The sequence below is a fragment of the Methanosarcina sp. 1.H.A.2.2 genome, assembly GCF_000979975.1.
In the GTDB taxonomy this organism is placed as follows: Archaea; Halobacteriota; Methanosarcinia; order Methanosarcinales; family Methanosarcinaceae; genus Methanosarcina.
The window spans coordinates 57,672-173,014 of the sequence record NZ_JJQL01000079.1 but is presented as its reverse complement, the minus strand read 5'-3'; the positions used below and the strand labels follow the sequence as shown (position 1 = coordinate 173,014).

The window sequence follows — 115,343 nt, the reverse complement described above, 5'->3', positions numbered from 1 at the left end:
TGCCAAAAAATCTCCTATATCCTGCGGGACCTGGATTACAGTAAGAAAATAAAAAGCTTGAATCCAGGGCTTTCAAGCCCTTCTCCGGTGTATCAAACTAAAAACAGAGGATAACATCAAAACTTAAACATAGAGGTTCCTGCATATATCCATATTGCAGAGAGCCAGATAGGTTACCGAATCTGGTTCCCGGCAGCTTTTGGAAAGAAGGAGGAACCGGGCTTGAGTCTGCCGGAAAAAAAGAACTGTTTAAAAGTGAGAGAGTTTACTTTTCGCTTATTTTCTTTAATTGTATTCCTGATTTTCTTCGGTGTTCAGGCAAGTCCTGTTTCAGGGGCAATGAACGGGACAATTGCCGGAGAAGAAAGTACCCTTATCAATGAAGAGTTTATTATTGATTTTTTCTCAGACCATGACCTGAGCGATGCAACGGTCAGATTTAAACAACCCCTTGAGAACGTTTCTCTTGTTTTTACCCTGAGCTCAGGAAAAGAAATTCTGAAATCGGAAACCTTCCATCTGGGCTCCGTAGATAGGGGGCAGGAGGTTACAAAAGTCCTTTTCTGGGGGCTTGAAGAGGACTTTGGAAAAGATAGGGACTCCTATACAGCACAGCTTTTTGTAAAGGATGGCAGCCAGACTCTTGAATCCCGGAAGCTTTCTTTTTCTTACCGAAATCCATATCTCTCAAACCTGAAAGTTGTGGACTTCTCTGCAGACTCCGAAAAAGCTTCCGTTCTGATAACCCTTACGAGCTCCGCAAATCTCGGATTCGTGCAGGTGCCTGAACCCGGCATTGCAGACCTGGACCTTAAACTCCTTTCCGGCACGGACATCATATACTCCGAAAACCTGGAAAACGTCCCTGTAACGGACGCATACTATAAAGCAATGAATTGGCCTTTCCTTCTCGAAAAAGACCGAAATTATACAGCTATCCTGAAGGTTCATTCCCATTCCCCTGCCCTTACTACAGCCTATACATCGGACTTCAGGGCAGAAGAAAAAGTAGAAATCCTTGATACGGACATCGATGTGGATGAATACGGAGCAAGCGTTACAGTCGTCGGAAAATCCCAGGTGCCCTTTGATGGAATTATCAGGGTTGTACTGACTCCTGAAGAAGGGGATGTGCAGGTCTTTGAAGAAACCGCAGATATCCTGACCGCAGGAAAAGAAGATACTGTAGGAATTATCTGGCAGGGAGTTCCCAGAGGGGACTATAATGTGAAGGTTTATGTGCTAAACCTGAAAGGTGAAATCATGGACAGCCATGAAACAGTCCTGCGGGTTTTTGAGCCCGTAGCCGAAATAAACCCTTCGGAGGAATCTCCGGCATTCGGTTTTCAGGCAGCGCTTGGGATTTTCCTGTGCTTTGCGGTTTTTCAGGGAAGAAAAAGGAAAGGGAAAAAAGAAGGGCGCTAAGTATCCATCCATATGCGGGACCATTATGTTTGACCTGATCATCCGAAACATAACTAACAGGAAAATCCGGAGCGCACTGACAATCTGCGGGATAGCCCTCGGGATTTTTGCAGTTATAGTTATGGGCGCCATGTCTGAGAATTTCCACCAGACTTTTGAGCGTTCCATGAGTGTAACCAGCGACAAGATCCGGGTTTTTGCGGAAAGCGGGGTCTTTGGCGGAGGGCTCACGGACGATAAGGTAAGCGATGTGCTTCGCGTAGCCGGGGTAAAAGATGCCTATGGGCTTTTGATGACCACCTTTGATGAAGACAAGATGGGAATGACAGGAAAACAAATTCTTGGCGTACCTCCTGAAAAGTCCAGCGTTGCCCTTTACCCTGTGGAGCTGAAAGCAGGCAGATTTCTTAATCCGGGGGATTCCTACAGTGTGGTCGTCGGAAACAACATCAAAAGAGAATACGGACTTCAGACAGGCAGCAAATTTGAAATCCATGACAAATATTTCACCGTTGTCGGAATCCTTGATTATACCGGCTCGATCTTTGATAATGCTGTGATCATTCCCCTTGAGACTGCCCAGGACCTGTATAACGTGGGCGATTCGGTGTCCTATATCTTTGCCGTGCCTGACGAGAGGGTGGATGCTGAGATGCTCTCAAAACGCATCGAGTTAAGCGTAAAAGGCACAAGCACCCTTTCCCCGGGAGAACTTGAAGTGCAGGCAAAGCAGTCCTTCATGATTTTCAGCGTAATCACGATCAGTTCAGGGCTCCTTGCAGCAATCATAGGCGGGCTTTGCGTGATGAATACGATGCTCATGTCCGTTGCAGAAAGGACACGGGAATTCGGGATTTTGAAAGCCATAGGCGCAGAAACGCGGGACATCCTGCTCCTGACGCTCGGAGAGGCTTCATTCATGGGCTTTTTAGGCGGAATTCTTGGAATCCTGGTTGGTGTTGGGGCTGTCTATGTCATGAACGCCTGGCTTGCAACGACAAGGATCGTCCTTTTCCTGATAACTCCGAGACTTCTTATAATTGCAATGCTTTTTGCTCTGCTGATTGGCGCTCTTTCCGGGCTTTATCCAGCTTACAGGGCTTCAAAAATGAGTCCTATGGAGGCTTTGAAGCATGCCTGAAGAAAAAACGGAGAGCCTGATGTCGGAAGAAAAATCTGGAAAAAAAGAGGTCCGGAACGAAGAATCTGTGAGAGAAAAATCCGGTAACGACAAACAGAAAGTTATCATGCAGGTTGAAAACCTCTCCAAGACCTATATCCAGGGTAAAATTCCTGTCCATGCCCTTCGCTGCGCCTGTATAACCGTACGAAAAGGAGAACTCCTTGCCATAATGGGACCCTCGGGCTCAGGAAAATCAACTCTTCTGGCTCTCATAGGCACGCTTGAAAAAGCCACGGACGGAAAAATCATCCTTGACGGGACAGACCTTACTTCAGTTCCGGAAAAACTGCTTCCCGGCGTAAGAAGAGAGAAAATAGGTTTTATTTTCCAGCACTACAACCTGATTCCGACCCTTTCAGCCCTTGAAAACGTGGAACTTGCCATGCGCTTTTCCAGAGTGCCAAAAAAAGAGAGGGAGGAAAGAGCAAAAGCCCTGCTTGAGGACCTGGGCCTGGGAGACCGCCTCAATCATAGACCCTCGGAGCTGTCCGGAGGAGAGCAGCAGCGGGTGTCTATTGCCAGGGCACTTGCGAACAGGCCTGCCCTGATTCTTGCAGATGAGCCAACCGGGGAGGTGGACAGTAAAACCCGTGATTCCATTGTCCGTACATTCAAGGAGTTGAGCAAAAAGGGGCAGACAATTCTTGTGGTTACCCACGACCCCGAGGTTGCAAAAGAGTGTTCAAGGGTGCTCAGGATCACGGACGGGACGATTAAAGATAATTAAAGGCGATAAGGAAGAGAAAAGAAGAGAAGAGAGAAAAAGGAAAGGAAAGGAAAGGAAAGGAAAGGAAAGGAAAGAATTTAATCCTTCAAATTTCTCCAGGTTCCCAGCCCAGGTGCTCTTTTATGACAGTATATGCCATGGAGGGAGGGATAATTCCAATATCAGTTACGATCATATCAATGTATTCTGCAGGGGTAAAGTCAAAAGCCGGATTTTTGACCTGTACGTGGGAGAGGTCTGCGAGAATTGCAGGATCAACGACTTCGTCTGCAGCCCTTTCTTCGATTTCTATGGGGTTTCCTGCAATGGTGCTCGGGCTGAACTTGAAGGTCTCGGCAGCTACCATAAAACTCTTTCTGGCTTCATGGGCAGCAAGAGCAAGCTGAGAAGTCCCGATCTTGTTTACAAGAGCTCCGTTGGCTGCAATTGCATCCGCCCCAACAATAACTTTGTCAACGTCTTTCATATAGTAACGCACGGCAGAGTCCACGATAAGAGTTGTCGGGATGCCAAAACCATTCAGGTGCCGGATTGTCAATAAGCCCTGGCGCCTTGGACGGCTTTCGGCAGCGATTACCGAGATGTCCTTTCCGTCTTCAAATGCCGTGGTGATGATGGAAAGAGCAGCATGGGAGTTGCAGTGGGTCATAATAACATCTCCATCCTGAATTCTTCTTGACCCGATTTTCCCTATTTTTCCAAGCGCGCGGTCTGCTCTTTCAATAAAAAGGTTTGCATTTGTGATGATTTCCTGTCTTGCTTCTTCTACACTCCTCGAAGAATATCTCGAAGCAAGTTTTACAGCATTCGGAAGGGAAACAGCTGTGGGGCGGGTACTGATAAGAAAACTCGAAACTTCCTGAATGCTGGCACTAAACTCCTCCATTGAAGCTGCTTCCAGCCCTGCAGCATAATCCCTGATGGCTTCAGCCGCAGCTTTTGCAATCCTGCCTGCGCCCCGGATTTCCATTGTCCGGATCTTTTCTGCGGTTTCCTTAACTTTATCCATAATATAAAGGATAGTCAGAGCCCGATTTATAGCTATCTTCCGATTGCTCCCGGCCTCGGGAGATAAAGTCCCGGATTCATTTAAATTCAGATCTCAGTTAAATTCAGATCTCAGTTATTTTTTCTGATCTGTCCCTGTAGTAAGCAAAAAGGTCTTCTCCCCACTGAAGAGCAATGGGCTCGAAACACATGACATCCTTTGTATGGTCAAAAATACCGTCCGAAAAAGGAAGACTTAGAGAGAGAAACCTATCAGTAACAACATGAGAAAATTCTATTTTTTCGTCACATACATAGAAACATGCATTCTCAAAATTCAGAAATTCTCGAATTTCAGTTAGATATTCCTCTATTATTCGCTCGTAAACCGGACGGGTTACAAGAAGAGAGATATCCGCTCCTTTTTTTGCGAAAGTAAGAAAAAAAGAAGGGTAAAGGGGGTGGAAAATGGAGGCAATACCATTTATCCGTCTTGATATTGCAAGGTTTTCCACAAATTCCCTGTGAGGTTCAAAGAGGTGGGTCCTGTCAGGAGGTTCGGAGAATGTAAAGTTTTCCAGATCTCCAATTCTGTTCCTTAAAGAGAGGGGTATGCACTCAATTGCATGGTTTGCCCAGTACTCATAGCCATTACCAAAAACGTTTAATAAACTCACCATTGCCTGCATTCTCCCAGCTACCGCTATGCCAAGAGGAGACAGGATGTAAACATCTTCTATCTTGAATACCAGAGAGTCTTCCCTTAGTTTTTTTAGCTGGGGAAGTACAGCTACAGCACTGGCATTCAGACATTTATTTATTTCTCCGATCGTTTTTGGCCCCTCCTGCAAAAATAAAAGAATATCTTTCCTTTTTTCAGAGAGAAAAATTAATTCGAGAAGCTGGCTGTTCATGTTTTTGATATATACGCAAATACTTGTTAAATATCTTACGCATTTTTTAGCCGTTTTTATTCAAAAAGCATTATCAATTAGCAGGGGGGCAGGGATGTATCTGTAGAATAAAATTTTAATTAACTGTATGAGCAGAAAAGTATAAATCCAAATAAATGTTACAGAGTGAAAAATCAATAGAAATGAGGATGTAAGAAATGAATTTCAAGTCAAAAGAACTTGATTTTGAGGCCGTTAAATAATTTAATGGGAAGTAAATTTCAAGGTCGTTTAGGTTATATACATTTATAACATACGGAGGAAGTTGACGATTAAGAGTTAAGGGGTTTTTCTCTTGATCGTCGGGGTTGAATCACACAATTGGGAGCCAGATCAGAGGTGGCAAACGGCTCCCAATTCTAACGCCAATATTTTGGAAGAGTTTTAATCCATAAAAAAACTTTCTATTAGATAGTATCCGGATATTTGACTTCTCAATAATTCTTTAATTTTGATCAAATAAAGTTAATCAGTTGGGTCCGAATTGGCGAAATTATGAATTGGGAAGGGACAGATTGGAGAAATTGTAAACCGAAAAACCAGATTTGAACTTTCGGAATTGAAAAAAAAAAAAAATCAAATAGTAGAGATTCAAGTCCTGAAATAAATATTCAGGAGGAAAATAAAAGGAAAAATAAGGGACTGTTTTTAACGAGTTTGAAATTTTTGATATAAATAAAAAATTTGATCGAGACAAATATTTTGAAGGTAGCTAAAAAAAATAAGAGTCGGGGCAATTTGAATAGCAAACAATATTTCATGTCGTTTATGTTATATAATTAGAAACCATAAAAAATGATAGAGATTGAGGGTTAAAGGGTTTACTCTCAGTCTAAAGGGGTTGGATCATCAGTAGGGACCTTCGGACGGAAAATTACGGTCCCTATTATCCTAATTATAAAATAATCTGAACTTTTTTTACGAGATGAAAAAAATTATTAATTGCCGGAATAATTTACACCCCTGCTGGTTTTTCGGTGCTTTCACATTTTTGGGTTTTTTTCGGTCACTTTCACATTTTTGGGTTTTTTCGGTCACTTTCACATTTTTGGGTTTTTTGCTCTCATGCCATATTTTATTAAGAGCTGATCCCAAAACTCAAAATTGAATCTCTGAATTTCAAATTTCAAGTGACCAATCCAGTTTCCAATCATGAAAACGATTATGAAACTCTTATGGATGTGAAATATAAAACTAGTTTTGGGATGAGCACTAAAAAATATCAACCATGTAGAGGCGGACAAATTCAAGAACGGAAAACGGCAGATATATATTAAACACGAAATAAAACGGTTGCGTGGAAGCTCGGGTTCCCTGATATCTGCAGAACATTAGGGTAAAAGAGTACAGAGATGTAGAGGCACATCACAATTATACAGTTTTTTAAAAACAATTCAAGTGATTGATTTGCAATTAATACTTCAGACTTTTTTTGTAATAAGAATTAAATACAGAATTTATAAATAGTAGTCAGAGAATATGAAACGGGTTAATTAAATTAATTTGATAGATCAGGAAAAATAATTAAAGTAGGAGCTGAAAACCTGGATTTCAATGACGCTAATTTTGATACTGCTGTAAAGTTCCACGGACATGTCTGCCCCGGCCTTTCTATAGGGTACAGAGTGGCTATGCTGGCTGCAGAACGTTTCAAGGACAGGAGCAAAGATGAAGAACTTGTTGCAGTTGTGGAAAACCGATCATGTGCAGTGGACGCGATTCAGGCAATAAACGGCTGTACCTGCGGAAAAGGAAATCTCATCTTTAAAGAGCACGGAAAGCATGTATATACATTTTTCAAAAGAGGGGATAAAAAAGCCCTGAGAATTTCCCTGAAACCCGACGTACTCCCCCAGGACGAAAAGCACACTGCGCTCTTCGCAAAACTGAGAGCAGGCATTGCAAGCCCTGAAGAGGCAAAGGAGTTTAGGACTTCACACGAAGCAAAAAGCCAGAGAGTTCTGGAAATGCCAGAAGAAGAACTTTTATGGGTCCGTGAAGTGGAAATCGAGCCTCCGGAAAAAGCCATAATCTATCCTACCCTGATATGCAGCAAGTGTGGAGAAGGCTTTATGGAACCCCTGGGAAGGGTGAAAAAGGGGGAAATAGTCTGCATCTCCTGTTTTGAGGCAAAGGATGAATGAAAATACGGAGATAATCCCCAAAAAAGTCGAATTTACCCCTATAGGCTATGTTGAGAATGACTACCTTGAGCCGGAGTATAATGAAGAGATCTACCAGCAGGTTTCAAAAATCATCCTGAAGAAAGACCTGGTAGAGGGGCTTTACAGGATAGAAGACTTTGAAAAACTGTATATCCTCTTTTATTTCAGCAAATCAAAAGGATATAAACTAATCCACCGCCGCCGCTATGACGGGGAAATTTCGGGAGTTTTTGCCAGCAGGAGCCTTACCGCCCTAACGGTATAGGGCTTACAATTGTAGAGCTATTAAAAGTAGAAGGTAATATCCTCCATGTAAAAGGCCTTGATGCAATCAACGGGACACCTGTGCTGGATATTAAGCCCTACATAAAAGAGATTGAAGAAAAGAAAGAAGAAACAACAACTGAAAAAGAACAAAAAATCAACGCAGCTAATCAGTAAACAAGAAATAAAAAATCATCAAACTAAAGAATAAAAATTTCGAATTTATCTGAAAAAGAAAAAGGGGATTACCCTTTTTCAGATCTCATTTACATATTCTTCTTCCGCATTCCCAGGTAGATCCCACCGGCTGCTACAAGCACGAAAATGATCCCGAAAACGTCGGCACCGGAGAAAGACATGCCTCCCCCTTCCTCCTCGTTTTCAACAGACTCTTTCTTCATCTCATAGCCTTCAACATAATCAGAGTCGGGAGAAGCTCTCACCTCGGGTGCAGGTTCCGGAGAATCCACTCCGTAACCGGCATCATTCTCCGCAACAGCTGGATTGCTGGCAGGCTCTTCGGTGTTTGATATAGCAGTCTGGTTGAGTTTTTCGGCAACACTCGTCTGATGCCCTTTGCTGCTGCTGTGTTTTTCAGGTACTTCCTGTTTAAGAGATTCCTGTGTAGCCTGTTCTATTGCTTCACTGAAACCGGGCACAGAAACCAGGCCCGATACGTAGCCATTGAGGAGGGGATTTCCGCAGGTATGGTGGCAACAGGTGACCCCGTCTTCGACCACGGACTCTGCATATTCCGCGGCCAGGCTTTCAAGGGCCTCATCCGAAGCATCCCAGTTGCCCTTGCGAGCAGTCTCCAGCATCCTGGCGGTCATGGACTGGTATGCATAGGGATTATTCTGCCGAGTCCATTCGCGAAGCTCCTGGTCTGCCATATATGTCTGATACACCTGATTCCACATTTCATCGCTGATCAAATCAGGGTTTGTGGCTTCCCAGCCCCAGAGGTTCTCAATGAAGTCTGACATTTCCCTGGCTCCTGCATAGCCATTCCCCTGCATACCGTCAATCCATTTCGGGTTGAAATAACGGGAATAAGTTTCCCTTGAGAGAAACTGTCCCAGAGTTTCGACCTTCTCATCTCCTCCGGTCAGCATGTTCGTGATAAAAGAATCCGGATACTTTCCTCCCGAAACGGAGCTGACTGCGAGATTCAGGCCTCCCATGTACTGGAAGAAATCATCATTGTCCAGAGTCCCGTAGAGGTTCGTGCTCCGGCTGTGCACTGTGGCTTCAACCCCTGCGAGGTTCTTTTCGAAAAGGCCCCTCAGGTTTTCGCCCCAGACGTTTTCTCCGTAGGCGTTGCACATCTTGCTGATGTAAAGGTCTGCCAGCACATCGTTGCTCTCCCAGGTATCGCTTGCAGCGATCGCATTGGGAAGACCTGTGCCGTAGGCTCCGTCCGAAGACCCGAAAATCCTTAACAGGGCCAGGTCCAGGGCATCACTTTCATTAAGGGAACCTTCACTCATCAAAGAGGCTTTCAGAGCTTCAGCATTTTCCCGGACATAGTTGGGAGAATCTTCCTGGGCATAAGCCAGTTTTACGGCTTTGTCCAGCAGGACCACCTTGCCAGGGTACATGTCCCTGTAGAGGCCTGAGATCTGAATCACCACATCAACTCTGGGCCTTCCCAGGGTCTCCATGGGGATAGCTTCCACATCAACTACCCTGCCGCTGTTCCACACAGGCTTGACTCCGAGCAGGTAGAAAATTTCTGCCTCCATAACCCCTTCATGCCTTGTGGTTTCCCCGGCCCAGAGAATGTAAGCTACCTTTTTCGGGTATGTCCCGTGCTCGGCAACATAGGCATCAAGCATCTGGTCAGCCATCTCCTGCCCGAGAGTCCAGGCAGCTTCTGTTGGCACTATCCGCTGGTCAAAAGCATAGAAGTTTCTTCCCGAAGGCAGAGTTTCAGGGTTTCTAACAGGGTCACCTCCCAGGTTTCCGGGGATGAACCTGCCGTCCAGGGCATTGAGGACCTGCTGAATTTCCTCTTCCCCAAGAGCCAGGTTTGCAGCATATTCTTCCGCACTGGCAAGGAAGTTAGTGACGGTTTCATTACCTGTCCCGAGCACCTGCATCTGAGCATCCGTGGAATTAACCCCCCGGTTCAGGACCAGGTCCAGCAGATAGAGCTGGGCACCTTCGGTTTCATTGAATTCGTGAACAGAATCAGTAAAATCGGCACCGAGCATTGAATTTACCATACCCACAAGCTGCTCCCCTTTAGGGCTTGTGCCCAGGATATGCAGCCCGTAAGGCATTGACTGGCTCTTATAATCATCCAGCAGGGCTTCGAGCCCTTCCAGGAAAGTTGTATTAAAGTAATTCTCGTTGTTTTCAGCCTCTGTCATGTTGAATTCTTCATCCAGGTGAAGGGACCGGGTCAGGTTTAAAACCTCAGACCTATGGGCTGATTTCAAAGAGTCATCTGCCACTGCCTGTTCATAGTTCAGGATAGCTGCGCTCAGGTTTGCGTAATCCCCATAACTTCCTGCTGAAATAATCGGGGGGACAAGGTGGTCAACGATAACTGCACCTCCTCTGCGCTTTGCCTCATTGCCTTCTCCAAGCCCATCCATAACGTAAGGATAAATCACGGGCAAATTCCCGATCATAAGGGAAGGCCAGTCATACCGCGAAAGTCCGAACTGTTTGCCAGGCAGCCATTCCTGAGTCCCGTGCCTACCGAAGTGAACCAGGGCATTACTGCCGAATCCACCTTCTTTCTCGGAATGCTGGAGCCAGAGGTAGAATGCAATGTACTGGTGGTGAGGAGGCAGGTCCTTGTCGTGATAGAGAGCATTATTGTCATCAAGCCAGCCTCTTGAAGGCTGTGGAGCCAGAAGCACATTATCTCCGACCTCGATTCTGGGAATTACGAGGTATTTTCCACTTTCGTTTGCCCAGACCATGATCTTCCCTGGAGCCGGGCCCCATTGATCAATGACCTTCTGCTGCCTCTCTTGAGGGAGCTCAGAGAACCATCCCTCATAGGTGCTTTCCGGGACGAGAACTATTTTGCCTGTATCAACCAGCTTCTGAAGTTCCCCCGGAGCCCAGGTCCCTATGTTGATACCCTGAGTGAGCATCAGGTCAAGGAGTTCGGTCTCGTTAGGGACCTGGCTTTCATTCAGGTCGTATCCGTCGGCAGCCATAGCGCCAAGCATGCTGGATATACTGGGGACGACATCGAGATAGGAAGCCCCTATGTTATCCTTTCCCCCTCCGTGATTATAATAAATTATAGCAACTTTTTTATCGGATTCCGGAATTTCCCCTAAATTCACCCAGCTTTCGACGCGGTCAACGAGCCAGTCCACCTGATAGTCTATGGAAACTGACACTTCGGTCTCGGTCTCAGCGTCCAGTTCCGTTGAAGCCATTATTACCGGGTCAATCGCCCCCCAGAGTTCCTGCATATCGAGCTTCATCATCTTATCTGCAGGAAGCGGGTTGCTGCTGGCTTCATACTCGGTCCTGTTCATGTAATTGTTAACAATGCCGTTGATTACAGGCACATCAAGCCCTTCAGCATCAAACTTGTTGCCAAAGTAAGTAAACGAAATAATCGCATCCACAAGGACATCATCCCCCTGCTTGAAAAAGTCTCCAGAGGAAAGGGAATCGGACCCATAAGTGGCAATAACATTGTAGCCCCTGGCTTCCAGTTCTGAAATCAAAGCATCGATGGGCTCAATCTGGAAGGGGAAATAACTCTGGTACATGGTAATTGCAACTGTGGGCTTTGCCGGATCGTAGACGTGCCCCCCGTCGCTTCTGTTAGAGTACCAGGTAAGGTAGGTATCCAGAGAATCGGTAAAGTAACCGGCCATATTAGTGTGGTAGATCGCCCTTTCAGGAAGAGTGTGAGGGTCCTCATACAGGAGGTCAGACCTGCCGCAGCAGTCGTTGGAGATGCAGAATACAAGGTTTTTCAGGTTACTCTGGTCATAAGCTCCGTTAAGCCAGTAATTGTTCAGCTTTTCCCTGTAGCCCTCGATCTGGTCTGCAGAAAGCGGGATGCTCTCATTCAGAAGAGTGTCATCGTCAATAACCACACACCCGTTAGCAATCGCCATATCCACAGTGGGTGTGAGCTTCTGGGCCGTTGAGGGGCTGAGCATGTTGATGTAAATGATGTCCATCCCGCTCAGATCAACGTTATTTTCCATCACGTAGTCAGCCATAAAACAACTAAGGGAAAGGTTCAGGCCGCTGTTAGTGTTGACTTCCTCTGCAAGGTTCTTGAGTGGAAGTTCATGGCTCCTGTACCCTGTCACGATGGCAATATCCAGATGCTGGCCTGTGCCGGAGTTGTTAGGGGTTTCTTTTACCACTTCCCTTAACAAAAGAACGTCTGTGAAACCCAGAGATACAGGGTCGCCTCCCATCTGTTTCTGCCGGGTAAGCCCGCTGATTGCAGCACTCCCTGTCAGGTCAACCCCACTGCCAGGGAGGTCAAGAAGAGCCTGGGATTCATTTGCATCGATATCCCTGCTTGAGGTATCAAGATTTACCGAAAGATCCGTGCCCTGCACCTGTATTTGTTCATCGGCACGGCGCCATTTGTCCTCGTTGTAAAGAGCAACAAGCGTATAGTTTCCGTCGGGAATCCCGGAAAGCAGGTAGTTGCCTTCAGCATCACTGGTAGTGTTGGCAACAAGTTCATACTGGATGGCTTCACTTCCTGCCGCCGGAGAAGTAGAAAACAGCATTAAAAGGATTAAAATTATCAATCCGGAAGCTTTAATACTTTTATTTAGAGAGTTTCTTTTTTTATTCAACTGTTCTTTCATAATCCCTACTCCAGAATAATTAAACAGATTACTATGTAAAAAACTTATTAAGATCTTGATTCTGTATGCTGCTTGCAGGAAACTCCTAAATTTCAGCTTTAGATCTCCGCCGGCAGACAAGGCAAATCAGATCTACAGAGAAATAAAAGTACACCGCAAATCAACAACAAAAGTAAACTTTACTAATTAATTTAGAGGAAAACATCATTCAAATATGAGTGTTGAAAGATATTTTAGATAGCAGTCACCTCAATAAATTATTAGCTGTTCACATCTAAACACAAATATACCAGATCATTTGAACGCAAGTTTACTTTACTTACATAAAAAACTGCGATTTTGGATAATAGTTATTAGCCGTAAAGATAACAAAAATAGAGAAATTAACGATCGCCCACCGTTACATGGTTAATATTTTTGAAAATAGGATTAAATCACAAATACTTTGATCAATGCAACATCATTCGCTTTATCATGTCATTCATGTAATGCCCGATGCAGAAGAGCGGCCTTTCCCGAAAAAGAGTTGAAAAAAGGAAGAGAATAAAAAAGGAAGAGAATAAAAAAGGAAAGGAAAAGAACACAGAATGAAAAGTGCTCTCCTTCCACCGTATTTTACATATTCTTTTTACGGAACCCCAGGTAAATTCCCCCCACTGCTACAATCACGAAGAGAATCCCGAAAATATCAGATCCCGAGAAGGACATGCCTCCATTTTCGGATTCTGCGACCGGATCTTTCTGCATCTCATAGCCTTCAACATAGTCGGAGTCAGAGGCCTTTTGGACATCAGGAACAGGTTCTGGAGAATCAACGCCATACCCTGCATCTGAATCCTGAACAGTCTGATTGCTTTCCGCGGATTCGGAGTTTGCTCTGGTTGTCTGGTTGAGTTTTTCGGCAACGCTCGTCTGATGCCCTTTGCTGCTACTGCTACTGCTCGGGGTATCTTCTATTTCCGGAGTTTCGGCCTGGGTTGCTGCATTCAGTTTTTCAGCGTAGCCAGGGACAGATACCATCCCGCTTACGAATTCGTTAAGCAGAGGGTTTCCGCAGGTATGGTGGCAGCATGAAGCTCCATTTTCAGCCACCGATTCTTCATATTCTTTTGCGAGGTTCTCGATAACCTCATCCGAAGGTTTCCAGTATTCGTGTCTGACAGCTTCGAGCATTCTGGCTGTTATCGACTGGTAAGCATCGGGATTGTTCTGCTTGAACCATTCTTTCATGGATGGGTTATTAACATAGGTCTCATATGTCTGCTCCCAGACGCTGTCATCCACAAGATCAGGATCGCTGACCTCCCAGCCGAAAAGGTTGTTTACGAACTCGGACATCATCCTGCCACCTGAATACCCGGCGCCCTGCATCCCTTCGATCCACTTCTCATTGAAATACCTGGACCTCAGGTTCTTGCTAAGGTACTCCCCCATTCCTGTCATCTGAGCCCTTTCAGGATCTCTGGTATCCGAAACGTACATCTCAGGGGTTCTTCCGTCTCCCCTGACATGCCTTGTTGCCAGGTTCAGGCCACCGAAGTACTGGAAGAAGTCGTCGTTGTCAAGAGTATCGTAGAGGTTTGAAGAGTCAGAATGTACGGAGGCTTCAACGTTTTTCAGGTTGCCTTCAAGGAGTTCCCTGGATTTTATGCCCCAGAAATCTTCACCGTAGGCGTATCCCATCTTGTCCAGGTATACATTTGCAATCGTCGCTTCGTCGTCCCAGCTCCCACTTGCACTGATAGCATTTGAAACCCCTATTTCATAAGTCCCATCCATTACTGCAAAGCAGCGCATTGTGGAGAGCTTTTTTGCGGTTTCATTGTCATATCCTGCCGCAAGCAGGGAATCATATATTGCAAGGGCGCTGTCGTTTACGTAGTTGGGATAGTTTCCGGCAGGAAGTGAACTTGCAAGTTTCACGGCGCGATCTACCATTTTGATCTTATCCGGGAAAGCGTCCCTCATACCGGCAGTTGTATAGACAATGTCAATCCTCGGTCTCCCCGGTTTTGCCGGATCATAGTTAGGAAGCAGCTCCTCTTCAGGGATAGCCTCAACACCTTTTACATACCCGTACTCGTCCCAGACCGGCTGTACCCCGAGCATGTAAAGCACTTCGGCTTCCAGAGTCCCGTGGTCGCGGATAAACTCTACCCCGAACCTTGAGAATGAAACCTTTTCCGGATATTCTCCGTACTTATCGTGATAGTCCTCAAGCAGCTGGATTGCAAGGGATTTTCCGAGCTCCCAGGTTGCCTTTGAAGGATAGAGTTTTGAGTTGATACCGTAGAAGTTGCGCCCCGTAGGGACTGCATCCGGGTTCATAACAGGGTCCGTGCCTGGTCCCGGAGGGATGAAGCCCCCGTTTAAGGCTGAAAGGATTCTGTCAATCTCTACGTCACTGTCAAGAAGCCGATCTCTATACTCCAGCCCCTGTTCAAGATCAAATGTAACAGAACTGTTTGTTGCCCCGAAAACGTCAAGCTGAGCCGTTGAAACCTCCGTATTATTGGTTACGACCTCCCAGACAAGCCTGTTAACTTTAGTATCATTTGATGGAATCCCGAGAGGGTAAACGGACTCAGGATAAAAAGCAGCAGTGATATTATCCTCGAAGTCTCCTCCAAGCATGGACCTTACCATTCCGGAAAGTTCGTCTTTTTCAGGATCTGTCAGGTTTGTAGAAGGTACCCGGCCAAGGACATGCATCCCGTAAGGAATGTTTTCTCCTTCCACATCTTCGAGATATTCATGAAGGATATTTTTTACAAAATCCCCAAACTCCACTTCATTGTAATCTCGAAGAGCGGTCGCGTTCTCGATTCCGAGGTCAACGTCCAGGTTAAGTGCGATTATCTGGTCGATTATGGCTGTCTGGTACCCTGCCTTTGTCTGTGTAGAAAGCCCAGGATCATAATACTGCTCCACACTGATTGAAAGGTTGAGCAATTCTCCATAAAGCCCGCTGCGTTCAAGGGTCGGAGTCAGGTGGTCGATAATCAGGGCATTGCCCCTGTATTCGGCAGTCAGCCCTTCTCCCACGTTTGCAACTATGTAAGGATAGATGTTTGGCAGGTCCTGCAGCAGTAAAGGTGCCCAGTCGGAAGTCCGGTTCATACCGTAAGTAGAACCCGGAAGCCACTCGTGTGTACCGTGAGTCCCCATGTGAATAACTGCATCAGGCTGCCATTCGTGGTTCAGCCAGAGATAGAAAGCTATGTACTGGTGCGGAGGTGGCACAAGGCTGCTGTGGTAAAGGGTGTCGTCGTTTTGCAGGAAACCCCTGGCAGGCTGGGGCATGAGCCAGACATCTCCGAAACGTACGGAAGGGATTACAATATACTGCCCGGTCTCGTTCTCATAGATCATGAGGGTCTTATTCTGGGGAAGATCTTCAGCCCAGGGTTCTCCCCATTCTTTTATTACCTGAGACCTCAGTTCTTCAGGGATTTCCGACTCAAACCATCCTCTGTAGGTCTCCATGGGTATGAGGTGCAGTCCCCATTCAGTCCTGTTTTCTACCATTTCGTTCATGACGCCGGGAGCCCAGGAACCGGCATTGATACCCTGTGCCTGCATCATTTCCAGGAGTTCACTGCTGTTATCCGGAATTCCGGAGACTTCATACCCGCTTTCATTCATCTCATTGAGAAGGTCGAACATGCTTTGAGTAACATTGAGGTAACTTGCCCCGATGTTGTCTTTTCCTGAAGGGTAGTTGTAGTATATTACGGCAACTTTCTTGTCATTCGTGTCCTTTAATTTCAGTTCCGCCCAGTTTATCGCCCTGTTGACAATCCAATCGACCTGTGAAGGCAGGGGTTCGTAGCTGCTTTCCCCGGTTTCGGAGTCGTAGTTATCAATCCCTATTACAATGTACTCAAAAATCCCATCAATACTCGGAAGGAGGGTCTTGTACACGACCTCACTGCTGGGAATGCCCCTGTTACGGTCAGCTACATCTATAGAATTAGCAGGATTTGAAACTACCATGCCTCTTAAGACCGGGACGTCAAGGTCTTCAAGCTCCTGTACACCGGCATCAGGATCCTCGTAATTCAAACGGAAACTTTTCAGAGAAATTACGCACTGGACAAGAGGTTCTCCGTTTTCGTCAAAGTAAAACTTGTGGATATCATTGAAAGTCTCAAAACCTGCAATTACGTTGCAGCCCTTCCCTTCAAGGTCACGGATGAGAGCGTCTATGACTTCAAGGTTGTCAGCCGTATAATCAGAAGCGTGGAACCAGATCCCTATGGTGGGTTTGCTCTTATCGTAAATATGTTGTGGCCCACTTGTGCCAGTTGTATTCGAGTACCAATCAAGGTAATCGGTGGTGTTTTCAAACCAGTCAGGTTTGGATTCATTTAAGGAGGAGCGGGCATCAGGGTGATAAAGCGCTGCTTCAGGAAATTCGATCGGGTCCTGATAAACCCAGCTATCCGTAAGCTCTGGTTTGTTTCCATAAGTTTTTGCGAGATAGATAAGGAAATTTTCGGTATTTTCTCGCAAGACTCCTTTCGGACCCATGCTGTCGAAGTACTTTTCTTCAGTGGAATTGTAAGGTTTGGTCCCGGCAAGAATCTTATCATAACTTGAGGTGTTGATATGTGCCGGGTCCATCATAGAGGTAATGTCTATGAGTGCAGTCCCATTTTTATGAGCACTTTCGAGGTCATCCCCGATATCTTTGAACTGCGACCAGAGCATATAAGTAAATATTACATCCTGGTTTTCAAAAGTGGTATTAGTAAAGTCGGAATACCCCGAAATATACGTTACATTTATACTTGCATTGTATGGATTGGACTGCTCTGCTGCATTCAAAGCATTTCCATCATAACAGATAAAAGTAATATTTACCTGATTTTCATCAGCCGATACATTCTGTGCAAGCAGTAAAAGGACCACTGCACATAAAACCAGTAACCTACTTTGTGCCGTACGCATCTTATCCCCAGACAATGTATCATGAACCCGTGGAGCGCCCCGGCAGGAAAATAATCAGGGTGCCTGGCCCACGAGTCGATTTATAACTAAAGATTTGCGAATATTAGGAACCTACAGGAGAACAGTCGCCGAGTTTTTAAAGTGAACGTGGAAGTTATCGATTATGACTTTGAATCCAACCTTGGAACTTCCGAAAAAAAAACTAGGCAGCCGATTCCGAATTATATCTTCAACATTCGGAGCATTAGGGGAGAAGATACATAAAATACGGTTTTTAGCTCACGATTGTTAGCCATTAAGGTAAAATGAGGAGAAGATAGCGTTTTTACTTAATTTAGAATGGAAAACAGACCTTAATTCAAAAAGAGCCAGGAATAAGCCTAATTTAAAAGAAATAGGATTTGGAGTCAGGTAAAAAGAAAAAATACGGCGATTTTATTTTACGCCGCATTTCAAATACGAATTTAGAACTTCTTTTTCCTGAATCCTGGGTAGGCTCCAGAAATACAGAATCGTTGACAACGAGGTCAAAAACAATAGAACTGAAATCGATATCATTATAGAATATTCTTGCATATTTATCCCCATACAATGTATCATGAACCCTGGAGCACTCTGTAAGAAAAAAAATAACCAGGCCTCCGGGCTCATTAGATAAATTAATTCCAAATGTTTGCAATTCAGCCGAATTTAAAAAAATTGGATTCGGAGTCAGATAAAAAGAAAAAAATACGGCGATTTTATTTTACGCCGCGTTTCACATACGAATTTAAAACTTCTTTTTCCGGAATCCCATATAAATTCCACCGATTAAGGCTACAACAAATAAAACTTATGTAAGTCGTTGGAAAAAAATTAATCTGAAGCTGATGTACCGGTTGAAGCGGAGGAATCAGTTGAAGCAGAGGTACCATTACCCTCCGAATCTTCAGGGACGTAAATCACCCTGCCGTCAGCCAGCTTATATGCCGTCCCCAGAGCTTCCCCTGTGCCTCCACCGATGTTTTCGGTCATATTCAGGACTTCTATGGGCTTCCCCTGATCCTTGATTATTATCTTCATATCCTCAGCTCCGGGATTTTTTACAATTGTAATATCCTCATTCGAGCTCAGAAGCTCAGGAAGATGGTAAGACATTACAAGGGCTACCAGCAAAGCCACGGAAAAGACCATTGCAACGTCAAAGAGATTGGCAACCCCGGTCATGGGGTTTTGCTCATCGGAGTCATTTAAAAGCCCGGTTCGCCTGTACCTTCTGGATTTTCGCATGGTTTTCCTCCTATTAAGAAAGCAATCAATTTCCGCTTTTCTCCTCGAGTATATCCAGAATATAATCGATGTCCGACATATCCTCCCAGTACCAGCGCCTCCTGACCTGGGTAAGCACATAGGCTATTCCGGCAGAAAAGAGCCCTACGACGGTAGTTGCAAAGGCAATCATCAGGTTTTGTGCCAGGGTTTCGAGGTCTCCTTGCGAAAGCCCTATCAGGGCAGGTCCCAGCGGAATAAGCGTTCCCATAAGTCCGAGCATAGGGGCAACCGTTGAACTGATCTTCGTGTTTTCAAGGCGTTTTGCCATTTTAATCTCGTATTCCTCAGAGAGCTTCTCGATTGCAGGAAAATTCCGCTCTTCGAGGTATTTTGCAGCCTCTCTTGCAAAGGACGTGACCATGTAATTTTGTTTTAGACCCTCAAGAGCCCTTGATGCTTCCGAAAAAGCCGAATTCGGAAGACTGTCCCGGATTTTTTTGCAACCAATTTCCAGGTTGCTACGGTCCCTGTTCCTTTTCGAATATTCAGAAAGGAATTCTCCTAATTGGATAAGTGAAACAAAGACAAGAAGAGTCAGAAGTATCATTACCGGATACAGCAGAGCCGATGAAAATACGTACATCGTCTGTGATAACAAATCCATATTGCTCATTGGTTAGACCTCACATGGCCGAGGAAAAAACCTGCAAGGACTAAGACCCCGAAAGCCAGAAGGGGAACAATGCCTGATTCTCCCGGAGCCATAGGAGCCAGTTGCATCTGTTTTGTTTTCATATATGCAGGGATAAGCAGAGCCCCTAAAAGATAATAAATTCCGAGAAGCATCATGGCGCTTCCCATAGTTTCGGGAGTCTTTCCCAGCCGGGTCTTCCCAAACCTGAAAAGAAAAGAAGAAGCTACCACTGCAGTAAAAAAAGCAATTCCTACAAGAAGCCCTATTTTTATCCCGGAAAAGTTGAGACTTTCTGAAAGCAGCATACAGGATACCGCAAGAGCTCCCAGGCAGACCGGACAGGGCATGGATATAGCCAGGAAAGTGTGTCTGGAAACATCTTTTCCTGAATTCCACTTTTTCTGGGTGTAAATCCCGGCCCCTATAAGGAGCAGGGAGACAAGAACATGAACTCCCATACCCATTGCAGAAAGACGCTCAAAGGCATCCAGGCTTATGTGATCGGCAACGCTTCCGAATAAAAGGGCAAGAAAAAAGTAACTGCCAGCAATTGTAAGAATTTCTCTCTTAGTGATATTTGAAAATCCACAACCTAATCCAGTTTTAATCCCGAAGATAAGGATACCGATTAAAATTCCAATAACAGTCAACGTAGAAGAGTCCATAGTACCTTCTGAGCATCTATAGTAGAATTAAATAAAAACTGGTTTTTGGGTAATGTTCGTTATCCTTTGGGGTAACAAGTGCCGATTGATAACATTTTTTGAACTAAAGATTAAATTTCAGGCACCCCGTCGCGAGAGCGGACGATAAAGAATTAAAAAAGTGAAGTAATCGCTATGAAAGTGAGTTAATATAAAATCCATTAAAAATAAGATTGCGCAGAGTGAATAACAAATAAAAAGCAAAATTTAACAAAAATTATGCAATAATTCACTCTGTTAACAGAGATATTTTTTTAAATGGTGAAAAGTAAGGAACAGTAAATAAAGTAAATTTGTTATAAAAATGGATGAAAAAAGCAATTAAAAGATGTGATAATATACATTACTTGTTTTAGAGGAGGCAATAATTATAAGTAAGGGAGGTAAAATACAGGACCATCATGGTAGTAAGAATTAGAGGGATTCAGGAATGAACGGCAGCGGAGAAAACCTACTCAAAGCGATCTCAAGCGACACCCGTCTTTCTATTCTCGAGCTTCTGAGTGAAGGGGATAAGCATATCTCCGGCCTTGCGAGGGAAATAGGGATTTCCGTGCCCGTAGCTGCAAAACATGTAAAAATCCTGGAAAAAGCCGAACTTATAGAAAGAAAAAAGTTCGGGAATACTCATATGATAAGCATAAAACTGAACAATGTATATTCTTTCCTGGACCGCTTTGCAGAAAACAGGAAGCTTGAGGTAGAGGAAGGTACGAGTCTGCTTGAAGCTTTGAAAAACGTAGCCGCTGTCGAAGTAAGGGAAATGGGAGACAGGATAAAAGTTGTCTCTACGGACGGGGAAGAGGGTTTTTATGTATATGAGGTGGACGGCAAATTCTCGGATAAAACTGTAGACGAATATAAGTTTTACGAAGATGCCATCGTCGAGTGGAAGAAGCTAATTCCGGTCACGAAAAAAAGGCTGCTTGTGAATATAAGGAGATGAAGCAGCCAGAGCAGCTTTTATTAAAAATCTCCATGAAAATAGCCTCTGTGAAAGTAACTTATACTACCATTCAGAGAATCCTGATCAAGCCAACTACTCGCTAGATCTAAAGATTTAACGGGTTTCCTGCTGAGGGTTGAGAAAAAGAAGCGTAAACCCCCTGGGTTTTAACAAGGGGGCAGTTCACGAATTTCCGAAAAATTCAGCATTCCGGAAGAGCAGGATTCACTCCTTTAACTTTGCCAGAACTCCAAGGTGGTCTTCATGGTAAGGCATAAGATCCCTGGCCATCAGGATTTCGAATCTGGGTTCGAAAGCCTGCTCAAGCTTTTTTACTTCTTCCGTGAAGACTTCCTTCGGGTTTGCCGCAGTGTCGATGCTGCGAGCCTTAATAGAAAGCAGGAGATGCCCGCCTTCATTCAAAAAGCGTGCAGCATTTCTTGCAGCGATTTCGGCCTGATTGGGCTGGGCAACATCCTGAAAGATCAGGTCTACAGGCTCAACAAGATGGGCGTAACTGTCCGGTTTTCCCGCATCAGCAAGGAGAGGGAAAATGTTTTTGCGCCGGGAAGCAAGCCCTATGAAGTCGCGCATGCTTCTTGGAGCAAATTCAACAGCGTATACTGCCCCTTCAGAGACGATATCAGAGACGTGGCTGACCGTTGTACCTGAAGCTGCCCCCAGGTAGAGCACCTTTGAATCCTCCTTAAGGGGGATATTGAACTTCTTGAGGACCATGGCTCCAAGCTTACTCCGGCGAGGGTCCCAAGTACGGTACTCGACCCCTTCAACCGGAATTAGCTTTTCTCCGTAAACAGTCTTTCCCGGGTCCAGGTTCTTTGTGGCAAGCTGCTTTTTGCCCTTCGTAACCTCAAAAATCCCATCGGAAAGCTTCCTTACGTCAGTCATTTACTTCCTCCTCTTTTTCTTTGGTTTTGCCCCACTTTCCGGCCTTTTTTGCGGAGGCCTGGGGTTTAAAGCCCGTATTTTCTGGATTTTTTCTTCCAGTTTCTCTGGCAGAGAAGGATCTATTTTCCCGGAGTAAAAGTCGATTCGAGCGGCAAGGGAAAGTTTTGCTGCAAGAGCTCTTGCGACTTTTCCCCGCACCCACCATGGAGAGGTATTGACAAGGGGATGGCTGTAGATTATCCCGTGCTTGGGGGACGGAGCCCTTTCCCGGAGGTGTTTGAAGAGGGCCTTGCTGGCGCCGATAACCTGAATAGTACTGGACGGAAAAGCAGCAAGTTTTTCAAGGCTGCCTGCAATGCTTATGAGCCTTGCCCCGAGCATGGGCCCCGCTGTTATGGTCAGGTTAGGTGCAAGGATTTCCATACTGCTCTCGATGTAAGCTTCGATCTGCTTCCGCCGTTCATAGAGACTGCATACGTTCTCTGCAAAACCTTTAAGGAGCACTTCGTCTGCAGCTTCGAGTTTTGCACCCATGGAATCCCTGGCTTTTAAGTAAAGAGGATCATCGGGAGCAACATTTTCACGGGAGCCGTATTTTACAATAAAAAGCGCAAGAGCTTCCCCATTGAGCCCGCTTTCGGGGAAATAGCCCCCGTACCACTCAAAAAGCCTTTCCGAAAGGGAGTTGGTGGTTTCATTGATGTCATCCAGGGCTTCTACTGCCTGAACTATGCGCTGGTCAGGGGTAAGAGCTTCTGAGACCTGGTGTTTTGCAGCTTCCAGCGTGACTTCATGTAAAAGGGAATAATATTCAGAAAGGGAATCTACAAACTTGCACTCGATAGCTGCAGCTTTCAGGTCAAAACCTTCGGGAGGAAGATTCTGCCTGCTGTCCCTCAAAGAGAGGGAACGGAGTGCAAGCTCTCTTATATCTTTTGGAAAAGAGTCGGAGGCAAGGACTTCTCCTTTGCTGCCTATCTCAAGGACTCCAAACCAGGTGTTGATTTTCAATTGGAGCCTCCGAAGATATCTGCGCCCCGATTCTTTGCCTTTGTAAGCAGTACTTCTCCACCAAGTGATTCATCCAGCATACTCTGGACTTCTTTCTGGAGTTTTTTGCCTTCTCCCGGACTTCCGACAATCCCGTAGACTACTGGCCCGAAAGAACTGACTCCTGAACCACTGGCTCCGTTGTCCTGCATATATTTCATGGCATCGAGTACAGGTCGGGGCTGAAGTTCAACTTCCCGCTTTTTAAAGCCCACAGTCTGGAAATGGTTGACTGCCCTGCCGAAACTTTCCAGATCTTCTTCGATTAGCGCAGGGAGCATCTGCATGAGAATTACATGAGAGAGTTCCTGGACTTCCTTAAGAGGGATGGGACAGACTTTTTTGAAAATATCGACTTCTTCTGCGTCATGGACACCTTTGGTATTGGGAATTGCAAGGACAATATGCCAATCAGGAAAGTCCCTCCTGAAAAGCACGGGCCCTGGAGGCATACGGCTGGCCGCGGAAGGAGAAAATGCACCTTTATCCCTGAATTTGTGCCCCCCATCCAGGATGAAACCTCCACTTTCGAAAGCAGCAACCCCGATTCCGGAAGTCCCGCCTCTACCGACAGCAACTGCGAGTTCCCGGACACTTTTTCCAAGCCCGTAAATTTCATTTACAGCTGCTGCGGCAGAAAGTGCAGCCTGGGTTCCGGAGCCAAGCCCTACATGGTCAGAAAGATCCCTATTAATATGAATCCTGATGCCTTTCCCTTCAGGAAGCACAGCTTTTGCTGCTTTTAGCATCCTGCCTGCGAGAAGAGAATCCCCCACCACTTCGACAACATCCGCTTCAGCTGCCGAAATTTCCAGGCTTGGTGACTCGAGAGTAATTCCTACCCCCCCATCGACCCTGCCGATCTCTGCATTGAGATCAATAAGGGTAAGATGCAGTCTGGATGGTGACATTACATTAATCATATTCATCTGTATCCTCATTGCTTATTCATAAAGCTTAGGAGTTAACCTTCGAACTACTCCGAAGTTTTTCCTTAACAATCAAATAAGTAAAAGATAAAGTTTTCCCGTTAAATATAAATTTAAGGAATGGAAAAATCAGTGAATATATTTTTATACGGATCTCCGCACTCCCCCGAAAATCCAGCAGTGACTCCATAAACACAGGACATACAGAAAAACTACAGCTCCGGCAGCGGCTGTAAACTGTTCCAAGAAGAGTATGTATAATCCCACAAAGCATCCCTGTATCTGCGGGGTCGGAAAGACCGAAAGTAAGGTCAGCTTTCAGGTTTTTGATTTTTATTGCGTTAAACATATCGGAAAACAGACGTAACAGAGGTTTTCGAAGGGCTTTGTAAGCTTCCAGACCCCAGTGAAGTTTTTCCCGGGTGGTCATTCCTTTCTTTGCCTCTACCTCACCTTCCGTACCAGCTCTTTTTTTCCTTCTTATCCGGGCAAATATCCCTCTTTTCTCTTTGCCCTCAGTTTTTTCTTTAATCGGAATTTTCTCTTTGCCCTCAGCCCATTCTTCAACCGTAATTTTCTCTTTGCCTTCAGCCTGTTCTTTAATTTCAATTTTCTCTTTACCCTCAATAATTACTGTTTCCTCTTCAGGTTTCTTTTCTCCAGGCTCCCTATCTTTTTCCATCTGCATTTTGAGTTCTGCTTTTAGATTGTCTTCTTTTCTGCTTTCAGCTTGTTCAGGCCTTTTTTTAACCTGTGGAGTTCCGGTTTCCACTCCAATTCCTTTTTTCATTTCCTCTTCAGCCGGCTCTTCAGGAAGGAATTTTTTTTCCTTAGGCTCTTTGATTGAAAAAGTATGGGAAAAAAACAGCCATTTTACAGTAAATATTCCTCCCAGCTCTTTCTTTTCTTCCATACTCAGAACCTTGAGCTTGAAAGTGAGGCCTATCGCTGTAAAAAGTATGAATAAAACGAGCAGAAAAATCAGAAGGAAGAGGTAGATAACAAGCATGCTAAACAAGTTGAGGGAAAAAGATAGTCCTGACTATCTTAAATACCCTGACCTTTAGTTCCGGTTCATGGAAAATCCCATAAAAAGGTTTAACCCGGAGGGATTTACTGGGAACTGCCCTCTTTCTCTTCGGGTTCCATATGCTCTTTAACTTCCGTTTTGCCGACTTCCGGACTCTCTTCTTTTTTATGTTTGCCGGTCATGCCTTTGAACTTATCCAAAATTTCAGGCACGACTTCCTGAAGCGAACTGAGGAGTGACCCTACATCGTTTTTCTCAGAAATCCGGAAGATTTTTGCCTCATCTTCGGAGAGCATAATAAAAGCAACAGGCTCGATCTTCGCACCTGCGCCTCCGCCTCCTCCGTACCCTGATTCGTTATCTTTTTTGCCTTCCCCGCCTCCAGCTCCGAACCCCATGGTAAGTTTGGAAACAGGAATGATTGTTTTTCCGGCAGCTGTAATAGGATCTCCGACGACAGTTTTAGTAGTTGCAATTTTTTCAAGTTCGCCTGCAATTTCTTTAATGGTATCTTCTACGCCCATATTTTTATCCCCCGGTGTGTATTGTATGATTTGTTTAGATGGATAATAAATGTTGTCTATCTTCTTTTAGATTTCCAGCCTACTTTCATTAAATATTGACTTCATCATATTTGAGTTAATCCTGTATTCACAGTTTCAAGCGTAATTCGCGGCTCAAAATGCAATTTTTCGAGCGAGAATACAGTTCCTTTTTTATGGCCCCTCAGAGTCTATGTCATTCTCATCCTCTTATTTCAAGTTAATATCCGGATTACTATTTAATCTCCTGACGACTTTCGAAATGAGGGATTACTTATGAAATTATATTAGAATTTTTAGTAAGAAACATCGACAGTAAGAAAAAATAGAGAAAACTATTGATATAATATAAGAAAAATTAGTTAATATTATATAACAGTACTAATTCTGTAAAACTAATACATATTAAAAATCAAAAGTAAGACGGAAAGCTTTGTTTATATACTATAAAAACAACGCCACCGCCAGACAGGAGCATATTACAATAATCAGAATTGAGAATTCGTAATATAAATTAAAATGAAACGCAAAAATATATTTTGAGGGGTTTATTGTGTGGAAAACAAAAAGAAATGGTATCCTTTTATTTGTAGTAGTCCTTGCACTTTATCTGTCTGCAGGAGGAAGCGCATCAGCTGCAACAATTTATGTGGACGATGACGGATCCGCAGACTATGAGACAATACAGGCTGCACTAAACGACGCAGTTGACGGAGACACTATAATAGTAAATCCAGGAACTTATCCGGATGAACTAATAAAAGTAAACACATCTGTAACAATAAAAGGAGCTTCGGGATATCCCTCGGTTGGCGGCTTTGATATATACAGGCAGTCACGTATAGAAGGACTGACGATCACGAAGGGAGTAGGCTTTGACCAGGGTGGCATAGAGTGCACAATAAGGAATAACAGATTTGAAGGCTGTGGGGTAAGTATAGGTAACAGCTACCTGTATGGAAATCAGACGATAATGAATAACCTCTTTACAGGGAGCTCGGTAGGAGTGCACACTTATGACAGCTGGAATAATAAAATTACAGGAAATACATTTCAAAAATGTGATGCGGGTATCGAGTTTACGTGGGGTGGCGGCGGCCACGTAGTCACAGAGAATACATTCAAAAACTGTGGTATCGGGATCCACATAATCGACGAACAGGCAACTATTTACAACAACTATTTCTCAAATAACGTGAACCTGCAGGTAGACGAATTATATGACAGTAGTGGCCCCCAATTAAACACTAAAAAAACCACAGGTGAAAACATCATAGATGGTCCTTATATAGCTGGGAACTACTGGGCAACACCTGCTGGAGATGGTTTCTCTCAGACCCACCCGGACACTAACGGCGATGGGATAGCTGAAGAAGCATATCAGATAGCAGATGGTGTTATTGACTACCTTCCCCTGGTAACCCCAGGGACCAGGCCTGACCCTGTCCTCCCGGCCGCAAATTTCAAGGCAAATACGACCAGCGGAAATGCCCCTCTTTCTGTCCTCTTTACTGACCGGTCACAAAATGCAACATCGAGGAGCTGGGATGTTAACAATGACGGAACCGAGGACTCAAAAGAAGCAAGCTTTGTTTATGAGTATACTAGCACAGGGACTTATACCGCTAAGCTGACAGTAAGCAATCAGAACGGCGCAGTTTCAAAAACTGCTTCAATAACTGTACTGGAAAAGAGCGGCTCCAGTGGGAGTAACAACTCTGAGGGAATTAACAGTTCCAGTGGGAGTAACAGCCCTGAGGGAATTAACAGTTCCAGTGGGAGTAACAGCCCTGAGGGAATTAACAGTTCCAGTGGGAGTAACAACCCTGAGGGAATTAACAGTTCAAGTGGGAGTAACAGCCCTGAGGGAATTAACAGTTCCAGTGGGAATAACAGCCCCGATGGGATTTACAGCTCCAGCGGGAGTAGCAGCTCCAGTAGAGGAAGTAGCAGCGGCAGCGGAGGTTCCCCTGAACCTGCAAGAAACGTTGAAACCAAAGAACTTTCACAGGTATTCATTACAAACGGAAAAGCTGTAAAATTTGATTTCACGAAGGATGCAACCTGTGTTGTTTATGTGAGCTTCGATGCAAAAAAGACAGCTGGAAAAACCACAACGATTGTTGAGGAGCTGAAAGGAAAATCTGTCCTGGTTTCCGAACTGCCTGTCGGCGAGGTCTACAGGTCCTTTAATGTCTGGGTAGGAAACAGCGGATTTGCAACCTCAAACAACATCGAAAACCCGGTCATCTGTTTTAAGGTAGAAAAATCCTGGATACAGGATAAAAAGATCGATAAGGATTCGATCATACTCAACAGGTACAACAACAAAAAGTGGGAACGTCTGCCAGTCAGTCTGTTGAAGGAAGACGACAAATTCCTGTACTTCACAGCCGAAACTCCGGCATTTTCTTCGTTCGTAATAACAGGTAAGACAAAAAGCCTCTCCGAAGAAGACTCAACAGAAACGGAGCCTGAGAAGGAAACTCGCGCCGCAGAAGAAGATATGAAAAGTATAGGGGAAGAAGTTGAACAGAACTCCGGGCAGGGAGAAGACACAAAGGCCCCCGGATTCGAAATTGGATATGGGATAATATGCATGTCCGCTATTTTCCTACATAAAAGGAAGCAAAAAAGCTAAAGAATACAAAAGAAAGGCAGTCAAATCAAAAGTTAAGTATCAGGTTTTGATACGGAAAAATGATTGATGAAGGTTTTCATTCCTTCATCTTGTTTTTCTACATTTTCAGTTTCTGCCAATCTTTTATCCTCATTTTATCTAATCCTCATTTTATCTGATCCTCATTTTATCTCGAAAATCTTTTATTCGGATTTCTCAAGACTTCGACCTCTTCTGAGGTTGTAAAGGAAGCTGCTTAATTGAGTAAAATAGACTGACTATAGTCTTACAATTTGAATATTCTTTGCTCTTCTGTAAACATTCTTTTTTATATCTATTTAAAAGTATTAATCCAAATCAGTATATTTATATTGTTTCACGTGTTTTCCAATTTAATAAAAATGTTTAATATAAAGAATCCGGTGTGTACATAATTAATTCAGTTACAAAATATTTATTGTTAAATTTGTACATTGATAAATTTTTAAGGATATTTAAGTTAATTGTTGATAGATGGAATTTCATCCATATTTCACCCCTAACTTTCTTGAATGGACGGAGGAATTCGAAATTCGAAATAAATTAACCGTTTTACTAATTGCTTTTCTAATTTTGATACAATGTGTTGGAATCGGAACTGCAGCTGAGATAATTATCCAGTCAGGCGATTCAATACAGGTTGCCGTAAACAATGCAAGTTCAGGTGATATAATCACCATAAAACCCGGAACCTATACTGAAAATATCAAAATATCTACAGGTGGCCTCACTATCAGGTCTGAGTCCGGAAACCCTGATAATACAATAATTAAAGCTAAAAGTTCAACAGTAAATGTAATTTCCGTACAGGCAGATAATGTAAAAATTAGCGGAATTCAAGCTATTAGAGCTAGCGGATCCAGCTACTCAGGAATCCATCTTAAAGGATGTAAGAACTGTATAATTGAGAACAACAAGCTCATGAGCAACGGGCGTGGGATTTATCTAGAGAGTTCTAAAGGATGCACCATCTCGAGAAATACAGTTACAAATAACGGGGTGTATGGAATTGTATTTGGGAGCTCCAGCGGCAATACCATTTCCGGAAATACGGTGTCTAACGACATCCGCGGCATCCATGTTGGTTCCTCTGATGGCAATACCCTTTCAGGCAACACTGTTACTTCGAACAGTGATTACGGCATGTATGTTTGCGGCCTGAGCGACAATAACCGCATTTATAACAACTACTTCAATAACACCATTATGACCATTAAAAGCGGGACTGGAAACTCTTATAATACCGCGAAAACCGCAGGCAAAAATATCATTGATGGACCTTATATAGGCGGGAACTACTGGGGAAAACCTGATGGAACGGGCTTTTCCGATACCGCGGTGGATAAAGATGGAGATGGAATTTCCGATTCCGCGTACAGTATACCGGGCAGCATATATTCAGATGACCTGCCTCTTACACATGCTTCTAACTTGCCTGAGCCTGTACCCCCTGTTGCAGACTTCAGCAGCAATGTTAACTCTGGGAATGCACCGCTAAATGTCTTATTTACTGACAAAAGCACAGGAACTCCCACAGCATGGAGCTGGAATTTCGGAGACGGAACTAATTCAGCAGACCAGAACCCTGTACACACATACTCCTCAGCAGGAACTTACACGGTAACACTTACAGTAAGCAATTCAAACGGTCAGACTTCAAAAACCGGTGTAATAACTGTTATTCAAAACTCTGAGCCTGTACCCGAGCCTGTAATCCCTATTGCAGACTTCAGCAGCGATGTTACTTCAGGGAATGCACCGCTAAATGTCTTATTTACTGACAAAAGCACAGGAACTCCCACAGCATGGAGCTGGAATTTCGGAGACGGAACTAATTCAGCAGACAAGAACCCTGTACACACATACTCCTCAGCAGGAACTTACACGGTAACGCTTACAGTAAGCAATTCAAACGGTCAGACTTCAAAAACCGGTGCAATAACTGTTCTTCAAAACTCTGAACCTGTACCTGAACCAGTACTTCCTGTTGCAGATTTCGGCACCAATGCTATTCAGGGCCCTGCTCCTCTTACTGTCCAGTTTACCGATCTTTCACAAAATACAGTTTCGTGGAACTGGGATTTTGACAACAACGGACAGCCTGACTCCACCGACCAGAGTCCGGTTTATGTGTATGAAGTTCCGGGAGACTATACCGTTACCCTGACGGTAAGCAACGAAAACGGTGCAGCTTCAAAAACTATCGAAATAAAAGTGCTGGAGGCAGAAGAGGATAAAGGTCTTCCTGTTGCAGACTTCAGTGCGAATGTTACGAGCGGCTATGCTCCCCTTGAGGTCCTCTTTACAGACCTCTCACAAAAAGCAACTGAGATCGGGTGGGATTTTAACAATGATGGAGTGGCTGACGTGAGCTCCAGTACCATAGTTTATGTGTACACAGCCCCGGGAACCTATACCGTAAATCTGCTCGCAACCAATGAAAATGGCACGGTTTCAAAAACTCTCGAAATAGAGGTGCTGAAAGAGAGCAGTTCCGGAGGAAGCAGCCACAGCAACGGAGGAAGCAGCGGTGGTGGCGGTGGTTCCCCTGAACCTGCAAGAAACGTTGAAACCAAAGAGCTTTCACAGGTTTACATAACAAATGACAAGGCCGTAAAGTTTGATTTCACAAAGAACGCAACCTGTGTTGTATATGTGAGCTTTGATGCAAAAAAGACAGCTGGCAAGACCACAACGATTACCGAGGAATTAAAAAATAAGTCTGCACTTGTTTCCAAACTGCCTGAAGGAGAGGTCTACAAGTCCTTTAACGTCTGGGTAGGAAACAGCGGGTATGCAACCTCAAAGAATATAGAAAACCCTGTCATCTGTTTCAAGGTTGAAAAGACCTGGATGGAGGATAAAAGGATAGATAAGGCTTCAATTGCCCTGAACAGGTACGAAGACAAAGCCTGGGTGCAGCTGCCAGTTACCCTCTCAGGGGAAGACGAGAAATTCCTGTACTTCACTGCCGAGGTCCCGGGCTTCTCTTCCTTTGCAATAACAGGTAAGGCAAAAAGCCTCTCAGAAGAAGCTACAGCAGAAACAGAGCCTGGACAGGAAATTCGCTCCATTGAGAGAGAAGATATGAAAAGTATAGGAGAGGAAGTTGAACAGAGCTCTCCACAGGGAGAAGATACAAAGGCTCCAGGATTTGAAATCGTCTACGGGATAGCCTGCGTGCTTGCAGTTTTCCTGTATAAAAGAAAGTAAAAAAGCTAAAAGAATACAAAAGAAAGGAAATCAAATCAAATCAAATAAAATCAAATCAAATCAAATCAAATAAAATCAAATCAAATCAAATCAAATAAAATCAAATCAAATCAAATCAAATCAAAGCTAAATGTCAAGCTTTGATACAGAAAAGCGATTGATGAGGGGTTTATCCCTTCATCTCATTTTCTACAAATCTTATTTTCTACAAACCTCATATTCTACAAATCCCATTATCTACAAATCCCATTATCTACAAATCCCATTATCTACAAATCTTATTTTTTACATATTCAGTTTTCTCAGCATTTTAACTTGATTTCTTAATTTCTGAATCCATATAGTTTCTTAATCCAGATAGATACATAGAGCCCCGGTTTCCTCATAAATAATAATTTTTGAATAGCAACCCATCAAGAGCATATTATTGCCTGTTTTGAAAGAGACGGACTACTAATAATAAAAAAGAGAAGGATGTAATAAGGATAGCTGTTTAACGAAGTTAAAATACTAATTCTTGCCTTACAACTGAACTATTACTTTACTGAGCAGCATGCTGTTTTATATTTTTATATAAGTATTAGATTAAATCAGTATATTTATATTTATTTATATACATTCCCGCGTAGTTAAATTGATTGACACAGGGATTTTACTCTGGATTTTAGACAAATTCAGCGCAAACGCAGAGCTTTACATTTGTACATTCATTGGACATTGAGTGCATGTTTTCATGAATTACTAATAATACAATTTTCGCCCCTGATACAGATTTCACCCCTAACTTTCTTGAATGGATGGAGGAATTGGAAATTAGAAATAAATTAATCACATTATTAGGAATTTTTATCATATTCTCATTAATTTCAGGTATTGGAGCAGCGGCAGAGATAATTGTCCAGCCAGGAAGTTCAATACAGACTGCCGTAAACAATGCAGCTTCAGGTGATGTAATTACCATAAAACCCGGGACCTATACCGAAAATATAAAAATATCTACAGGTGGTCTCACTATCAGGTCTGAGTCCGGAAACCCTGATAATACAATAATTAAAGCTAAAAGTTCAACTATAAATGTACTTTCCGTACAGGCAGATAATGTAAAAATTAGCGGGATTAAAGCTATTGGAGCAAGCGGGTCCAGCTATTCAGGAATCTATCTGTCCGGATGCAATAACTGTATAATTGAGAATAACAAGCTCATGAGCAACGGGCGTGGAATTTATCTCGTGAGTTCTAAAGGATGCTCCGTCTCGAAAAATACAGTTACAAATAACGGGGTGTATGGAATTGTGCTTGGGAGCTCCAGCGGCAATACCATTTCCGGAAATACGGCTTCTAACGACGCCCGCGGCATCCATGTTGGTTCCTCTGACGGCAATACCCTTTCAGGCAACACTGTTACTTCGAACAGTGCTTACGGCATGTATGTTTGCGGTCTGAGCGATAGAAACCTCATTTATAACAACTACTTCAATAACACCGATATGATCATTAAAAGCGGAACCGGAAACTCTTATAATACCGCAAAAACCGCAGGCAAAAACATTATCCATGGAAGCTATATTGGAGGAAACTTCTGGGGAAAACCCGATGGTTCAGGCTTTTCCAATACCGCAGTGGATGCGGATGGAGATGGAATTTCCGATTCCGCGTACAGTATACCAAACAGCATATACTCAGATTACCTGCCTCTTGTAACCCCTTCCAACCCTGCAGCCCCTGATGCGGACTTCAGCAGCAATGTTACCTCAGGAAACGCGCCGTTGAATGTTTTATTTACTGATGCAAGCACAGGAACGTCCACTGCATGGAACTGGAGTTTTGGAGACGGGACATATTCAACCCAGAAAAATCCAGTTCATACCTATTCAGCAGCCGGAAGTTACACAGTAACACTTACAGCAAGCAATGCGGCTGGAAACGACACGAAAACAAAAGCGGATTATATAAAAGTAACAGCCCCGCAAAAACCAGTCGTAAATTACTGGGGCTCTCCGAGATCAGGAGATGCGCCGCTGACTGTAACCTTTAAGGACATTACTACAGGATCCCCCACAGCATGGAACTGGGATTTCGGAGACGGGACCAATTCAACGGAACAGAACCCAAAACACACATATTCAGCAGCAGGCCGTTACACGATAAAGCTGACAGCAACCAATGCAGCCGGCGGTAATACGCTAACAAAGTACTATTACATAACAGTGACAGGAACAGCTGCACAAACTCCTATTGCAAGCTTCAACAGCAATGTTACTTCAGGAAACGCGCCACTTAATGTCCTATTTACGGACACAAGTACAGGAACTCCCACAGCATGGAAGTGGAATTTCGGAGATGGGACTAATTCAGCAGTCCAGAACCCCGTACACACATACTCTGCAGCCGGAAATTATCCAGTTGAACTTACAGTAACCAATGCAGCAGGCAGCAACACGGTGACAAAATCCAATTATATAAGTGTAGGGACCGCAGCGGCGCAAACGCCAGTTGCTGCGTTTTCGGTATCCCCTACTTCCGGAAATGCACCTCTGGATGTGACCTTTACTGACAGCAGTACAGGAACTCCCACAGCATGGAGCTGGAATTTCGGAGACGGGACTACTTCAACAGATCAGAACCCAAAACACACATATTCAACAGCAGGAACCTACACAGTAACGCTTACAGTAACTAATGCTGCAGGCAGCAATACGGCAACAAAGTCCAGTTATATAACTGCAGGGACAACGGAACAGAAGCCAGTCGTAAACTTCTGGGGTTCTCCGCGATCAGGAGATGCACCGCTGAGTGTGGCCTTTAAGGACATTACCACAGGATCGCCTACTGCGTGGAACTGGGATTTCGGAGACGGAACTAATTCAACGGAACAGAACCCGAAACACACATATTCAGCAGCAGGACGCTACACGATTAAACTGACGGCAACCAATGCGGCAGGCAGTAATACGCTAACAAAGTATTATTACACAACAGTGACAGGAACAGCTGCACAAACTCCTGTTGCTGCGTTTTCGGCATCTCCGACTTCCGGAAATGCACCTCTGGATGTGACCTTTACTGACACAAGCACAGGAACTCCCACAGCATGGAGCTGGAATTTCGGAGACGGAACCAGTTCAACTCAGAAGAGTCCAACACATACATATTCGACAGCAGGAACCTACACAGTAACGCTTACGGCAACTAATGCTGCAGGCAGCAATACGGTGACAAAGTCCAGTTATATAACCGCAATAACTGGAGGGACAACGGCACAAAAACCAGTCGTAAACTTCTGGGGCACCCCAAGATCAGGAAATGCGCCGCTGAATGTAGCATTTAAAGACATTACTACAGGAACACCTACTGCGTGGAACTGGGATTTCGGAGACGGAACAAGTTCAACAGACCAGAACCCAAAACACACATATTCAACAGCAGGAAATTACGTGATAAAGCTGACAGCAACCAATGCGGCAGGCAGTACTACAATGACAAAGTACAATTATATTGTAGTGACAGGAACAGCTGCACAAACACCGATTGCTGCGTTTTCGGCATCTCCAACTTCCGGAAATACACCCCTGAATGTGGCTTTCACTGACAGCAGTACAGGTACACCCACAGCATGGAGCTGGAATTTCGGAGACGGAACAAGTTCGACTCAGAAGAGCCCAACACATACATATTCAACAGCAGGAACCTACACCGTAACGCTTACAGTAACTAATGCTGCAGGAAGCAATACGGCAACAAAGTCCAGTTATATAACTGCAGGGACAACCGGTACAGGAACAACGGCACAAAAACCAGTAATAAACTGCTGGGGCTCTCCAAGAACGGGAACTGCACCCCTGACTGTGTACTTTAAGGACAGTAGCTCAGGTTCGCCTACTGCATGGAACTGGAATTTCGGAGACGGAACGTCCTCAACGCTCCAGAATCCGAAGCACATATATTCAGCAGCAGGAACTTACATGATAAAACTAACAGTAACCAATGCAGCAGGCAGCACTTCGGTAACAAAATACAACTACATAGTAGTGTCAAAGGCCTGAGAGTACTGTGAAGTCAGTTTAACAGGGAAAAGAGCGATAAAAGCAAGAGTAAGAAAATAAAAAATAAGAAAAAACAGGGATTCAACGAAAGTAAATTTAAAAGGCTGGAGTAATGGGACTATGTCCTATTCAGAGCTTTTCTGCAAGGCTCCCGAACTCCAGCCGACTTGAAGCCGGAGATTCCGGCTCCTTTTTTTCAGGGGAATAGGGCACTACATTTGCAAAAAACTCTTCTACCAGGCTTCCCACATCCCTTGGAGCTACATCGAGAAACTCTCTACTCTCTTCAGGAGGGAAGTATCCGAATACCGAAAATTTGCCCAGCTTGCGCATCTGGGAGCCCTGGTAGCGGGCATCAAGGAGGATCCTTACCCCGAAATCTCCCGGAGAGCGGACAACTCTTCCCATTGCCTGTCTTACCTTCCTGGTCGTTGGCACCTGGACTGCAAACTCCCAGCCATCGCCACAGTTGAAAACCGTATCATATGCCGACTCCACAGCTTTGATCCTGTCATTCAGAGCCGGGTATCCTACACCTACGACGATCACGGTTCTGCCACGGGAGTCTCTGAAATCAACGCCTTCGCTCAATGTTCCCCAGAGATAGGTTATGAGCAAAGCTTTTCCTCCCTGCTCCCCTATCTTGAAAAACTCCTGTCTGATCTCCTGGGCTGAGACCCCGACCTCATCAAGGAAAATAGGGATCGAAAGTTCGGGCTCAAGGAGTTTTTTATAGCGGAGGGCTTCCGCATAGCTCTGGAAATAAACGACCACATTCCCGGGCGATGCAGCAGTGGCAGCAAGAAGCGCTTCTTTCAAACTTTCCAGGGTTTCAGGGCTGTCCCTGTTTTTTGCAAAGAGGGGAGGGACTGAAACTGCAAGAGTAAGCCTTCTTTCCGGTGGAAAGGTGGTCCCATAGGTGATTTCTTCCACTTCCCGGGTAATTCCCAGTGTGGATTTTACCATCTCAAAAGGTCGAAGGGTAGCCGACATCAGCACTGCCGAATAAACGGAATCAAGCAACGGTTGGGTCACATTTTTGGGAATGCAGGTGAAAAGTTCAAGCCTGCCGACTACCCTGTCGCTTTTAAAGTCCCTGCGCATGTTCAGGATCGGATAATAGTTCTGCCTGTCCGAAAGCACAAGATAGGAAGAAAGAAAATCTGCAACATAACGGATCTGGGAACGCTTGGGAACGGAAAGAAGCCCTTTTTTGTAGTTTTCAGCATAAATTTCTTCCAGCCTGCCTCCGAACTCTCCGATTTCCCGCAGCCGGGTCAGAACCTTTTCTTCGTCTGCAAACCCTTCTATCTTTGCATCCCGCAAAAAACGAACTTTCAGGACATCGAGGCGCTCATAAGGATCGCTAATCTGAATGTCCTGCCAGTGTTTTCCAAGCCTGTTCCTCTCCCCAAACTTCAACTTTGAGTCATAAGTATCCCTGATAGAGGTCAGCAAACAGGAAAAAAGCCTTTTTGCGTAGATCCGGGAGGCATAGTCCTGGTCAAGAGGAATCCCGAGACCCTGTCCGGAGCCTCCCCCGAACATAGGAGAACTGTCAGGCTCAGGAATCTCCCCGACCTCGGAAAGGGCTTTTTCAATGGTTATTTCGGAAAGCATTACGGAGGAATGAGAACGGGCTGAAGCCTCAATGTTGTGAGCTTCATCAAAGATAAGAATGATATCTTCAGGGTCTCGCTCAAGCCATTTAAGGAGGGTCATGAAGATGTCAGCACTGAGCACATGATGGAAATTGCAGATAAGAAGTTCTGTGTTTTTGAGTTCCTTTTTAAGCAGCTCATACCCGCACATGTCCCGGTCTTCCGCATATTCCATAACTTCTTCGGGGCTTCTTACATCGGAAAAGAGCCAGGAGGAAAATTCATTTCCTTCGTACTTGAGGACCTCATAAAGCTTTGGGCAGGAGTGGTTTCTCAAAGACTGAGCCTTTTTTCGGGCTTCCTCGATTTCTTTTTCAAGCTCGTTCCTGAGGGCGTAGAGGGAAGGGTCTTTTGTCCGTTTGTGTTTTTCGGAGGCATCTTTGAGTTCTTTTTCCTTTGAAGAGACTTCTCTCTCAAACTCAAGGAGATCGTAGGTGTTTTCCCCTTTTAGCTTGCACTCCTCATAGTCGAGGTTCTCGGGACACATTGATGTCTTGCCCTTGAAAACAATTGTTTTTATGCTGTTGTCCCTGTTGATGTCCCTGGTCTCATGGATGAACTGGACCATCTGCTGGTGGACATTCGTGACTATGATTACGACCTTGTTGAGCTTCTTACCCACGTGAAGGGCAGGAGCAAGTGAACTTAGAGTCTTGCCTGTCCCGCACGCCCCCTCAAAAAGCACTATTTTCTCATGCAGGAGGGCAGAGTGAATCTTCTCCATGGCTTCTGCCTGATTTGGGTAGCAACTTTGTTTTGTAAAATATCGCATGTATCCGTTCTTTTGCATCATACGCTTAACCCTGATACCTCTCCGGTTTCCTGAACCCCGAACAGTCCATCGGAATTTATTCATTTTGAAAATTTATTAATTTATTTAGTATACTGGAGAACATACAGTTTCTCTTAGGAACATATAGTTTCTCTGAATATCTTTCTGAGAACTGTCATTAACCATTTAAGAACCGTAATTAACTATCTTCAACAACAGTAAATAAATATTTTGAAACCCGTTTTGAGAGTTATTTTTGAGGCCTATTTTCGGAGAACTATTTTTCCGAGAATCATTGAATCATTTATACTGTCCACCGGATAAACCAGATAAAAATGAATTCCTGGTACTATACCAACACAGAGGGAGAGGATTTATTTTTACTTGTTGAGTGAGGTGTTATTGCTTGACCAGTTATCCGAAGACAGACGAAAGATAGATGAAAGACAGAAGAAAGACAGCCAGATAAAGTTTTTTTCCTGCCTTATCTTCAGACTTCATGGTATAAACCATAAAGCCGATAAGACTATATTCAATTAACTGTTCTTGTAAGTTTCATACTTTAATATAAAAAACAATTAGAATTAATATGCGGAAACAGTTCAGAGGAATTAAAGGATGGATGAAAGAAGCCGGATGCTGGCAGACGAAAAAATCGGAAAACTTCTTTTTAAAATGTCAGTACCCGCAACCATAGGAATGCTGATGCAGGCCTTCTACAACCTTGTGGATACGGTATTCGTAGGCAGGGCCTATGGGGCCGAAAGCATCCAGGCAATCGGAGGAATTGCAGTTGCATTCCCAATCCAGATGATCGGAATGGCTGTAAGCCTTGCTATCGGCATCGGGGGTGCGTCCATCATATCTCGCCGCCTTGGGGAGAGAGAGCCGAAAAAAGCCGAAAAAATATTTGCAAACCTGATCTTCCTTTCCCTGTTTTCGAGCTTCCTGATAACAGGAGCAGGGCTTATCTATATCGTACCGCTCCTGAAAATTTTCGGGGCGACTGATACTATTCTCCCTTATGCACTTGAATACCTGGAAGTAATCCTTTACGGTACTATCCTTTTTTCTCTTGCAATGGTGACAAACGCTGTGATCCGTTCCGAAGGAAACGCAAAGGTCGCCATGAACTCCATGCTCATCTCCGGTGGCCTCAATGTTGTGCTTGACCCAATCTTTATTTTTAGCTTCGGGATGGGAATAAGGGGAGCTGCCATTGCAACCGTACTGGCACAGGCAATAGGAGTGCTTTATGTTATCCGTTACTTCCTGAGCGGAAAAAGTACACTCAGACTCCACCCTGCTGACCTCAAACCGGACAGCAAAATCATAAAAGAAGTCCTTGCCATAGGGGTGTCCCCTTTTGCCAGAAACTTTTCAGGGAGTTTCATGGTAATAATCCTGAACAACCTCCTTGCCTTCTACGGAGGAGACATAGCCATTGCCGTGTTCGGGATAATCAACAGGCTCCTGATGTTTACACTCATGCCCATGTTCGGAATTATCCAGGGACTTCAGCCGATAGTGGGCTTCAATTACGGGGCAAAAAACTTTGAACGCGTCAGGGAAACTGTAAAACTTGCCATCCTCACTACCACAGTTATGTCTGTTACAGGGTTCCTGATACTTTACCTGTTTCCGGAGCAGCTTTTCGGGATTTTCAGCAGGAACCTGCAGTTGATAGCCGAGGGAAAAAGTGCTGTGAGGATAGTGGTGCTTGCAACCCCGCTTATTGGATTCCAGGTAGTTGGAGCAGCACTCTATCAGGCTCTGGGCAAAGCAAAACCGTCTCTTTTCCTGTCCATGTGCAGGCAGATACTTTTCCTGATTCCCCTGGTGCTTGTACTCCCTAAATACCTGGACCTCTTCGGTGTCTGGGCAGCCTTCCCGCTTGCAGATGTCCTGGCTTTTACGGTAACCCTGATAATGGTTCTCCGGGAGTTCAAGCTGCTTGCTAAAGCAGGAGAAAATATGAAAATTGACCCTATGAAAATTGACCCGACTGCAGGGAATTGACCTGCTTGCAGGAATTGACCGCTCCTAAAGAACAGTTACTGCGAAAGTTGCTGCGAAACCACATCAGCGGTTTTTACGCCCTCTTTTTTATCAAGAATGCACTCCTTGCCGAGGTACCCATTTCCCCATTCACAGAGCGCATCCAGAACCGGAAGCACAGTTTTCCCAAATTCTGTCAGAGAGTATTCAACCCTGGGCGGGATTTCAGGATAAATCTCCCTGAGGACAAGCCCATCTTCTTCAAGTTCACGAAGTTGTTTTGTGAGCATTTTGGGAGAAATCCCCTGCATGCTTTGCTGGAGCCCTGAAAACCGCAGTTTCTCTGCTCTCAACTGCCAGAGGATAAGGGGTTTCCATTTGCCGCCTATTACGTCCAGAGTCGCTTCAACAGGACAATTATAGTGTTTATTATTTTTTGCTTCACTAACCATAAGCTTTCATACTATCCTTTTTGTTACTAAGTATCCGGATTGCATGTATGGTATATAAGTATAGTTGGTGTAAATTAAATATCAGCAAATACACGTTACTGACAGAAGAGACTCTATTTTGTTAAAAGAGACTCAAATTAACAGATAAAAGGTGTAAAAATGAAAGTTATAGGTATTGTTGGAAGTCCCCGAAAGAATGGAAACACAAATGTCCTTGTCCAGCAGGTCCTCGAAGGCGCAGCAGAAGCAGGTGCCGAAACCCGGACCTTCTTCCTCAATGAAATGAACTACAGAGGCTGCCAGGGCTGCAACTACTGCAAGGCCCACGAAGAATGTAAGCTTGAAGACGACCTTGTGGAAGTATTCAATGAGATTGCAGCAGCTGACGGCGTTGTATTTGGCTCCCCGATTTACTTTGCCCAGTTTACAGGCCAGATGCGGCTCTTCCTTGACCGCTGCTATTCCCTTATAAACGCTGATTTCTCCCCCCGCCTCCCTGCCGGGAAAAAGGCTGTGATTATAGGAACTCAGGGAGCGCCTGAGCCCGCGGCTTTCAAAAGTGTATATGAAGAGTTCGGAGGGCAAATTTCCGGTGTCATGGGCATGGAAATAAAGGATACCCTTGTGGGAGTGGGATACCACGCTCCCGGAGAAGTAAAGGACAATTTAGAACTTATGGAAAAAGCGAAAAACACAGGCCTTAACCTGTTCAAATAAAAAAAATAAAACAGGAAAGAAAACAAACCAGGGTGAGAGAAACCTGAAGAGGCATTTCCTCACCCGGCTCTTTTAGAGCTATTTCAGGAATAAATAAGGAGTCGGAATATGGAAACTCTTGAAGCAATCCACACTCGCCGAAGCATTCGAAAATACACCGACAGGCCAGTTCCGAGAGAGCTTGTTACCGAACTGCTGAGAGCTGCAATGAGTGCTCCGTCTGCAGTTAATGCCCAGCCCTGGATCTTTATTCTTATCGATGACCGGAAAATCCTCGATGAAATTCCCACGTTCAGCCCCTATGCCGGTATGTGCAGGGAAGCTCCTCTCGCAATCCTGATCTGCGGGGATACGACTCTGGAAAAAGCCCCCGGGTACTGGGTACAGGACTGCTCGGCAGCCACTCAGAACCTCCTGCTTGCAGCTCACGATTTTGGGCTTGGGGCAGTCTGGACAGGGATTTATCCGATGAAGGACAGGGTCGATGGTTTTCGTAAAGCTTTTGGGCTGCCTGACCATGTATTTCCTCTTGGTCTTGTGCCTATCGGCTACCCTGCCCAGAAACCCGCACTTCAAGACCGATACACTGAGGATAAAGTTTACCACAACAGGTACGGCCAGAAAAAAGAATGATTCTGTGATTGATGCTGTTCAATACTGGAAGAATCAAAAATCTGTACAAACTGGTGATTTTATTGACTATAAGAGTTGTTGCAAAAAATCATATCAAAACGGACAAAATTCAAGAATATATAGATTTGTGTAAAAATCTTGTTGAAGAATCGTTAAAAGAAGAAGGCTGCATAGAATATGGGTTGTATCAGGAATTAGAGAATCCGGGAATCCTGACGATATTAGAAGAATGGAAAGATAAAAGCAGCCTGGATGAACACTTAAACTCCAATCATTTTAGAGAAATAGTCCCTTTACTTTCAGAATATCTTGAGAAAGAAACTGAAATTAATGTATACAAAAAAAAGCTGTGATTTATCTTTTTCATTCCCCAAATTCTACTCCCATGCATTTTTTGAAGAAGTGGCATCAAACTCGATATGAGAAATGAAACTGAAGAAGAATGAGTAATGAATAATCGGAGGATACAAACAGTGAAAGTCGTCGCATTTAACGGAAGTCCACGGAAGGGAGGCAATACAGCCTCTCTCATAGAACACGTTTTTTCAGAACTTGAAAAAGAAGGCATTGAAACCGAAATGGTGCAGCTTGGAGGAAAAAGCATTCACGGCTGCATAGCCTGTATGAAATGTTTTGAAAACATGGATCGAAGGTGTGTAATCGACAAAGACATTGTCAACGAATGTATTGAAAAAATGATTGAAGCCGATGGTATAATCCTTGCATCGCCTACATATTTCGCCGATCTGACACCTGAGCTCAAAGCTCTTATAGATAGGGCGGGCTTTGTTGCGAAAGTCAATAACGAAATGTTCAGGAATAAAGTGGGAGCAGCTGTAGTTGCGGTGAGGAGAGCCGGATCAGTCCATGTCTTCGATTCTATCAACCATTTCTTCACGATTTCCCAGATGATAATTCCCGGGTCCAGTTACTGGAACATAGGGATAGGGCTTGCTGAAGGGGACGTCGAAAAAGACGAAGAGGGGATCCGGACAATGCAGGTTCTGGGCCAGAACATGGCATGGCTTTTGAAAAAGCTCAATGACTAACTAAAAGAAAGAGGCAGACTTACTTTTTTATTCCGGGAAACGAATTCCATAGGTAGAATAAGGGGGGAAATAAAATGAAAATTCTTTACATTTACGCACAGCAGGAACCGAAGTCCTTTAACGCTGCCCTTAAAAACACTGCCCTTGCAGCCCTAGAGGAAAAGGGTCACGAAGTCAAACTCTCAGACCTTTACGCAATGAACTTCAATCCCGTGCTCACTGAGGGGGATTTCACGGACCGGAAAAAGCCGGATATTTTCAAGCCTTTCTTTGAAGCAATCCACGCCTCAAAAACCGGGGCATTTGCTCCCGACATCAAAGCCGAGATGGAAAAAGTAAAATGGGCCGACATCCTGATCTTCCAGTTTCCGATCTACTTCACGTCCATGCCTGCGATCATGAAAGGCTGGATTGACCGGGTCCTGGCTCCGGGTTTTAGCTTTAACCCGATTACAAAAAACACCTACGAAACAGGGCTCCTGAAAGGAAAATCAGCAATGATTGTCACCACCACCGGGACTCCGCAGGCATTGTACGTAGAAGGAGGAGTACACGGGGACATGAACAGGCACCTTGAGTCCGTGACCCACTGCGTCTTTGAGTTCATGGGGATGAAAGTGCTGCCTTCTTACATCATCTATGAAGTGAGCAGCTTTTCAAAGGAAAAAGGGGCAGAAGAACTCGAGAAATATAGAAAGAGAATTTTGGAAATTTAAATCGAGAAGAAAACACCTGTATTTATTTTTTTGAGAATTCAGGACTGGAGCTCAGCCTGCACCTTGTACAACTTTCTAATAATATTTATATACACTATTTTTGCAAAAAGCTTTATTAACCGTTATGTATGTTCAAACATATCATTTAAATCCCATACAGGTGCGTGGAAAACCAGAAATAAAGTGGACACGGACCGGAAACAAAGAAATTGATACGAAAAACAGCATCAAGGGAAAAAAGGTATCAGAGGAAATAGAAACATAAAAATAAGGAATTTATGAAGGGAATTTTTGAGGCAAAACATGATAGACCTTTTTGAGCTTTACTTTTACGAAGACTGCCCCTATCAGGATGAAAGCGCAGAACTGCTCAGGCTTGAAGGCAGGGGAAAAATGAGGATTATATCGAGAGAAAACGGGATCTGTGCCTGCGCCGGCGACCTATCGGAATATTATGAAAGAAAAGGTCTGAAAAACCTTAATTACCTCAAAGATGGTCAGCCTTTCAAACCCGGGGATGCGATTATCGAAGCCGAGGGAGACCTCAAACTCCTTTTCAGGTTCTGGAGGGTTTCCCAGACATTCCTTACCCTCATGTGCGCCATTGCCACGAAAACAGCCTCTATGGTAAGCGCAGGCCGAAAGGCAAATCCTGACCTTATTATTGCAACAAGCCGAAAGACCCACCCCGGAGCCAGGATATTTGAACTTAAAGCCGTCAGGGCAGGCGGAGGGGACATCCACAGGAACTCCCTCAGCGATTCCATCCAGCTCAGCCAGAACCACCTGGAAGTTGCCGGGGAACTGGGAGAACTCAGAGCTATGAAAAAAATAGAAATCGAGCCCCGGTCGAGGGAAGAAGCCCTCAGGTACGCAATACATGCGGATATAATGCTCCTTGACCACCTGTCTCCGGCAGAAATGCAGAAGGTCGGGCCCGAACTTAAGAAGTTGAACCCGAAACTTGAACTTGCAGTGGGAGGAATCGAAGCAAAAAGAATCCCCGAATATGCCCCTCTAGTGGACATAATCGTCACAAGTGCTCCCTATTATGCAACTCCTCTTGACTTTACAACGAAGATCGAAAGACTGTAAGCTGAGAAAATAAAAGGTGGATGCATGTCAGAAAGCAAAAATTTACAGGAAACCGGGAAAAAAGAAGAAAACGGAATCCTGCTCGCCCTTATAAGTGCGCTCAAAAAAGACCTTGGACCTGCCCTTGAAGAAATCGAAGTAAAGGAAGTAAGGATAGGGCTCGCCTATACCGGAGTCCTGCTTTCCGAAAACTACGGAGGTGTTGCCTGCACCCCCCTTTACGAGTTTTCAGGCTGCCCTGCCCTTGGTTTTGCAGATACCCTGAAAGGCAAAACTACGGATAAACTGCTTGAACTTGTTCTGTCAGAAAACCCACTTGAAGCTGCAGTTGGAGTTGCAACTGCAAACGCGCTTTCCCACATGCTCTGTGACCTGAAGCCCGAAAACTTTCCTGTTTCAAGCATAGATATCCTTGACCTCATAAAACCTGAAGATAAAGTTGCGATGGTAGGCTATTTCGGGCCTCTCGTCCCGAGAATACTGAAAATAACCGATAAGCTTACAGTCCTTGAAAAGCGTGAAATCGAATTTCCTCAAACCATGACCCTGCCCTCGGAAAAAGCCAGAGAAATACTCCCTTCATCGGATGTGATAATTCTCAGTGCAAGCACCCTCGCCAACCGGACTTTTGATGAACTTCTTTCCCTCCGGGGTGCAGCAAGGGAAGTTGTCCTGCTCGGCCCAAGCGCGCCTCTCTATCCGGCACCGTTTTTTAGTAGAGGTATTACTGCAATAATGGGAACCCGAATTATTGACCCCTTAACAATGCTTACGGTGGTCAGTGAGGCGGGAGGAACGAAAAAGTTGCACAAGTGCTGCGGGGAGAAGGTAGCTTTCAGAAGAAAAGAACAAGAAGAAAATAAGTCTGCTTGAAATAAGAAAACGGGCAGGATCGATGTGATATGAAACCATCGATCTTATGCATTTATGTTATGAACGCTTGAAAACCAGTACCGATAAAAGCCCTAAAATAACCATTATTGAAGTGAAACCAGGCATTTGATTGGTTGTCTCATTACCAGTGATCTCTTCTTCATTACCTGATAAATTGGAATCATCAGCTTCATCAGGATATGGTCCATCAACTACTGCTATGTCTTCTGTTATGTATCCTATAAACTCAAAAACGACTGGAACGTCACTTATGCCTTCCTCCTCACAGCTTTCGTCTATTACCTGATATATTTCATCAATTAACGATTCATTTACTTTTTCGGAACTATATCCCTCGAAACCTACGTTTAAATATCCATTCATGTTGGGTCCGAAGCTGCTCACTGGGCCACCGAATTCAACAAAGTACGGCGTAATTCCTGTATCAGTAATATAAGGGTTAGAAAGTGCCCGTTTACACTGAACAAGTGAATCTATCCATTCCACTTTTTCACTGGCATCTGTGATTACAGGCATTGTTCCCCGAGTAGCTACACATAATGGATTCTTCTTAGCTTCTTCAAAAACCTGAGGCCCATAGTCCGGTAACGGAAGATCCTCCTCATCCCATGCCCACATAAAGACCACTGGGATTTCACTTATTCCTTCCTGCTCTTCGCAGTAATTCTCTATTTTCTGATACATAGCGTCAATTCTGGAGTTATCTACTTCTCCTTTATAGGCAGAACCCAGTTCAATAATTATTACATCACTGGCAGCAACGCTTTTAATAGACTTGTCAAATTCTGAATATGATGGCCCTATTCGGTTAAGATTTAGCCAGCAATCTACAATTGAATTTTTCCACTCCTGATCAATTGTTTCCGGTATGGTTCCCCTGTAGGCTATGAACGAGGGATCGTTTGCGAATTCCGTAATAGAATCAGAGATTTCATTAGATTCGGAATCATTCAGTTCGCTATCATCTGCACTTGCAGAACCGGATAATAAAAAATAAATAAATAAATAATGTAAGCATCAGCCATTTGACGATATTGCTTTTTTTGAACATTTAAATCAGACCTTTATTAGTTAATTCAGGGCTCTAACTCTTACTATTGCTTTAAATTAATCTCAAAATCAAGTACTTGCGAGTTTGTGAAAAATGGCATATTTAGAAATCTTAGTGTTCTATACTACTGACTTCAGAACTCAACTGCACAATTTCCTTAAATGAGATAGTGGTAGAGTATAAAATACTTTTTAAATTTTTTAATTATATACTTACTCGCTTAAACCGAGAAACTATGACTCAAAGACTACACAATTTTTTTGAGACCATATGGATTTAAATTAAGAATAAATTGGGAAGAGATTCATATTTATGAACGGAAAGAAAGATAGAACCGGGAAGCAATGAATATTAAAAAACAAATTTGAAGAAGCTTCAACCGCCAGAGAAACTTATATATAGGCATAAAAATAGAATTATTTAGTATATATTTACAGTTTTGAGTTATTTTGGGGAATAACTAAGAGAACTGATAGTGTAGCAATTTTAGAGTGCATGGGGAGAGGTAAAAAAGCAATATTTGGGGGTATAAAGAAAATATGGCGGTGGGACATGAAAAAAAAGGGTCTGAGATTTATGAAAAAAACAGGTCTGCGGAATATGAAAAAAAGATATTGAAACCAAAAAACGTATGGGAAGAGTTTTTTGCAGATAAGAGAAGTGGGGGTCACAGATCTTCAGCTGAAGAATTTCTTGCTATGGAGGCAAGGGAAAAATTATTCCATCTGGATGGTGGAAAAACCCTTCTTGACTTTGGGTGCGGAGCTGGAGAACTCCTGGTTTACTATGCGCCAGAATATGAAAAGACGATAGGAGTTGACTTTTCCCCGTCCATGCTTGAGGAAGCAAGCAAAAAAATAAAGGAAAGGAATTGTGAAAATACAACTTTAATTCTGGCTGACGACAAAACTGTCTGGGACAAGCTGGACTCTTCCTTTGACCGAATAAATGCAGCGGGAGTATTGCAGTATCTGACATATCAAGAAATTGATGATTTTATTTTCAATGCATCAAAATATATTAATAAAGAAGGAAAAATAGTATTGTTTGACATGCTGGACCCTCGCTTATACCCATTGTGGAAAATAGGGCTGTTTTCACAGGATAAAAGCTGTAGGAAAATATTAAGCAAAGTGGTTTGTGGGGTAAAAAATTCAATATCATCAAGCTTGAAAAACCGTCCGAGAGACATTTTGGGGTATTCCCATTATCCCAATAAAATTAAAAAAATTGCAAATAAAAATGGTTTTGAAATGATTTGTGTACAATCAATGTATTATGAATACAAATATCATGCAATAATATTTAGGAGTTAAACGGCTGTTCAGATGGAGATTGAATCAAACCTGCTTTCGGCAGATGAACGTAAAAATTCATTTTATTTTTTGTTGACGAGTAACATTCACTTTACCACCAGATATCGGAACTGAGTCATTCATCGCAGATAAAAATAATTATCTGTTTGCACGAGGCTTAAAATTGGACGGAATTGAAGTTAGAGAATTATTGCCATCCGAATACAAAGAATGGAATTTGCTTGTCGAAAAAGCTCAACCCGGTATACTCTTTCATACCAGTGAATGGCTTGAAATTTGCAGGGATGCCCTGTCAATAGATCTAAAAATCTACGGCTGTTTCAGAAACAGTGAGCTTGTGGGAGGATGCCCCCTTTTTGTAAAAAATATCAGGGGAATATTGAAAGTGGCAACTTCAACCTGTAGAATGACCAGCTACAGTGGGCCTCTTATAAAAGAGAGTGCCAGCTCTAAAGCAAGTAAATGTGTACAGGAAACTCATGATATCCTCAATCCCCTCAGGGAATTTCTCTGCAAGCAGGGATTTGACAGCATTCATCTTACGTTCGCTCCAGGCTTTGAGGATATAAGACCGTTTACGTGGAATGGATGGGATTCCGCCGTGCATTATACACATTATCTGGATCTGAAAGAAAACATAGACAGCAACCTTTCAAGGGAAAGACAGATGGAACTTAAAACCGCAACTGAGGCAGGACTTAAAACCAGGGCATTGAATGACCCTGAAACATATTACCGTCTGCTTTCACTGGCCTATGAAAAGCAGAATTTAGAGCCTCCCTTGCCCAGAGGTTTCTATGAAAGAGTATTTAAGCTGATTCACGAAAAAGACATTGGATACATGTTTGTCTCAGAGACTCCTGAGGGTGAAGCTGTTGCAGCTCACTTAAATCTGTACGGAAAGAAATGCGCTGTAATCTGGACCTCAGCCCTGAACCCTGATTTTGATCGTTTGGGCCCCATTGCTCTTCTGTATTATAATGAATTTCTTGACCTGAAGTCCCGAGACTTCAAATACATGAATGTAATGGCAGCAAATATTCCTGCATTTGTGGATTTTATTATGGGCTTTTCTCCTGAGCTAATTCCATACTATAGTGTGACCCTGGAGAGCAAAAAATATTCAATCGCGAAAACCTTATACAAAACCACTCATAAGGAAACTTATTGATAGAATACAAAGTTTCTTTAAAAAATACAAAAGTAGGGATTTTGACTCCGTTCCAAAATTCAGTGATTTTTTCATTTTTTGATTGAAAAAAGAACCTCATGCTCCCGAAACGAAACTAACTACTAAAACCTATAAATTAGTCTGCTTGAGCGAAGCGAAACAGACCTCGTGCTCCCGAAGCGAAACTCGGGAAGCGAAACTCGGGACACATTGACCTTAGAAGTTGCAAACAACATTCGTCATCTGCAACTCCTGATCATTTGTATATTTCAGTGTTCAAATTATAGTCCAAATTTCTTATTCAATGTAGTACGTAACCTGTACTGACATTGAAACGGTAGACTCTCCTGGCTGAATAGGAGTGGAAGCTGCCCCTGCGCTCTTTGCTTCTGTTGCCATATCGTATTCGTAATATACTCTGGAACCGCTGTTTTCACTTACAGATGAAGTCTGCACACCAGTAATCTCAACCCCCAGGCTCTTAGCAAGCGTAGTGGCTTTTGATGATGCATCAGCTACTGCTTCATTCATCAGGTCTTCACGAAGCTGCTTTTGCATGTCATCAGATACTGAGAAGGAAATGCGTCCAATATCATTAGCTCCGGCGGCTGTGGACCTGTCAATGATCTCACTCAGGTTGTCGAGCTTTGTGGTTGTGATCTGCACACTGTTGGATGCAGAGTAACCTGTGATTGTTTGTGCCGTATCATAGTTGTATACCGGGGACACGGAAACATAGGATGTCTGTATTTCCTTGTCCTGCAATCCCATTGCTTTGAGTTCTGCTATTACAGCGCTCATAAGGGCTGCATTTTCATCGGATGCTTCCTTTGCAGTTGCAGACTGAACTACAACACCTATGCTCAATGTTGCTGTGTCAGGGACAACTTTCTGTTCAGAATACCCGCTCATGGAAATAGTATTTTCCGTATCCTTTTCGGACCCACTCTGTGAAATGGCGTATATCGTTGCTGACATCAGCACCAGAACAACTGATAGCGCAATGATAACGTAATAAGATTTATCGTTTTTATTTTCCTGTGACATTTTCACATACTCCCTGTTCAATGCTTTATTAACTGGCGATTCAGCCAATACTAACAAGCCATAAATGTACGCACACATATTAAAGAATTACTTAAACTTCAACTACGGTCGCAGTTATGATAATCACATGATATTGCAGGAAAAATTGTGTCCACAGGAAACTGAAAAGAGAAAAAAGGTGAGAGCTTTATATCACTCTCACGTCATCTGTTTGTTTTGCACTATCCTTTAACTGAGAATCCGTGAAAACAGACTTAACTTACTTCCTTGCTTTAATCTTTGCAAAAAGCTGTTTTAAGGTATCTTCGTTGCTCTTCGTAAACTCGAAGGGCGAGGTTGTGAAAGGTTCGAAGTGCACGGGCACATCGTCGAGCCTGTAGAAGGTCCCGTCACATTCCATGGCATCAAGGACTCCGGGGAGCACGACATCCGAAGCAGCTGTACTCGGACAGGGAGCAATGTCCAGGCAGACCAGGGGGATTTCGGCAAGATAGGAAGCACAGTCCGCAGGGATGTGGCAGACAAGGTCAGCACACATCACAAAGGCTGCATCCACATCCTTTTCCCTCAGCACATCCACGGTTGTAAATTCCCCGGGGTTGTAGCGCGGGTATCCGCGTGTGAAATCAAGCCCGAATGGGTAGCCGTACATATAGGAAGCTACCTGGTTAAAGCCTGCCACGTTGCAGTGGCCGCGGAGTGCGCCCAGGGTGAACTTGGCGTAATTATTCAGTTCCTTTACCAGGTTCATGGCAATTTCGGCATTCCTGTGCTTTCCAATTGAAGAAGAAAGCCCGAGACCCACTGAGATAGCTCCGAAGTTGCAGTTCTTCATCATGTCAAGCATCTCTTCCATCACTGAGATGGGGATACCTGTGACCTCTTCAACCGACGGGTGAGGAGTTTTTCCATGGAGCATGGTCAGGAGGGCACTGGCCAGTTCGTAATCAGAGTTAGGTTTGAGCTGAATGTGCAGGTCTGAAGCCTCTGCCGTGGGAGTCTTTCTCGGGTCGATGGTGATGACTGTCCTGTCGAAACGCCCGCGTTTGGTCCAGTAACCTCTCGGGAAAACCCCATACCTGGACATCTGCCGCGGCATGGACTCAAGAGGATTTGTTCCCCAGTAGATGATAAGGTCGCCCCTGTTTTTCTTCTGCCCTTCCGTTGCGCCGACTTTTCCGGATTCCTGGATTCCCATGGCTGTTGGCCCGTGGCAGATTGTTGCATTGGAGTCAACAATCGCACCCAGGTATTCCCCGATCTTGAGCCCGACTTCATGCGCTTCACAGGAGGTTTCGCTGCCCATGAAAAGCAGGGGTCTCTTTGCCGAAACAAGAATATCAGCAGCTTTTTCAAGAGCTTCATCCCAGGCTGCAGGGGTCAGTTTTCCTTCGCCCTTTATAAGGGGCTGCCTGAGCCTGTGGGAACTTACAACTTCCTTGAACTTGGCGTTTCCCATCTTACATGCATTTTTAGCTTCAATCTTTCCGTCTCCGAACTCGACCTGGATATCGTCACAGGACGCCCCGCAGACCGGACAGACTATGTTTTTGTAAATCATACTCACTGCCCTCCGACATAAACTTTCAGCACTACATCTTCAGCGCTCAGGACCTCTTCTTCCGTGGGCTCAACCTGCACGGGGGCACCTTTGTAGAGGGGAGAGCCCGTAGAAAGGGTGTCCGGGTCGATGATAACATTGGACCAGATAGCCCTTGGCATGAACACATGCCCCGGACAGACCGAATCCGTACATTTCGTATAGACCACGACAGAATGCTTTCCGTTCCGGCTTGTAACCTTCACTTTTTCAGGGGAGCAGAGGGACACGAAATCCACAGGGGAAAGCCAGCAGGATGCACATTCCATGGTGTAATCGTCCGTGAACTTGTCCCCGCCTTTGGCAAGCCTGCCTTCATCAATCGTACTTCCGGTAATGAGTAATACTTCCATGCTTCTCACCTCAGAGTTCCGGATTTGCATCTGCAGCCGCGTAGAGCACTCCTTTTGCCCGCTTGCTGATCGCATAGTCCCCGGTGAACTTCTTGAATTCTCCTGTTAGCTCAACCCCACCCTGGGTGAGTCCGTCTACCATACCTGTATATTCGAAACCCGGAGTGAAGCGTTCGATTAACCCCCCGATAACTATGGTACCAGCTGCCATTTCAGCGCCAACGCCACGAAGAGCTCTGCCCTTAACAACGATGACCCCGCCGTTCTGGCGAATCCCGCAGAAGCCTTCAACATTGCCTTCCACCAGAATTTCTCCGCCGTCCATACCGCCTCCGAGCTGGTGCCGCGCCGAGCCTTCGATCACTATGCGGCCGCCTTTCATGCCGTGCCATTTACCTCTGTAAGCACAGCCAACATGGTCTCCGGCATTGCCTTTGATATGCAGGAGCCCGCCCAGCATTTCCATGCCTGCCCAGGAATCCGCATCTCCGGACACGAAAATCTCGCCTCCTTTCATCCCGGCCCCGACATGCATGCCTGCAGAACCTTCAATTTCAATTTTTCCTGCACTCATGCCTTCTCCGATCCTTTTGACCCTCATTACATCGCCTTTTATGCGGATCAGAGTCTCAGCTGCAGAGCTGCCTCCATTACCTTTAACTTCAAAAAAATCGGAAAGAGGGTAGGTCTTTGGCCCCTGCCAGATGGGCAGGTTTCCGATTTCTTCGGCATTTTTATCTGCAAAGGAGTCAGGAGTTATGACATCTGCCTCCAGTTTAATGTCGATCTCTCTTTTAAGAATAAGAATTACTTCTGACATCACTTCACCTCTCAGCGTTAACCTTTATGGGAGTCGGATTTTCCAGATACTTTTCCGGAGTCGGGTAGTTGGCAAAGCCCAGGGTATAGTACCTGAACCATTCCTTCACGTCGGCCAGCATCTCCTTTTCCCGTTCGTCTTCTACGTGCACTTCGGAATAATAAGTCCGCTTTTCGGGAACGGCGACGATTTCTCCTTTAACAGCCACAATTTCCCCGCCCTTCACGGTGTATTCTGCTTTCCTGAAGGTCCTGATGAGAACCTCGTAATTGTTCGGGTCAAGCTGTTGCGGGTTTATGTTATAGACTGTAACATCCCCGTCTGCGCCCACGCCAAGAGAACCTTTCCTGTGAGCCATGCCAATTGTCTTAGCAGGGTTAGCTCTGGTCAGTATCGCAAGGTCATAGAGGGAAAGTTCCCGATTTACGCCTCCGAGTGCGCTCCTGTCATTTGCCCACTTGTGGCATTCACTGAAAGTCTGTTTCCGGAAAGCCTCGGACATGAGCCAGGTCATGACCTCAGGATATTTCGTAAACGGCCCACCGTTGGGACTGTCGGTAGTCATGATGGTCTTCCAGGGGTCGTTGATAAGCAGGAGACATTCAAGTCCCATTGCCCACTGCAAACTGTGTACCGGGTTGGACTTTAGGTAAGTAAAGGGAATGACACCTGACCCACACTCCATCTCAACATCAGTATTTGACCACTTGTTTCCTGTAAGCGTGTAAAGGTCGTGAATAGCAGGTCCGTCTCCGGTCATGACAGTGGCTTCTCCGAAGGGCGTACATCCACTGTCGATTACTACGTGGTCTTTGTTGTTGATGTAGTCAGCAATGTCTTTAACACCGGATTCGCAGTCTGCCCAGGTGGTGCCTGCAAAACTGTTGAACATCAGGTGGGTGAGGTATACGGAACGGTCCCTTGAAGGGTCCATTTTGGTTTCAGCCCATTCAACGTCCATGTTCTGTCTGGTCTTTACTCCATCAGGGATTTTCAGGGAATCTTTGGTAACTGCATAACAGCCGGGGTGTCCCAGGTTGTTGGCATGCAGGTGGACAGGCATTGGCATTCCAAGGCGTTCGTTGATCTCGGTAAGCCCTTTTATGACCTCCCTGGGGGTAATTTCGAAATGGATGTTAGCCTCATCAAGCGAACTTACGTTTTTGCCCCAGCCCCAGTTTTCAACTCCGGCAGGGTTGACGCATTTGATCCCATAGGTCTTGTGAGTCTTCATCATCCAGGCAACATAAGCCGCAGCCTTTTCTATGTCCCCATCCCGGAGGTAACGCATTAAGAAAAAGTTGTTTCCGAGCACCAGATACCCGCCCATGTCAAGAAGTGGAGTTGCCTTCATCTCTTCATGGGTGTGGCGGGCTTCAATAGGAGGGACTGCAGCTTCAAAGACAGTTGTGTAACCCATTGCTGCATAATCGTACCCCTGTTTGTATACCGAGGGGACAGTGTAACCTGAACCCGAATGGGTTAGTGAAGTTTTCTGGAGAGTCGCCTTATAATGGTCTTCGGGACGCATCGACCTGCCAGCGTTAACCTTTGCCCCGGCCACGTGAGAATGAGAGTCAACTCCTCCGGGCATGACCGTCATTCCTGAAGCATCAATGACCTTTGCATTTATCAGTTCGGCCGCAGAAAGTTCTTTTACAATTTTTCCGTCCCTGACGAAGACATCCATTCTCTCCCCTTTTATTTCGTTTAGGGGATCAAAGACGTATCCGTTCTTGATTGCAATTGTTCCTGCCATTTATTCCACCTCTTTTTTCACAAGCCGGATCGCATTAACAGGGCAGATAAGGGCACATGCTCCGTCTGCTCCGCAGAGGTCCTGGTTTACGACTGAAATAATTCCGTTCTTAACCCCAAGGAGAGCTTTTTCGTCCATGTTGTTAAGGTGCCCTGCAGCAAGTTCACGGTTATTGAGAGCATTTACCGGACAGACAATCACACAGTTTCCGCAACCCAGGCAAGCAGCTTCATCCGTTTCCAGGCAGGTACGGAGCAGAGCCTCCGGAACAGGGGCTTCAAGTATCTTTTTCTCGAGGGGGCCCTTTTTCTCCACATCCGGCAGAATTGCGGTTTTTCTAACATCAATGGCATCTACAGGACAGGCAACCGCGCAGGCCCCGCAGTAAATGCAGGCATCAGGCCGGTGCGTAATCTTTTCGACTATTTCCCCGGGTTTAGCCTTTTTATTGAAAATAGCATTTGCAGGACAGACTTCCACACAGGTATGGCAGGTCTGACAGACAGTCTCATCCCGGGTCCAGCGTCCTTCAAAGGGTTTTTCCACGGAAATAGCATTCACAGGACAGACTGCAGCACACCAGCCGCAGTGGATACAGCACTCCGAATCAATGTGGGTCTTTCCGACCAGCTTCAGGCGCCCATCAGTTGAAATCTCCCTTGTGACCTCAATACAGCCTCTGGGACAGATATCTTCACAAAGCCCGCAGTGGACGCAGCTTTCATTTACTGACGTCGGCCTCATGGACCTGGAAATATAGGACATGTCAGTGAGGGGTTTTCCTTCCTGCTTCAATTCAAGAGCGCCTGTGGGACAAACTTTCGCACAAATTCCACAGACAATGCAGTCTTCACTCTCTTTCATTCCCAGGAAATCAGCATCCAGGAGCCCTCTTGCTATAGCTCCCACAGCCCCTACAGCCAGGGTGCCTTTCGGGCATGCCTGTACACAGGTCCCGCAGCCAATGCATTTTTCAGGCTTATAGACCAGCTGCCTATCTTTTTTTTCGGAAAAGACAGACAATCGCATATCATCTTGCATTTTGATTACCTCTCAACGTTATTCTGTGCATCCGCCGCACAGCAGCTCATTATCGTGTTGAATAAACATTTCACCGCAATTTTTACAGCACTGTATCCGCTTTTTCTTCCGGACCGGAACTTCCAGGTCCATAGATTTCCAGGAATACACCTTTTCTCCTGCAGCCAGGAGGATGGGTACAACCTCTTCATGGGGAAGCTTTTCAGTGTTCAGGTACCAGGCGTGGAGTTTGGGATAGTCCTTTGTCTTCTCAGTGTCGAGGATGATTCGGACACCTTTTATGCTGTGCATTCCTTCAGGCGCCTGTTTGTTTACCGTGACCGCCATCTTCCCCAGGTTCCTGATCTTCAACCCGTTGTTCCCGATGGTAGCTCCGGCAAGGATCTGGAAGGGGTCAGGCATGCAGCTTTTTGTTTCGCAGGTCACGTATATGCGCTCCCCGTCCAGGACATCGAGCTCCCGTCTTGCGATATTGAGCATCTGAATGCCGATTAACGCCCCGGAGGTCAGGAAGCCGTGAAAGGGGACGACCTTTTCAATCTGTGAAAGCAGCTCAGGATCCTTTACCTGTTTCAGGATCGCCTCCATGTTGTGTTTCTCTTGATCTGAATTCTTATGCAATGTGTACACCGCCGTAGGTTTCACCGTTATGTTTAAATAAACATAACGCTAGAGATGTTGAATGCAGACAGGATAAATGTAATACAGCCAGCATATTTGAAGGAATCGCATTATGTAGATTTCAACATAACGCAGAAGGATACACTGTATTTATAGGTAACTTTTTCACAGAAATTCATTAATTTATGTTATAATTCAGGGGCAAGATTTCAATACAAGGGACAGAAACCCTTATAATTGGCCGGTCATAGAAAAAAACGCCAGCCAGAACTCTACAGCTTCCAGATATGTAAAGCTCAACATATCTATAAAAACGGAAGACTGGACTCTTGCGCTCAAAATATATAAACCACTATTTTATAAAATTGTCGATGGAAAAGGGATTTTCCTTCAAAAATAGAACAAAGGCGAAAAATTCGATTTCTAAAAAGCCAGTTCTCCCCGGGAAACAAAAAGATGTTATTATTTAGGAGCAAACAGACTGAAATCTTCAGGAATTTCTTATTCTGCGCCCCGACCTGGCTGGAGCCATTGGGATTCGACCAGATGAAGACATAAACTTCAACCACACTGGAAAAATCAAGTATAAAAATATCAACACTTCAGTAGAAGGTGAACTTTCGTATCCAAGCTCCAGATTATTACATGCAATATTCCCACATTTACTTAAGTTGCCCGTTCTCTGATTCAATCCATATTTTAATCCACAACTTAGACTATTTTTCTGGAAACGTTCGTTGGGAAAGGAAAATAAAAGAGGATTTGGTACTATCAATTACTGTCAATTACTGGCCATAGCTTTTGTTTAATCACTCGGCGAGTTTGACAATAGCTGTCCTTTCAGCAAGAACATTCCTGCCTTTGCGGTCAATAACCATCAGGATAATTTCAGTGCCTGCTTTGAAACCATAATTATTCTTAGTTTCATCGACCCCGCCTACACTGACCTTAACACTGGAATAAATATTCCCACTAGCACTGTCTCTCCCGCAAAGAATCAATTTTTCACCCACATCCCAGGACCCATCCTCCAAAACTGCACGATTTCGAGCCGTATAGTCCTTATTTTTTCCTTTTTGGCTCAGGTCCAGGTAAAGAACCTCTACATCTCCTTCAATTCTTTTTCCAGTTCCATTAGAAATATTTCCCTTGAAAGAATTGCCATATCCGGAAATCCTTATCGAGATAGAATCTAATGGAAGGGAATCTCCCCCCTCATGAATAAGGACAATTTGATTTTCCTTAAACGTGACCCATTTGCTTACCGGTCCGACACCGTAAATCCCTCCTTCGCAGGATTCAAGAGTAATTTTTGCAAAAGGAGGCTGAAAATTTGTCCTGCCTTCGGAGAGATTAATGCTGCTAGCAACTGCCCCCACAAGCACAAAAACGATTAGAAGAAGGAGCAGGGAACCGATAACAGGAGAGAGACCATCCGGTGCAGACTTTAAGAAATAAAAGAATTTATGCCGGAGATTTCCCCACGCCTTCATCATGAATATAATATGTAAAACTTGAATAAATAAGTTATTGCTTGTCCAAAAATAGTTAAAGCTTTAAAAAAGAAACCTAGAAAAAATAAAGAGAAGATTTGTCTCGGGTTATTTCTTTTTCCGACGTGCTTTTTCCTCATATTCCTTTTCGAGTTCGAAAATATCCCGAACGCTTTCCAGTTCTTTTTTGCTCCTGGAATAACGCGAAAGTACCGTAGCAACCCCGAATAACAGAGCTATAATTGCGGCGAAGAAATACATGGGTGCTGATTCAGCATAGTATTTAACCTGAATAGCCTCTTCCCGTGCTCCCATCCTGGAAGAGATCCACAGGAGAGTCTGCCTTCCTTCCTCATCGAAGCTTGTGTCATAAGGTTCAGGCCTTGCTATCCCGAATACCCTGTTACCTGTAGCAAAACCCTTTGGAAGAACCACACGGATGAACTCGGAGTCAGGTTTCATAAAGGCAAAACTCTGAGTTCCGGGCGTATCAAGGGTGTATGCAATAAAACCCGTAACAGGTTCTTCAAATTCAAGGTTTATTACCTTCATATTCCGGGTAATTTCCTGCGTAAGAGTATAATTGATATCCGAAACGTTGCTGCTGTTTGAAAGCCTCATAAAAGTTTTTGAACTTGCTACAGTTTCGTTTGCATGTTCCGCCAGAAGCACGAGATTTTTAATGGGGTCTTCATTAGAACCTCCACCAAGGGAATCAGGCGGAAAAATTTCAAGCTTGCTGCTATTTATGACGAGCTGGACGACCTGCACCTCTGTGTTGTCTCCCAGAATATAATATGTGGTGGTATTTGCTGGAATTTCATTATCCCACTCATCCAGAAAAACCTCATATTCATAATTGGAGATATTGCCAGGCTCATCCAGAATGATCTCCTTTTTTTGGTCAATACAGCCCGACATGAAGACCACCAGCAGGGCAAGGAGCATAAATATACTTTTTGTTCTCATTTTCACGGAAGAATTCTCCCTTGGGCTTGAAGCGATCTCTTTTCAGCCTGCAGCAATTTTCCTTTTATTTAGAGCGAAGCTTGCAGGATCTGTAACAGGTCAGCCTTTATCCTATGCTCTCTCTTCTTAATAAACAAAACGGATAACCTGTCAGAAGAAAAACACAAAATAGCTCCGGTTTAGCTAACAGAAAAGTAAAACTCATTGCATAAAAATAAAAATAGGAATAGCCACAATAAAAATAGCAATCAAAGCTCAAGTTCAGGTTTTTGATTCTCCTGAAGAACTCAGATACCTTTCTACCATAGGCCAGTCAATTTTTTTGATATATTTTGCCTGAAGTTTGGAAACGTAAAGAATATTGCTGCCAACAAGGATTTTCAGGTCAGAGGGTTTGGAAGAGGATTCCCCAAGCGGGAGAAGCACAGGCCCCTCCGGAGAAGTGGAAAGCCTGAAGTCCTGCTCGCTCTTCCTGATGTAAGCCCTGACTTTTTCATCAATTGAAAACACCGGAATCATATAATGCACCGTGCAGAAATTGTCCGGGGAAGATAAATAGTTACAGGGTATCGGATCTGGAGAAAAACCAGAAACTTTACATTGGCAAAAAGAAATTTTACATTGACAAAAAGAAACTCCGAAACTCAGAAGCTGCCGGGCAGTTTTAAATTTGATGAAAGCAATTTAGAACGAAGATAGCATGATGATGAAAGACAAAGGAAAACTTGTAATCTGGCCTGTATACATTGACCAGACTAAATCCAGAAGCAATGGAAGGATAATCTCTCGAAAAAATGCCGTAAAGGAGCCGCATCTGAATGAGATTAAGGAAGCTGCCATGCAGCTGGGCCTGAACCCTGAAGTAGAGCCTGAAAAAGCCTATCCAAAATCCTGGTGGGAAGTCAGCGGGAGAGTGCTCGTGGATGATAAGGGTCCAAAATCCGTTATTGCAAAGCAGATCTCTTTGTCAATAAGAAAGATGAGAGGGCAGGAAATCCCTTCTAAAGCGTAAACTCACTGGCTGACACCTTTATGGCAGGGAAAGAGCACCCTTAGGGAAAGCCTCATCCATATTCGGGAAATATGCAGGATATTCTTGAGATTTAAAAAGAACGTTTATATCATTTGGATGCAAACCCTGCATACATGTCCGAAAACAATAAAAAAATACTGCCTGTCATAAACAACAGTTCAGGTAATATCAAAAAAAGTGTTAAGAACCCCTATCAAGAGGTCAAGCTGGGATGCGGGTGTGACTCTGCTTCCTGTGGTGGCTGTGCCGGATCCCTGGGGATGAAGGCAGGTTCCGGAAAAGACGTAGTATACAGAAACGTATTCTCATATCTAATGATAGTAAGCGTTATTCTCCTTGTAACTTATATTGTGAAACAACTTCTAACTTCGATACTAACTTGAATCCGGTTAAGGAAGAAGCAGCCGGAAACAATAAGTCCAACCTTTTTATTTCAACCTTTTATAGGGGTGCCTCATTTCCTTTCCACAGTGCTCGCAGGATACGACAATAAACCCTCCTTTCAATCTGTAACGGGCATTGTGTCCAGGCATAAGGAACGCATAACAGTGTTTGCAGATCCTGCTTTTAATTTCACCTGGAATGCTAATCCTGTTCCTCATAGAGATATTTCGTATGAGCTGCACGTAACGCCTGCTGCGCTCAGGGTTTTCTGGAAACTCAGCTTTCGCAAGCTCAAAAAGCCGCCACATACGCTGGACTGCTATATTCAGAATAAGGTTTTTCTGCTTTTTTCTAGCTACTTTAGGCATTGATAGACCGATCCTTTTTTTCTGATCAAGGAGTCCTGTTTCAGCCCTTCTCAAAAAGCGAAATCAGGAATCAAGAATAATCACGTTAATATCTGGATTCTTGCTGTGTACAAGGGCTTTAAACCTTTCGGGGTCTCCGTCCATTCCTTCTGAATACCCGTAGTGCATGGGAATAACAAACCTCGGAGAGATAACTGCTACTGCGCTGGCAGCTTCTTCTTCATCCATGGTATATGTACCCCCGATGGGCAGAAGAACTATATCGGCACTAAAAGTCTCCATCTCCGGGAAGAAGTCGCAGTCTCCTGCATGGTAGATCCTCAAACCTCCAAGTTCTATGATATACCCCACTCCAAGGCCCCTGGGATGGTATGGTTTATCAAGGTTATAGGCTGGGACCACTTCAATCCGAATCCCTTTGATCTCAAGCCCGTCAGCCAGGATATCCCCTTCAGCAACCCTCCGGGCATCACCTCTGAACTCAAGGGAACAGCTCTCAGGGATCAATGTGGTTGTGTCAGACCTCCGGACTTTCCGAATATCCGCAGGGCTGCAGTGGTCAAAGTGCTCATGTGTAATGAGAAGAATATCTGCCTTGTCATCAAAAGTCGGTTCTGCACCGATCTGATACGGGTCGATATAGATTTTTTTGCCATCCCCTTCAAGCAGAAAACAGGAATTTCCAAACCATTGAATACTAACGCCTTCAATTTTTACACTATTCATATTATACACCTGCTGAACTCTATTCCCCACAACCTGTGAAAAGAGCCCTGTTAGAGAACTCTATTTTCAGATTATATTAGATTATATTAGATTATATTAGATCATATTAATAGTAGCCAAATAATAATATCCAAAAGTATGAACTTCTTTAGATCGGCACCCTGTTAAGGTCCTCAAACAGAGTTAAGATCTTTTTTAATGAAACTCGGCTCAAGCACCCTGTTATAGATCATCTTCTGAAGGTAACAAACGACTGGCAACTTTATTACGACTGCTTCTCTTTTGTTTCCTGCACTGTGAACCCCTATTGATTCTTTTCCGTCCGCTATCATGAAGAATTGTTCATCATACTGGAGCCCATCAATTATAATATTAGTCATGAAGTCCGAGAATTCTTTTGTAGTCTCTCTAAACTCAAAAGGCAGCGATTTGAACCTGTCCAGTTCATTCACAATAAAGGTTAACTGGCAAGTTTTTTCCAATTTTTTAAGATCGGTCTCAAACTCCTGCAAGAATTCGGGGCTGGATGCAAAAACAATCAGCTCTTCCTGTACCCCGCTGAGAATTTCACGGATTCTATTTTTGATTCCCCACTCACTCTGGATACACCATACCGGAGATGTTTTAGGAAGTTCATAACTCAATTCATTGAGTTGGTCAAGCGCCTCGATTGCGCAGTTGATGAATTCATCTTTTATCTTGCCTATTACCTGCTTAGGGTCAACTGCGCGAAAATAGGTTGGGGAGCCCTGGCGGACTTCCAGATAACCCTTCTTTGCCAGCACTTTAAGAACTTCGTATATCTTGGCTCTTGGCACATTGGTGAGTTCATGGACTTCCCTGGCCGTAGCCTCCCTCAAACTGACAACCCCCACGTAGGCTTTTGCCTCGTTTTCAGTTAGCCCTAGCCTCTCCAAATTATGAATTAACTGAGGATTAAGTTGTGAAAACATTTGTTACCCCTAAAGTAACAATAGATTTAAATCTTTTCTATCTCTATAAGCCAGCAAATCTATGAGACTTAAGAACTAATCAAACAGTATAAAAAGGATAGAAATGTAATAATAACAAACCTTGGATGGGGAACCTCCAGCCCAAAGGAAAATCCGACAGGTTGAAGATGTGAATCCAGGTTCCTAAATGATACTTCATGTTAAAAATTATGAGAGGAATCAAATATTAAAAAATCTTTTGAAAAACTGGGGTTTATTATTCAGAATAACCGTTTTTCCGTCCTCCTGATAGCTTTTCTGTTCATAATCATATCAATGCAGGGAGCACAGCTAATAGAGATGAAAGCAGGAACGGAAACCTTTGTCGGGAAAGACTCTCCTCTCTACCAGAACTACGATCACCTTTATCAGAATATTTTTCAGACACAGTCTATTGTTGTAATGGTAGAGGGCAACGAGGTGAGAAATGCTGACCTGATGGAGGCTGTGGACAGGTTAGAACATCAGCTTGCGGCAACGGATGGAGTGATTGAGACTACAAGCCCTGCCTCCCTTATCAAAACGATCAACTACAAGACAACAGGGAGGTATGAACTTCCCAAAACCAATGAAGAAATAGAAGCTATCATAGACGGAAATCCGTCTATATTCAGTCAGATTATCCCTGACAATACCCATATGTTGATATCGGTAGTAATGGCCGGATCAGCCAATGACAAAACTCAGCAGGATATCCTTACTGCTACTGAAGATGCAGTCCCATTTGCGGAATTTCCACCTTCTTACAATATTATCGTTACAGGTGACCCGGCATTCCAAATCTCCATGAACAAAGAAATGAATTCCAGCATGGGTGTACTTTTAGGGCTTTCAGCTATTTTCATGGTTATTGTACTACTCCTGGTGTTCAGACATGTCCGCTGGTGTCTTCTTCCTCTGCCAGTAGTTCTTCTAGGAATTGTTTACACATTCGGAGCTATGGGTTATGTAGGGATTCCCATGTCCATGGTTTCAATGTCTGCGTTCCCGATCCTCATAGGCGTGGGGATCGACTATGCCATCCAGTTCCATAACAGACTTGAAGAAGAACTGCAGGAAAAAGGGAACAAAACAAGAGCAGTTATAGAAACCGTAAAGCACACCGGACCTGCAGTCCTCATCGCCCTGGTAATGACAGCCCTTGGCTTTTTCTCCCTTTTCACCTCCACGGTGCCAATGATCCAGGACTTTGGAAAACTTCTCCTGATAGGCATTGCTATGTGTTACCTCTCTTCCATATTTGTAGGAGTTGTAACGATTTCAATATTTGATAACTATTCAGATAAAAACCCCTTGAGGAAAGTCGCAAATAAGATTAAACCTGCAAATTCGAGAAAACAGAAAAAGCCTGAGGGAGAGAACGGAAGCGACCATCTAATCGGAGATCTTCTCCAGAAAACTACAGATCTGACGATCAAGTATGATGTTATCGTACTGGGAATAGCATGCTTACTCTGCTTTAGCGGCCTCTACCTTGATCAGTCCGTACCTATCCAGACTGACGTTCAAGAATTTGTACCCCAGGATATGCCTTCCCTTGTGGATCTCAAACACATGGGAGATATCATGGGCGGAAGCGACGAATTAAACCTTATAATAAAAGTTGATGATACAGCCAACCCTGATGTCTTGAAATGGATTGACCAGTTTTCCGAACATGAGGTGGCAACCAGTAGCCATATTTACAGCGCTTCAAGTATCGTATCTCTCGTAAAAGAAAGGAATGGGGGAGTGATTCCTGACACCAGCCAGGAGATAGAGGATATTTATTCCGAAATCCCTGAAGCGCAGAAGAACCGCTATATGTACGGAAAAAACATGCTCCTCCTGAACTTCAATATAGGGAATGCGGTTGCAGACATCAAGGTAATGGGTATTAAAGAACTTACAACCATCGTTAAGCAGGATATGCAGTGGATGCCAGCTCCCCCGGGTATCACGGCCACGATTACCGGAAACTCGGTCGTCTTTATAGAGGTCATTACTGCTCTTACCAGTGGAAGGATAGCAATGACTTTCCTCGGCCTTGTCCTCGTACTCGCAGGGCTTTATATTGTTTACAGAGACTGGGTGAAAGCTCTGGTCCCTATAATTCCAATGGTCATAGTTATCGGCTGGTCAGGAGGGGTCATGAGTTATCTTAACATCAGCTACACTCCTCTAACAGCAACTCTGGGAGCGTTGATCTTAGGAGTAGGGTCCGAATATGCGGTCCTCATGATGGAACGTTACTTTGAAGAAAAGGACAAAGGGCAAAGTCCTATGGAAGCAATCCATATGGCCAGTTCCAAAATAGGAAGTGCAATCGTTGCTTCAGGAGCAACTACCGTATTTGGGTTTATGGCCCTGCTGGCTTCTCCTTTCCCCATGATAGCCGACTTCGGCATGGTTACGGTTATCGATGTCGTGCTGGCTCTCCTGGCAACCTTTGTGGTCTTCCCACCACTGATAGTTTTCCTTGATACCTGGAGGGATAGGAGAAAAGGAGCTCGGACGACAGAAAAAGAAACAGAGATAAAAAAACAAATTCAGGGGGCCGAGATATGACACAAGTGCCCATAAAAAAATTAAGGCAAAAAATGATTAAAAAAGTTACTACGTTTGCGTTAATTCTATTACTAGTATCAGTGACTGCACTTCCAGCCCTCGGAAACGATGACGATGACGAAACGAACTTCATTATCCCAGACCATGGGTACACCGTAGACTATTACAGGAGTTACGGGGAACCGGTCATGCAGGTATCAATCACAGGAGACCCTGAGTTCAGCAGGGGAGAAACTGCCGATCTGAAGGTAAAAATCGCAAATCGTGGAGTTATAGATGGTTTTCAGAGGCTGAACGTAAACCAGAAAAGAATAAACGATTCCATGGAGGAAACGATTGCACTGGAAGAGATGAAAGAAGAAAAAGAATGTACGACAGCAAAAGACATCGAAGCCACTCTTCAATCGGAAACGAAATATGTTGAAATTGAGTCCACAACCAGTGTCCAGAGTGTGGAAGAACTTGAAACAGGACATACTTCAACCCTCAGCTATACGATAAAAATCGATGGCGATACACCTGCAGGGGATTATGAACTCCTCCTACCTGTAACCTATGAATATCAGGCAAACGTCCGAACTGTAACTGCAGATGTAATAAACCTGGGGCTTACAGATGTGGATTACACAAGAGAGTATAAAACGAAAACAGAAATTCTCAGAATACCTGTTTCCATAAAAAGTGAACCTAAATTTGAAGTAACCGATGTTTCCGGCAGCCTGGTGCAGGGAGAAAGTAAAGTTATTGAAGTTACCTATAAAAACACCAGAGAAAGCGTAGCAAAAGATTCCTTGGCCCGGATAATTGTCATGAGTCCCCTGAGCACTGAAAAATCTATAGTAAGGCTAGGAGATGTAGGACCCGGGGAGGAAAAGACTGCCAGATTCGAGATTTTGGCAGACCAGGAAGCCATTGTGAAAAACTATGGCATTAACAGCGAAATAAAATATGTTGATGAAGAGGGGGAAACTTCCTTTTCAGAAAACATGAAAGTGAATGTGCCCCTTGAAGCTACAGAGAAGAAATTCAGCACAACAGGCATAGCAATCGTACTGATTATCCTTATCGCCCTTTACCAGATCGGAAATGCACACCGGAAAAGAAACCAGAATAATGAGAACGCATCAGGTGATGAAAATGAATAAAAATGGATTTTTTATTGCTGTCACGACCCTTCTGATCCTTTGCTCTGCAGTCCTGCCAGCACAGGCATCTCTACCAGAAAATTTTGATATTAGTGAAAACTACTACACAGTATACGGAGGGCCTGACCTTAATGCAACACTCATTGGAGACAATGAGTATTCCAGAGGAGATACTGTAACCCTTAACATAGAAATGATGAACAAAGGCACTATATCCGGATTTAAGTCTGAAAATGAAGCAACTTTTGGAGATTATGTGGATTTGATGCTCCAGCAGTCAGAAATGCAGTATGAGGCACAGGCTACAACAGCAGTAGGCATCCTTGCAACCCTTAAATCCGATGATCCGAATATTAAGGTCAAATCGGGTTCCCAGCAAGCAGGCACTCTCAAGCAGGGGAAACAAAGCGCAAGTCCCACAAAGTTTGCGATAGAGATTAACAAAAATACTCCTGCAGGTACCTATCCCTTGACTCTTGAACTTTCATACCAGTACCAGAACAATGTTCAGGTTGGAGGAGATGAATTTGATAGCATTACAGGCCTTGTGACAAATAAGGAAGTAGGCATCTGGTACGAAAACAAGACTCAGACTCAGACTATAGAGATAGAAGTCAAAAAAGAACCTTATTTTGAAGCCACAAATGTAACAGGTGACCTTTACCCTGGCGAAAGCGGGATGCTTTACGTCGTATACAAAAACACCGGAGAAGAACCTGCAAAAGATGCGACTGTAAGAGTCAGTGCAGCTGACCCCTTCAGTACCACCGATGACCAGGCTTATCTAGGAACTTTGAACCCGGGAAAAAGCGCTGTTGCTGCGTTTGAAATGGATGTAGATGATACAGCAACTGCAAAGCCATATTCCCTCAATAGCGAGATTATGTATGAAGACGCCGACGGACATGACCAGATCTCAGATACCGTCAAGATCAACACAGAAGTCCTGCCTGCTAAACAGACGCTCCCAGGATATGAGCTGGGGACAGGTATTGCAATGGCTCTCGGAGCCTGTTTCATCATGTTAAGAAAAAAGAAACAGGACTAAAGTGAAGAAGAAGAAGAAGTGAAAGGGTCAAAAGAGAACGATACCTGAGAAATAACAATTAATCAGTTGCCATCCGGTTTGAGAGTTAACTCAAGCCGGAATAGAGCAATTGATTTTTGCAATCGGGAAAACATTTTTTCAACGATTAGTTCTCAAAAAATTTTTTTGAAATTTTAATCTGAGAGATATATAAAAAGACTCAAATCCCTGATAACTATGGATCCTTGAATTGAATAGGCCTTGAATTGAATAGGCCTTGAATTGAATAGGCCTTGAATTGAATAGGCCTTGAATTGAATAGGCCTTGAATTGAATAGGCCTTGAATTGAATAGACCTTGAATTGAATAGGCCTTTAGATGTAAATGATTTTAAGAGACTAATTTTCAGCCGGAGAGATTATTCATCAGAATCTGCTGAATCAGTTTTTATCTGCCCTTTTTCACTGACAGCTTTTGCGACCATTACCTCAGTGGATTTTATGACCGCATAAATCCTGTCTCCGGGCTTTATATCCAGCTTTTCCACTGCCTCTTCCGTAACTACAGAGGTAAGGACTGAAGGTTCCAGCTCAATGGTGATCTTGGAGACAAGCCCGCTTTTCTCGACTTCAAGTACCCTTCCGGGAAGCTTGTTTCGGGCTGAAAATTTGAAACCTACGTTTTCCCAGGAGGTTTCGTCTTCTACGGCTTCATTGATCAGTTTTTTGTTCAGATCGTATTCAACCAGCAGTTTTCTTCCCAGATCGGTCAGGAAGGTACCCTGGTCCTTTCCCCCGCGCACAGTAACTACCGCAGGTTCGCCGAGAGCTTCATTCATTTTTTTAAGCATCATCCAGGCGTGCTTGTACGAGATTCCGAGTTTCTGGCAGGCTTTCCGAAGAGATCGTTCTTCGTCAATTGTTTTCAACAACTCAGCTCTGCCAGCACCCATAACCGTTCTTCCATCTTCAGTAAACCAGAGCTTTGTTTTCGCTTTCACAGACATTCACCTTTTTAGCGGAGCACATGGACAGAACTTGCCTTGAACTGGGCATAGACCGGGACACCCGGAGAGAGATCCATCTCTTCTGCCGACTGCCGTGTTATGAGGGCGTTCAGGGGGACCCCGCAATCAACCTTCACCCGCACAAGAGCTCCAAGTATCCAGACTTCCGTAACCCTGCCCTGCAGAGAGTTTCTGATGCTGGATTGTGTGGAAGTTTTACTTAAAGCTATGTTTTCGGGCCTCAGGAAGGCATAGACCTGATCTCCTGCTTCCATATCTCCCGAGGCGTCGATTACTGCTCCCCCGGTCTCGATCCGTAAAAGCCCGCGGTCAGCAGAGATGACCCTGCCTTTCAGCACGTTTTCAAAACCTACAAAACTGGCTACCTGGCTATCGACCGGATTTTCGAAAATATCTTTAGGAGTACCGACCTGTATAAGCTTACCATCCATTACGACTGCAATCCTGTCAGCCATTATGCGGGCTTCTGTCTGGTCATGAGTAATATGAAGCACAGTCAGTTTATTCTTTTTATGGAGAACCGAAAGCATTTCCCTGGCATTTTCCTGCGTGCGGGGGTCAAGCGCACTAAGGGGCTCGTCCAGGAGGAGAATTTTCGGGTCAGTGACAAGGGCTCTTGCAAGGGCGACTCTCTGCTGTTCTCCTCCTGAAAGCGTTAGAGGGTTTCGGTCAAGAAGATGGGTGATTTTCAGATCTCGGGCAGTTTCCAGAACACGTTTCGGGTCTTTTATTCTTTTCATCCTCATCCCGAACTCGATATTCTTTTTCACGCTCATGTGAGGGAAAAGCGAATAATTCTGGTAAACAAAAGCAAGGTTGTGCTTTTCCGGAGGCAGGTGTGTTACATCTTTCCCATCAACCAGGACCCTTCCGGAATCAGGGACATGAAAACCTGCGATCAGTTCAAGAAGCAGGGTTTTTCCGGCCCCTGTGGGCCCAAGGATCACAAAATATTCCCCTGATTCAACTTTAAGGCTAAGCTCGTCCAGGGAAAAATTCTTCCATTTCCGGGAAAGGGATTCAATCTCTATCATATATACTCCAGCCTGCGGAAATGACTCTTATTACAAGAAATATCGAAAGCGTGACCAGTATAAGCAGTACGGCTATGGGTCTGGACGCCGAAAGCCCGTAAGAGAGAAAACGGTCATAGATAAGAGTGGGCCCTATCATAGGGTAGTAGGCGATAATCACGACTGCTCCAAACTCACTTATAGCCCTTGCCCAGGTCATGACTGCGCCTATTAAGAGATGCCTTGCTGAAAGCGGGAGGGTTACAAAGAAAAATGCTTTCCAGAGAGGAGCTCCCAGAGAACGGGCTGCATTTTCAAGTCTAGGGTCCACACTTTTGAAGCCTTCCCTTGCAGAATTTGCCAGATAAGGCAGGGACACGAAAAGCATTGCGACCACAATTCCCGGAAGAGCATCGCGGAACTGGATATAGGGTTCAAGGGGTCCGCCAATAAGCCCCCTTGACCCGAAAACCGTAAGAAGGGCAATTCCTGCAACCGTATGCGGAACTACAACAGGCACATCAATTATGCTCTCAACCAGCCTTTTTCCGGGAAAATCAAACCTTGCAAGAATGTAACCTGTCGGAGCTCCGAGAAAAAGAGCAAGGAGGGTTGCAAGAAAACCCGCATATAGAGAGAGGAAAATAGCGCCCATTACTGAACTGTTTCCTGCGGCTTTTACCAGGCCCGAAAAATCCCCCACCAATTGCCCGAAGATCATGTTTGCAAGAGTCAGGAAAATAAAAAGGAAAAGAACGAGCAAGATAAGGGAAAAGACGAAAGTCATAGGCTCAATTCGACGGATTTTTCGGGTTGTGGCTTTCATTCTTATACCCTTTTACTGCCGTTTTTGTTTTTAAGTAATTCCCTGCGTCCTTGAATTCTGAAGTTCACCTTATCAGAGGTGTTTGAAACAGGTTTCCGGACCAGGGAGAGTTCATCTTTATTCCACAAGAGCCTGCAATTCTTCAGGCATTTTATCTTTTCCTTCGGAAATGGCAGGGACAATCGGAGGCTGTCCGTTCTCTATGAAAATCTGCTGACCAGGCTCATCGAGGAGGAGTTTTACGAATTCAGTGGCAAGTTCCGGGTTTTTCGCATTTTTGGGAATTGTTACACCGTACACGATAGGAGATCCCGTAACTACTTCTCCGTTTGCCATTTCCACCTGGACTTTCGAGTAATTGTCAGCATATTCGATAGACCCCAGATCGATTTCAGGTGGGAGCTCCACGTATTCAAAGCCGTGCTGGACAGCAACACTCCTGTAGATATAGAAATAGTCGATTTCCCCGGTCTCAAGGGCAGAAGAAAGTTCAACTTCCATACTCCTGAGCATGATCTTGCTGGTGTCAGGAGAGAGGGCTTCGGATGCAGGGACGTGTACCAGAACTGTCCCGTTTTCCTCTGTTGTGGCAGTCATGCCAGTCTTATTCAGGATCAGGTCGTCATAGATCGTGCTGTTATCGTAATAGAACTCTGCGAGCTGTGTCACCATCTGAGTCCTGTAGCCGCATGGATCGTCGTTAGGGTTAGAAAAGCCGTAGGTTACCCCGGGACGCCTGAGGATCTCATACCAGTTGTTTGCATTGATCTCGTCGCTGTACATGCTTTCATTCGTGTAAGCGATTACGATCTGGTTTCTTGCAAAAGCCGCATACCAGTCCGCATATTCCGGCATCATCAAGGATGGGATCAGGACATAATCCGCAGATGCCAGAACATCAGCCTGCTTTCCAAGTTCGGTGATCTTTCTTACACTCTGAGCACTCCCTGCAGCTTCCCGCTGAACATCAACCCCCGGATGCTGGGCTTCGAACTCGGCTTCAAGCTCCTCAAAGGGCACACTCAGGCTTCCGGCATGGAAAATTGTCAGGACTTCCCCTGAACCTGAAGAAGGATTTCCAGAACCATTTTCCATTGTTCCGGCACTTTCGCCCTCTGCCTGGTTGTCAACGCATCCAAGGCCTCCAAATATAGTAATCAGGATTAAGAAAACCGCGATTACCTTGAAAACTTCGATTTTACCTTTCATGGTTATGTGGTCTTTAACATAACACATATAAACCTTTTGAGTAAAACTGCCACGTTTTCACATAAAGGGAGCCTGGATAAACAAAAAAGAAGGAGTAGAGGCTTAAAAAAGCGTTTTCCATGCGAAAAAACGGTCCATATAAAAAAAATGTAATTCAGAATTAAAATCAAGAATCAAAAATCAAGAATCAAAAATCAAGAATCAAAAATCAAGAATCGAAAAGAATGAAACCCAAGTTAACTTGTATTTATTTGAAAAAGGCAGCTCGTAAAACATCCAAGGAATAAATAAAATAGTAGAATTGAAGTAAAATTTACTTACCCATATTTAATAAGATGAGAATATATAAAAGCAAAGTACTCCTGAATGATTGTGATATTTTCAGGAAAAATTTCTATAAAATGGATAGTACTCATATACATTATTTGATCCTTTTAAAGGTGTCCTTATGGATGGTTATAATATATTCTTGACGTTGCTTGCGGTCTACATAGCCGGACTTGTGGCTATTGGCTGGTACTTTAATAAAAAACAGAAATCTGTTACTGACTTCTGGCTTGCGGGACGCCGGATTGGCCCCTCAGCCCTCGGATTTTCAGCTGCAGCATCATGGCTGACAGCCGGAGGACTTCTTGCGGTTATCGGGTTTTACATGCTGCAGGGAATGGGTTCTATATGGGCTTTTGTCGCCCCCAACATCCTCGCCCTTCTTATCATTGCAATACTTGTGGGGAAGATCAAGAACCTGCCTGCAATCACACAACCCGAACTTCTGGAACAGCGCTATGGCAGCGCAGTCCGATGGCCGATTGCCCTGATCATTACTGTAGTGATGATTCTTTTTGCGGTAGCAGATGTTACAGGGCTCTCCCTGGTGCTCCAGGTCTTCTACGGCCTTGATCCTCTTTATGCTGCAGCTATCGTTGCAATTGCAGTCTCCCTTTACGTAACCCTGGGCGGGCTTTCGGCGGTAGTCTGGACAGATGTTGTCCAGTTTGGTTTCCTTGCGATCTTCACAATAGCAATGGCTTTTGCCGCAGTAGGAGCAGTAGCTGATGGAGGCCTTAATACTCCTGCAATAAGCAGCTCAGAGCTTTTCGGAAACGTTCCGGCTACGTGGTGGAACCCCTTCTCAATTGGCATTCCCATGGTTCTTATCTTTGTGCTGGCAATCATCCCGGGCTGGATCACAGAACAGGACCCCTGGCAGAAGGTATGGGCTGCAAGGGATGCAAAATCAGCCCGTCTTGGGATGATCATAGGATCCCTTATGATCACTGTAGTTTTCGCGGCATGTGCTGTAATTGCAATAGCTCTCAACGCCATTTACCCTGAAATAGCAGGAATGGGTTTTCCTGCAGGAATGGCTCTTGCAGAACCTGCGCTTCTTGCCTTTGTCAGTGAACGTTTCGCCTCAGCCCCCCTGGTAATAGCCCTCAGCGCAATCGGGCTTGCAGCAGCTTCCATGTCATGTGCGGACACTTTTGCAACCTCGGGAGCATCCTGTATCTCAAGGGACATTTACCAGAGATACATAAAGCCTGATGCTACAATGAAGGAAATGCTGGTTGTAAACAGGATCAGTGTGCTCATTATTGTGCTTGCTGCAACTGCAGGCTCATTTGTAATCCCCAATATAATCGATGCAATTCATATTGCAACCTTTATTGCAAGCGCTTCCTACTTCTTCCCTCTCATGGGAGGCCTGTACTGGAAAAGAGCTACGAAAGAAGGAGCTTTTGCAGGGATGCTGGTAGGATTTGCAGTCCAGGTAACCCTTGTAGCCCTGGACTTAATAAGGACTCCTCCCATGGCACCTTATTACCTTGAAACAATCCATCCGGCCCTGATGAGCCACGGTGTTATTGTGGGAATGGGCCTGAGTGCCATTGCCTTCTTCGGGATCTCCCTTATGACAAAGCCCTCAAGCAGGGTTAATCTTGCGCCCTTTTTCGAAGAGGAAGCCGAAGAGCTTGCCCGCTACGAAACACGTGAGATCAATGAGGCAGACCCCTCATACAGTGCTTTCCTCAAAAACGTGGATGAGAACATTGCAGGGGAGCGCACCCACCTTCAGCTTAACCTCCGGGCTTCAGGAACTCTCACCTGGCACGAACTTGTGGAAAGGCTAAAAACCAGCTCACCGGCATGGGTTACTCCAACAGGGCTTGATTCCGTATACAGGCTGACCCATGGAGACATGCTTGCCTGCGTAGCTGTTACAAGGGGAAGCGGAGAGCGGGATATCTGGCTCAAAGCCGAACCAAAACTTGAAACCGTTGGAAGACAGAAAAAAGAGCTTTTTACAGCTTATGAAGAGCTTAAAAAAGTGCTTGGTCAGAAAGGAGTTAAACTGGACTTCTACTAAAAAAGGGTTATTAAGAAAGGCTGAGGTTCTTAACCGACCCCGGCCATTTATTTCTTTTTTGGAATTTAACCGCTTCAAGAATATAGAGCTTTTTCAACGATTTTTTTCCCAAGCTGAACATCTTCCAGGGAGAAGACTTCCAGGTTATAGACACCCCTGTAGTCGGAAAGCAGTTTGAGGACCGAAAAATCGACGCATCCCTCCCCTGGCACCATATGTTCGTCCCCATCATATTTTTCAGTCCACTGCCCACTGTTGTCATGCAAATGAAGGTGAATAATATGTTTCTGCAGGGTCCGGACAAACGTCCTGAGTTTTTCAGAGTCTCCCCCACAGGTGAGGTTCGCGTGCCCGATATCAAAAGTAGCCTTAAGATGGTCGGAGTTCACAATTTCAATGGTCCGAGAAAGTTCTTCTGCTTCACAGCAAAAGTTCGAGGGATCTGTCCCTTCCTTATTTTCAAGCCCCAGCATAACTCCATAGTCTTCAGCCAGAGAGGCAAGAAATTTGAGGTTATTGACCATTGAAGCAAAGGATTTTTCTCTCTCGGTCCCAACTCTGCCAGGGTGCAGCACAACTACATGAGACCCTATTTTGTTTGCAATTGACATGGACTCTTCAAGGAGAGTAAACTCTCTGTCCCCCATTTTTGCAGTATCCACCTGCAGGGCTGCAGGGTACTTAGGATCTGCTGCAGAATAGGGGGCGTGAACAGTGCCTGCAAAATAGTATGCTGACATTTCGTCAAGGATACGCTCAAGTTCTTTCTTTTCAAGTACCGAACCATTATAAATTCCCAGTTTAGGGACATATAATTCTATAGACCCCACATTTTCCTTTAGTTCCTGAAGGGAACCAGCAAAGGATGAAGCTCCGAAAATCACACATTTAGCAAGGAAACCAGATATAAAGTTCTTTTGCGGTGCTCGTAACAACCAGAAAACAGCAAAACTGTGTAAATTTATGACAGAACTTGTGCCCTGACGGAAAAAAAGATGAGATTTGCATGTAACCCGGGGCAGAAGGCTTTAAATTGCTATAAAGATGGAAATATAGCCAACATATTTATATATAATAAATTGTTACCAGCCCTTCTTATTAAAAGAATTAATAAATAGTTTCTAACTAAATAGATAGTTGTGTCCTGAAGAATATATTTTTACTGAGAAGAAGGACAATAGAAAATAATTAAAAGTTATAAAACGGAAAAATGTCCTTTTTGTCCCTGAAAAAAATAAAGGATATTGGTGAGATTTACATTTTATAAAAGTTAGTAATATAAAAACCACGTTGTGATAACCCATTATTATAAAAATAGATAATATATTATTAAAAATAAATAAAAAAATTCATTCGTAACAATCGGAATCTTTATATGATACTGGAGAAAGTAAAATTTATTTTTTTATATATATATGGGATTTTGTTTATTTTAACCGGTCCAATACATCTTATAAAATTGATTGTATAATATATAATCATATAATAATATTTTAAAAGCGTCCTTAATTCGAAAGGTTTATGAATGATCCTCTCTAATCCAAAATTTAATGCTCGTCATCATCATTTTTATTTGCAATGAGATGGCAGACGTTTTTAAAAAAATGTATAACGTTTTTGAATCCAGCTTATTAACATGTTAATAACATAAAGGAGGAAAATGAATGGAACCACTCATAGGCATGGGAGTGCTGGCACTTATTGGCGTAGCTGCAACCATTGCAGGTGCCTCAGAGGACCTCGAATCCGATGTCGGATCCCAGAGTAATCCCAACTCACAGGTCCAGTTAGCCCCCCAAATGATGTTTCCGCACAGAATATATAATAAAGCGGTATCGGGGGAACCACCCTCAAACGCGTTAATGTGCTCGGTAGGTGCAGCCGTAGCTACAGTATTAATAAGTGAATTTACTTTATCTCCACTCTTTGCACTGGTAATCGGTTCCCTTGTTGCAGCATGCGTCCACGGCACCTTTGCCGTCACCTCTGTAATGGGCCGTTCAGCCAGCCAGAGGCGCTTCAAGCAGCCAATTTATCTGGATATGATAAGAAGTCACACCCCGGTAATCATGGGATACGCATTCATAACAACTTTCTGTATCCTTATTGTGTCTTATATGATGACCGTCGTGCTTGGACATCCATTCCCGCTAACCATGCTTGCCTTTATCTGGGGTATTACAGTAGGTGCAATTGGTTCATCTACAGGTGACGTCCACTACGGGGCAGAGCGTGAATTCCAGCAGTTCGAGTTCGGTTCCGGGCTCAATGCTTCAAACTCGGGAAACATTGTCAGATATGGAGAATCCGGGGTCAGAAACGGGTACGATAACTCCTGGTTCTGTGCCAAGTTCGGAGGTCCTGTCACAGGCATTGCTTTTGGTATGACTGTATTCCTTGGTAGCTGGGTTACCACTATTTTTGATCCTGCTAAAGGCCTCACACAGGGTTGGTTCTCTGTTATCGCAGGTGTCGCCATTGTTCTTATCTTAATTATCTGGAACTGGAAGATTGAAGTCGAAGCTCGCAAGGCATTTGGGCCTTACAAAGAAGACAAAACCGAGGAGGCTTCAGCATGATTGACGCCCTTATGGCTAATATCATTTGGATGGCATTCATTGTAATTGGTGGCGTCCTGATTTCCTGGAGTGTCCACTTCGTGCCTGTGGGTGGTGCACCTGCAGCTATGGCTCAGGCAACCGGTATCGGTACTGGTACCGTGCAACTGGCAGCCGGAGCAGGTCTGACAGGACTTGTCAGTGCCGGGTTCATGATGAACGTGACAAAGGATCTTCCCTTAATTCTTGCCTCGGGTGCAGTAGGGGCAATGATCATGATTGCTGTAACCATGATCGTCGGAACCTGGGTCTACGTCTACGGTGTGGGCTGTGTGCCTTCCTCAGCAAAGGTAAAAGTCGACCCTATTACAAAATACAGACAGGACCTGTATGTCTCCCAGGGTACTGAGGGGCACGGACTTCCAACAGTCTCATTTGTCAGTGGTGTAATTGGCGGCTGCCTTGGTGGAATCGGCGGAGCCCTCATATATTATTCTCTTATAGAAGTGGGTATTACTGCAGGTCTCAGCGCAGGCGCAAGCTCTTCGGTTACAGGGAATGAACTTGTAGGAATTGCTGCAATGTTCGCAATAGGCATCTTCTTCGTGAACGCTGTGATTCCCTCCTATAACATCGGAGGTACAATCGAAGGTTTCCACGACCCCAAGTGGAAGAAGTGGCCAAAGGCGGTAATATCTTCCTTTATAGCAACGATATTCTGTGCCATTGTGGCAGTAATCGCAATTTCACAGCTCGGAGGTATCTAAAAATGTCTGCAGGTGGAGCAGGAGGAGGAGCCAAAGGCGGGTATCCTCAACAAACAATAATGGCTATTGGTGCAGTCGGCGGTCTCGCAGGGATTTACCTGGGCCACTTCATGCCTCCAGCATTTTCCTTCTTCGGAGGCCTTGGAGCAATCTGCGCCATTGTATGGGGTGCTGATGCGGTTCGCCGTGTTGCAAGCTACGGTCTTGGTACCGGGGTTCCATCCATTGGTATGATCGCCCTTGGTATGGGAATTGTCGCTGCCCTGTTCGGGCTTTCCGTAGGAAGCATTGCAGGACCCATAGTGTCCTTTATTGCAGCCGCAGTTATAGGTGCCATTATCGGTGTCCTTGCAAACAAGGTAATCGGAATGGGTATCCCCATTATGGAACAAGCCATGGTGGAAATTGCAGGTGCAGGAACCCTGGCAATTATAGGATTAAGCGTTGTCATTGCAGGGTCCTTTGATTACGCGGCTGTCGTTCAAAACGTGGTCGCCAATGGATACATTGCACTGATCTTTATCATAGGCGGTATGGGAATCCTTCACCCCTTCAATGCTAACCTTGGTCCTGATGAGAAACAGGACAGAACTCTGATGTTAGCTGTTGAAAAGGCAGCCATCGCAGTAGTTATTGCAGGTTTTGCATCTTCACTCCATGAAGGACTGATGGCAGCCGGATTAAACATCTTTGTAGGCCTTGTTATCTGGGCTTTTGCCTTTATGAAGTACTATGAGCTTGTCAAGAGAGATGCACACGCGGTTGTTGGAACCGGGCTGCTGCCCAGTGCGGAGGAATTGCAATGAGCATGATTCGCATAGCTCCCGAAGTACACCTGGTCATGGACCCTGACACTGCAGTTGTAGCAGAAGAAAGGGCAGACTCGGTTCTCTATTCCATGGAACCTGTCTTTGAGAGAATGGACAAACTGGACTTAATTGCAGAAGATCTGTTAAACTCACTTTCGCCCAGCAAACCGCTCATGAACTCATGGCCCGGCCGTGAAAACACCTCCTATATGGCAGGAATTTATGGGAACTCTTTCTACGGAGTCGTTTTAGGTCTTGCCTTCAGCGGGCTGCTTGCCCTGATCATATTCATACAGAGACTGATCGAGGGAGGTATGTAAAATGGTAAATAAAAGAGAACCCGCGCCAGGATGGCCCATTCTGAAAGGGGAATATGAAGTCGGCGATGTAAAGGGCTGTGTTGCAGTCATTACCTGTGCGTCACACCTCCCAGGAAAACCTATTCTCGATGCCGGAGCAGCAATTACGGGGTCCTGTAAAACCGAAAACCTGGGTATAGAGAAGGTCGTTGCCGACATAATTGCAAACCCCAATATCAGGTTCCTGGTTGTAACCGGAGCTGAAGTCAAAGGGCACGTCACAGGACAGGCAATGCTCGCTGTCCATGCAAATGGTGTAAAAGACCACAGAATTGTAGGTGCTGTAGGTGCTATCCCGTATGTAGAGAACCTGAACGAGGAGGTAATTGCCCGCTTCCAGCAGCAGATCCAGACCGTAAACCTGCTGGACACAGAAGACATGGGTGCAATCACAGCCAAGGTAAGGGAACTTGCATCAAAGGACCCTGGTGCCTTTGATGCAGAACCAATGGTCGTGGTAATCAGCGACGAGGGAGAAGAAGAAGAAGAGGCAGGAGTAGTCAGGCCGGTCTCCGGTGAGATTGCAGTCATCCGCAGCAGGCTGAAAGGCATTGAAGCCCGGATGCTTGACATCGGAAACTTGAACAAGTTCCACTCAGGGATTCATGCAGGAAAGATTGAAGGTGCCATGATCGGGTTGACAGTAACCATATCCCTGCTTGGGTTATTACTGCTCGGGAGGTAATGAGGATGGCAGAAGAATACGGAAAAGGAGTGCCAATGGTGCTCAACCCTCAGATGGGCGCAATTGATGCTACTGTTGAGAGCATTCGGTACAGAGCACAGCTGATTGCGAGGAACCAGAAGCTGGATTCCGGGGTAATGTCCACCGGAATAATTGGCTTTGCAGCAGGCTTCCTCTTTTCACTGCTGATGGTAATCATACTCCCGTTAATGGCCGGTCTCTAAGCTTGAGAGGTGAAACTATGGAAGGAAAAGCACCAGCAGCGTATGTAGATCCAGCTGAGTTTAACGAAGTAATGAAAAGGCTCGAAAAGATCGATGAAAAGGTTGAGTTTGTCAACAGTGAAGTTGCACAGAGAATCGGAAAGAAGGTCGGAAGAGACATTGGAATTCTGTACGGCGCAGTGGTAGGACTGCTCCTCTTCCTGATCTATGTCTCGGTATCATCAATGTTCACAATATAATGAGGGATCAAAATGTTCAAGTTTGACAAGAAACAGGAAGTTTTCGAAGTAGGTGGAGTTAAGTTCGGCGGACAGCCGGGTGAATACCCAACCGTGTTAGTCAGTACCATGTTCTATGCAAGACACAAGATCGTGACCGATGAGGACAAAGGTCTCTTTGACAGAGCCGCTGCAGAAACTCTGTGGAACACCCAGGTGTCAATGAGCGACGCCACCGGAAACCCCTACGTAAACCAGATCGTGGGTGAAACCCCCGAAGCAATCAAGAATTACATCGACTGGTTCGTTGGGATCGACGACAGGACCCCCTTCCTGATCGACTCCTCAGCCGGAGAAGTGCGTGCATTCGCAGCAAAGTACTGTACTGAAATCGGAGTTGCAAACAGGGCAATCCATAACTCCATCAATGCAAGTATTGAACAGTCAGAAATGGACGTACTCGCAGAGAGCGATGTGGAAGCCGCAATTGTCCTGGCTTTCAATGCAACCGACCCAACCGTAAAAGGAAAGCTTGACATCCTTGAAGTCGGTGGTTCCGGGCAGACTAAAGGTATGCTCCAGGTCGCTAAGGAATGTGGAATCAAGATTCCCCTTATCGACGTTGCTGCAATGCCCCTTGGCGCAGGTTCTGGCGCAACAATCCGCTCAGTGCCAACAATCAAAGGAAAGCTCGGCCTTCCTGTAGGCGGCGGATACCACAACATGGCCTCAGCCTGGGACTGGCTCCGGAAATTCAAGAAAACCCAGCCTGACCCAAAAGCAATCTACATGCCTACAGACATTGGTACCAACCTGGTAGCCCAGATTGCAGGTTCTGACTTCCTGCTCTACGGTCCTATCGAAAACGTCAACCAGATTTTCCCGGCTGTAGCCATGGTAGACATCATGCTTGGCGAAACCGCAAAGGAACTTGGCGTTGAGATTGCCGACCTGGCTAACCACCCGGTCACCAAACTGACGTAAGTTCAAAATATATTAAAGGGATCGCAAGATCCAGAAGCAAAGAGGCGTTTTCTCTTTGCTTTTTCTTTTTTTGTTTTACCGTGGATTCAGTAATTTATTTCAAAGTTTTCTCATCATTCCCAGTCCATAGTAGAGGTAACTGTGAGGCCATACCAGCCCCTGAAGGTACACCAGTCCTAAAGGTACCTTTCTCGTGGAATTATTTCTCCTTCAAGTAGTAAAGAAAAATTATGAGAGAAAAATTATGAGAGAAAAAGAAACTTAAACAGAGAAAAAACAGAGAAAAAACAACAGAGAAAAAGTTAAACCTGAAAGAATTTCTTGTATTCTCAGATTATTTATTATAAGGAAAGTACCTGACAGACGAGGAAGTATTAAAGAGCCTGCCAGATACGATGAATCCACTCCCAACTCGCTTTTGTTGGGGAACAAATATGCCCTGTAGAAGATCAGATTATTAAGGATATGTAAAGTCCTGACGGGATGTTTATACAGAACCCCCACCCAATCAGAAGGTATACAAATCCATTTCCAGACTCACCATTTGTCAGAGAGTTAACCAGTGTCTTTCGAAACTGGAGAGGACAACAAAGACCATACAAACTGTGAGCATATAGGAAATAAGTAACCTGATTCTCAAGGCTATTCGAGCCCCCATTCACATTCTAATTTATTTAATTTACATGTCGTACACTGTTTTACATATATATATAAAGAATTGTGAACTGATATTATCTGTTTTAGATACGGTGTCACTTCCCCACTTTAGTACATGGGAGGAAAGTTCTACCTGATGCGGGCCATACAGTAATGAACCGAAAATAATGAAGCAGATGGATTTGTCAGAAGTTCCAAACAGGGAATATTATGTGTAACTGCAGATTGACTAACCTTCCTGAAGAATAATATAAATTTACAAAAATTATCAAAAAATGGCACTAAACAGAAAGATTTAATATTCGGTAGCACTTACCATTATATAAACTACTGATAAAGATTTTTAGATTTTAAAATAATATATTATATATGATAAAACAAATTTTCTAAGCTTTGAGCCGGAAGAGATAAAAAGCCATTCGTATCAGGGGCACAGACTATGGATCGTAGCATAAAGGACCGGAAAGCCAGACCATCTTGGGTGAAAATATGCTGATCAGAAAAAATATATCCCTTGATGATAAATACCTTAAAAAGTTGCAGCCCCTTCTAGACGCCAATGACGGGAATCTTAGCGCCGCAGTCAGGGACACAATTGAAATTGCAGATACAGCACTTATGTATCATAAAAGCATTGATGAAGCAATTATATTTTTAAAAGAAACCCCCGCAAAAGAAGAACTGAACGACACAATCAAGAACGGGGAAAATATCATTATAAATAAAACAATGCTCGAATGGCTTTTCAGGAATACAAAAGGAAGGCTTACGGATGAAGAGCTGGTTAATGAGCTAATCAATCCTTTTGAAATTAGTGATATGAGAGAACTAGAGGACTACCTTAACAAGGTTTCCAGAAACTACCAGTGGACAATCAGAACATCAATCAAGTGTGAGGATATCCACAACCCTGAGTCTGCCCTTATACTCATTTCCAATGCCACCATAAACAGCAGAGAGTTTTTTGCCCAGCTTATAGCCCATTTTCTGGCCAGATGGAAACAGCTTGATGTGGAACACATTTTCAGACGGGCAAATTCAACCCAGATCTCATTCAAAAAGAACCTCTCAGTGTCTCTTAATGAGACCATGCCAGGGATCCGAAAACACTTTGGTTGCCTTGATATAGTCTGCAGAGAACTTGACGATAATACAGAGTTCTGGACCCAGTTAATGAATACATACAATGTTGAAAGATACAACCTTGTGACTTTGCACCGAACCCAGTTCGAAACTTTTGCAGCCGGTGATGTCCCGAACCCGACAAAGATACTGGAACGCCTGTGCAAACAATCAATAAGCGAAATGTCTCTTCCAGATTTACTGGTTTACTTCAGGAAGATGTACCTGACAACCCAGCTGGTAAAGAATATAGAAATCTGTCTTGAACCAGAAAAAGAATCAGTAACCATCTATCATGATTTCAAAAATGAAAACGTTATCCACAACCTTGCAGAATATTTTTCAAATATATTCAGAGAAAACGGTACACCTTTTGTAACTTCTTCATATTCAAGTATGATCGTGTTCAGGTTTTATAAAGAACACCAATCTGCAGACAGCTCCGACTTATATGGAATAGAAGAATTCAGAGAACCTGATTTCTGTTCAAAAGACTAAAACTCCTGAGAAAGACGGGCTGCTCAAAGAATCTGGAAAAAATAAAAAAGAAGGTTAAATTTCTGCCAGTTTAACCTTTTGCGACCCCAAGTGGGATTACTCTTGCAACCTTGCGGGCAATACCAAGTTCATGCACGACATTTACTACCTCACTGCTGGACTTGTACACGCCAGGAGCTTCTTCCGCAATTACTGAAGGGTGAGTTGCCCTTACAGTGATTCCGTGGGCTTCAAGGTTCTCTTTTATGCTCTGACCATGGAACTCTTTCTTTGCATGAGCCCTGCTCATAATCCTCCCGGCTCCGTGACAGGCACTGCCGAAAGAAACGTCCATAGCCTCTTTTGCACCGCAGAGTATGAAAGAAGGTGTCCCCATGCTTCCGGGAATTAAAACCGGCTGTCCCACGTCCCTGTATGCGGCTGGAACTTCCGGGTGTCCTGAGGGAAATGCTCTTGTTGCCCCTTTTCTGTGCACGTAAACCTCTTTTTTCCTGCCGTCAATAGTATGTTCTTCCAGTTTTGCTACATTATGGGCAACGTCATACAGGAGGCTCATTCCCAGGTCATCGGCATCCCTGCCAAATACCTTTTCAAAAGACTCGCGTGTCCAGTGAGTGATCATCTGCCTGTTTGCCCAGGCATAGTTTGCAGCGCAGAGCATAGCTTTGAAATAGTTCTGTGCTTCCCTTGACTGAGCCGGAGCACAGGCAAGCTGCTTGTCCGGAATTTCAATCCCGTACTTTTTCACAGCCTGAGAGAGTTCTTTTAGATGGTCCGTGCAGACCTGATGCCCTGCGCCTCTTGACCCGCAGTGGATCATTACCGTAACCTGGCCTTCTTCAAGTCCGAAGGCGGAAGCCACTTCTTTGTCATAAATCTCGTCCACATACTGGACTTCAAGAAAGTGGTTGCCGCTCCCGAGAGTTCCTATCTGAGGTTTTCCGCGGGTCCTTGCCTTTGCGCTCACATGAGAAATATCTGCTCCTTCCAGGTAGCCATTCCCCTCACAGTGTTCCACATCCGCTTCCACACCATACCCGGCTTCTACTGCCCACTTTGCACCCTCAAGAAACGCACTGTCAAGTTCCCGGTCAGAAGCCCTGAACCGGCTTTTGGATCCGACACCTGAAGGTATATTATTAAAAAGCTCATCAGTCAGCCTTTTTATTTCAGGAACTACATCTTCCTTTTGAAGGTTTGTGCGGATTAGCCGTACCCCGCAATTGATATCAAAACCCACTCCACCGGGGCTGATAACTCCTTCCTCTGCATCAAAAGCGGCAACGCCTCCTATAGCAAAACCGTAGCCGAGGTGGGCATCAGGCATTGCCATGGAATATTTCTGAATGCCAGGAAGAGTTGCAACGTTTGCAATCTGGTCGATAGTACCGGGCTCAATGCTTCCAAGTAAATTTTCAGATACAAACAGGCGCCCTGGAACCCTCATATTAGGAATGTGCCCTCTTGGGATTTCCCAGCTATTATCGGAAAGCTTCCGGACCATGCTATTTATGTCTCGGTGTACATTTTCCGTACCCAATTCCTCAGTACCGATATCTTCACTCTCTACCATAATTGATACTCCCTGCTCCTTTACGTGTTATGAATATAATTCTGATATTAATATAACCCTGATATTAATATAATCCCGATATGAATATAATCCTGAAATTACCCATTTACCTTACGTTTCCTTGATGATCTACAAATTACTCCGGAAACACAAATAAGATACACTGTTTCAGACTGCATTAAAGACCAGGAATTTTACAAAATGCCTGGAACGAGTATAGCTCGATAATAACAAGCCGCAAGAACCTGATTGAATTAATTAGTTAATATAGCGAGTTAACTTAAATTTGGCTGTTTAAACTCACTTAACCGGTTAAGTGGGATAGGTAAATTTAGCATATAAAAATTCACCCCAGATTTATAGTGCAGAATAGGATAATAATTCACGTACATGAAGATATGTATGGCGTGAAATAATAGAAATAAACAAGAGGCATACATGAGAGTCATGCATAGCAGCCATACATTCCAGCCATACATAAAGAAATCAAAAAGCAGCTATACATTCCAGCCATACGTAAAGAAATCAAAAACTACTGCTCCTTAAATATCAACAACAACCTGAGCCTTCCAGCCGGCGGCAGTCTTCTCGAGTTCCAGCTGATTATAAGTGACAGCCTTAATTTCAGTTTCAAAGGGATGGCTTCCAGGATAGTATTTTTCACCTGATGCCAGGGCTTTTATTGAGTACTCGCCTTCTTCTTCCCTGATTTCCTCTACCCGGAACTTCCAGAAAACAATCTCATCGACCTCAAAAAGATATAAAAGCTCAGAAAGCCAGTCCACAAGCAGAGATTCCAGATCAGGGGACTTAAGGGAAACATCTCTAGCCGTCTCTCCTGAAACCTTCCCCGTGTCAATTATAACATTGAACATAGCAAGAGCTGAGTTTTCAAATACCTCTTCCAGAGTATTTCCATAGGCAAGGAACTTTACATCTGCAGTGTGTTCCAGATACTCATACTTTTTTCCTTGAGACGACATAGTCCAGTATTGGGTTTTGTCTTACATTAACCTATCCGCCTCAGGAGCCTGTTTTCAGGCATCAAAAAGATTTAAAAACGATTTCGCCGGCTGAACCCTGAAACCAGCTAAAATCAAAAAACGCTGAAAGGTATCAGTCCAGCCTATTCCAGATATAAATAATCCGCTGGACTGCAGTAATGTGGCTGGTCACAGCAATCAGGATAACAGCCCAGCCAAGGATGGTAAAACCTACAATCGAAGCAGGATAAAACGAATTGGCGAAGGCGGCAAGGATTATGACCACAAGACGGTCAGCCCTGCCCATGATCCCTCCGTAATATCTTCCGAGATTGAGTGCCTGGGCCTGAGTCCCGAGATAACTCGTAAGAAGCACGCCCACGATTGCCGCAACCCCTATCTGCCAGGACACATAACCTGCAAAAAAAATGCTGCAGATAATAAACACGTCCGAATAGCGGTCGATTACGTGGTCGAGGAAATCACCCCTCGGTGTTGCCCTGTTGGATTTGCGTGCAATTACCCCATCCAGGGCATCGAAAAGTGAGTTAAACACTACCAGGATGCCTGCTAATAGGGTGAGTTCGTTATATACAGGAGAATAATAAAAACTGAGCCCCGCAAAGAAAGCACAGATCAGGGAAACTATGGAAATCGTATCAGGTGAGACCTCATATTTTATGAAAAAATCTGCCAGCGGGTCAATAACTCTCGAGGCAACGGGTCTCAGGGCATTAAATGTCATGGTACTTGGGATCTTCCTTTTAGTTGTATATCCGTTATAGAAGACAGGCCTGAAAGAATAGCAGCTTATCCTGCGTCTTATGCCGATTTGAATCTACTTATTTATATTATTTCCTTGTTTACCTGCCTTTTGATATTTATACTTAAGGCTGTATGTTTGATTATCAGTGCACTCCATAGATAATACTTACTTAACTCACTTTTTACTGTTTATTTTCACTTTTTTACAGCTGCAAGCTCATACAGATACTTTATTCTGCAGGAGTGCTCAAGCTGCGTTGTCACAATATACGCCTCTCCGGAAGTCCTTCCGATGGCAAAAGTCCCATGGCTGAAGACCACAGCCCCCCTGTGCCCTGAAAGAGCATCTGCCAGGTTTTCGGCAAGTTCCGGGCTCCCGATCCCGCCGCTTACCACAGGGATATTCCCAAGGAAGTACTGCCCTTCACTATCCACAGGAACGATCACCTCTCCGGGGCTGGCAAGCAGGGACTCCACCACTGCATAAGGACAGTGGGCGTGGATTATTGCAAGGGCAGAGGTTTTCCTGTAGATTTCCCTATGCACTACAGTCTCGGAAGATGCAATTATATCCAGGGATGAAGTATCCTGAATATCGACCTCAACAACATTATCGCCGGTGATCTCATCAAGGGCAGTTCCGCTCCGGGTAATAAGCATCTTATCCCCGGCTCTGACACTGATATTCCCAAAATTTGATTCCACAAGCCCGTGTTCTACCAGCTTGCGCCCGTATTTTGCCATTTCCTGCCACATCTTATGTGAGATATAGAGAAAGAATGCCATAAGGTTTATGCGCCGCAACATTCTGAAAACAACAAAAACAGGGAAAAGGCAGACAGTTAAAACATTGCGACAAACTCCCGAAAGGGAGATTCTGCCATAAAGTTTATCTGTGAGTATTGTATTTAGATAAGTTTGCTGTCAGCTTCATTGCGCCTCGTTGGCTCAGCCCGGTAGAGCGAGTGACTTGTAATCACTAGGTCGCGTGTTCGAATCACGCACGAGGCTTTATAAAAAAAGTGTTTAAAGTCCACTTTCAGGAATAGTGAGAGTGTGGACATAACAATTTAGAAATTAAGTCTTCAGGAAAAGTTAAAATCTTTAAATTACGCCTCTATTTTTGATGTAAATAAGGAATTAATTTTGAATTTTGTGGATCACTGTTTTACTGAGAGACTGAGCCAACCCCGTATTTTAAAAAAGATCTCAGCTCTGAAAGTTCTCGCTCTGAATATTGCTTGATATTGATAAAGTTGAAAAAGAGATCTTTTTATTTGGCATGAAAGTAATGTGATTTGAAAAGTACTTTCATTTCTTTGTGCCTGTTATTTGAAGAATTTCATGTTTGTTTTCATTTCGGAGTTAGAGCGGTCAAACAGATCAGATGTTTTGAAACTGATCGAATATGTTGAGCATAAGAGATAAAACAATAATAGCCCTTTTTGCTCCTTTTTTCATGATTTCCGGAATAAAGAATCAATATCGGCAAACACATAAAAATTAGATAACTAAAAGATTTTAATAAACAAAAGTTATTATTAAATAAATGATTTTATTAAAGGAGGAATTATGATGAATGAGATAAAAATCGGGGATAAAATTCAGGATTTCAGGTTAAGAGACCATAAGGAGAAAGAAGTGCATCTCTATGAATTAAAAGACAGGAAGGTACTCTTATCATTCCATCCTCTTGCCTGGACAAACGTCTGTGCAGAACAGATAAGATCCCTGGAGAACAACCAGGAATTGTTCACCAGACTGAACACAGTGGCGTTTGGTATAAGCGTAGACCCCATACCATCAAAGAGAGCCTGGGCCATGGAACTGGGGATTAAACACATCAGACTTCTTTCGGATTTCTGGCCACATGGTGAGGTTGCCAAAAAATATGGCATATTCAGAGAAAAAGAAGGAGTCTCTGACAGGGCGAACATAATTATTGATGAGGAACGTAGAGTGATATTCTTCAAAAGATATCTGGTTCATGAACTTCCCGATATGGATGAAATAGCAAAAGTCCTGGAAAGATCTGACCTTCCACAGATGTCTCTGTAATTTAGAGATTTTTCTGAGCACCAATAATTTGTCAATCAAAGTTATGCTGGCGCACCCCACAGCAAGGTGCGGATATTCGACTGAAATTAAGCAATCTTAATTTTATTTTTAGGGCCTTCTTGTCGACTAATTCATCATTTTTGGCCATTGATATTCACAAGAGAAGAATAATGTCATTTTTTGAAGAGATCTGCAGAAACTGGGAAAGAAGAGGTCAATGTGGATAAGAAAGAGGAGAAACAGAAGGAAAAGATGAGTCATCCTGCTCAATTGCCAAGCAGCGCATCAATCCCATTATACAACCCTTTCAGTGCAATGCTGAGCCTGCGGACTTCCACCTTCCATACATTTTTGCTGACCTGGACATCACCTCCGGCTTTGACAGCTGCCACCCAGATGTATTTCCGGGTTATTTTTTCATTGTTAGAAGGGGAATGAAAAACATTACCCGTTTTCTGGTTACTATATTTTTCATTAATAAGAAATTCATAGATCTCCTGAACTCTTTCGAGCAATGTTTGTTCACTTTCGGAACCTGAAGCTCCAAAAAGGACAAGATTCCAGAGGCGGAACTGCACCTCATGACGTTCAGATGACAGTTTTTTAGAGTTGGAGATCTCAAGCATCTTTCTGAACTCAAGATAGATATCCGTATTTCCGAAACCTGAAGGCAGGATATTTCCAAGCGAGATCATAAGATGAATGCACTCATGAAAAAGGATTCTGGCTATAAGGAATTCTACTCTCTCCTGCAAGTTCCAGAATTTGTTTACAAGAGCCTCGTCCCAGAGCTGGTAAGGGTTAACAAGGATTATGGACCTGTAAATAATCTTTTTTTCTTTCCTGGAAACCAGACGTTTGGGATAAAGAACCATCCCCTGCATTTTTCCAAAAAACTGAACCCTGACCGCCAGGTCCCAGCAGCATTCCCATTCCCCGGAATTTACACACTTTACCCGGTAGTATTTTCCATCAAAATTAACCTTCCCGAGCAGCCGGTACATATCCTTACTGTGTACCTTTATCAACGACTTAACCCTGGATTCTCGATAGATTCCAAGGTCAAGGTAAGGAACGTTCGGGACAGAAGCATAAGAGAAATAAGGTGCATATGGATTAAGATCTTGAAATCCCTTAGACAATGAGCCTGAATAATCTTGCCAATTGCCGCCTTTGCCCTCAACTGGCGGAACCTTTCGTTTCATGAAATATCCCCCTTTGACATATCCCATAAGATATTATTATTAAGGATATATAAAAAATGATCAACAGGCAGGAAAGTCAACTACCCGCCACTGAAGTGACGGGAATCCTGCTTATTTCATCTTGAAACAAAGGTTTACCCTTCCTGAGAAAAGGCAGATATCTTATTCTTTTTCAGTTATTTTCAGTTATTTTCACTTATTTATACGTATTTTCACGCATTTTCACTTATTTTCACATATTTGTACTTATTATCAGTTATTTTCAATTATTATCAGTTATTTTCACATATTATCAGTTAATTCATTAAGAGATCCACAAACCGGACAATTATTTAACTTCGAGAGAGAGATTTCACTGAAATGTCCTGAAAGCCCATTCCAGAACAGAAGGCGGCCTTCCAGAAGCTTTCCTTTTCCAGTCAGAAACTTAATTACTTCATTTGCCTGAATAGAGCCTATAATACCCGGAGTTGCACCCAAAATCGGAAAAACTTCTTTTTTGGAAATTCGCGGAAAAATACAGTAAAAGCAAGGAGTTTTTCCAGGAATTATCGTAGTGACCTGACCGTCATACCCTGTAACCGCCCCATGAATAAATGGAATTCTCCTTTTTACGGCAAGCCTGTTAAGCAGATGCCTGGTTTCGAGGTTATCAAGGGCATCGACAATAATATCACATTCAGGAATCAGGGATTCGATGTTTGATTCGGCAAGCATTTCTCCAATGATTTCAACCTCAATTCCGGGATTCATGGAAAGAAGCTTTTCCTTTGCGGATTCAACCTTTGCCCTCCCAATATCCTTCTCATGGTGGAGAAACTGCCTGTTCAGGTTACTGAGATCCACAGAATCAAAATCTGCAAGAATTATTTTTCCGACCCCGGCTATTGCGAGATATGTAGAAATTGGGCTTCCGAGTCCGCCTGCACCGACAACCAGTACTTTAGCATTCTTCAGCTTTTCCTGCCCCTCTTCTCCAAAAAGAAGGATTTGCCGGCTGTATTTTTCACGCTCAAAATCATTCATGAAAGATCTTCCAGAATATTCGTCTCGAATATTGATTTTGTTGGCCAGTCTCTGAAAATGATATTATCCAGAGAAGTTAAAACCATTCCAGTAGTGATTGACTTCTTAATGCATAACCTCTTCGGACAGCCGAGGAAAGGCAAGGAATGGAAGCTTTGATTAAACCTTGAAGTTGATTAAACTTTGATTAAAGAGAATACTTCAGATTCCAGTGTTTAAGGCAAAAAGATATATCACTGCAAAGAGGGGGATAACCCGCAGGCATACCAGGGGTTACGAATCAGAATTTGTTTTGGAAAAATTAATTAAGGCAAGGCCCATAAAAATAGTTAGATCATTTTTAAGATTACTGGACCCGGGTACTGCTGCTTATTATTGCAAAGCCCTTTTACAGGCTTACAGATGAGATGCTGGAAAAGAGATATTTATAAAGGTTTTGAAATTTATGAAAGTTCGGGATTTGAAAAATAATATCCTCAATATTAAACAGGAATTCTCTGGCTACTTTAAAGAACGAGATGCTGAAATCAACGGTTCTCTTCTTGCCCTGCTCTCGGGAGAACACATTCTTTTGCTGGGCCCTCCGGGAACTGCAAAAACCCTGCTTGCAAACAAAATCTGCGAAACTATCGAAGGAGGGAACTTTTTCCATTATCTCCTTACTCGTTTTTCCACTCCGGAAGAAGTATTTGGACCACTTTCTCTAAAGGCGCTTGAGAAGGACGAATTCAGCCGGAGGGTAGAAGGCTACCTGCCAACTGCACATATCGCCCTTCTTGACGAAATATTCAAGGCGAACAGCTCTATCTTAAACAGCCTTCTGACAGTTCTGAACGAGAGGAAATACCATAACGGCAAGGAGGTCATGGATGTCCCTCTCTTTTCCGTATTTGGGGCTTCCAACGAACTGCCCGAAGAAGACGAAAGCCTTGAAGCCCTTTACGACAGGTTCCTTTTCAGGTATAGTGTGGACTATATTCAGCATGAAGAAAACCTTGAGGACCTCATTTTCGAAAATACGGAGGACTTCCTGCCTTCAACGAAACTCTCGATTGACGATATAAGGGAGATCCGGAAAAAAGCAAGGGATATGAGTGTAGACCCTGAGGTCCGGGCAATTATAAGAGGGCTGAGAAGAGAGCTTAAGAATTCCAATATCTTCGTTTCGGACAGGCGCTGGAAGAAGATTATAAATGTGCTCAGGGTCGCTTCAGCCGTAAACGGGCACACAAGCGTAAACAGGATGACTGTTGTCCTGCTCCAGCACATGCTCTGGGACCTCCCCGAACAGAAGGAAACTATCAGGAAACTTATCCTGGATAGAGTTGTCTACGGAGGCACTGATACCGGAAAGCTCAAACAGAATGTGCTTGACCTTAGAAATTCTGTTTACATCTGCCTGCAGCAGGAACTTCCGGACCCTGTGTCCTGTAATAAGTGCTTTGAAGAAGAGAAAAAGACGACCGGCGGCATGAGGACTTCCAGGTTTACGGGGGCGAAAGCCCCGAAGAGTCTCACATTCAATAATGCCCTTGATTTTTTAAAACACCATACCGAATTTCCGACCCACACCTACAGTTTCGGGCTTGAGTACAGCAACATTAACGGGGCGCTGAGCTTCGAAGCCGTGGCAGAGCAGTTCCGCCGGAGGAACGGTTTTGAGTTCAAGCTCAGCCTGGACTACGGAGACAAGAAACTCTACGAAAAAGAGTACGAAAACCTTGAGGAAAGGCTGAACTACTTTAGAAAGCAGGTGCAGGAAGAAGAAAAAGCCCTTGAGGAAACCCTCAGGGAAAACATCTGGGTTTCCGGACAGGACAGCAAGGAAATCCTGATGAAATACCGCTCAAAAAACACGGATATTTACGAGATTGCAAGCCATCTGAACGAAATCCGGACCCTGCTAGAAAAACCGAAAATATTCGATGTAGAACTCGAAAAAGCAGAAGTCGCCTGAAAAGGTGGTTCCTGAAAACCCGAAAAAGGCAGGAAACAAAAAATATGCAGAACCTGAAAAGCTCGAGAAGAGATTTCGAAGATCTTTCCGGATCAAAACGGGCATTATCTTTTGATCAGGCGTTTAACCCCTCTACGATATTGAATATTGAACTACGGGAATTCCTGGCAACTCCCCGAAAAGTGCCTCACGGGCTCAGAGAAGAGATTGCAGAGGTACTTATTTATGAACTCCTCTCAGAAAAAGACTACGAAATAAAGGACGAAAAACGCTTTATGGAAAAATTCGGGGTTTTTTATCCGATCTTCCTTAGCATGAGAAACCAGCAGGCATGGGAAGAAATAAAAATCCTTGCAGGAACCAACCGGATGGCAGGGATTTTTATCCTGAAAAGTCTGCTGGAAGAACTTTTTACGCTTCTTGATGATTACAAAAAAGTAGAACCGGATTTGTTCAGGAAATCCCAGAAAGGACTGGAAAAAAGTCTGAAAGCCCTGAAAGAGCTGATCAGTGAAACTCAGGCTGTATGGGAAAGGAGCAGGCTGGAAAGGGCTGAAAGCCCTAAATACTCTGACTGGCAGAGAAATGCGAACGAATGGCAGGACAGAAAGAGAGAAGGCAAGAATAACCAGGGAACAGAAGATAATAAGGGAAATTATCTTAGAAATGCTGGAAACCGGTCAGAGGATAACCAGGATCAGGAGCCTGAAAACAAGGCGGCGTCGGAAAGACTTGCCTCAATTACCCGGGAATTCATGTTCAGCGAAAAGGCTGGAGAAGTGGTTGACTCTGTAATAGGAGAAAAGATAGCTGCAAAGCTTGAGGAGCTTATCCCTGCCCTCGAGGACCACTTAGAAATGCTTGAGATCCTCTCCATGCTCTTTCCGGGAAGAATGTGGGACTACTCCTTACAGGCTCTGCACAGGGAGTACTTTGAAAACCTTGAAAAGTATGCGGCAATCCTCAGGAAAAGTTATGACCTGAATGAGATTCTCGAACAGGTTGGCAGAATTGAGCTTGAGTACGGCTCAAAGAAACTGCAATTGTCGCCGCACAGCAAAAGTGAAGTGCACTCAATTACCTTTTCAGGTGAAATCCAGACCCTGCTTCCGATAGAAGCCGTAAAACTCAAAAACCCGGTCCTGAAGCTCAAGTTCTATGCGGATATGCTCGAAGAAAAGCTCCTTACATACCAGCTCAGAGGGAAAAACTGGAACTCGAACTCTGCAGGAAAAAAGAGAAAAGGACCTGTTGTCGCCCTGGTTGATACCTCTGCTTCCATGCGGGGAGCCCCCGAGATTCTTGCAAAAGCCGTGGTCCTGGCAATTGCGAGGAGGATGTTAAGAGAAAACAGGGATGTAAAAGTAATTCTGTTTTCATCGAAATGGCAGACAGTTGAAATCGAGCTTACGGATAAAAAACGCATGGGCAAAGAGTTACTGGAGTTTCTCAAGTATACTTTTGGGGGCGGCACGGACTTCAACACAGCTCTTCGAGCAGGGCTCAAAGCAGTAAAAGAGGAGAAAACCTTTCAGGGAGCAGACCTCCTATTCCTGACCGATGGTGCCTCCGAACTCTCAGAAAAACCCCTTATCCGGGAATGGAATGAAATAAAAGCCAAAAGAAAAGCCCGCATCTTTTCCCTGATAATAGGAAACTATGATGCAGGAGGGCTGGACCAGGTCTCAGACCATACCTATATTATTCCTGATGCCGGAACCTGGCAGGTTGAGGAAAGTCCTGCAAGATTTATAAAAGCAATCAGCAGACCTATGAGGATGTTTTAACTGGTTGGGTAAATTGAAAGGATAATTTCCATACAGATCGGAATTTCCGAGATCTCCAGCTTCATTATAAAAAGGGGCAGATGTACAATTAATGTCTGCGCTTAAAACGCCTGCTTACCTCGTCTATGAACTCCTCCAGATCTTTCTTACCTGGCGGTTGATGCCTATAGATGCTTGACAAAACAACAAATGCCGCCTTTCTGCCTTTGGTGGAATTCCTGAGCAGCCCGATCTCGATCACTGTGATCAGAACCTCAGAAATCATTTTGCGGTCGCCGGGACTTAGATTACTCCACCTGTCATTGAGTTTTTTCGAAGAGACCTTTACTGACTCCTTCCCCTCGAAAGCTATTGTTGAGGCTTTTGAAGAAACGGTTTTTGAAATTTTTATTACCCGGTCCTTTCCGAAGGAGGCAGTTTTCGTAAATGTCCTGAAAGCTCTTCCCGGGAGATCCTTCATCCGCACTTTTTCAGAAGCAGACGACTCCCCCATTGGGTCTTTAGAAAATCTGCCTTCGGAAGTCCTGCTTTCCAGGATTTTGTGAATTTCTTCAAAGATTTCAGTGATTTCCTCCTTAGATCTCGTTCTAAGGTATTCTCTGAGATTTTCAATCAGTTCGGAGTCCAGTCCAGCAGAATCAGCTTCTACAGAATCGTCTTCGATGGAGGCAGGGTCTTCGCGGACCTCGACAAAGTCGGCGTCAATTACAGGACAGAACCCTATGAAAGAGTCGCGTAAGGAATCCTTCCCGGACCCCGGGGTTTTCCTGAGCCTGCAGCCGGAGCTTGAGAATCTCCTGAATATGTCCTGTTTGTTATTGAGCAAGAAAATCACATCCATGCCTGATATGAAGAAAGAATTACCTAACATCTACCAAAACCATTCATAGCCTGAAGTGGTTTCAGTATCATATTTACCACACATATGGTTCGTAATTACATAAACAGGTTTCATGCCGGGGTTTAATATCTTTTTCTGTTCACATTGCTGCTAAACCCGAATTATCGTGCCGGAAGATTGCGGAATATTGCAAACCCTGAACTGTCATACCTAACCGCTGATAGTAACGAAACGTCGTATTGAGAAAAAAAGCAACATTGAAAAAGGATAAAACGGGCTTTTTCCTTTAATCAAAGTTGCGCTGGCGCACCCCGCAGCAAGCTAGCGGGGTATTCGACTGATAATAAACAGCCCCCATTCATTCTTTTTTGGGGTATTCCCTTATAAAAGGCGCCCGTTCTTTTTTTGATGCCCCCGATTATAAAGGGTCCCCATTCTTTTTCAGATTCATTTCCCTCTTCATCAGAGAGTCAGGACGCTGTGAAAGCCCGGAATCTGTTGACCAGCTCCTGAAAATACAGAACAGGCTATTTCAGGGATTTTGAAGAAACTTTTTAATATATCTCTGCCTGGATTTCAATCCCCTTCCTGCCCTTCTCACCCCTGCCCCCGCTACAACAGTATGAGGGGGTACATAATTCCGGACCTTCATATCCCAGAACCCTGACGGACAAGTTTTTGAAAGCTGAAACGGTCAATCATTATTATAGATGATAACATATAATATTGGATAGCATATAATTAAATTGGGAATTATTGAATAGCATATAAATAAATTGAGCATAATTCCAGGAAAAATAAGAAAAAAACTTGTCTTTAAAATTTGTCTTTAAAACTTGCCTTTTGTTCTGCACGTGCTTGAAAACGAAGGAGCGCTGGAAAAGATATCCTGAATATATAATTGAAATAGAATGCCGAGAACCGGACATCAGGTGGGGGAAGGGGTGATAAACTTCCGGCCTCCAAAAACAGGAAGATAACAAGCCCGAAGGAATAAAATAGTCTCAGGGATAAAAGAGAGGAAGTTTCATAAGATAAAGAGTTAATGAGAGAACATTATTCACGATTATCTTTAATCCATGATTATCTTTAATCCACAATTATCTTTAATCCATAATTATCTTTACTTCATATTTTTGCCGGAGGTAGAAAATACAATGAGAGAAGGTCTGGACCCCTTTGGGGTAAGAGATAGCATCGAAACAACTGCCGGAAAAGCTACGATTTACAGATTGGGCAAACTGGAAGAAAAGGGCTTTGAAGGGATTTCCCTGCTCCCCTACTCTATACGGATCCTGCTGGAATCCCTGCTCCGGCATGCGGATACTGAAAAGCAGATAATAACTGCAGAAGATGTAGAGGCCCTTGCCCGCTGGAGCCCTGAAAATATAAACGAAAGGGACATTCCGTTTATTCCTTCAAGGGTAATCATGCAGGACTTCACAGGTGTTCCTGCGGTAGTTGACCTGGCAGCCCTCCGCTCGGCAATGGAGCGCCTTGGAGGAGACCCGGCTAAAATCAACCCTGTAATTCCTGCTGATCTGGTCATTGACCACTCGGTTCAGGTGGATTCCTACGGGACCGCATATGCCCTTGAGAAAAATGAGAAAAAAGAGTTTGAACGCAACGGGGAGCGTTATACCGTCCTCCGCTGGGCACAGAAAGCCTTTGACAATTTCAGGGTCGTGCCCCCCGGAAGAGGGATCATCCACCAGGTAAACCTTGAGTACCTGACCCCACTCGTGCACCTGAAAGAGAAGGAAGGCGAGTTATTTGCGTTCCCTGACACCCTTGTCGGGACTGACTCCCATACCACAATGATCAATGGGATAGGCGTGCTCGGCTGGGGAGTAGGCGGCATAGAAGCCGAAGCTGTAATGCTCGGGCAGCCTTACTATATGCCCGTTCCTGAAGTTGTGGGCTTCAAACTCTATGGAAAACCGGGACCCGGAGTTACCGCCACAGATCTCGTTCTTACGATCACCAAAATGTTAAGAAAGCACGGCGTAGTCGGCAAATTTGTCGAATTCTACGGGCCCGGCCTGGCTTCCTTAAGCCTCCCTGACAGGGCAACGATTTCAAATATGGCTCCGGAATACGGGGCAACTCTCGGGATTTTCCCGCCTGACGTGGAGACCTTAAATTACCTGAAGAGAACAGGCAGGAGCGACGAGCAGGTTGACCTTGTGAAAAAGTACCTGGAAGCACAGGACCTTCTTTACTCTATCCACAAACCTGAACCTCTTTTCAGCAGCACTCTCGATCTTGATATGGGTACTGTAAAGCCCTGCCTCGCAGGACCAAAACGCCCGCAAGACCAGCTCTTCCTGAACGAGGTCTCTGAAAATTTCCGTGAAACAATGAGGCAGACCTTTATAAGAAAGAAGGAAGGAGGCGTTGAGCTTGCCAGAGACTCTGCCTATCTGCGCTGGCTGGGAGAAGGAGGAGCGCCTGTAGAAGAATCCGAAGCATTCGGCATGGAAGAGGCAAAAAAGGTTGACTCCCATGAGAGAAACTTCAGGGTCACACATGGTTCCGTAGTGATCGCGTCTATTACTTCCTGTACCAATACCTCCAATCCATCGGTGCTCATAGGAGCCGGGCTGCTCGCAAAAAAGGCTGTTGAAAGGGGCCTGAAGGTTAAACCTTTTGTGAAAACAAGCCTGTCTCCGGGCTCAAGAGTGGCTACTGAGTACCTTGGAGCCGCAGGCCTTCTGCCCTATCTGGAAGCTCTGGGTTTCCACCAGGTCGGGTATGGCTGTACGACCTGTATAGGGAACAGCGGGCCTCTGCCCGAACATGTTGCAAAAGAAATTGGAGAAAAAGACCTTACAGTTGCAGCCGTACTCAGTGGAAACAGGAACTTTGAAGGCAGAATCAATCCGCTTGTAAAAGCAAACTACCTTGCATCCCCTCCGCTTGTTGTTGCATATGCAATCGCGGGTACGGTGAACATAAACTTCGAAACTGATCCCCTTGCTTATGACCCGAACGGGCTCCCTGTTTATCTAAGAGATATCTGGCCTGGAAACGAAGAGATCAGGGAGACCGAAAAGACCAGCGTAACGCCTTCGATGTTCAAAAAAGAGTACTCAGGTGTTCTGGAAGGCGCAAGCCTCTGGAAAGAGCTGGATGTGCCTGAGGGTACCCTCTATGCCTGGAGCCCGACATCCACCTACATTCAGGAACCGCCCTATTTTGTGGATTTCCCGCTTACTTTGCCTCTGCCGGGAGATATACAAAATGCCAGGGTTCTCGCTCTTTTCGGGGACAGCATCACTACAGACCACATCTCCCCGGCAGGAGATATCCCGGCAGACGGCCCGGCAGGCAGATACCTGATATCCTGGGGTGTAGACCGGAAAGATTTCAATTCCTACGGCTCGCGCCGGGGCAACCATGAAGTAATGATGCGCGGGACTTTCGCGAACATCCGGCTCAGGAACAGGCTTGTAAGCAGGGAAGGAGGCTGGACTGTCTCTCACCTCAAAGGGGAAGATTTCCCGCCTGAAGCCTGCGAGGGAATCCCGATCTATGATGCCGCTCTGCTTTATGCGGAAAACGATATCCCCCTGATTGTACTCGCAGGAAAAGAGTACGGGACAGGCAGTTCCCGCGACTGGGCAGCAAAAGGAACATTCCTCCTTGGGGTAAAGGCAGTTATTGCCGAGTCCTTTGAGCGCATCCACAGAAGCAACCTCGTGGGCATGGGAGTTCTTCCCCTGCAATTTAAAGACGGAGAAAACGCAGATACCCTTGGCCTCACAGGAAAGGAAAGCTACGATATCCTTGGCATTGAGAAAATGGAACCCCACGGAGAGCTTATCGTAAGGGCAAAGGACGATAACGGAGGAGAAACAGAGTTCAAGGTAGCATTGAGGCTGGACTCTGCTGTGGAGATAGAGTACTACAGGAACGGCGGAATTTTGCATAAGTTCCTGCGGGATTCAGTGAAGAAAAAATAAGAGGTCACTTATCCAGAATAGCACAAGAATATTTTTTTAAAAGGTTCCGCTGGCCTTAATAAGGTGTCTTCTTTTTTCCGGAACCTTTCTTTTTATCCTTATTAGATACGGGGTTATTTTAGCTCAAATAGGTATTTTGAAGAGGGATACATTACGAAAAATATTAGACCCCATACTTAAAATAAGTGAAGAGATTGAGGAGGCGGGAGTTTTAACATAGGAAAATATATTTAAAACGATTTAAATTTACAATTTCAACAAATTTAATATACTTATTCGATGATAATACAATTGCATTGTCACCCTATTTTTGGACCCAAAAGGTCCTTCGTGTTAAATCTTTCACGTATAATCAGAGGATTCCCCAATTTCAAAGTTTTTTGAAAATCCTCGAGGCATAACTGTGAGGTAGAAAATGAGTAAAAATATATGTTTCATAGACGGGCTGGAGGGCGTTCTGAAATACAGGGAAGTAGACATCAACGAACTGGTCGAACTTCCTTATGATGCAGTTTCCTATCTGCTAATCCGGGGAGAGCTCCCTGGAGAACAGGAACTTGCCGAGTACTCAGCCCGCCTGCATGCGGAGCGTGAAATTAACAGGGAGGTAATGGACATTATCCGCATGTGCAATTTCAATATCGATGCTATGGAAGTGCTGCGCACAGTCATTTCTTTCATATCTCAATTCGATCCGAACCTGAATGACAGCTCTCCTGAAGGAAATATGAGAAAAGCCATACGGCTAATTGCCATAGTCCCAACCATTGTTGCTGCATATTATAGAGTGTCAAATGGAAAGGAACCTGTGCCCCCTGACCCCTCCCTCTCTCACGGAGCCAATTTCCTGTACATGATAAAAGGAAGCAAGCCAGACCCCCTGGAAGCTGAAGTCATGGAAAAAGACTTTATTCTCAGTGCCGAGCATGAGTTGAATGCTTCCACCTTCTCATCCAGAGTTACAGCTTCAACCCTGTCCGACCTCTATTCAGCAGTTGTTTCAGGGCTCTGCACACTTAAAGGTCCCCTTCATGGAGGAGCAAGGGCAGAGGTTATGAATATGCTTGAAGACGTTGCCAGCCCTGAAAATGCAGAGAAATTTGTCCTTGAGAAAATTGAAAAGAGAGACAAAATAATGGGCTTCGGGCACAGAGTGTACAAGACATATGACCCCAGGGGCACAATATTCAAACAGCTCTCAAGGAAACTGGCTGAATCCAAAGGGGATATGCACTGGTACGCGACAGCCGAAGCAATCGAAAATACTGTTGTCCGCGAGCTTGTGGAAAAAAGAGGGAAGCCAATTTATCCTAACGTTGATTTCTATTCCGGAGTCATCTATAAATATATGGAAATCCCCCCGCAGCTTGCAACCTCGATCTTTGCAATCGGGAGAGTCTCAGGCTGGATAGCCCATTGCTTTGACCAGTATGAGAAGAAAAAGATCATAAGGCCAAGAGCTTTCATGCTCGACGAATGTTAAAATCTCAGAAAAAACCTGGTTATGCCTGAAAACTGGCAGGAATGAAAGAGATAGAAGAGGCAGAAGAATAAGAGTCAGATCAGTAAAACGAGATCTGACAAATCGGAAATGAGAACCAGAAATAAAACTGGGTTTTCAGGCAAAACAGGTTCATAAACAGAATACTGATTCAAGAGAAAACAGGATTTTCAGCGGCAAAAGCCCTTTTTCGTCATATTTTAAGTATATTAAACCATTGATATCGGTAACAGGGCATGAAGCTATTAAGCCCTGGAACCGGATAATCTTTTTATCATCTGACAGCTTTTTGATATCCAGATACCCATGAGTTATAGAGATTTCATAGACCGGTTAAAAGAAAACGGGAAACTTGTAGAAGTTCCTCAGCCCGTTTCCCCGAGATTCGAAGCTTCAAGAATTGCAAAAAAAACAAAAGCTCCGGTTCTTTTCCACGACATTTCAGGCTCAAAGGTTATTATGAACCTTCTTGGGTCCAGGGACGAACTTGCTTCCATGCTAGGGGTTCCTAAAGAAGAAATTATAAGAAAGCTTGCGGAAGTTTCTCCGGAAGGCGAAGTACAGATAGTTTCGGAGTCTCCTACCCTTGAGGTCATAAAAAATGAGGTTGACCTCACAAAACTTCCTATCCTTACCCATTTTGAAAAAGACGGAGCCCCCTACATAACTGCAGGAATTATAGTTTCCGAATACGGAGGCGTTATGAATGCTTCGATCCACCGCCTTATGCTTGTGGGAAAAGACAAACTAGCAGCCCGCCTTGTCCCCCCGAGGCATACCTACCTCCTGCACAAAAAAGCCATCGAAAAAGGCGAAACTCTGCCTGTTGCAATTGTTATCGGCTGCGACCCTACGATTATTTACGCAACCTCTACAAGGGTCCCTGTAGGAAAAGAATTTGAATATGCAGCCGCCCTGCGGGGAGCTCCGGTAGAACTTTTTGAGTGCTCAAACGGGATAAAAGTACCGCACTCCGAGATCGTGCTCGAAGGGTACATTGACCCTGTAGAAAAAGTTGATGAAGGCCCATTTGTGGACATTACCGGAACATACGATGTGGTAAGGAAAGAACCTGTAATCCGTATCACCCGCGTTATCCACAGAAAAGACCCGATCTATCATGGAATTCTGCCGGCTGGTCCCGAACACCTCCTGATGATGGGCGTGCCTTACGAGCCAAGGATATACAGGGCTGTAGGGGAAGTTACAACCGTCAAAAACGTGGTGTTGACAGAAGGAGGATGCTGTTACCTTCATGCAGTTGTGCAGATCGAAAAACAGACTGAAGGAGACGGGAAAAACGCTATTATGGCAGCCTTTGCAGCTCACACAAGCCTCAAGCATGTAGTGGTCGTGGATGAGGACATAAATATCTTTGACCCTAATGATGTCGAGTTTGCAATTGCTACAAGGGTAAAAGGGGATATGGATATTATGATTATTCCTAATGTCCGCGGAAGTTCCCTTGATCCCAGAGGAGCTCCTGACGGGACTACTACGAAAGTGGGAATCGATGCTACAAAGGTTCTTATTGAAAAAGAGAACTTCGAAAGGGCAGTGATTCCGGAATAATGATTGATATGGAGCTTTTAACAGGCAGGTAAACTTAAAAGGACTGCAGCCCGGGGTATAAAAAAACCCCTCGCCTTGCCTTAATATTTTATACTCATCCTAATATTTTATACTCATCCTAATATTTTATACTCGTCTTAATATTCTGTACTTGCCTTAATGTATTATACTCGTTTCAATGTTCTGTATTTGCTTTAATAAATTATAAGTGCCATAATTATACCTGCCTCAATATTTTTTCACCCTGCATTTACTATCTGGCAGCTAAAGAGGGAATTTTCATGTACCTTACAAAAGAAGAAGAACAAATCCTGAACGGAGAAGCAGGAGAGACTCTCAGGAAAGCAATTGAGATTCTTGTAGCTCTCGGGGACATCTATAGTGCTGACGGGTTGATCCCCATCAAAAGCGCCCAGATTGCAGGGGTCTCTTATAAAACTATAGGTGATGCCGGACTTGAATGGATCTCAGACCTTGAAGGACAGGTAAAGGTTCCCGCAATCCTGAACCCTGCTGGAATGGACCTGGAAAACTGGGAAAGGCTGAGAATTTCTCCTGAATTTGCAGAAAAGCAGAAGGCGATTATTCAGGCTTACAAAAAGCTTGGAATCCGTTGTGAATGTACCTGCACTCCTTATAACCTCGAAGGCTTTTCAGCAGGCTACGGCGACCACCTGGCGTGGAGTGAATCCTCAGCCATCTCTTATGCGAACTCCGTAATAGGAGCCCGGACAAACAGGGAAGGAGGACCATCCGCCCTTTCGGCAGCTCTTCTGGGAAAAACGGCAAACTATGGGCTCCATCTTGAGGAAAACCGCGTTCCTGAAGTCTCGATCAGGGTGGAGTGCCCGCTTAAAGAATCGGATTATGGAGCACTTGGATATGTAGCAGGCAAAATCATTGGGAACCGGGTACCTATTTTTCGTCTAAAGGATACTCCGGAAAAGGATGAACTTAAAGCCCTTGGAGCTGCAATGGCGGCATCCGGAGCAGTGGCTCTTTATCACGTGGAAGGAGTGACCCCTGAAGCCCAAAGGCTGGGCTTTGAAGAGCCGGAAGAAAAAATAATTATAGAGAGAAGCCAGCTGGATGAAGTTTATGAGAGCAGAGAAAGAGCTGGAAAAGAGCCGGACCTGATTACTATCGGCTGCCCTCACTGCTCTGCAGCCGAACTTAAGAAAGCGGCTGAACTCCTGAAAGGAAAAACCGTTTCAAAGGAAACCTGGATCTTTACCTCGCGGGAACTTGCAAAACGTTATCCGGATTATATCCGGACCATTGAGGGAAGTGGGGCTAAGGTTGTTTGCGATACCTGTATGGTAGTCTCTCCGGCAACCAACACCTACTCCTGCGTCATGGTGAATTCTGGAAAAGCCTTTGCCTACGTGCCCGGGATGTGCGGGGCTGAAAGTGTATACGGGAATATGGAAGCCTGCATCGAGGAGGCAACCGGAAGAAAGGGAAAAAAGGCAGGTGGTTCCTATTAAACTCAAAGGCCGGACAATTTCCAGGGGATGTGCAGAAGGGGAAGTTTTGCTTTCCAGAGACCCCATATCCTTCCTTGGCAGTGTGGACCCTAAAACAGGAATTGTTGTCGAAGAAAAACACTCTCTCGCAGGAAAATCAATCAAAGGGAAGGTCCTTGTTTTTCCCCATGGGAAGGGATCGACTGTTGGCTCCTATGTAATGTACCAGCTGAAGAAAAATGAGGCTGGACCGGTAGCGATTATCAATCTGGAAACCGAACCGATTGTAGCGGTAGGAGCAATTATATCTGAAATTCCTTTAGTTGATATGCTGGAAAAAAACCCATACGAGTATTTAAACGATGGAGACATTGTCCGGGTAAACGGTAGTGAGGGATATATCGAATTTATAAAACCTGAAGACAGTAAGAAAAAATAATGATGCAAAGTAAACATTAATGATGCAAATCAAACTTTAAACCTGCATACCGTGCCGTTTAAGCTTAAAACGTGAAAATTGCTTAAATGTAAACGCTAAAAACCTCAAGCTTCAAAGACGTGAAACTAAAAATGAAACAGGGACGAGAAGACCAGAGAAAAGGCAATGGTAAGTCAGAGACTGAAGAGATGATTTCACGCATATACCCTTCCATAATCAGGGTATTTGATGTATATGAAATCCAGAAGTCCGGAGAGATTTTCTATTTCTTCGGTACCCCTAAAACGGATGCCGAAAATGTAATGGGAGAACTCTGGGCTCCCCTCGAACAGCGAGGACTTGGAGGTACCCTGAAGTACGAGCTTGGGGAGCACGTTCTTATTGTCGCTCCTGTAAAGAAGACAAAGGAAAAAGTCTGGGTAAACCTCGTACTTTTCATAGCAACAGTGTTTACAACTATGCTCTGTGGGGCCTGGATGTTCGGGGTTGACCTCTGGAGCGATCCCTTGCAGGTTTTCCAGGGTTTGCCCTTCACCTTTGCAATAATGGCTGTTCTCGGCTCTCATGAGATGGCTCATTATGCAATGGCAAGGTACCATGGGATGAAAACGTCCCTCCCTTACTTTATTCCGTTTCCGACTTTCATAGGCACGATGGGAGCGGTAATCCGTTACAGGGGACCTATTCCTAACCGGAAAGTTCTCTTTGATGTTGGGATTGCAGGGCCTCTGGTTGGGCTTCTGGTTTCGATTGCAGTCACCATAATAGGGTTACATCTTAATGCGCCTACAGTCAAACCGTTGCCCGATGCCCTGATGTTCGAGCTTGGCCTCCCACCTCTTTTTGTAATGATCCAGAAGCTTGTCGGTGTTACAGGGAGTAACCTGCACCCCGTGGCTTTTGCAGGCTGGGTGGGGATGTTTGTAACCCTTCTAAATCTCCTTCCGGCAGGGCAGCTTGACGGAGGGCACGTGCTCAGGGCAATGCTCGGCAAAAAAGCGGATAGGGTCTCTTCGATGATGCCTCGTATCCTTTTCCTGACAGGTTTTTATGTGGTTTACGGGTTAAAGGGAGACGGGTTTATCTGGATATTCTGGGCTCTCTTTCTATGGGCTTTTGCAGCGGCCGGGCATCCATCCCCTCTTCAGGATAAAGTGAAGCTGGATAAAAAGCGTATCCTTATAGGAATAATTACCTTTATCCTTGGGCTGCTTTGCTTTACCCTTATTCCTTTTAACCCCATAACCTGAAAAGACTGGAAAATCTGAAGAGAACCGACACCTGAAAAAAGCACTGAAAAAAGGAGAAAAAAAATAATGGACGTGCATTTCCGGTATAGCAAAAAGAACTCTTACAGCTTTGCAGTTCTTTCACCTTTACTTCCTGAAGCCGGATTTACTGACATTCCCCTGAACGGGATCATGATCTATAGTTTAACCACACGTCAGGCAGCGAAGATATTCAGTGAAGTTGAAAATGCAGGGACTGACTCAATCTTCATTGCAGGAGGGGCTCACCCTTCCGGATCCCCCGAAGAGACACTTGAGTATTTTGATTACGTGGTGATTGGCGAAGGTGAAGAAACGCTTCCGGAACTTGTAAAGGTTCTGAAGGAAGGGAGAGATCCGGGAGAGGTAAAGGGAATTGCTTACAAAAACTCAGATACCGGTAAGATCATCAGAACTCCTGAAAGGCCTCATGTGAACCTGGATGCATATCCCTGTTTTGACCCGAAAAAACTTCGCTCCCCCATTGAAATCAGCCGCGGATGCCCCTGGGGCTGTAAGTACTGCCAGACTCCCAGGCTTTTTGGAAGGGAGGTCAGGCACAGGAGCATTGATTGCATCCTGAAGAATGCACAGCACTATAAAGACCTCCGTTTCATAGCTTCAAATGCTTTCGCTTACGGAAGCGATGGAGTTCACCCGAGGTTCGATAAGGTAGAAAAACTGCTCTCTGCCCTGCATGAACTTCCCGATAAGAAAATCTTTTTCGGAACTTTCCCCTCCGAGGTCCGCCCTGAGTTCGTGACCGAAGAATCTGCCGAACTTGTGAGAAAATACTGTGCAAACGACAGCCTTAGCCTTGGTGCTCAGTCCGGAAGTGACCGCGTCCTTAAAGAAATAAGGAGAGGGCATACAGTTGATGACACAATTTCAGCTGTTGAGTGCTGCCTGGAACATGAGATTATCCCGGCAGTTGATTTCATTTTCGGGCTTCCCACCGAAACCGAAGAAGATCAGGAAAAAAGCCTTGACCTCGTCAGCTGGATCTGCGGAAAAGGTGGGACTGTTAGGGCCCATTACCTGAGCCCACTTCCGGACACTCCGTACGCATCAGCAGTCCCCTCGAAAGTGAGCGACCATGTAAGGCGGGAGCTTGGAAAACTTGCCTATGGGGGAAAACTAACAGGTTACTGGGAAAAATACAGGAAGACCTGAAAGAAAACCTAAAAAAAGAAGGAGAAAAGGGTAAAGGAAAGCCGGCATTAATTCCGGTTCCGGCTTTTAAACCCCGATCCTGCGTTTTGATTTAACAGGCTGTTTTTGAATTAAATCGCACAAGGAGACCTTTGTTTTTGATCCTGTTACTTTACTGATTTCTTAGCTTTAATGGCTCGTATATTTTAAAGGATGTCTGTTGATCCCGTATTTAGTTCTCATTTTGAGATATGCTTATCGATCTTGTATTGTTGTGTCATTTATCTTAGCAGGTTATTTAGAACCTTCTGATACTTTTTTACGATTTAGGAGGCGTATGTTTTTCAGATTAGGAGGCTCTCATACTAACACATTTATGGCATGGAGATAAATTTTGTTTTTATTCCCGTATGTAAGAAATGCCTCAATGTATTTATAATTTGTTGTTACTTATTTTAAATTAATGCATAATAAATAATAATAGGGCAAATGTGGATCATAAAAACAAAATATGTAGAAGTATGTTTTCCAGAAGAGCAATTTACAGAAATGAAGTTTATACAAAAGCTGATCACAAATCACTAATTCCACTAAATGGAAAACTAAAATTCTATTAGAAACTCATAACCAGTTCATCTTTTTTGGCTCCGGCTTCAGGTCAGAGACGGTAAAATTAAGAGGGGAAGATCAAGGCTCAATTCAACTTGAGCCTCGCCTGCATTCCGAAAAGATACTGCTGGCTAAAATTACTTTTCAGGCCTTTTCTGCCTTTAAGACCATTTCCAGCCCTGCCTGCATTAATTCTTCTGCCCTCTCCTGCTTTTTTGCCTCGGCAAAGACCCGGAAAATTGGTTCGGTACCCGAAGGACGTATAAGGACCCAACCATCGTCATACCAGATCTTGACCCCATCAATGGTATCTGTTATGAGTCCCAGGTTTGAAGTTTCCTCCATAATTCTCCCCATAGTGCCCATAACATCCTTAGAAGGAGTTTTGGTCTTTGCATTGAAGTACACAGGCACGCTTTTAGTTAACTCAGTAAACTTTTTTCCCCCGGCAAGGATCTCAAGGATTTTGGCACATGCCATTGCTCCATCCCGGCAGTACTGGTGTTTGGGGAAAATAAGGCCTCCATTGCCTTCTCCTCCGAAAACGGCACCTACGTCCATCATCTTTCGGGCAACATTGATTGAACCTACCGCGGTCCAGTGAAGTTCAACCCCTTCTTCCTTTGCGACATCAGCCATGCGCTGGGAAGAACTGACCGGAGTAACTATAGGCCCTTTTTCACGCTCAAGCATATATTTCGCCATCATGGCAAGCAGAACTTCTTCATTTACGAATTCCCCGTTTTCATCCATAAAGACGATTCTGTCCGCATCCCCGTCATGCGCTGCCCCGAAGGCTGCACCTGTCTTTTTAACAAGGTCCGAAAGTTCAGTCAGGACTTCAGGCGTGGGTTCGGGATTTCTCCATGGAAAAGTCCCGTCAGGCTGAGCCCCAAGAGTAAGTACCTCACAGCCAAGGTCCCTGAGCAGGAAAGGAAGAGTAAGGGAACCTGCCCCGCAGCCCATATCCACAACTACCTTAAATTTCCGGCTGCGTATGGTTTCGGCATCAACTGCACGGATTATACTTTTTATATAATAATCATTAACTGAAGGATCAGCCCTGAAATTTCCCGTTTTTTCCCAGGAGACCGTTGAGAATTTGCCTGAAAAATAAATTTTTTCAATTTCCCTTTCCCCGTCCCTCGGGAACTCTGAGCCGTCTCCTGCAATCAGCTTGATTCCATTGTATTCCCTGGGGTTGTGAGATGCCGTAATAACGATCCCGGCATCCGCATAGTCGCGCACATAGTATTGAATGGAGGGGGTAGGGACAATCCCGACATCAATCACACTCAGGCCTGTTGCAAGAGCTCCGGCAATTGCTGCAGATTTCAGCATCTGGCCCGAAATCCGGGTATCGCAACCTATTGCAACCGTACCTTTTGAGCCCATGTATGTTCCAAGACTTTTGGCTAAATTGACTGCCAGTTCGGGGGTTACATATTCATTGGCAATACCACGCACACCATTAGTTCCGAATAATTCCATCTAAGATCTCCATCTTATCATTTACGTCAAAATTATACTATTATAAGGAAATTAGGTTCTAATTAGATTTATTATTGTAACCAGAGCCCTGATAGGAAAACAAAGTTTCGGTACAGAGAGATTGAAGCATTTTTGAAGTAAAGCAAGCAGCTTTTGAAATGGTGTCATTTCAAGATATCTAACTCAGGAAAAAACACCGATTAAGCACACCATATCCCTTTACTATGGCTGCCGTAAGGCAACTGGCTATTGGGCTGGAAAATACATATATCTTATTAGCTGAAAACTCGTTATTAATGGACATTGCAAAGATCGAGATGATAAGAGAGGCTATAAGAGCCAGAGAAAGTGCAGTCATTGCATTTTCAGGGGGAGTGGACAGTTCAACTCTTGCAGCCCTTGCATTTGAGGTACTTGGGGAAAAAGCCCTTGCCGTAACTATAGATTCTCCACTTTTTCCCCGGCAGCAGCTCGAAACAGCTGCCCAGACAGCCTGTGAAATAGGTATTCAGCATAAAATCCTCCCGTTCTCCCTTACCAGCGTGCCCTATTTTTCCGCAAATACAATTAACAGGTGCTACTTCTGTAAAAAAGCCCTTCTTGAAACCCTGGTGGAGTTCGCGGAGAAAGCCGGATATAATGTCGTGCTTGAAGGGACAAATGCTTCTGAAATAAAAGGGGAAAACCGTCCTGGGTACAGAGCAATTGAGGAAGCAGGTGAAAAGATTTTGTCCCCCTTTGTGGAGTTTAACATTACAAAAGAAGAGATAAGGGAGATTGCCACGAATCTCTCCCTTTCCGCAGCCAACAGACCGTCTGCAGCTTGCCTTGCCACACGTATTGCTTACGGACAACCTATTACCACCGAAGCTCTTGAGAAAATAGAAAAAGCCGAAGATTATCTATTATCTCTGGGTTTCACACAATTCAGGGTAAGGATGCATTCCAACCTTGCCAGGATAGAGGTTACTGGCAAGGAGTTTGAGGACGCATTCCGCAAAAAAGAAAAAATATCCAGGCATCTTAAAGCTCTTGGTTTTGACTATGTAACCCTTGACCTTGGGGGCTTCCGTTCAGGGAGTATGGATGAACCCCACATGCGGAAAAAAACTGAAGAAAAAGAAGAAAAAGAAGAAGAATGAAACAGAAAGAGAATGAAACAGAAGGAAAATGAAACAGAAAGAGAATGAGCTCAAAAAAGAATAAATATCGAAATAGATAGATTGACCAGATGAGCCTGATTGACCATAAAAAGAATGCCAGCGGAAGAAATATGACAGAAATTTTAATCCGAAAAGCCGAAAAAAAAGACCTGCTTGCAATCCAGAGGCTCCTATCCACTTATTTTCTGGATATGGAAGAGCTTGAGCCCGAGGACTTTGTGCTGGCTGAAAAAGAAGGAAAGGTGGTTGGATGTGCTGCCCTTATCAGGGACACATCAAATGAGAAGACTTTTCTGGAGCTCCACTCCATTGCCGTGCATCCAAACCTTCGGGGAAAAGGAATCGGAACCAGGCTTATGGAGTACCTGATAAATACTATTGATTTCCCGGAGCCTCCTGGAACCTCTGCCTGTGAATTATATGTACGGACGACTGCTCCGGGCTTTTTTGAAAAGCTTGGTTTTATAAAACTGCAGGACGCAGAAAAATTACTTCTCTGGGAAGACTGCAGAAAGTGCGAACTTTTTGAGAAGTGTGCACAGCACGCCATGAGGTATTTTCGAGTTCCCTGAAGAAACAGACCTGATAAAGGTTAACGAAACATTATTTTACAAAAAAGCACAATGAAGCAGCTTATGCTCACCCTTGGAATCGTCAATACCTACGACAAGATCAAAGTTCTCGATGCGCATTACCGGGCAATTGCCAGAGCCGCACCAATCTGCCATGCTTTTGGGTTCCACCTTGCCCTTTATGATTTCCCATTCAAAATGACCGCAGAAGAGCTGGTCGCATTCGTAATGGATAAAACCACTATAGGAGAATCGGGAAGTTATCTCAGGGTCCTTTACGAAAAAAACCACCTTTCAGTGTCCGATCTTCCAAAGAAAGGCTTTCCTTCTCACTTTGGAGAGATAGTTATTACCACTTCAAAGCCAGACCCAAAAAAACAGGTTATGCCGGTAAGAATCGCTGAAGAAGCGTTACGCAACCGTTCATTTCTATTTCTTGTGGGCCTCGGGCATAAGGGACTTCCAAAGGAACTCTTAGAGAGAGGGAAATACCATCTTGATATTACCTCTAAAGGACTTTCCCTTGAGACGTGCACTGCAATAGGGGCTATACCTGCCCATCTCTCAGGGCTAATGGAAAACCTGGAAACAAAGAAGTAATCTTTGGGTTTAAATTCCGGAGTAGGGGGGATAAAAATCATCGCTGGAGCAGCCGCTCTGAAATTTGAGTGATCTAAAAAAAAATTTCAAAGCAATCTAAAAAAATTCCGGAATAGATATATATTACGAATTACAATTAATAGTATGTTGTGGGTAAGAACGACACTTGCTGCGCTGCCGTGGGGTTTAGAGCCGAAAGAACTGGAATTCTAACCTGCATTAAAAGGGCTGATATTCAGAAGCGCGGAGCTTGAATCCATTCAGGAGGGGGTTTTATTCAGGAATACTGGAAGATTTACCTTAACCTGGAAGCTTGCATCCGGAAGGAACAAAATTTTAGCCCTGAGATAAGCGCAAGCATTGAAGAGACAGGAGGAAAATTTATGAGTGAAACGAATCAAGAAGACAGTAAGAGAAGTGAATATAGATACAAAAACCATAAAAACGGTTACCACACTGTAGTAAAAGGCTGTACAGATAGCCTTGACTCAGATGAATTAGACCTTTACCGCTTTATGATAGGCGGCGTGCAGGGTAAATAACCTGCATAAGCTTTTTTTAGTTCTCATTCCTAGAAAAGAAGCATGTACGATGTATATGCGGTCCGTGAAGATTTTCCTGTTTTAAAAGAAGTTGTGTACCTGGACAGCACAGCGACTACGCAGACCCCGATACCTGCAGTTGAAGCCATGGTTGAATACTTTTACAGGTATGCAGGCAACCACGGGAGAGGAGCGCACCGCCTTGCCAGGGAGACCACAAATCACTATGAAGATGCACGGGAGACTGTTGCCCGTTTTCTGAATGCAGATCCTTCAAAGACCGTGTTTACGAAAAATACAACCGAAGGGGTCAACCTTGTTGCAACCAGTTATCCCTGGGAGGCAGGAGACCACATCATTACAACCATGCTCGAGCACCATTCAAACCTCCTGCCCTGGCTGCGCCTGCAGAAGAAAGGGGTAAACGTAACAGTTGTAAGCCCGGACCGCAAAGGCATAATTGATCCTCAGATGATAGAAAATGCCCTCACTGACAGGACAAAACTCATCGCTGTAACTCAGATCTCAAACGTTTTCGGCTCTATTCAGAATGTTAACAGGATTACGAAAATTGCCCGCAGAAACGGGGTAAAAACACTTATTGACGGCGCCCAGTCTGCAGGACATATGCCAGTGGATCTAAAAGAACTTGACTGTGACTTTTTTGCAACCGCAGGACACAAAGGGCTGCTTGGCCCTCAGGGAACTGGCGTACTCTATATAAGACAACCTGATGTGCTGGAAAGCGCCTCAGTAGGAGGAGGTACGGTTTCGGACGTCAGCGGGCTTTCATACACACTTGAGCCGTCCCCTGCCTGTTTTGAAGCCGGCACTCCGAATATTCCAGGGGTTATCGGGCTTGGGAGAGCAGTGGAGTATGTGGAAAAAATAGGGGTTTCCGAGATTGAAAAGCATGAAGAGAAACTTTCCGGGGAAGCTGCAAAGAGGCTCTCGGAACTCGAGCACGTGGAGGTTTATGGGCCTGAAAACCGGGCAGGGATTGTGCCTTTTAATGTGAAAGGGCTTCATGCTCACGATGTTGCCCTGATCCTTGACCAGACAAGAAAAATTTGCGTCCGCAGTGGACACCACTGTGCAATCCCGATTACCCGCTTCCTCGAAGTTGACAGCACTGTAAGAGCCTCCTTTGCACTCTACAACACAGAAGAAGAAGTAGATATACTTGTAAATGCAGTCAACGCGCTCAAAGCCCTTGTATCCTGAAAAAGACCTGTATCCTGAAAAAAGGTTTCTTCTGAAAGGGTATCTGAAAACCGTATCCAGAAAAACCGCATCCTGAAAACTTCATCAGGCATTTAAGTAGAAGATACGCTACATTCTGGCGTATGTTCCTTAATTTTAAGAGATTGTTTTTAATACAGGTACTGGAGAATATCAGTACATAATACGAAATATAAATAAGTTGCTTTAACCTAACTATTTTCAGGAGCAAGATAAATGGAACGAATAACGAGCGGAATAGAATGCCTTGATTCACTCCTTGGAGGGGGCTATCCCAGGGGAAAAGGTATCCTTATCACAGGACCTACGGGTTCGGGAAAGACGATAATGGGTACACATTTCCTGTACAGCAACTGCTCCGCAGGAAAGAGGGGGCTTTTGATCCTTACAAGAGCACTTCTGGAAGATATTATCCTTCAGTCAAAATCGCTGGGGATGGACCTTGAACCTTTTATTGATTCCGGGTTGCTCGTGGTAGAAGATGTATTTCAAAGCAGGATTCAGGAGACGCTCTTTTCGTCCCGCCTGGGAAAAGGGCTTGAAGTAGCAGAAAAAGACCGGGTTGGGAGGGTCAAAGATCTAGCTGAAAATGTAGACATTGTGGTCCTGGACAGCCTTGGAGCTCTTACCAAAACACGTAATTGTGTGGGTAATGAAGCCCTCAGTAAGTTTGATGCCATCTACAGCATCCTGGCAAAACATGGCTGCACATCTCTTTTTCTCATGGACGACCGCGCCCATAACCAGCATCAGGGTTTTGCAGATTATCTTGTGTTCGGAAAAATAGAACTGAAAATAAAAGAAGAAACTGCAAACGGAAAACTATCACATATGCTTTCAGTTACAAAAATGAGGGGTACGGATCTCTCCGGCGAAAAGCTCTTCTTTGGGCTTACTCCTTCAGGGATAAGAGACAAATAAGTTTTTGAGAACTATTTAAAGAGCTGAAAACCTTTTCTCAAAAAATCTTTTTCTTGAATTTTTAGCCTTTGTGAAAGAGCTATGACAGTTGACGAGTTCACATCAGATTTTACAGTCCTGCAAGATCTTATTTTATAATTATTTTCGGACTCTGAGAGTATAGGATTTTAACCTTTTACCAAATTGCCCCTATTTTAAAGTAACCCGATGCCTTAATAAAAAAGTTTACTAGCCACATTCTAAATAAATATATCTATTACTTGCCAAAATATCTAAAAAAATGGGCTAAAAGAAGAAAAAATGGATTTATACAGATGTGTCAAAAGATGAAAGTTTAGAAAGATGTAGAGGCATGATAGGAAGATTTTATAAGATGTTGAGTCATACATAGCATAAGGAGAAATCTGAAGGCGAGAGTATGGATGAAGTAATAGAAATCTCGGAAAAGAAAAGTTTTATTTCGGGGTTGTTCGGGAAAACAGGCGATAGTAACTCCATCTCAGAGATATTAAAAAGGGCTAAAAGTCATTTTGATAAGCCTTTGAGAAGCATGCCGACGTACGACCAGGAAAAAGACGGACCTCTTGTAGTGTTTGAAGTGCCTGAAGAATTTAAGGAAATAGAAAGGTACTGGCTTCAAGAACCTTATGCTCTGGTATCGATTCTGGAAGACCGTAAAACAAGATACTACAGGCTTGTTGAACCTGCCCTCACAAAGTTTGAAAAAGATCTGCTCGAAAGACTTTACGAGGATTTTCAGGACATTCTGGTTTTGAACCCTACAACCTCTAAAATAGAAAAAGACGCGCTCCTTGTGGACAAAACCCTTTTCCTTCTTGAACGTTATAAAGCTGAAATTTCAGCCTCGACCATTCACAGGATAATGTATTACCTCAGAAGAAACCTGCTTGGTTATGAAAAAATAAATCCTTTTCTTTATGATCCTTATATAGAAGACATATCATGTGACGGTGTCGGAGTTCCGCTCTATATTTATCATACAAGATATCTCAATATTGAAAGTAATATTTCTTTTGAAGAAGAAGAGCTTGACTCCCTTGTAATCAAGATGTGCCAGCTGAATAACAAGCACATCTCTGTCAGCCAGCCAATCGTTGATGCAACAATCCATGATGGGTCAAGGCTTCAGGCTATGTTAGGGAGAGAAATCACTCCCCGCGGCAGTTCGTTTACTATCCGTAAGTTCAGAAAAGATCCGATAACGCCTATCGACCTGCTCGGCTTTAAGACGTGCGATATGGAAATGCTGGTATACCTCTGGCTGGTCATTGAAAACGGCTACAATATGCTTTTTGCAGGAGGGACGGCTTCAGGAAAAACCTCAATGCTTAACGCCACGTCCCTTTTCATGCCTTCCACAGCCAAGATAGTCTCTATAGAGGATACAAGGGAACTCTTACTCTACCACAACAACTGGGTCTCGGGTATTTCAAGGGAAAGCTTTGCCGCAGATGCTACGGGGGAAGTTTCCATGTACGACCTTTTAAGGGCTTCCCTGAGACAGCGTCCGGATTTCATCATTGTGGGTGAAGTCAGAGGCAGTGAAGCTCTTACTCTGTTCCAGGCAATGTCAACAGGACATGCAACAAGCTCGACAATGCACGCAGGAGATGTGCAGACTGTTATAAACAGGCTTACCCACGAACCCATAAATGTGCCTCAGATTATGCTGCAGTCACTTGATGTGCTCTGTATCCAGGAACAGGTGTACATAGAAGATAAAAGGGTAAGGAGAACAAGGAGCCTTGTAGAAGTCCTTAACGTTGACCCTGAGACAGGAGACCTTGGCATTAACGAACTTTTCAACTGGGAACCTTCTGAAGACTGCTTCTTGAAAGTTGGGGACTCCTATCTCATGCAGGACATCATGCACGTAAGAGGATGGGATACAGGCCAGTTGAGAAACGAGATCGAGAGTAGGAGAAAGATCCTTACCTACCTGTATGAGAAAAATATGAGGAGTTACATCCAGGTATCCCTTGTAGTGCAGGCATATCAGAGTTATCCGAAAATGGTCATGGAAGGTATAGAAAACGACACCCTGCAAGGTATGATACAGGATATGGTTGCTTAAGAGGGGGAACATGACTTACACTTCTGTGGACGAACTGGCATACAGAACTTTTGGAAACTTCTTTTACAAAAATAAGGAAAGCTTCCAGGAGCTCAAAGTAAAGATACGCCAATCCCATATTCCAATATCAGTGGACCAGTACCTGGCATCCGCCTTCATGTATTCGATATTTGCAGGCATAATCGGAGGAATCTTCGGGTTATGGCTCGGGCTGAAAACCTTTGGAGACCCTATTTCTCGACTCAGCCTTTTTGTGGATTCTACAAGGGCAGGATTTGCAGAAGAGTACATTTATTTACTTGCGATTTTAGTCGCTCTTTTGGTATTTA

Annotated in this window: 94 protein-coding genes, 1 tRNA gene and 1 pseudogene (2 of these 96 cut by a window edge); 55 read left to right on the top strand and 41 right to left on the bottom strand. The window is 44.3% G+C overall.

The window, feature by feature from the left end; all coding sequences use genetic code 11:
- The 4 genes from pyrH to EO93_RS12585 all read left to right on the top strand — a co-directional run.
- Positions 1–52, top strand: partial view of a UMP kinase gene (gene pyrH / locus EO93_RS12600; protein WP_048132673.1) — the end only. 650 nt of this gene lie to the left of the window's left edge; the window shows 52 of its 702 coding nt (coding positions 651–702); its start codon lies beyond the left edge, outside the window; the stop codon is at positions 50–52.
- A 170-nt stretch (positions 53–222) separates the two neighbouring features.
- Positions 223–1,425: a hypothetical protein gene (locus tag EO93_RS12595; RefSeq protein ID WP_048162807.1), complete on the top strand. Its 1,203-nt coding sequence runs from the start codon at positions 223–225 to the stop codon at positions 1,423–1,425.
- Positions 1,426–1,450: 25 nt separating this feature from the next.
- Positions 1,451–2,566 (top strand): ABC transporter permease, encoded by a 1,116-nt coding sequence (locus EO93_RS12590; protein WP_048162805.1) that lies wholly within the window; start codon positions 1,451–1,453, stop codon positions 2,564–2,566.
- A 106-nt stretch (positions 2,567–2,672) separates the two neighbouring features.
- Positions 2,673–3,335 carry an ABC transporter ATP-binding protein gene (locus EO93_RS12585; RefSeq protein ID WP_082107654.1) on the top strand — a complete coding sequence of 221 codons (663 nt, stop codon included), beginning with the start codon at positions 2,673–2,675 and terminating at the stop codon, positions 3,333–3,335.
- A gap of 85 nt (positions 3,336–3,420) precedes the next feature.
- Here EO93_RS12585 and EO93_RS12580 read toward each other — a convergent pair whose 3' ends face one another.
- The gene (locus EO93_RS12580; RefSeq protein WP_048162804.1) at positions 3,421–4,344 is read right to left on the bottom strand and encodes a ribose 1,5-bisphosphate isomerase; all 924 of its coding nucleotides are present in this window, start codon (positions 4,342–4,344) and stop codon (positions 3,421–3,423) included.
- Positions 4,345–4,447: 103 nt separating this feature from the next.
- Positions 4,448–5,236 (bottom strand): winged helix-turn-helix domain-containing protein, encoded by a 789-nt coding sequence (locus tag EO93_RS12575; RefSeq protein WP_048162802.1) that lies wholly within the window; start codon positions 5,234–5,236, stop codon positions 4,448–4,450.
- Between the two features lie 1,559 nt (positions 5,237–6,795).
- Here EO93_RS12575 and EO93_RS12570 point away from each other — a divergent pair.
- Positions 6,796–7,419: an FmdE family protein gene (locus tag EO93_RS12570; protein ID WP_342764208.1), complete on the top strand. Its 624-nt coding sequence runs from the start codon at positions 6,796–6,798 to the stop codon at positions 7,417–7,419.
- Positions 7,412–7,758, top strand: a pseudogene (locus tag EO93_RS18240) (TrmO family methyltransferase); the annotation flags it as partial. The gene EO93_RS12570 and the pseudogene EO93_RS18240, both read left to right, overlap by 8 nt.
- A 212-nt stretch (positions 7,759–7,970) precedes the next feature.
- Here EO93_RS18240 and cobN read toward each other — a convergent pair.
- From cobN to EO93_RS12535, 5 genes are all read right to left on the bottom strand, one after another.
- The gene (gene cobN, locus EO93_RS12560) at positions 7,971–12,443 is read right to left on the bottom strand and encodes a cobaltochelatase subunit CobN (RefSeq protein ID WP_235284254.1); all 4,473 of its coding nucleotides are present in this window, start codon (positions 12,441–12,443) and stop codon (positions 7,971–7,973) included.
- Positions 12,444–13,139: 696 nt separating this feature from the next.
- A complete protein-coding gene (locus EO93_RS12555) occupies positions 13,140–17,477 on the bottom strand; it encodes a cobaltochelatase subunit CobN (protein ID WP_048162796.1) in 4,338 nt (1,445 codons plus the stop codon).
- Between the two features lie 855 nt (positions 17,478–18,332).
- Entirely contained in the window at positions 18,333–18,746 is a 414-nt protein-coding gene (locus tag EO93_RS12545; RefSeq protein WP_048162792.1) for a DUF2149 domain-containing protein, read from the bottom strand.
- A 25-nt stretch (positions 18,747–18,771) separates the two neighbouring features.
- Entirely contained in the window at positions 18,772–19,401 is a 630-nt protein-coding gene (locus tag EO93_RS12540; RefSeq protein ID WP_048162790.1) for a MotA/TolQ/ExbB proton channel family protein, read from the bottom strand.
- The gene (locus EO93_RS12535) at positions 19,398–20,087 is read right to left on the bottom strand and encodes a DUF2162 domain-containing protein (protein WP_048162788.1); all 690 of its coding nucleotides are present in this window, start codon (positions 20,085–20,087) and stop codon (positions 19,398–19,400) included. The genes EO93_RS12540 and EO93_RS12535 overlap by 4 nt, the downstream gene beginning before the upstream one ends.
- Before the next feature lie 469 nt (positions 20,088–20,556).
- On the opposite strand from EO93_RS12535, the gene EO93_RS12530 reads away from it, so the two are divergent.
- A complete protein-coding gene (locus tag EO93_RS12530; protein ID WP_048132653.1) occupies positions 20,557–21,072 on the top strand; it encodes a winged helix-turn-helix domain-containing protein in 516 nt (171 codons plus the stop codon).
- 225 nt (positions 21,073–21,297) lie between these two features.
- On the opposite strand, the gene EO93_RS12525 is transcribed toward EO93_RS12530, so the two are convergent.
- From EO93_RS12525 to EO93_RS12505, 5 genes are all read right to left on the bottom strand, one after another.
- Positions 21,298–21,981 carry a fibrillarin-like rRNA/tRNA 2'-O-methyltransferase gene (locus EO93_RS12525; protein ID WP_048162786.1) on the bottom strand — a complete coding sequence of 228 codons (684 nt, stop codon included), beginning with the start codon at positions 21,979–21,981 and terminating at the stop codon, positions 21,298–21,300.
- A complete protein-coding gene (locus EO93_RS12520; protein WP_048139881.1) occupies positions 21,982–22,992 on the bottom strand; it encodes an NOP5/NOP56 family protein in 1,011 nt (336 codons plus the stop codon).
- Positions 22,989–23,954 carry a beta-ribofuranosylaminobenzene 5'-phosphate synthase gene (locus EO93_RS12515; RefSeq protein WP_048132751.1) on the bottom strand — a complete coding sequence of 322 codons (966 nt, stop codon included), beginning with the start codon at positions 23,952–23,954 and terminating at the stop codon, positions 22,989–22,991. The genes EO93_RS12520 and EO93_RS12515 overlap by 4 nt, the downstream gene beginning before the upstream one ends.
- 34 nt (positions 23,955–23,988) lie before the next feature.
- A complete protein-coding gene (locus EO93_RS12510) occupies positions 23,989–24,873 on the bottom strand; it encodes a DUF2953 domain-containing protein (protein WP_235284253.1) in 885 nt (294 codons plus the stop codon).
- 200 nt (positions 24,874–25,073) lie between these two features.
- A complete protein-coding gene (locus EO93_RS12505; RefSeq protein WP_048132646.1) occupies positions 25,074–25,514 on the bottom strand; it encodes a GerW family sporulation protein in 441 nt (146 codons plus the stop codon).
- A 571-nt stretch (positions 25,515–26,085) separates the two neighbouring features.
- Between EO93_RS12505 and EO93_RS12500 the strand changes: the two genes are divergently transcribed.
- The 3 genes from EO93_RS12500 to EO93_RS18560 all read left to right on the top strand — a co-directional run bounded on the left by EO93_RS12500 (position 26,086) and on the right by EO93_RS18560 (position 35,447).
- Complete coding sequence (locus tag EO93_RS12500) at positions 26,086–28,173, top strand: PGF-pre-PGF domain-containing protein (RefSeq protein ID WP_048162782.1); 2,088 nt, start codon at positions 26,086–26,088, stop codon at positions 28,171–28,173.
- Positions 28,174–28,665: 492 nt separating this feature from the next.
- Positions 28,666–31,404 (top strand): PKD domain-containing protein, encoded by a 2,739-nt coding sequence (locus EO93_RS12495; protein ID WP_082107648.1) that lies wholly within the window; start codon positions 28,666–28,668, stop codon positions 31,402–31,404.
- A 797-nt stretch (positions 31,405–32,201) separates the two neighbouring features.
- Positions 32,202–35,447 (top strand): PKD domain-containing protein, encoded by a 3,246-nt coding sequence (locus tag EO93_RS18560; RefSeq protein ID WP_048162781.1) that lies wholly within the window; start codon positions 32,202–32,204, stop codon positions 35,445–35,447.
- Positions 35,448–35,576: 129 nt separating this feature from the next.
- Here the strand turns inward: EO93_RS18560 and EO93_RS12485 are convergent, their stop codons facing one another.
- Positions 35,577–37,901 carry an ATP-dependent DNA helicase gene (locus EO93_RS12485; protein WP_048162779.1) on the bottom strand — a complete coding sequence of 775 codons (2,325 nt, stop codon included), beginning with the start codon at positions 37,899–37,901 and terminating at the stop codon, positions 35,577–35,579.
- A 597-nt stretch (positions 37,902–38,498) separates the two neighbouring features.
- On the opposite strand from EO93_RS12485, the gene EO93_RS12480 reads away from it, so the two are divergent.
- Complete coding sequence (locus tag EO93_RS12480; RefSeq protein ID WP_048162777.1) at positions 38,499–39,899, top strand: MATE family efflux transporter; 1,401 nt, start codon at positions 38,499–38,501, stop codon at positions 39,897–39,899.
- A 35-nt stretch (positions 39,900–39,934) separates the two neighbouring features.
- On the opposite strand, the gene EO93_RS12475 is transcribed toward EO93_RS12480, so the two are convergent.
- A complete protein-coding gene (locus tag EO93_RS12475; protein ID WP_048162776.1) occupies positions 39,935–40,330 on the bottom strand; it encodes a helix-turn-helix domain-containing protein in 396 nt (131 codons plus the stop codon).
- A 159-nt stretch (positions 40,331–40,489) separates the two neighbouring features.
- Between EO93_RS12475 and EO93_RS12470 the strand changes: the two genes are divergently transcribed.
- The 7 genes from EO93_RS12470 to EO93_RS12440 all read left to right on the top strand — a co-directional run bounded on the left by EO93_RS12470 (position 40,490) and on the right by EO93_RS12440 (position 45,413).
- Complete coding sequence (locus EO93_RS12470) at positions 40,490–41,047, top strand: flavodoxin family protein (protein ID WP_048162774.1); 558 nt, start codon at positions 40,490–40,492, stop codon at positions 41,045–41,047.
- Between the two features lie 108 nt (positions 41,048–41,155).
- Positions 41,156–41,680: a nitroreductase family protein gene (locus EO93_RS12465; protein ID WP_048162772.1), complete on the top strand. Its 525-nt coding sequence runs from the start codon at positions 41,156–41,158 to the stop codon at positions 41,678–41,680.
- 62 nt (positions 41,681–41,742) lie between these two features.
- A complete protein-coding gene (locus EO93_RS12460) occupies positions 41,743–42,033 on the top strand; it encodes a putative quinol monooxygenase (protein ID WP_235284252.1) in 291 nt (96 codons plus the stop codon).
- Between the two features lie 120 nt (positions 42,034–42,153).
- Positions 42,154–42,729: a flavodoxin family protein gene (locus EO93_RS12455; RefSeq protein ID WP_048162771.1), complete on the top strand. Its 576-nt coding sequence runs from the start codon at positions 42,154–42,156 to the stop codon at positions 42,727–42,729.
- A 74-nt stretch (positions 42,730–42,803) separates the two neighbouring features.
- Positions 42,804–43,445, top strand: coding sequence for an NAD(P)H-dependent oxidoreductase (locus EO93_RS12450; RefSeq protein ID WP_048162768.1), 642 nt, complete (start codon positions 42,804–42,806; stop codon positions 43,443–43,445).
- Between the two features lie 303 nt (positions 43,446–43,748).
- Entirely contained in the window at positions 43,749–44,540 is a 792-nt protein-coding gene (locus EO93_RS12445) for a nicotinate-nucleotide pyrophosphorylase (RefSeq protein WP_048131317.1), read from the top strand.
- A gap of 24 nt (positions 44,541–44,564) precedes the next feature.
- Positions 44,565–45,413, top strand: a complete 849-nt coding sequence (locus EO93_RS12440) for a Rossmann-like domain-containing protein (protein WP_048131318.1) — start codon at positions 44,565–44,567, stop codon at positions 45,411–45,413.
- A 57-nt stretch (positions 45,414–45,470) separates the two neighbouring features.
- On the opposite strand, the gene EO93_RS18215 is transcribed toward EO93_RS12440, so the two are convergent.
- A complete protein-coding gene (locus EO93_RS18215) occupies positions 45,471–46,118 on the bottom strand; it encodes a hypothetical protein (protein WP_235284251.1) in 648 nt (215 codons plus the stop codon).
- A gap of 978 nt (positions 46,119–47,096) precedes the next feature.
- Between EO93_RS18215 and EO93_RS12430 the strand changes: the two genes are divergently transcribed.
- The gene (locus EO93_RS12430) at positions 47,097–47,801 is read left to right on the top strand and encodes a methyltransferase domain-containing protein (protein ID WP_048162894.1); all 705 of its coding nucleotides are present in this window, start codon (positions 47,097–47,099) and stop codon (positions 47,799–47,801) included.
- A gap of 163 nt (positions 47,802–47,964) precedes the next feature.
- Positions 47,965–48,972 (top strand): GNAT family N-acetyltransferase, encoded by a 1,008-nt coding sequence (locus EO93_RS12425; protein ID WP_048162766.1) that lies wholly within the window; start codon positions 47,965–47,967, stop codon positions 48,970–48,972.
- Positions 48,973–49,269: 297 nt separating this feature from the next.
- On the opposite strand, the gene EO93_RS12420 is transcribed toward EO93_RS12425, so the two are convergent.
- The 10 genes from EO93_RS12420 to EO93_RS12375 form a co-directional block, all read right to left on the bottom strand.
- Positions 49,270–50,019, bottom strand: a complete 750-nt coding sequence (locus EO93_RS12420; RefSeq protein ID WP_048162765.1) for an SIMPL domain-containing protein — start codon at positions 50,017–50,019, stop codon at positions 49,270–49,272.
- A gap of 259 nt (positions 50,020–50,278) precedes the next feature.
- Positions 50,279–51,580 (bottom strand): formylmethanofuran dehydrogenase subunit B, encoded by a 1,302-nt coding sequence (locus tag EO93_RS12415; RefSeq protein WP_048162764.1) that lies wholly within the window; start codon positions 51,578–51,580, stop codon positions 50,279–50,281.
- A 2-nt stretch (positions 51,581–51,582) separates the two neighbouring features.
- Positions 51,583–51,972: a molybdopterin dinucleotide binding domain-containing protein gene (locus EO93_RS12410; RefSeq protein WP_048140072.1), complete on the bottom strand. Its 390-nt coding sequence runs from the start codon at positions 51,970–51,972 to the stop codon at positions 51,583–51,585.
- A 10-nt stretch (positions 51,973–51,982) separates the two neighbouring features.
- The gene (locus EO93_RS12405; protein ID WP_048162762.1) at positions 51,983–52,792 is read right to left on the bottom strand and encodes a formylmethanofuran dehydrogenase subunit C; all 810 of its coding nucleotides are present in this window, start codon (positions 52,790–52,792) and stop codon (positions 51,983–51,985) included.
- A 4-nt stretch (positions 52,793–52,796) separates the two neighbouring features.
- Positions 52,797–54,551, bottom strand: a complete 1,755-nt coding sequence (locus EO93_RS12400) for a formylmethanofuran dehydrogenase subunit A (RefSeq protein ID WP_048162760.1) — start codon at positions 54,549–54,551, stop codon at positions 52,797–52,799.
- Positions 54,552–55,592 (bottom strand): 4Fe-4S binding protein, encoded by a 1,041-nt coding sequence (locus EO93_RS12395; RefSeq protein WP_048162758.1) that lies wholly within the window; start codon positions 55,590–55,592, stop codon positions 54,552–54,554. It lies immediately after the preceding gene.
- A gap of 18 nt (positions 55,593–55,610) precedes the next feature.
- Positions 55,611–56,222 carry an FmdE family protein gene (locus EO93_RS12390; protein ID WP_235284250.1) on the bottom strand — a complete coding sequence of 204 codons (612 nt, stop codon included), beginning with the start codon at positions 56,220–56,222 and terminating at the stop codon, positions 55,611–55,613.
- Between the two features lie 800 nt (positions 56,223–57,022).
- Entirely contained in the window at positions 57,023–57,709 is a 687-nt protein-coding gene (locus EO93_RS12385) for a type IV pilin (protein ID WP_235284249.1), read from the bottom strand.
- A 105-nt stretch (positions 57,710–57,814) separates the two neighbouring features.
- Positions 57,815–58,675, bottom strand: a complete 861-nt coding sequence (locus tag EO93_RS12380; protein WP_235284260.1) for a DUF5803 family protein — start codon at positions 58,673–58,675, stop codon at positions 57,815–57,817.
- 261 nt (positions 58,676–58,936) lie between these two features.
- Positions 58,937–59,194, bottom strand: coding sequence for a hypothetical protein (locus tag EO93_RS12375; protein ID WP_048131328.1), 258 nt, complete (start codon positions 59,192–59,194; stop codon positions 58,937–58,939).
- Positions 59,195–59,381: 187 nt separating this feature from the next.
- On the opposite strand from EO93_RS12375, the gene EO93_RS12370 reads away from it, so the two are divergent.
- Both EO93_RS12370 and EO93_RS12365 read left to right on the top strand, forming a co-directional pair.
- The gene (locus EO93_RS12370) at positions 59,382–59,687 is read left to right on the top strand and encodes a signal recognition particle protein Srp19 (protein WP_048162890.1); all 306 of its coding nucleotides are present in this window, start codon (positions 59,382–59,384) and stop codon (positions 59,685–59,687) included.
- A gap of 134 nt (positions 59,688–59,821) precedes the next feature.
- Positions 59,822–60,091 (top strand): hypothetical protein, encoded by a 270-nt coding sequence (locus EO93_RS12365; RefSeq protein ID WP_156161314.1) that lies wholly within the window; start codon positions 59,822–59,824, stop codon positions 60,089–60,091.
- A 45-nt stretch (positions 60,092–60,136) separates the two neighbouring features.
- Here EO93_RS12365 and EO93_RS12360 read toward each other — a convergent pair whose 3' ends face one another.
- From EO93_RS12360 to EO93_RS12350, 3 genes are all read right to left on the bottom strand, one after another.
- Positions 60,137–60,460: a ribonuclease P protein component 4 gene (locus EO93_RS12360; protein ID WP_048131361.1), complete on the bottom strand. Its 324-nt coding sequence runs from the start codon at positions 60,458–60,460 to the stop codon at positions 60,137–60,139.
- A gap of 63 nt (positions 60,461–60,523) precedes the next feature.
- Positions 60,524–61,186 (bottom strand): MBL fold metallo-hydrolase, encoded by a 663-nt coding sequence (locus EO93_RS12355; RefSeq protein ID WP_048162752.1) that lies wholly within the window; start codon positions 61,184–61,186, stop codon positions 60,524–60,526.
- Positions 61,187–61,359: 173 nt separating this feature from the next.
- A complete protein-coding gene (locus EO93_RS12350; protein WP_048162750.1) occupies positions 61,360–62,139 on the bottom strand; it encodes a TrmB family transcriptional regulator in 780 nt (259 codons plus the stop codon).
- A 225-nt stretch (positions 62,140–62,364) separates the two neighbouring features.
- On the opposite strand from EO93_RS12350, the gene EO93_RS12345 reads away from it, so the two are divergent.
- From EO93_RS12345 to EO93_RS12335, 3 genes are all read left to right on the top strand, one after another.
- Positions 62,365–64,725, top strand: a complete 2,361-nt coding sequence (locus tag EO93_RS12345; RefSeq protein ID WP_052735455.1) for an RND family transporter — start codon at positions 62,365–62,367, stop codon at positions 64,723–64,725.
- Between the two features lie 80 nt (positions 64,726–64,805).
- A complete protein-coding gene (locus EO93_RS12340) occupies positions 64,806–65,870 on the top strand; it encodes a COG1361 S-layer family protein (RefSeq protein ID WP_235284247.1) in 1,065 nt (354 codons plus the stop codon).
- Positions 65,863–66,918 carry a COG1361 S-layer family protein gene (locus tag EO93_RS12335; RefSeq protein WP_048131334.1) on the top strand — a complete coding sequence of 352 codons (1,056 nt, stop codon included), beginning with the start codon at positions 65,863–65,865 and terminating at the stop codon, positions 66,916–66,918. Before EO93_RS12340 ends, EO93_RS12335 begins: the two co-directional genes overlap by 8 nt.
- A 397-nt stretch (positions 66,919–67,315) precedes the next feature.
- Here the strand turns inward: EO93_RS12335 and EO93_RS12330 are convergent, their stop codons facing one another.
- The 4 genes from EO93_RS12330 to wtpA all read right to left on the bottom strand — a co-directional run bounded on the left by EO93_RS12330 (position 67,316) and on the right by wtpA (position 70,972).
- Positions 67,316–67,897 carry a TOBE domain-containing protein gene (locus tag EO93_RS12330; protein ID WP_048162889.1) on the bottom strand — a complete coding sequence of 194 codons (582 nt, stop codon included), beginning with the start codon at positions 67,895–67,897 and terminating at the stop codon, positions 67,316–67,318.
- Between the two features lie 14 nt (positions 67,898–67,911).
- Complete coding sequence (locus EO93_RS12325) at positions 67,912–68,958, bottom strand: ATP-binding cassette domain-containing protein (protein WP_048162745.1); 1,047 nt, start codon at positions 68,956–68,958, stop codon at positions 67,912–67,914.
- Complete coding sequence (locus EO93_RS12320) at positions 68,945–69,763, bottom strand: ABC transporter permease (RefSeq protein WP_082098482.1); 819 nt, start codon at positions 69,761–69,763, stop codon at positions 68,945–68,947. The genes EO93_RS12325 and EO93_RS12320 overlap by 14 nt, the downstream gene beginning before the upstream one ends.
- 117 nt (positions 69,764–69,880) lie before the next feature.
- Positions 69,881–70,972, bottom strand: coding sequence for a tungstate ABC transporter substrate-binding protein WtpA (gene wtpA, locus EO93_RS12315; RefSeq protein ID WP_048131336.1), 1,092 nt, complete (start codon positions 70,970–70,972; stop codon positions 69,881–69,883).
- Positions 70,973–71,420: 448 nt separating this feature from the next.
- On the opposite strand from wtpA, the gene EO93_RS12310 reads away from it, so the two are divergent.
- Entirely contained in the window at positions 71,421–73,340 is a 1,920-nt protein-coding gene (locus EO93_RS12310) for a sodium:solute symporter (protein ID WP_048131337.1), read from the top strand.
- A 74-nt stretch (positions 73,341–73,414) separates the two neighbouring features.
- On the opposite strand, the gene EO93_RS12305 is transcribed toward EO93_RS12310, so the two are convergent.
- Positions 73,415–74,224 carry a sugar phosphate isomerase/epimerase family protein gene (locus EO93_RS12305; protein ID WP_048162744.1) on the bottom strand — a complete coding sequence of 270 codons (810 nt, stop codon included), beginning with the start codon at positions 74,222–74,224 and terminating at the stop codon, positions 73,415–73,417.
- A 780-nt stretch (positions 74,225–75,004) separates the two neighbouring features.
- Here EO93_RS12305 and mtrE point away from each other — a divergent pair.
- The 9 genes from mtrE to EO93_RS12260 all read left to right on the top strand — a co-directional run bounded on the left by mtrE (position 75,005) and on the right by EO93_RS12260 (position 82,221).
- On the top strand, positions 75,005–75,919 hold the full coding sequence (mtrE, locus tag EO93_RS12300) for a tetrahydromethanopterin S-methyltransferase subunit E (RefSeq protein ID WP_048162743.1): 915 nt from the start codon (positions 75,005–75,007) through the stop codon (positions 75,917–75,919).
- The gene (mtrD, locus tag EO93_RS12295; protein WP_048131340.1) at positions 75,916–76,665 is read left to right on the top strand and encodes a tetrahydromethanopterin S-methyltransferase subunit D; all 750 of its coding nucleotides are present in this window, start codon (positions 75,916–75,918) and stop codon (positions 76,663–76,665) included. Before mtrE ends, mtrD begins: the two co-directional genes overlap by 4 nt.
- Before the next feature lie 2 nt (positions 76,666–76,667).
- On the top strand, positions 76,668–77,471 hold the full coding sequence (gene mtrC / locus EO93_RS12290) for a tetrahydromethanopterin S-methyltransferase subunit MtrC (RefSeq protein WP_048162742.1): 804 nt from the start codon (positions 76,668–76,670) through the stop codon (positions 77,469–77,471).
- Positions 77,468–77,794 (top strand): tetrahydromethanopterin S-methyltransferase subunit B, encoded by a 327-nt coding sequence (locus tag EO93_RS12285; RefSeq protein WP_048131342.1) that lies wholly within the window; start codon positions 77,468–77,470, stop codon positions 77,792–77,794. Before mtrC ends, EO93_RS12285 begins: the two co-directional genes overlap by 4 nt.
- Before the next feature lies 1 nt (position 77,795).
- A complete protein-coding gene (mtrA, locus tag EO93_RS12280) occupies positions 77,796–78,518 on the top strand; it encodes a tetrahydromethanopterin S-methyltransferase subunit A (protein WP_048162740.1) in 723 nt (240 codons plus the stop codon).
- Positions 78,518–78,742 (top strand): tetrahydromethanopterin S-methyltransferase subunit F, encoded by a 225-nt coding sequence (gene mtrF, locus EO93_RS12275; RefSeq protein ID WP_011020329.1) that lies wholly within the window; start codon positions 78,518–78,520, stop codon positions 78,740–78,742. Before mtrA ends, mtrF begins: the two co-directional genes overlap by 1 nt.
- 17 nt (positions 78,743–78,759) lie before the next feature.
- The gene (gene mtrG / locus EO93_RS12270) at positions 78,760–78,981 is read left to right on the top strand and encodes a tetrahydromethanopterin S-methyltransferase subunit MtrG (RefSeq protein WP_048162739.1); all 222 of its coding nucleotides are present in this window, start codon (positions 78,760–78,762) and stop codon (positions 78,979–78,981) included.
- A 12-nt stretch (positions 78,982–78,993) separates the two neighbouring features.
- Positions 78,994–79,944 carry a tetrahydromethanopterin S-methyltransferase subunit H gene (gene mtrH / locus EO93_RS12265; protein WP_048162738.1) on the top strand — a complete coding sequence of 317 codons (951 nt, stop codon included), beginning with the start codon at positions 78,994–78,996 and terminating at the stop codon, positions 79,942–79,944.
- A gap of 1,146 nt (positions 79,945–81,090) precedes the next feature.
- On the top strand, positions 81,091–82,221 hold the full coding sequence (locus EO93_RS12260) for a hypothetical protein (protein WP_048162887.1): 1,131 nt from the start codon (positions 81,091–81,093) through the stop codon (positions 82,219–82,221).
- A 70-nt stretch (positions 82,222–82,291) separates the two neighbouring features.
- Here EO93_RS12260 and EO93_RS12255 read toward each other — a convergent pair whose 3' ends face one another.
- From EO93_RS12255 to EO93_RS12240, 4 genes are all read right to left on the bottom strand, one after another.
- Positions 82,292–83,794, bottom strand: a complete 1,503-nt coding sequence (locus EO93_RS12255; protein WP_048139967.1) for an RtcB family protein — start codon at positions 83,792–83,794, stop codon at positions 82,292–82,294.
- Between the two features lie 542 nt (positions 83,795–84,336).
- Positions 84,337–84,777 carry an archease gene (locus tag EO93_RS12250; protein ID WP_048131347.1) on the bottom strand — a complete coding sequence of 147 codons (441 nt, stop codon included), beginning with the start codon at positions 84,775–84,777 and terminating at the stop codon, positions 84,337–84,339.
- A 133-nt stretch (positions 84,778–84,910) separates the two neighbouring features.
- A complete protein-coding gene (locus EO93_RS12245) occupies positions 84,911–85,522 on the bottom strand; it encodes a CDP-alcohol phosphatidyltransferase family protein (RefSeq protein WP_048131348.1) in 612 nt (203 codons plus the stop codon).
- 215 nt (positions 85,523–85,737) lie between these two features.
- Positions 85,738–86,298 (bottom strand): aldolase, encoded by a 561-nt coding sequence (locus EO93_RS12240; RefSeq protein ID WP_200898115.1) that lies wholly within the window; start codon positions 86,296–86,298, stop codon positions 85,738–85,740.
- Between the two features lie 181 nt (positions 86,299–86,479).
- Between EO93_RS12240 and EO93_RS12235 the strand changes: the two genes are divergently transcribed.
- Together EO93_RS12235 and EO93_RS12230 are read left to right on the top strand one after the other, a co-directional pair.
- Positions 86,480–86,553, top strand: a tRNA-Thr gene (locus EO93_RS12235).
- A 564-nt stretch (positions 86,554–87,117) separates the two neighbouring features.
- The gene (locus EO93_RS12230; protein WP_235284245.1) at positions 87,118–87,600 is read left to right on the top strand and encodes a peroxiredoxin; all 483 of its coding nucleotides are present in this window, start codon (positions 87,118–87,120) and stop codon (positions 87,598–87,600) included.
- 266 nt (positions 87,601–87,866) lie between these two features.
- On the opposite strand, the gene EO93_RS12225 is transcribed toward EO93_RS12230, so the two are convergent.
- The gene (locus EO93_RS12225) at positions 87,867–88,805 is read right to left on the bottom strand and encodes a hypothetical protein (protein WP_048131351.1); all 939 of its coding nucleotides are present in this window, start codon (positions 88,803–88,805) and stop codon (positions 87,867–87,869) included.
- 282 nt (positions 88,806–89,087) lie between these two features.
- Positions 89,088–89,831, bottom strand: coding sequence for a HesA/MoeB/ThiF family protein (locus tag EO93_RS12220; RefSeq protein ID WP_048131352.1), 744 nt, complete (start codon positions 89,829–89,831; stop codon positions 89,088–89,090).
- 211 nt (positions 89,832–90,042) lie between these two features.
- Between EO93_RS12220 and EO93_RS17575 the strand changes: the two genes are divergently transcribed.
- From EO93_RS17575 to EO93_RS12210, 3 genes are read left to right on the top strand one after another with little or no spacing between them, the layout of a single operon-like run.
- The gene (locus EO93_RS17575) at positions 90,043–90,237 is read left to right on the top strand and encodes a hypothetical protein (protein ID WP_156161313.1); all 195 of its coding nucleotides are present in this window, start codon (positions 90,043–90,045) and stop codon (positions 90,235–90,237) included.
- Positions 90,238–90,276: 39 nt separating this feature from the next.
- Entirely contained in the window at positions 90,277–91,788 is a 1,512-nt protein-coding gene (locus tag EO93_RS12215; protein ID WP_048162735.1) for an AAA family ATPase, read from the top strand.
- 44 nt (positions 91,789–91,832) lie between these two features.
- Entirely contained in the window at positions 91,833–93,575 is a 1,743-nt protein-coding gene (locus EO93_RS12210) for a VWA domain-containing protein (RefSeq protein ID WP_048162734.1), read from the top strand.
- 88 nt (positions 93,576–93,663) lie between these two features.
- On the opposite strand, the gene EO93_RS12205 is transcribed toward EO93_RS12210, so the two are convergent.
- Positions 93,664–94,446, bottom strand: coding sequence for a hypothetical protein (locus tag EO93_RS12205; protein ID WP_235284244.1), 783 nt, complete (start codon positions 94,444–94,446; stop codon positions 93,664–93,666).
- A 1,127-nt stretch (positions 94,447–95,573) separates the two neighbouring features.
- Between EO93_RS12205 and acnA the strand changes: the two genes are divergently transcribed.
- The 7 genes from acnA (at position 95,574) to EO93_RS12170 (ending at position 105,800) form a co-directional block, all read left to right on the top strand.
- Positions 95,574–98,381, top strand: a complete 2,808-nt coding sequence (gene acnA, locus EO93_RS12200; protein WP_048162733.1) for an aconitate hydratase AcnA — start codon at positions 95,574–95,576, stop codon at positions 98,379–98,381.
- 415 nt (positions 98,382–98,796) lie between these two features.
- Positions 98,797–99,864 (top strand): citrate/2-methylcitrate synthase, encoded by a 1,068-nt coding sequence (locus tag EO93_RS12195; protein ID WP_048135340.1) that lies wholly within the window; start codon positions 98,797–98,799, stop codon positions 99,862–99,864.
- A 324-nt stretch (positions 99,865–100,188) separates the two neighbouring features.
- Positions 100,189–101,454, top strand: a complete 1,266-nt coding sequence (locus tag EO93_RS12190; RefSeq protein ID WP_048162732.1) for a UbiD family decarboxylase — start codon at positions 100,189–100,191, stop codon at positions 101,452–101,454.
- Positions 101,455–101,735: 281 nt separating this feature from the next.
- Positions 101,736–102,941: an aconitase X gene (locus EO93_RS12185; RefSeq protein WP_048135344.1), complete on the top strand. Its 1,206-nt coding sequence runs from the start codon at positions 101,736–101,738 to the stop codon at positions 102,939–102,941.
- Positions 102,928–103,359 carry a DUF126 domain-containing protein gene (locus EO93_RS12180; RefSeq protein WP_048135346.1) on the top strand — a complete coding sequence of 144 codons (432 nt, stop codon included), beginning with the start codon at positions 102,928–102,930 and terminating at the stop codon, positions 103,357–103,359. The genes EO93_RS12185 and EO93_RS12180 overlap by 14 nt, the downstream gene beginning before the upstream one ends.
- Positions 103,360–103,490: 131 nt before the next feature.
- Positions 103,491–104,609: a site-2 protease family protein gene (locus tag EO93_RS12175; protein WP_048135348.1), complete on the top strand. Its 1,119-nt coding sequence runs from the start codon at positions 103,491–103,493 to the stop codon at positions 104,607–104,609.
- A gap of 66 nt (positions 104,610–104,675) precedes the next feature.
- Entirely contained in the window at positions 104,676–105,800 is a 1,125-nt protein-coding gene (locus tag EO93_RS12170; protein ID WP_048135350.1) for a TIGR04013 family B12-binding domain/radical SAM domain-containing protein, read from the top strand.
- Positions 105,801–106,532: 732 nt separating this feature from the next.
- Here the strand turns inward: EO93_RS12170 and glmM are convergent.
- Positions 106,533–107,879, bottom strand: coding sequence for a phosphoglucosamine mutase (gene glmM, locus EO93_RS12165; protein WP_048135352.1), 1,347 nt, complete (start codon positions 107,877–107,879; stop codon positions 106,533–106,535).
- A 296-nt stretch (positions 107,880–108,175) separates the two neighbouring features.
- Here glmM and larE point away from each other — a divergent pair, with 296 nt between their 5' ends.
- From larE to EO93_RS12130, 8 genes are all read left to right on the top strand, one after another.
- On the top strand, positions 108,176–109,021 hold the full coding sequence (larE, locus tag EO93_RS12160; RefSeq protein WP_048162884.1) for an ATP-dependent sacrificial sulfur transferase LarE: 846 nt from the start codon (positions 108,176–108,178) through the stop codon (positions 109,019–109,021).
- An 89-nt stretch (positions 109,022–109,110) separates the two neighbouring features.
- The gene (locus tag EO93_RS12155; protein WP_235284243.1) at positions 109,111–109,614 is read left to right on the top strand and encodes a GNAT family N-acetyltransferase; all 504 of its coding nucleotides are present in this window, start codon (positions 109,111–109,113) and stop codon (positions 109,612–109,614) included.
- 51 nt (positions 109,615–109,665) lie between these two features.
- On the top strand, positions 109,666–110,214 hold the full coding sequence (locus EO93_RS12150) for a DUF531 domain-containing protein (protein ID WP_082107647.1): 549 nt from the start codon (positions 109,666–109,668) through the stop codon (positions 110,212–110,214).
- Between the two features lie 383 nt (positions 110,215–110,597).
- A complete protein-coding gene (locus EO93_RS17570; protein ID WP_156161312.1) occupies positions 110,598–110,756 on the top strand; it encodes a hypothetical protein in 159 nt (52 codons plus the stop codon).
- Between the two features lie 42 nt (positions 110,757–110,798).
- Positions 110,799–111,980 carry a cysteine desulfurase gene (locus EO93_RS12145; protein ID WP_048162731.1) on the top strand — a complete coding sequence of 394 codons (1,182 nt, stop codon included), beginning with the start codon at positions 110,799–110,801 and terminating at the stop codon, positions 111,978–111,980.
- 234 nt (positions 111,981–112,214) lie between these two features.
- Positions 112,215–112,919: an RAD55 family ATPase gene (locus EO93_RS12140; protein ID WP_048135355.1), complete on the top strand. Its 705-nt coding sequence runs from the start codon at positions 112,215–112,217 to the stop codon at positions 112,917–112,919.
- 418 nt (positions 112,920–113,337) lie between these two features.
- The gene (locus tag EO93_RS12135; RefSeq protein ID WP_048135357.1) at positions 113,338–115,014 is read left to right on the top strand and encodes a type II/IV secretion system ATPase subunit; all 1,677 of its coding nucleotides are present in this window, start codon (positions 113,338–113,340) and stop codon (positions 115,012–115,014) included.
- A 10-nt stretch (positions 115,015–115,024) separates the two neighbouring features.
- Positions 115,025–115,343 carry the start of a type II secretion system F family protein gene (locus EO93_RS12130; protein WP_048162878.1) on the top strand. It continues 1,673 nt past the right edge of the window, so the window shows 319 of its 1,992 coding nt (coding positions 1–319); its start codon is at positions 115,025–115,027; the stop codon falls past the right edge of the window.

Bases quoted from the DNA above. Each gene is read 5' to 3' on its own strand.
- EO93_RS12590 (WP_048162805.1), top strand. From the start codon at position 1,451: ATGTTTGACCTGATCATCCGAAACATAACTAACAGGAAAATCCGGAGC.
- EO93_RS12585 (WP_082107654.1), top strand. From the start codon at position 2,673: ATGCAGGTTGAAAACCTCTCCAAGACCTATATCCAGGGTAAAATTCCT.
- EO93_RS12580 (WP_048162804.1), bottom strand. From the start codon at position 4,344: ATGGATAAAGTTAAGGAAACCGCAGAAAAGATCCGGACAATGGAAATC.
- EO93_RS12575 (WP_048162802.1), bottom strand. From the start codon at position 5,236: ATGAACAGCCAGCTTCTCGAATTAATTTTTCTCTCTGAAAAAAGGAAA.
- cobN (WP_235284254.1), bottom strand. From the start codon at position 12,443: ATGCTGTTTTCTACTTCTCCGGCGGCAGGAAGTGAAGCCATCCAGTAT.
- EO93_RS12555 (WP_048162796.1), bottom strand. From the start codon at position 17,477: ATGCGTACGGCACAAAGTAGGTTACTGGTTTTATGTGCAGTGGTCCTT.
- EO93_RS12545 (WP_048162792.1), bottom strand. From the start codon at position 18,746: ATGCGAAAATCCAGAAGGTACAGGCGAACCGGGCTTTTAAATGACTCC.
- EO93_RS12540 (WP_048162790.1), bottom strand. From the start codon at position 19,401: ATGAGCAATATGGATTTGTTATCACAGACGATGTACGTATTTTCATCG.
- EO93_RS12535 (WP_048162788.1), bottom strand. From the start codon at position 20,087: ATGGACTCTTCTACGTTGACTGTTATTGGAATTTTAATCGGTATCCTT.
- EO93_RS12530 (WP_048132653.1), top strand. From the start codon at position 20,557: ATGAACGGCAGCGGAGAAAACCTACTCAAAGCGATCTCAAGCGACACC.
- EO93_RS12525 (WP_048162786.1), bottom strand. From the start codon at position 21,981: ATGACTGACGTAAGGAAGCTTTCCGATGGGATTTTTGAGGTTACGAAG.
- EO93_RS12515 (WP_048132751.1), bottom strand. From the start codon at position 23,954: ATGATTAATGTAATGTCACCATCCAGACTGCATCTTACCCTTATTGAT.
- EO93_RS12510 (WP_235284253.1), bottom strand. From the start codon at position 24,873: ATGGAAGAAAAGAAAGAGCTGGGAGGAATATTTACTGTAAAATGGCTG.
- EO93_RS12505 (WP_048132646.1), bottom strand. From the start codon at position 25,514: ATGGGCGTAGAAGATACCATTAAAGAAATTGCAGGCGAACTTGAAAAA.
- EO93_RS12495 (WP_082107648.1), top strand. From the start codon at position 28,666: ATGGAATTTCATCCATATTTCACCCCTAACTTTCTTGAATGGACGGAG.
- EO93_RS18560 (WP_048162781.1), top strand. From the start codon at position 32,202: ATGGAGGAATTGGAAATTAGAAATAAATTAATCACATTATTAGGAATT.
- EO93_RS12485 (WP_048162779.1), bottom strand. From the start codon at position 37,901: ATGATGCAAAAGAACGGATACATGCGATATTTTACAAAACAAAGTTGC.
- EO93_RS12480 (WP_048162777.1), top strand. From the start codon at position 38,499: ATGGATGAAAGAAGCCGGATGCTGGCAGACGAAAAAATCGGAAAACTT.
- EO93_RS12475 (WP_048162776.1), bottom strand. From the start codon at position 40,330: ATGGTTAGTGAAGCAAAAAATAATAAACACTATAATTGTCCTGTTGAA.
- EO93_RS12470 (WP_048162774.1), top strand. From the start codon at position 40,490: ATGAAAGTTATAGGTATTGTTGGAAGTCCCCGAAAGAATGGAAACACA.
- EO93_RS12465 (WP_048162772.1), top strand. From the start codon at position 41,156: ATGGAAACTCTTGAAGCAATCCACACTCGCCGAAGCATTCGAAAATAC.
- EO93_RS12450 (WP_048162768.1), top strand. From the start codon at position 42,804: ATGAAAATTCTTTACATTTACGCACAGCAGGAACCGAAGTCCTTTAAC.
- EO93_RS12445 (WP_048131317.1), top strand. From the start codon at position 43,749: ATGATAGACCTTTTTGAGCTTTACTTTTACGAAGACTGCCCCTATCAG.
- EO93_RS12440 (WP_048131318.1), top strand. From the start codon at position 44,565: ATGTCAGAAAGCAAAAATTTACAGGAAACCGGGAAAAAAGAAGAAAAC.
- EO93_RS18215 (WP_235284251.1), bottom strand. From the start codon at position 46,118: ATGTATCAGAAAATAGAGAATTACTGCGAAGAGCAGGAAGGAATAAGT.
- EO93_RS12420 (WP_048162765.1), bottom strand. From the start codon at position 50,019: ATGTCACAGGAAAATAAAAACGATAAATCTTATTACGTTATCATTGCG.
- EO93_RS12415 (WP_048162764.1), bottom strand. From the start codon at position 51,580: ATGATTTACAAAAACATAGTCTGTCCGGTCTGCGGGGCGTCCTGTGAC.
- EO93_RS12410 (WP_048140072.1), bottom strand. From the start codon at position 51,972: ATGGAAGTATTACTCATTACCGGAAGTACGATTGATGAAGGCAGGCTT.
- EO93_RS12405 (WP_048162762.1), bottom strand. From the start codon at position 52,792: ATGTCAGAAGTAATTCTTATTCTTAAAAGAGAGATCGACATTAAACTG.
- EO93_RS12400 (WP_048162760.1), bottom strand. From the start codon at position 54,551: ATGGCAGGAACAATTGCAATCAAGAACGGATACGTCTTTGATCCCCTA.
- EO93_RS12395 (WP_048162758.1), bottom strand. From the start codon at position 55,592: ATGCAAGATGATATGCGATTGTCTGTCTTTTCCGAAAAAAAAGATAGG.
- EO93_RS12385 (WP_235284249.1), bottom strand. From the start codon at position 57,709: ATGATGAAGGCGTGGGGAAATCTCCGGCATAAATTCTTTTATTTCTTA.
- EO93_RS12380 (WP_235284260.1), bottom strand. From the start codon at position 58,675: ATGAGAACAAAAAGTATATTTATGCTCCTTGCCCTGCTGGTGGTCTTC.
- EO93_RS12375 (WP_048131328.1), bottom strand. From the start codon at position 59,194: ATGATTCCGGTGTTTTCAATTGATGAAAAAGTCAGGGCTTACATCAGG.
- EO93_RS12370 (WP_048162890.1), top strand. From the start codon at position 59,382: ATGAAAGACAAAGGAAAACTTGTAATCTGGCCTGTATACATTGACCAG.
- EO93_RS12365 (WP_156161314.1), top strand. From the start codon at position 59,822: ATGTCCGAAAACAATAAAAAAATACTGCCTGTCATAAACAACAGTTCA.
- EO93_RS12360 (WP_048131361.1), bottom strand. From the start codon at position 60,460: ATGCCTAAAGTAGCTAGAAAAAAGCAGAAAAACCTTATTCTGAATATA.
- EO93_RS12355 (WP_048162752.1), bottom strand. From the start codon at position 61,186: ATGAATAGTGTAAAAATTGAAGGCGTTAGTATTCAATGGTTTGGAAAT.
- EO93_RS12350 (WP_048162750.1), bottom strand. From the start codon at position 62,139: ATGTTTTCACAACTTAATCCTCAGTTAATTCATAATTTGGAGAGGCTA.
- EO93_RS12335 (WP_048131334.1), top strand. From the start codon at position 65,863: ATGAATAAAAATGGATTTTTTATTGCTGTCACGACCCTTCTGATCCTT.
- EO93_RS12325 (WP_048162745.1), bottom strand. From the start codon at position 68,958: ATGATAGAGATTGAATCCCTTTCCCGGAAATGGAAGAATTTTTCCCTG.
- EO93_RS12320 (WP_082098482.1), bottom strand. From the start codon at position 69,763: ATGAAAGCCACAACCCGAAAAATCCGTCGAATTGAGCCTATGACTTTC.
- wtpA (WP_048131336.1), bottom strand. From the start codon at position 70,972: ATGAAAGGTAAAATCGAAGTTTTCAAGGTAATCGCGGTTTTCTTAATC.
- EO93_RS12310 (WP_048131337.1), top strand. From the start codon at position 71,421: ATGGATGGTTATAATATATTCTTGACGTTGCTTGCGGTCTACATAGCC.
- mtrE (WP_048162743.1), top strand. From the start codon at position 75,005: ATGGAACCACTCATAGGCATGGGAGTGCTGGCACTTATTGGCGTAGCT.
- mtrD (WP_048131340.1), top strand. From the start codon at position 75,916: ATGATTGACGCCCTTATGGCTAATATCATTTGGATGGCATTCATTGTA.
- mtrC (WP_048162742.1), top strand. From the start codon at position 76,668: ATGTCTGCAGGTGGAGCAGGAGGAGGAGCCAAAGGCGGGTATCCTCAA.
- EO93_RS12285 (WP_048131342.1), top strand. From the start codon at position 77,468: ATGAGCATGATTCGCATAGCTCCCGAAGTACACCTGGTCATGGACCCT.
- mtrA (WP_048162740.1), top strand. From the start codon at position 77,796: ATGGTAAATAAAAGAGAACCCGCGCCAGGATGGCCCATTCTGAAAGGG.
- mtrF (WP_011020329.1), top strand. From the start codon at position 78,518: ATGAGGATGGCAGAAGAATACGGAAAAGGAGTGCCAATGGTGCTCAAC.
- mtrG (WP_048162739.1), top strand. From the start codon at position 78,760: ATGGAAGGAAAAGCACCAGCAGCGTATGTAGATCCAGCTGAGTTTAAC.
- mtrH (WP_048162738.1), top strand. From the start codon at position 78,994: ATGTTCAAGTTTGACAAGAAACAGGAAGTTTTCGAAGTAGGTGGAGTT.
- EO93_RS12260 (WP_048162887.1), top strand. From the start codon at position 81,091: ATGCTGATCAGAAAAAATATATCCCTTGATGATAAATACCTTAAAAAG.
- EO93_RS12255 (WP_048139967.1), bottom strand. From the start codon at position 83,794: ATGGTAGAGAGTGAAGATATCGGTACTGAGGAATTGGGTACGGAAAAT.
- EO93_RS12250 (WP_048131347.1), bottom strand. From the start codon at position 84,777: ATGTCGTCTCAAGGAAAAAAGTATGAGTATCTGGAACACACTGCAGAT.
- EO93_RS12245 (WP_048131348.1), bottom strand. From the start codon at position 85,522: ATGACATTTAATGCCCTGAGACCCGTTGCCTCGAGAGTTATTGACCCG.
- EO93_RS12240 (WP_200898115.1), bottom strand. From the start codon at position 86,298: ATGTGGCAGGAAATGGCAAAATACGGGCGCAAGCTGGTAGAACACGGG.
- EO93_RS12230 (WP_235284245.1), top strand. From the start codon at position 87,118: ATGAATGAGATAAAAATCGGGGATAAAATTCAGGATTTCAGGTTAAGA.
- EO93_RS12225 (WP_048131351.1), bottom strand. From the start codon at position 88,805: ATGAAACGAAAGGTTCCGCCAGTTGAGGGCAAAGGCGGCAATTGGCAA.
- EO93_RS12220 (WP_048131352.1), bottom strand. From the start codon at position 89,831: ATGAATGATTTTGAGCGTGAAAAATACAGCCGGCAAATCCTTCTTTTT.
- EO93_RS12215 (WP_048162735.1), top strand. From the start codon at position 90,277: ATGAAAGTTCGGGATTTGAAAAATAATATCCTCAATATTAAACAGGAA.
- EO93_RS12210 (WP_048162734.1), top strand. From the start codon at position 91,833: ATGCAGAACCTGAAAAGCTCGAGAAGAGATTTCGAAGATCTTTCCGGA.
- EO93_RS12205 (WP_235284244.1), bottom strand. From the start codon at position 94,446: ATGTTAGGTAATTCTTTCTTCATATCAGGCATGGATGTGATTTTCTTG.
- acnA (WP_048162733.1), top strand. From the start codon at position 95,574: ATGAGAGAAGGTCTGGACCCCTTTGGGGTAAGAGATAGCATCGAAACA.
- EO93_RS12195 (WP_048135340.1), top strand. From the start codon at position 98,797: ATGAGTAAAAATATATGTTTCATAGACGGGCTGGAGGGCGTTCTGAAA.
- EO93_RS12190 (WP_048162732.1), top strand. From the start codon at position 100,189: ATGAGTTATAGAGATTTCATAGACCGGTTAAAAGAAAACGGGAAACTT.
- EO93_RS12185 (WP_048135344.1), top strand. From the start codon at position 101,736: ATGTACCTTACAAAAGAAGAAGAACAAATCCTGAACGGAGAAGCAGGA.
- EO93_RS12175 (WP_048135348.1), top strand. From the start codon at position 103,491: ATGAAACAGGGACGAGAAGACCAGAGAAAAGGCAATGGTAAGTCAGAG.
- EO93_RS12170 (WP_048135350.1), top strand. From the start codon at position 104,676: ATGGACGTGCATTTCCGGTATAGCAAAAAGAACTCTTACAGCTTTGCA.
- glmM (WP_048135352.1), bottom strand. From the start codon at position 107,879: ATGGAATTATTCGGAACTAATGGTGTGCGTGGTATTGCCAATGAATAT.
- larE (WP_048162884.1), top strand. From the start codon at position 108,176: ATGGACATTGCAAAGATCGAGATGATAAGAGAGGCTATAAGAGCCAGA.
- EO93_RS12155 (WP_235284243.1), top strand. From the start codon at position 109,111: ATGAGCCTGATTGACCATAAAAAGAATGCCAGCGGAAGAAATATGACA.
- EO93_RS12150 (WP_082107647.1), top strand. From the start codon at position 109,666: ATGAAGCAGCTTATGCTCACCCTTGGAATCGTCAATACCTACGACAAG.
- EO93_RS17570 (WP_156161312.1), top strand. From the start codon at position 110,598: ATGAGTGAAACGAATCAAGAAGACAGTAAGAGAAGTGAATATAGATAC.
- EO93_RS12145 (WP_048162731.1), top strand. From the start codon at position 110,799: ATGTACGATGTATATGCGGTCCGTGAAGATTTTCCTGTTTTAAAAGAA.
- EO93_RS12140 (WP_048135355.1), top strand. From the start codon at position 112,215: ATGGAACGAATAACGAGCGGAATAGAATGCCTTGATTCACTCCTTGGA.
- EO93_RS12135 (WP_048135357.1), top strand. From the start codon at position 113,338: ATGGATGAAGTAATAGAAATCTCGGAAAAGAAAAGTTTTATTTCGGGG.